The following is a 115,343-nucleotide window of genomic DNA, read 5'->3' as shown; positions in this document are numbered from 1 at the left end:
CGCGCGTACGGATCGTTCCGCCCCGCGATGTTCCAGGCCGCCATCGACGCGCAGCGGCCGGTGCAGCCGTTGCGGCTGACGTATCACTACCCCGGTGGCGAGCTGTCGACCGTTCCGGCTTATGTGGGCGAAGACACCCTGATGGCCTCCATTCGCCGCCTCACGGCGACACGGATGACAGTGGCGCATATCCAGGTGGCGGGGCTGCAATTGCCCGGTGAGAGCCGTCGTGATCTGGCCAGTCGCTGCGAGGCGGCCGTTCGTGCCGGTGACCGAACCCCGCAGCTCCACAGCCACCCGGAGCACCCGGAACCGATCGCAGCCTGACGCGATTGGACGAGCCCACCTGGGTGGGACCTATCCTGGATGCGTTATGTCTGCTGCTCGAACCCCAGCTGAAGGTGCGGTCTACCTGGACCATGCCGCAACCACCCCGATGCGCCCCGCCGCCATCGAGGCGATGGCGGCCACCATGGCCCAGACCGGGAACGCCGCCTCGCTGCACGGGTCCGGGCGTGATGCCCGGCGCCGGGTCGAGGAATCGCGGGAGTCGATCGCCGCGGCCCTGGGCGCCCGACCGTCCGAGGTGATCTTCACCGCCGGCGGTACCGAAAGCGACAATCTCGCCATCAAGGGCATCTACTGGGCACGTCGCGATGCCGATGCGCGACGAACTCGCGTCATCGCCGGCGCCGTCGAGCATCATGCGGTCCTCGATGCGGTGCAGTGGCTCGCCGACCACGAGGGAGCTGACGTGACGTGGCTGCCGGTGGATGATGCCGGCACCGTCACGGCCGCGGCACTGCGCGCGGCCCTCGCCGACCACGACGACGTCGCACTCATCACGGTGATGTGGGCCAACAACGAGGTCGGCACCATCAACCCCATTTGCGAGTTGGCTTCCATCGCTGCCGAGTTCGATATTCCGATGCACAGCGATGCCATCGGTGCGGTCGGCCAGCTCGATATCGATTTCGCCCTCAGCGGACTGTCGGCAATGAGTGTGGCCGCACACAAGTTCGGCGGCCCGATGGGGGTCGGTGCACTGCTCCTGCGGCGTGAAACCGCTTGTGTTCCATTGCTTCACGGTGGTGGCCACGAACGTGACATCCGTTCGGGCACGCCCGACACGGCGGCGATCGTGGCTATGTCGACCGCGCTTGTCGAGGCCGTCTCCGAACGGTGTGAGGGTTCCGCGACACTGAAAAAGCTTCGGGACGAGCTGATCGATCAGGTGCTGACCCAGATCGAGGGTTCCGTGCTCAACGGTGCTGTCGGAAACGGCAGATTGCCCGGGAACGCGCATTTCACCTTTGCCGGATGCGAGGGCGATTCGCTGCTGATGTTGCTGGACGCCAACGGCATCGAGTGTTCCACCGGCTCGGCGTGCACGGCGGGCGTCGCGCGGCCCTCGCATGTGCTCATCGAGATGGGTATCGACCCCGAAGCCGCGCGTGGATCGCTGCGATTCAGCTTCGGCCACACCTCCGCGGCCTCGGATGTGGCCCGTGCTGTCGAGGCGCTGCAGGTCGCTGTTCCGCGCGCCCGGGCCGCTGCCCTGGCCAGCGCCGGAGGCCGGTCATGAGGGTGCTGGCCGCCATGAGCGGGGGAGTGGACTCCTCGGTTGCGGCTGCGCGCATGGTGGATGCCGGACACGATGTTGTCGGTGTGCACCTGGCGCTGTCGGCGGCACCCGGCACACTGCGCACCGGATCGCGGGGATGCTGCTCGAAAGAGGATGCCGCCGATGCCCGCCGCGTTGCCGACATGCTCGAAATCCCCTTCTACGTATGGGATTTCGCCGATCGATTCAAAGAGGACGTCATCGACGACTTCGTCGAGGCCTACGCCGAGGGGCGCACTCCCAATCCGTGTGTGAAGTGCAACGAGAAGATCAAGTTCGCGGCGCTGGCCGACCGCGCCATCGCGCTGGGCTTCGATGCCGTGGCCACCGGTCACTACGCGCGGTTGCAGGACGGCAGGCTGCGCCGTGCGGTCGACGCGGACAAGGACCAGTCCTATGTGCTCGGGGTGCTCACACCGCAGCAGCTGAGCCGCGCGCTGTTCCCCGTGGGCGATAGTCCCAAGCCCGATATCCGCGCCGAGGCCGAGCAGCGCGGACTGCTTGTTGCGAACAAGCCGGACAGCCATGACATCTGCTTCATTCCTTCCGGAGACACCCAGGCTTTCCTCGGTGCGCGCATCGGCGTGCGTCGCGGGAATGTGGTGGACGCCGACGGCAGCGTGTTGGCCACCCATGCGGGGGTACACGAGTTCACCATCGGGCAGCGCAAGGGGCTCGGGCTGGTAGGCCCTGCCGCCGACGGCCGTCCCCGATACGTCACATCGATCGATGCCGACACGGCCACCGTTCGAGTGGGAACCGTTGAGGATCTCGAGATTTGGGAATTCGGGGGAGAGCCGGTGGTGTGGACCTCGGGGCAGGTGCCCGCCGGGCCCATCGAGTGCCAGGTTCAGGTTCGGGCGCACGGTTCGGTGGTCGACGCGGTTGTCGAACCGGGAGCCGAGCGTATTCATGTCCGGCTGCGTACCGCCCTGCGCGGTGTGGCGCCCGGGCAGACGGTGGTGCTGTACCGGCCGGACGCCGAGGGTGACGAGGTGCTCGGCAGCGCGATCATCACGCGCGGCTAGGTTCCCTGAATTCCCGCTGAACGCATGGCGATCGCGATGCGTTCGGCGACATACTGCCGTCCCGGTGCGGTCGGGTGCATCGGAATTCCCTCATCGCCTACGCCGGTGCCCGTCATCGACACGTAGCGCTGGAAATCGGATGCGCACACGCTGTGGTCGCTACTGGTCGCCGGGATGACAGGGGTGAACCCCGCCTTCGAGGATTCGGACACGATCGTGTCGTTGAGCTGACGTTGCAGACCATTGAGGAAGGTGATGGTCTCTTGCGTGTTGATCAGGCCGACCAGACATCCCTTGGCGTCCGGCGGAAGGATGGGCAGGTAGCCCACCGTGAACACGCGCGCGTTCGGGGCCGCCTGACGGATGGCGGCGTACGCGCCCGTGAGTTTCGGGCCCACCGAGGCGACGTTGGCGCTGAATTGCGCCTTCTTCTCCGGCGGGCAGCTCAGCGCGAACAGGCAGTCGGTGGCGATCTGCTCGAATCCGGCGTCGTTGCCGCCAATGGAGACGATCGCGACCTTGGTGGCCGGGGACAGCCCCGTGTTCTGCGGGCCGCGTGTGGAGGGTGTGTAGACGTCGGTGGAGAGCGCGCCGACACAGGAGTAGTCGGCGAATGTCATCTGCGGGAATGACGTGGCGACCAGATGCGCGACATTGTCGGTCGCCTGGTTGCAGGCGGTGCCGACCGGGCCGGTGATACCGGCGGCGTTAGAACCCGCCGCCATGAACGAATCTCCGATCGCGACCAACTGGGCGCCCGCCACGGGTTCGGCCGACGCGATCGCAGGGCCGGTGACAGTCGCCGCGAACATCGTGGCGATGCCGAACACCGTCGACAGCGTCTTGACCGCGCGCATGTATCCCTCTCATCCCCGTCGGCCGGCAGACGGCCCCGTCCAATCGTACTGAACGGGATATCGCCGTTTGCCCATGTCGACGTTACCGAGGGTTACACCTTGGCGGCCATCCGCTCGGCGCGCCTTGCCTGACGCTCCAGGTACTTGGTCTTGACTTCTTCGAAATCGCTGGCGGTCTTCTTGAGGCCGGTGATGATGCGGTGCAGGTCTTCGCGGTACCACTCGCCCTCGCCGTTGATGTCGTCACGCTCGAAGATGCGCCACTTGCGCAGCACCGGCTGGACGACCTCGGCAAGGTGTGACTGCGGGTCGTACACGCCGCCGGTGGCGATGGTGACCGCGTTACGGCGGAAGCCGGGGATCGTGTAGCCGGGCATCGTGAAGTTGTCGAGAACCTTGTGAATCGATTTCACCGCCTGGTTGGGTGCGATCTCGAGACCGGCCTCGACCATGTTGCGGTAGAAGATCATGTGCAGGTTCTCGTCATTGGAGATGTGTTTGAGGAGTTCCTGCGCGATGGGTTCGGCACAGGCGACGCCGGTGTTGCGGTGCGAAACACGGGTGGCCAGCTCCTGAAATGACACATAGGCCACCGAGTCGAACAGGCTGTCGGCGAACATGTGGTCGCCGCCCTGGCGGTTCTGCCCGGGGGAGAACCCGCGGGTCATCTGCTCGACACGCAGCTTCTCCAGTTCCACCGGATCGACGGACCGCGTGACGACGAGATAGTCACGAATCGCGATGCTGTGACGCTGTTCTTCTGCCGTCCACCGGTTTACCCAGGTGCCCCACGGTCCGTCCATGGTGAAGTTCATGGCGATCTCGCGGTGATATGCGGGCAGGTTGTCCTCGGTGAGCAGGTTGGTGATCATGGCAACCTTGGCGAGCTCGGAGAGTTTGCATTGCTCGGGATCCCAGTCCTGCCCGCCCAATGCCTTGTAGTTCTTGCCCTCGGACCACGGGATGTAGTCGTGCGGGTTCCACTCTTTGAACACGCCGAGGTGGCGATGAGTGTTTTCCTCCACCACGGGTTCGAGTTCGTGGAGGAGCTCGAGGTCGGTGTATTCCTTCTGCGGCACGGTGCGTCCTCGGATTCGGTCGAGTTATCTGTGTCTGAAAGTGACACTTATATTCGACCGGATGGCCGCGCACCGTCCTAGTGACGAAGGTCCTCTACCTGGGGTTGGAAAGTCCCTCCTCCCACTGGTTCCCGAACCGGACGCCGAGTGCGGCCCGACGCGGAAATCGCCGCGAAATCCCGCGTTCGATTGCGGCGGGCGACCGGCAACCGGGACCTGTACTTTCAACGGCTATGAATGGCCTAGTCGACCGGTTCTTCCGGATCTCCGAGCGGCAGTCGACGCTGGGGCGGGAAGTTCGCGGTGGGATCGTCACCTTTTTCGCGATGGCGTACATCGTGGTGCTCAACCCGCTCATCATCGGTGGTGAGCCGGGACGCGCGCACAACGCTGACGTGCTGGGCCATGTGCTGCCGGTGGGTCAGGTGGCGGCGGTGACGGCCCTGGCCGCCGGGGTGATGTCCATACTGTTCGGGTTCATCGCCAACTACCCGTTCGCGCTTGCCGCGGGGCTGGGCATCAACAGTCTGCTCGCCGTGTCCTTTGCGTCGCAGATGAGCTGGCCCGAGGCCATGGGTTTGGTGATTGTCGACGGCCTGGTCATTGTGGCGCTGGGTATCTCAGGTTTCCGCACCGCGGTGTTCCATGCCATTCCCGATGAGCTGAAGGCGGCGATCGCCGCCGGAATCGGATGCTTCATCGCATTCATCGGCTTCGTTGACGCCGGGTTTGTGCGACGCACCCCCGACGCGGCGAACACCACCGTGCCGGTTGGTTTGGGAATCGACAACTCGGTGGCCACCGTCCCGACCCTGATCTTCGCCGCCGGCGTGCTGTTGATGGGAATTCTGGTGGTGCGCAAGGTTCGTGGCGGACTGCTCATCGGCATCGTCGTGATGACGGGGATCTCGATGCTCGCGCAGGCGCTGACCGAGCGCGGTGCGCAGCCCGCCGATACCAAGGGATGGAACCTCACCGTGCCCGCGTGGCCGTCCTCGGCGGGTGGCATGCCGGACCTGAGTCTACTCGGTCAGGTGGACATGTTCGGCGCATTCACCCGGGTGGGTGTGCTGTCGGCGACGGTGCTGGTGTTCGCGCTGGTGCTCTCGAACTTCTTCGACGCGATGGGAACCATGACCGGTCTGGGTAAGGAGGCCGCTCTGACCGACGAGCACGGCACCCTGCCGGGAATCGGACGCGCGTTATCGGTGGAGGGTGTTGGTGCGGTCGTTGGAGGCGTCTCCTCCTCGTCCTCGAACACCGTGTTCGTGGAGTCTGCCTCCGGTATTGCCGAGGGCGCCCGGACCGGGCTGGCCAATGTGGTGACCGGTCTGCTGTTCCTGGCGGCGATGTTCTTCACCCCGCTGTATTCGGTGGTGCCGCTGGAGGCTGCGGCGCCGGCCCTGGTGGTGGTGGGCGCCATGATGATCGGCCAGCTGCGCAGCATCGACCTCACCCGCTTTGAGTACGCGTTGCCCTGTTTTCTGACCGTGGTGACCATGCCGTTTACCTATTCGATCGCCAATGGCATCGGTGTGGGGTTCATCAGCTGGGTGGTGCTGGCCGTCGTGTCAGGGGAGCGCGGGGCCCGGCTTCGGGCCGTGCATCCGCTGCTGTACGTGGTGGCGGGATTGTTCGTCGTCTACTTCGCCAAGGGTCCGATCGAATCGATCATCACCTAACGTTCTCGGGGTGAACATGTGGGCGAAGGGAACTGGCCTCGGCTCGTGGCCGGGGTTACAGGTGCGAGCCGCGACGGAGATTGTGGTGGCCGAGCTACCGCTGCCTCACCTCGTGGAGCTGCCCGCGCGCGGTGTGGGCGCCGATCTGATCGGCCGGGCCGCGGCACTGCTGGTCGATATCGCCCTCGACGTCTCACCTACCGGTTACCGGACGACCGCCCGGCCCGGCGTGGTGGTCCGGCGCGCGCGCGGATTCCTGGACGAGGACATGGACGCACTCGAAGAGGAGTGGGAGCGTGGCGGGCATCGGGGGAGCGAACGCGCGGTGAAGGTGCAGGGTCCGGGGCCGGTGACGCTCGCCGCACAATTAGAACTCGCCAACGGCCATCGCGCGATCACCGACCCCGGAGCGGTGCGAGACCTGGCGGCATCTCTGGCGGAAGGGCTTTCGCAGCATCAAGCCACGCTTTCTCGTCGACTTGGTGTTCCCGTACTGGTACAGGTCGACGAACCCTCTCTGCCCGCCGCACTGGACGGCAGACTGTCGGGAACCAGCATGTTCTCGCCGGTGCATCCCGTCGACACGGCGACGGCGACGGCTCTGTTGGGCCAGTGCGCTGCCGCGGTGGGTGGTGAACTGGTGGTGCATTGCTGTGCGGCCGACCCCCCGTGGGAGCTCTTGCGGGGCGCCGATATTCGTGGGGTCGCGGTGGATGCCGCGTACGTGGCGGATGCGCAGGCACTCGATGGGCTGGCTTCGGTGCTGGATACGGGCAAGGTGGCGCTACTCGGTGTGATTCCCTCCCTTTCGCCGACCGTGCCCGTCTCATCGGACGTGCTGGCGGCCAGTACCGCGGCGCTCGCCGACAAACTGGGCTTTGGGCGCGCGGTGCTGCGGGATCGCATCGGCATCAGTGCCGGATGTGGGCTTGCCGGAGCCGATCTCCCATGGGCGCGCAGGGCAACCGAATTGACGCGGAAGGTCAGCGATCTGATCGATGCCGACCCGGACGCGCTGTGATGGACGTCTACCAGGCCATCGCTACCCGCCGGGACGTACGCGCGGAGTTCACCGGAGAGGTCATCGACGATACGACGTTGCTGAAGCTGCTGCAGGCTGCACATCGCGCGCCCAGCGTGGGGAACAGCCAGCCATGGGATTTCGTGGTGGTGCGCGAGGTGGAGGTTCTGGAGAACTTCGCGGCCCATGTTGCCGAGCAGCGTGAGCGATTCGCGGACAGCCTCCCCTCGGAGCGGCGAAAGACCTTCGATCCCATCAAGATTGAGGGAATCTGCGAAAGCGGTACCGGGGTGGTGGTCACCTATGATCACGGCCGTGGTGGTCCGCATGTCTTGGGGCGGCACACCATTGCCGATGCGGGCCTGTTTTCGGCGGTGCTCGCGATCCAGAACCTGTGGCTCGCCGCGGTCACCGAAGGTATCGGCGTCGGCTGGGTGTCGTTCTATGAAGAACAGTTCCTGGCCGAATTAATCGGCGCGCCAACGCACATCAGACCGATCGCCTGGTTGTGCGTCGGGCCGGTGTGTGAGTTCGCCGAGCGGCCCGATCTGGAACGATTCGGCTGGCGCAGCGGGCGTCCGTTGGATGACGCCGTGCACTGGGGCCGGTACCGGGAGACTTAGCGTCCCTTGAAGTCGGGTTCCCGCTTCTCGAAGACCGCACCGATGGCTTCCTGCAAGTCCTCCGACGGCAGGAAGGCGGCGTTCCAGGTCGACACGTACTTGAGGCCGTCGGCAACCACACTTTCGCGCTCGCGGCCCAGCACGTCCTTGACGCCCTGCACCACCAGCGGGGGGTTGGCCGCGATCTCGGCAGCGGTGGCATGCGCGGCCGCCAGCGTTGCCTCGGGGGTGTCGAACACATCGTTGACGAGACCGATCTTCTCGGCCCGAGCGGCATCGATGTCCTTGCCGGTGAACGCCAGTTCACGCAGGTGGCCATCACCGATGATCGGTGGAAGACGATGCAGCGAGCCAATATCGGCGACAATCGCGACCTTGGCCTCGCGCACACTGAACTTCGCCTCGGCACTTGCATACCGGATATCGGCGGCCGCGATGAGGTCGACGCCGCCACCGATGCACCAGCCCTGCACCGCGGCGATCACGGGCTTGCGGCAGGCCGCGACGGCGGTCACCGAGGCCTGCAGCCTCCGTATCTCGTCGAGGAACTCGGTGCGCGGCTTGGCCAGCGCCTTATCGGCCAGCAGCGGCATGAAGGTGCCCGCCATCGCGGCCAGGTCCAGCCCGTAACTGAAATGGGAGCCGGCGGCCGCGAGCACGATTGCCCGTATCTCCGGGTCGGCGTCGAGTTCGGTGAAGATCAGCGGCAGTTCCCGCCAGAAATCGGGTCCCATCGCATTACCCTTGCCGGGCCCGATGAGGGTGACCTGGGCGATATGCCCCGTGGTCTCGACGGTGAAGGCTTTCCAGTCGCTCATGTGCGTGAGCCTACGGGTTCAGGCGGGCAGCAGACCCTTGCGGTCCTCGCGGAGCTGCTTGATCACCGACTGCCAGGACATTGCCCAGGACTGCACGTCGTCTCCGGACTGGCTTGTCATGAAACCGCGAATGATGCCGACGAGCACGGTGCGGTCGCCAACATGGGTGTACACCGGGCCTCCCGAATCGCCCTTGGCGATCACCGGACCGTTAAACCTGAACCAGCCGTTGCCAAGTCGGGTTACCGATCCACACGCATCGCCTGTGGTGAAGCCGGTGCGGCAGACCGGCATACCAATATCGGGAGTAACCGTGTCATCGCGTTCGAGCCGTTGACCGTTGGCCATGACATCGTTGACGGGCAATCCGTCATCGATCGAGATCGCTTCGTAGTCGATGGTGTATTCGTTCTCGTAGACCGGGCCCTCAGGGGGACGGTTGTCGTGGGCGAGGATCTTGTGTCCTATCGCCGCGAAGTCCCCATTGCGAACGATCCCGTCGCCGTTGACGCAGTGCCCGGCCGTGATGCCCACCCGAAGCCCGGGATCGACGAACCCGAGCGTGCAGCTCAGCGAGCCCTGATAGATGAGCATGCCGGGATACACCAGCGGCGGGTCAGCATGAGCCGACGCGGGGTTGGCTACGGGAAGCGCGCACAACACAGCGACGATGGTCGTTATCCAGAAAAACGGGCGCATGAGGGCTAGGGGACAACCATTCTCGCGGGACCGGACGGGCGGTCATCGGAGGGCGCGGGAGGCAGGACCATCGGCGGCGCCTGCGGATTGGGCGGTGCCTGCGGATTGATGGCCACGGGGCTCGCGATCTCGGGGCGGCTCGCGGCCGCCGCAATGTCATTTCGGATCTGCTGTTGCACCGTGGGCCAGGACAACGCCACGGTGGACTCCCGGCGGGTCTGATTGGCGGTGAAGCGCGCGCTCACGATGCCCACGATGGCGGCGTTGCCGGGAGAGGTGACGGTGTACACGGCACTACCGGAGTCGCCGTGGTCGGCGGGCAGGCCGTCGACGAGGAACCAGCCATTACCGAAACCGGCGATGGCGCCGCACGCCTCGCCGGTGGTGATTCCCACCCGGCACACCGCCAGGCCATCGCGGGGAACGACCGCCGGGTCGACCCCGAGCCGCAGTCCGTTGGGCAGCACGTTGTTAATCGGCACGCCCTCGTCGAAGGCGATGCCCTCGTAGTCGATTCGGTAGTCGTCGCGGGACAACGGTCCTTCGGGCTTGATGTTGGACTGGGCCACGGCGAGCTGACCGATGCGCACGCCGTCGCTAGTGAACACCGGTCCATTGCCGCCACAGTGACCCGCGGTGACGCCCACGCGCGCAGCAGGATCCACGAAGCCAAGGGTGCAGCTCAGTGATTCCTTACCGGGTGGGCGCTGGATGATCTCCATGCCTGGATAAATCAGCGGGTCCGCATGTGCGGCAGCCGGGTTCGCGAGGCCAAGGCCGCACAACACGATGACGGCCGCGGCCCACACCGGGAACCGTCCCCGCGGTTCGGTCCGTCGACCGTTGTCGCCGACACTGGTCACGCCGTAGCTCTCTGTCTGCCACGTTCACCGTCAATAAAGCCCCGACCAGTGTTAGGAGAGCACGCGGCACGACTCTCCGTGTCGCTACGAGCCTATGCGAACGTGGCGTCCTCTGGTGCAGGAAGCGTGGTGGGAGCAGGTGAATGCCCAGGTGGTGGGGGAGCGTCGGGTGCTTTTTCCAGGTCTTCTCGTAGTTGATTGACGACGGTCGACCAGGAAATCGCGGTGGTTTGCACCACACCGGTCTCGACGCTGCGGGTAGTTCCGCGGGCGATTCCGACAATGGCGCCGTGTCCCGGTGAGGTGATTGCGTACACCGGGCTGCCCGAGTCGCCGTGATCGGCGGGTAACCCGTCGATCTCGAACCAGCCGTTGTTGACCGTGGTGACGGTGCCGCAGGACTCACCGGTGGTGACGCCGTTACGGCAGACCGGCAGCCCGGTGTGCGGCTGGATCCCGCTGCCGCGCTCAAGCCGAATCCCGTTGGGCAGTATGTCGTTGATCGCTACGTCATTGCGGAATTTGATGGCCTCGTAGTCGATTACGTACTTGGTGCCGTCGATCCGGTCGCCGTCACGCAGATTGGAACCGGCGATGACGAGGACGCCGATCACATTGCCGGCCGAGTCGTACACCGGGCCATCGGTATCCATGGCGCAATGACCCGCGGTGAGGCCGAAACGCGCGTCGGGATCCACGAACCCGAGCGTGCAGCTCTGAGTCCCCTGGATGATCTCCATCCCGGGAAACACCAGGGGGCCATCCGCCAGGGCCGAAGGGGCCAACGTCACCGCGGCCAACGCAGCCATGCCGAGGCCGCCGCACAATCTGCTAGCAACAGACAATTCGTACCCCAGCCTGTCTCTCCGAGTAATAGGCAAAGCTTTGAAACACAGTGTAGGGATAGGTAAGGGATCAGTCGCGCTGATCGAGCAACTTGATCAGCCGCTTGGTGGCGATCAGTCGGTAGGAAGCATCGAGCAGCTCGGCGACCTCATCCCAGTCCACATCGGCGGTGCTGAAGTCGAGCCCCAGCCAGCCGTAGGGCCCCATGTACGCCGGGTAGTAGAAGCGCTCGTCCTGGAGGAGTGCGGGGCGCTCGGAATCATCCACCTTGACCAGCACGGAATACGGGTAGGCGATCATCTCGCCCTTGGCGTCTCCCCTGGCATCACCGCCGAACATCGCGAAGATCTTGCCCGCTTTGAAGACGGGCCGGCCCCAGGAGATCTGTTCGGCAGCCTCGGGTAGGGCGAGTGCCAGCTGGCGAAGTTCTGCCAGGCCGGGATCGTCCTCGGTGAACATGATGGGATGCGTGCCCATGGGCCCATCGTAGGGTTCGGGGACTGTCGGGCGGGTGGGTTAGCCTGCCGATGTGGATCCTGACGTGCAGCGCCAGTGGCGTGAGCTTGCCGACGAGGTGCGTGGGCACCAGTTCCGCTACTACGTCAAGGATGCCCCGGTCGTCTCCGACGGCGAGTTCGATCGCCTCTTGAAGGAGCTCGAGGCGCTGGAAGCGCAGTATCCCGAGTTGCAGACCCCGGACTCACCCACGCAGTTGGTGGGTGGAGCAGGGTTTGTCACCGAATTCGGATCGGCTGACCACCTGGAGCGAATGCTCAGTCTGGACAACGCATTCAGTTCAGAGGAGTTGACGGCCTGGGATGCCCGCGTGCGCGGCGATATCGGGGAAGAACCGGAATACCTGTGCGAGCTGAAGATCGACGGGGTCGCACTTTCGTTGGTGTATGAGAACGGCGTGCTGGTGCGCGGCGCGACGCGCGGAGATGGCCGCAGCGGCGAGGATGTCACCCTGAACGCCAGGACCATCGAGGATGTACCGGAAAGGCTCACGGCCTCAAAGGAATACCCGATACCCGTACTCCTGGAGGTACGTGGCGAGGTCTTCTTCCGGCTGGAGGATTTCGAGGCGTTGAATGCCTCGCTGGTGGAGGAGAGTAAGCCGCCGTTCGCCAATCCGCGCAACAGTGCCGCGGGCAGTCTGCGGCAGAAGAACCCGGCCATCACGGCCAGGCGGCGGCTGCGGATGATCTGCCACGGGCTTGGCCGCGCCGAGGGCTTCGCTCCGGAGAGCCTGCACGAGGCTTATTTGGCGTTGGGGCAGTGGGGTTTACCCGTCTCTACCCACACCACCAAGGTGCGGGGCATCGCGCAGGTTCAGGAACGCGTCAACCATTGGGCCGAGCATCGCCACGATGTGGAACACGAGATCGACGGTCTTGTCGTGAAGGTCGACACGGTGGCGCTGCAACGCCGCCTGGGCAGCACCTCGCGCGCACCGCGCTGGGCCATCGCCTACAAGTACCCGCCCGAGGAGGCGACCACCGAACTGCTCGACATCCGGGTGAGCGTGGGCCGAACGGGGCGGGTTACCCCCTTCGCCTACATGACCCCCGTCAAGGTGGCCGGATCCACGGTGTCGTTGGCGACCCTGCACAACGCATCCGAGGTCAAACGCAAGGGCGTGTTGATCGGCGACACGGTGGTGATCCGTAAGGCCGGGGACGTCATCCCGGAAGTTCTGGGTCCGGTTGCCGATCTGCGGAACGGGTCCGAACGCGAATTCGTCATGCCCACAACCTGTCCCGAATGCGGCACTGTACTGGCTCACGAGAAGGAGGGCGACGCCGATATTCGCTGCCCGAATTCGCGAAGCTGCCCGGCCCAGCTGCGTGAGCGGGTATTCCACGTGGCAGGGCGTGGTGCCTTCGATATCGAGGCACTCGGTTATGAGGCGGCCATTGCCCTGCTTTCGGCAGGGGTCATCGAGGATGAGGGAGATCTGTTCAGCCTCACAGCCGAGGACCTGCTGCGCACCGACCTGTTCAAGACCAAGAATGGGTCATTGTCCGCCAACGGAAGTCGGCTGCTGGAGAACCTGGACAAGGCGAAACAGCAACAGCTGTGGCGTGTCTTGGTGGCGCTGTCGATCCGCCACGTCGGTCCGACGGCGGCGCGCGCGCTGGCCACCGAGTTCGGCGAATTGGAAGCCATCGAGGGAGCCTCTGTCGAACAGCTGGCCGCCGTCGAGGGTGTGGGTGCCACGATCGCCGCGGCGGTGGTGGATTGGTTCACCGTCGACTGGCATCGCGCCATCGTCGACAAATGGCGCGCCGCGGGTGTTCGGATGGCCGATGAACGTGATGAGTCGATACCGCGCAATCTCGAAGGCTTGTCGATCGTCGTAACCGGTTCACTTCCAGGGTTTTCGCGTGATGAGGCGAAGGAGGCCATCATCGCCCGGGGCGGCAAGTCCGCGAGTTCGGTGTCCAAGAAGACGGCGTTCGTCGTCGTCGGTGATGCGCCGGGATCCAAGTACGACAAGGCCGTTGAGCTGGGCGTGACAATCCTCGACGAGGACGGCTTCCGGGCGTTGCTGGCCGACGGGCCTCCCGCCGACTCAGCGTGAAACTGCCCCTAGGGTTTCGGCGGAACCGACAGATCGAATACTCGTAGGTCGCCGTAATCCTTTGAGGAGAAGTGGGTTTCGACCCACTTCTGGACGTCATCGGCCACCCGCTTGGTGTCGCCGTCCTTCTGTGGTTGCGGTTTGTCCTGCTCCTTGTCTTTGTCCTTATCCTTGACGGATTCGGCATAGAACTGGACGGTGCCATCCTGCGTGTAATCGATGAACTGCTGCAGGGTGATGGGGTTGTCGCGGCCGGAGAATCCGCCGATCGCCATCACGGGTGCGTTGGTCTCCAACTGAATGGGAGCGGCGGTGCGGGTGTTGGTCGTCGCCACCGGCCATCTGGCGCCGGAATCCTTGATCAACGCCGCCAGTGCCGGATCCAGCGGCGTGGGTGCCTGGCCGCCGAACTTCTCCTCGTTGGCGATCGCCGGGCCGGACGTCGAGAGCCCCCCGACCTTCGGGGTGGTCACATTGGCGATGGTGAACGCGAGCGAGCCTCCCAATGAAACTGCAAGGGCCAGTGCGGCAATGGCATAGCGCAGGCGCGCGTTACGTTCGAGTGCGCCCAGGGCGAGGGCAACGGCCGCGACGATCCCGCCGATCAGCAGAAGCCAGCGCAGCCAGGGCAGCCAGGTCGGTATGCGCCGCAGTAGTACGAAGGCCATGACGGTGGCACTGAGCGTGAGCGCGCTCAGCCCGAACTTGCCGATGCGCTCGGACCGATGCCGCCACAACAGCACCGTGCCGATGGCCAGCGAACCGGCGATAGCAGGGGCCATGGCCGAGGTGTAATAGGGGTGGAACTGTTTGGCCATGTAACTGAGGATCACGTAGTTGGACACCATCCAGGTGCCCCACAAAACCAGGCCTGCTCCCGCGGGATGGGTGGTGATGGTGCGCAGGCGGCCCAACCAGCCCGCGGTCTGCGGCGTCCTGCTGACGATGACAAGTCCGAGGATCAGCGCGATGAACGCAGTGGGAAGCAGCCATGCGATGTGATCGGCCTGGGTGTCCTGGAACAGTCGGAAGATGCCCGGGGTACCCGAGAACGAAGGACCACTTCCCCGGCCGCCGCCCATCCCGTTCGAGTTGTCACCGAGCAGGCGGTCCAGGCCGTTGTAACCCACCGCCAGCGTCCATTCACTGTTGTCGGTGGAGTTGTCGACGTAGGGGCGACTGGCTGCCGGGGTCAGCGCGACGGCGGCCATCCACCAACCCGATGCGGCCAAGAGGGCGCCGGCCGCACCCAGCAGGTGCATAAGCGTTGTCTTCCAAGGCCATTTCGCGGATACCAGATAGGCCAGGAGCAGCGCCGGAGCCACCAGTAGACCTTCGAGTGTCTTGCACAGGAACGCGAACCCGATACCGACTCCGGCGAGCGCCAGCCAGCCGGCGGCACTGCGTGAGCGCTCGGAATCGATTGCACGCGTGGTGAAGTATGCGGCCACCACCATGCCAAACACCATGGGTGCGTCGGGATTGGAATGCCGGAACATCACCGAGACCACCGGGATGAGAGCGAACAGGGCCGCCGCGAGCAGGCCGGCACTCGGTCCGGCCTGCCGCCGTACCGTAGCGCGAATCAGTGCGGCGCTGACGATCGCGAGGATGGCCTGCGGGATCAGCATGCTGGCGCTGGAAAAGCCAAATATCCTGGCGGACAATCCCATCAACCACAAACCGCCGGCGGGCTTGTCGACCGTCACGTAGTTCTGCGGATCGAAGCTGCCGAAGAACCAAGCCTTCCAGCTTTCACTGCCTGATTGCACGGCCGCCGCATAGAAGGTGTTGGACCACCCGTTGTGGCTGATGTCCCAGAGGTACACCACGGTGATCGTCAACAGAATGGCAGCGAAGATGAGCCGTTCACGAGTCTGGCTCATGGACGCGTCGATGTCAGTCACGCCAGTGAGTGTGCAGGGCGACTCAGGGAATTGGCTGTGCCGTTCCTGTGAACAGGCCGCTATCGCACCAAGGTGGCGACGATCCCCGCCAGATAGCCGAGGCGGGCCACCTCCGAGGGCCGAAACTCCGGGCCGCCGGGACGGCCGAGGACCACGGCGGTGTCACTGGACCCCAGTGGCGCGGCGGCAAGCGTGGTGTCCATGTCTTTCCACAGCTGCGGTACCCATTCGGCAGCTGTTTCCAGGACCTGGGCCCGGCTCAGCGGTAGCCACGGGGCGGCGGTGGCCTGTGTTTCCGGGGCACCGGCGCTGCCCGCCACCCGAATGAAGCCACTGCCTTCCTGCCGCACCACGGTGCACCAGTTCGCGCGCAGCACATGCGGGGCCTCCTGGGCGAGCACTTCCAGGCGGGCGGATGACGCGGCGGCGGCCACTCTGTCGATCAGTTCCAGCTCGCGGTGTGCCTCCAGCAGCCCGGTGTGCGGGCGGATGGAATGCACATGCACCCCGTTCAAGGCCTCGGCGGCGGTGATCAACGAGTCGGGCATGGAACCGGGTGGCAGGTCGATGACCAGGTCATCGATGGCATACCCGGGACCGCGCTCGACGACGTCGAGGGACAGGATGTCCGCACCCACCGTGCCGAGCGCGACGGCGACCGATCCCAGACTTCCGGGTCGGTCGGCAAGTTGTAAGCGCAGCAGATAGGACGGCACGTCCAACACTGTGGCACAGGTCAGGTACGGCCGCCCTCTAGGCTATCTAGCCGTGAGCGCCATATCCCGTGACGAGGTCGCGCACCTGGCCAGATTGGCCCGGCTTGCGCTGACCGACGCTGAGCTGGATGGATACGCGGGGCAACTCGACGCGATCCTCGGCCACGTCAGCCAGATCAGTGCCGTGTCCACCGATGAGCTCGACGAGGTCGATGCGACGAGTTCTCCGCTTGATGCGGTAAATGTCACACGGCCGGATGTGATCGCCGACTGCCTGACCCCTGATGAGGCGCTGGCGCAGGCTCCTCGGGTGGCCGAGGGGCGTTTCGCGGTTCCGCAGATCCTGGGAGAAGAAGAGTGACCGACCTGATCAGGCAGGATGCAGCATCGCTGGCGACGCTGATTCATTCCGGCGAAGTGTCATCGGTTGAGGTGACTCGCGCGCATCTGGATCAGATCGCCAGTACCGACGAGACCTACCGCGCATTCCTGCACGTGGCGGGGGAGCAGGCCCTTGCCGCGGCCAAGGATGCCGACGACGCCATCGCACGTGGCGATCAGCCCGCATCGGGCCTGGCCGGTGTGCCGCTGGCGCTCAAGGACGTCTTCACCACCCGGGACATGCCGACCACGTGTGGGTCGAAGATCCTGGAGAACTGGGTTCCGCCCTACGACGCGACGGTGACCGCTCGGCTGCGTGAGGCCGGGATACCGATCCTGGGCAAGACGAATATGGACGAGTTTGCGATGGGCTCCTCCACCGAGAACTCCGCCTACGGCCCCACCCGCAATCCGTGGGACACCGAGCGCGTGCCGGGTGGCTCGGGCGGCGGTAGCGCGGCTGCGCTGGCCGCCTTCCAGGCACCGCTGGCCATCGGTACCGACACCGGCGGCTCCATCCGGCAGCCCGCGGCTCTCACCGCCACCGTCGGGGTCAAGCCCACCTATGGCACCGTGTCGCGGTACGGCCTGGTGGCCTGCGCGTCATCGCTGGATCAGGGTGGACCTTGTGCACGTACGGTTTTGGATACCGCACTGCTGCACCAGGTGATCGCCGGACATGACCCGCGCGACTCCACCTCGGTCGACGAACCGGTCCCCGATGTGGTGGCCGCTGCTCGTGCCGGGGCTGCCGGCGACCTCAAGGGCGTACGCGTCGGTGTGGTCTCACAGTTGCGTGGTGATGGGTACCAGCCGGGTGTGATGGCGTCTTTCGATGCGGCCGTCGAGCAGCTCACCGCGTTGGGTGCCGACGTGGTGGAGGTGTCCTGTCCGCACTTCGAATACGCACTTCCGGCGTACTACCTGATCCTGCCGTCGGAGGTGTCCTCCAATCTGGCTCGGTTCGATGCCATGCGGTACGGGATGCGCGTCGGCGACGACGGAACGCACAGCGCCGAGGAAGTCATGGCGCTCACCCGGGCCGCGGGCTTTGGCCCAGAGGTCAAGCGGCGCATCATGATCGGCACCTATGCGCTATCGGCCGGGTACTACGACGCCTATTACGGCCGGGCACAGAAGGTGCGCACCCTGATCAAGCGCGACCTGGAGCAGGCCTACGAACAGGTGGATGTGCTGGTCACCCCGGCGACGCCCACGACCGCGTTCCGGTTGGGGGAGAAGGTCGATGACCCGCTGGCCATGTACCAGTTCGACTTGTGCACCCTGCCGCTGAATTTGGCCGGGCATTGCGGAATGTCGGTGCCCTCGGGACTATCGGCCGACGACGGGCTGCCGGTGGGTCTGCAGATCATGGCGCCCGCCCTCGCCGACGACCGGCTGTATCGGGTCGGGGCGGCGTATGAGACGGCGCGTGGGCCGCTGCCGTCCGCACTGTAGAGATTCACAGGCAATTAGTAGGGATCCGGCCCTTCCGGGGCAGCAAGAGCTGTCATATTTGCATATATGCATATGATGGCCAGGTGCAGTGGTGCAGTGATCGCCGTCAGCGTGGTGGCAGCGGTGCCGGCGGCGTTGGCGATTTCGCAATCGGTTCCCGCGACGCCGCAGACGAAGATCCAGTGCTCGGTGCAGACCGATACCACCTGCGATCACTCCGGCGATCCTCATCTGACGGCGCGACCGAACCCCGGCAACATGGTGCCGCGGGCGACCATCCCGCAGACAAAGACACGCCCCAGCACAGTCTTGCCGCGAGCGTGACCGGCATGACGAGGATGTCGATACGTCGGATGGCCGCGGCCGGTGCATGCGCGGCCGTTCTGGCTGGAGTGGTGGTGACGAGCCGCATCGAGGCCCCGCAGGCGGTAGTGCAGGTGAAACCGGCCGCGTGCAGCGGATCGACGGAGCCCGACTGTCTCGCTCCCGGCGACAATCACTTGTCGTCGGCGCCTGATCCGGGGAACGCGCCACCGCAGGCCACCATCGTGACAACCAGGCCAGGCCCCACGGCAGTGCGCCCGGGGCGGTGACCACCCGCGGCGGGAGCTAGGTTGGCATCCGTGGCAGCGGCGCTGAAGCGAGTGCAAGTCAACAGCGGCATTGTTGAAGGCTTTGTGCGGCGTGGAATGCGCCGTTTCCGGGGAATCCCCTATGCCGAACCGCCGGTAGGGCTGCTGCGGCTTAAGGCGCCGCGTCCCGTGCAGCCCTGGGAGGGCGTCCGGCGCTGCACGAGATTCGGTGCGGTGCCCTACCAGCCCAAGGTGTTCACCCCGCAGAAACGTCGCAGCGAGAACTGTCTGACACTCAATGTGGTGACGCCGGAGGAACTACCCGACGGTCCGTTACCGGTGATGTTCTACATCTACGGCGGTGGGTATTTCCTCGGTGCCAGTGCCTCGCCTCCCTACGAGGGATCGATACTGGCGCGTCGCGGATGCGTCTATGTGTCGGCCAACTATCGCGTGGGGGCGCTGGGCGCCTTCGATCTGTCCTCGCTGTCTGATGCCGAGCACGTCATCGAAAGTAACGTCTACCTGCGTGATCTCGTGCTGGCCCTGCAGTGGGTTCGCGACAATGTCCGGGCCTTCGGCGGAGATCCGGACAATGTGACCATCTTCGGCGAGAGTGCCGGCGCCAGCGCCGTCGAGACGCTGATGACCACCCCCGCCGCCGCGGGGTTGTTCCACCGCGCGATCATCCAAAGCACCGCCAGTGGCCTGGCCGCCGGCGCCGACACGATCGCGCATGAGGCCCGGCGATTCGCCGAACTGCTTGGGGCTGGCCCTGATAACGCTGCCGAGACGGTCATGAACGCCTCGCCGCGGCAGCTCCTGCGTGCACAGCGCAAGTTGATCGCCGAGGGTGGATTTCCATTCGGGCCTTCGGTCGATGGCGACTACTTGCCAAGCGCTCCCGTCGATGCCATCGAACGCGGTGATGCGCAACGAGTTCCGCTGATCATCGGAAGTAACGCCGATGAAGCCAGGCTTTTCACCAAGGCCATCAAGGTGATGCCGCTATCTGAAGCCGAACAGCTGGAGATTCTTGCGCGCGGAGGCCCTGGGTATCTCGAGCGGATTGTTGGCGCCTACCCGGGATATCCATCGAAGGAAGCCCGGTTGCGGCTGGCTGGAGACATGTTCTTTACCTCTTCGGTGTGGCGGATCGCCCGGGCGCATCAGCAATTCGCACCGGTTTACGTGTACCAGTTCGACTATGCGCCCTGGCCCGTGCGGGCCGCCGGCCTGAACGGCTCGCATGCCACCGAGTTGCTCGCGGTCTTCGGCAATTACCGTGGTCCGGCCGGACCGCTCTTGGCGGGGAGCTTTACTCATCGTGATGCCTCGCGGGTGGTCGACGATGTGCAAGAGCGCTGGGTGGCGTTCGCGCGCAACGGTGTTCCGAGCGAGGACTGGCCGGCATACCGAGGACCGGACTGGCCGGTGATGGTCTTCGACCGTGTGACATGCGTCGAGAAGAACCTCGGCGTCGACCGCCGTGATGTGTGGGCGGGGTTCACGCTGAGCGCCCCGCAGCGTCCACCGAAGGCGTCGTAGCGCTGCCGCCCGGCCATGTCACGGGCATGATGGGGCCTATGCGTATCGGAGTGCTTACCGGTGGCGGCGACTGTCCCGGGCTGAACGCCGTCATCAGGGCGGTCGTACGGACCTGTGCCAACCGCTACGACTCGCAGGTCGTGGGATTTCAGGACGGCTGGCGGGGTCTGTTGGAGAACCGGCGCATCCAGCTGGCCAACGATGACCGCAACGACCGGCTGCTGACCAAGGGCGGCACGGTGCTGGGCACCGCCCGCACCAATCCCGACAAGCTGCGTGCCGGGCTGGACCAGATCAAACAGACCCTCGACGACAACGGGATCGATGTGCTGATCCCGATCGGTGGGGAGGGCACGCTCACCGCGGCGAGCTGGCTCGCCGACGAGAATGTCCCCGTGGTTGGGGTGCCCAAGACGATCGACAACGACATCGATTGTACCGATGTCACTTTCGGGTTCGATACCGCGCTGACCATCGCCACCGACGCCATCGATCGGTTGCACAGCACGGCCGAATCGCATCAGCGCGTCATGCTGGTGGAAGTGATGGGCAGGCACGCGGGCTGGATCGCCCTGCACTCCGGACTGGCTTCCGGTGCGCACATGACATTGATCCCCGAAGTGCCGTACGACGTGGAAGAGGTGTGTCGACTCATCAAAGGCCGCTTCCAGCGTGGGGATTCGCATTTCATCTGTGTGGTGGCAGAGGGCGCCAAGCCGGCCGAGGGCTCAATGGAGTTACGCGACGGCGGAATTGACGAGTTCGGGCATCAGCGGTTTACCGGAGTGGCGCAGCAGCTGGGTGTGGAAATCGAGAAGCGCATCAACAAGGAGGTGCGCACCACCGTGCTGGGCCATGTGCAGCGCGGCGGCACCCCGACACCGTTCGACAGGGTGCTCGCCACCCGATTCGGAGTGAACGCCGCGGATGCCGCCCATGCCGGTGAGTACGGGGTGATGGTGTCGTTGCGGGGCCAGGACATCGGACGGGTGCCCCTGTCCGAGGCCACCCGTCATCTCAAGCTGGTCCCCAAAAACCGCTACGAGGACGCTGCGGCCTTCTTCGGCTGATCGGGCAGGTTCGCCGAGCGCATACGTGGTGTGGATGATGCACGCGATTCACCTCCGTGCGGTATGCGCTCGACGGAGGGGCCTGTTGGGTAGGGCCAGCTCAGCCCTCGGGCGGCAAAGCCGACCTATTAGGATCGCAGCATGACAGAACTGCTGGACTACGACGATGTGCTGACCCGATACGAGCCGGTGCTCGGCATGGAGGTCCACGTCGAACTGTCCACGGCCACCAAGATGTTCTGCGGCTGCCCCACCACATTCGGCGCGGAGCCGAACACCCAGATCTGCCCCGTCTGTCTGGGGCTGCCGGGCTCGTTGCCGGTGGTCAACGAGAAGGCCGTCGAATCGGCCATCCGTATCGGGCTGGCGCTGAACTGTGAGATCGCCCCGTGGGGCCGGTTCGCCCGCAAGAACTACTTCTACCCGGACCAGCCGAAGAACTACCAGATCTCTCAATACGACGAGCCGATCGCGTTCAACGGGTACCTGGACGTCCCGCTCGAAGACGGCACCACCTGGCGGGTGCAGATCGAGCGCGCCCACATGGAGGAAGACACCGGCAAGCTGACGCATATCGGCAGCGAGACCGGCCGCATCTCCGGGGCCACCGAATCCCTGCTCGACTACAACCGGGCGGGCGTGCCGCTTGTCGAGATCGTCACCAAGCCCATCGAGGGCACCGGGGAACGTGCTCCGGAGATCGCCCGCGCCTACGTCACGGCGCTGCGGGACCTGTTGCGCGCGTTGGACGTTTCCGATGTGCGCATGGATCACGGGTCCATGCGCTGCGATGCGAATGTGTCGCTGATGCCCACCGGCGCCGACCAGTTCGGCACCCGCACCGAGACCAAGAACGTCAACTCACTCAAGAGCGTCGAAGTGGCGGTGCGCTACGAGATGCGCCGCCAGGCAGCTGTTCTGGATGCGGGTGAGGACGTCATTCAGGAAACCCGGCACTTCCTGGAGCAGGACGGCTCGACCAGTGCGGGGCGCCGCAAGGAGACGGCCGAGGACTACCGCTACTTCCCGGAGCCCGACCTGGAACCCGTCGCGCCCAGCGGCGAGCTGATCGAGCGGCTACGCGGCACCCTGCCCGAGCTGCCCTGGCTGCGGTTGGGGCGCATTCAGCAGGAATGGGGCGTCTCCGATGAGGTGATGCGCGACCTGGTGAACAACGGCGCCGTCGAACTCGTACAGGCCACCGTCGTCGAGGGGGCCAGCAGCGAGGAGGCGCGTTCGTGGTGGGGCAACTACCTCGTCCAGCAAGCCAATTCGCGCGAGGTCGAGCTGGCTGAGCTTCCCATCACGCCAAAGCAGGTGGCCGCTGTTGCCGCGTTGATCAACGACGGCAAGCTGTCTAACAAGTTGGCGCGCCAGGTGGTCGACGGTGTGCTGGCCGGAGAGGGCGAGCCCGAGCAGGTGATGACCGCCCGCGGGTTGACCGTGGTGCGCGACGATTCGGTGATCCAGGCCGCCGTCGATGAGGCATTGGCGGCCAACCCCGATGTCGCGCAGAAGATCCGCGACGGCAAGGTGGCGGCCGCGGGCGCCATCGTGGGCGCGGTGATGAAGGCCACCCGGGGGCAAGCGGATGCCGCGCTGGTCAAGGATCTGGTGCTGAAGGCCTGCGGCCAGGCGTAATCACACGCTGACTGGCGACTTCTCGCGACAAAGTGCGAGTGAGCACCGCGAAAAGTCGACAGTCGGCGAGGAATTAGTCCAGGTCGTCGTTGGCGCGGGGGAATCCGCCGCCCTTCGGGAACAGCGGGAACACCACGTCCTCGGTGGGGGTGGCGGTGCCGAAGTCCTTGTTGATGGAACCGCCCCAGACGTTCCCGTCGGCCGAGAGCTTGAGCGCGCGTACGTGACCGTGCTGCTCTTTCTGGCGGAGCACTTCGGGATCGCCAGTGACCGCGCCGGTCTCCGGGTTCTGGCGCACCACGACGGTGGTCTGGTTGAAGACCAGGTTGACCATCACCGAGCTGTCCAACGCGGCGCAGCCCGCCACCCCGGGTTTGTCGGGCCAGGTCCAGACTGTCGTGATCTTGCCGTCCTTGGTCAGCTTTTGTAGCCGGTCGCCGACGGGGGAGCGGTCGGTGACGTATAGCGCGCCGTTAGCAGCGTCCACGCACATCGATCCGCCGTCGCCGAGGCCGCTGATGGCGGTGGTCGGTGCGGCCTGGTCGATGGTGGTCGGCTGTTCGATGCGGATCACCTTGCCGGCCAGCGAGTTCGGATCATTGGCTGCGGCCGGATTACCGCCGGTGCCGGTCTGGACCACCAGCGTGGTGGGGCTGATGAACGCCAGCGATCCGGCATTACCGTTGGGGCCCTTCGGAATTCCAGTGAGAATGTCCTTGGGCACATCGCCGTCGGCGATGCGGATCACCCGGTTGTCGGTGGGGGTACTGATGTAAGCGTACATCAGCCGGTCCTGCTGGTATGAGGGGGAGAGCACGATATCGGACAGTCCACCGTCCCCGGAGGGGTCGACGGGGATGGTGGTCTTCACCTTCGGCTCGGCGCTCGTCGCGATCTCTTTGACGGCACCCGTCGCCCGCTCGGCGACCAAAGCGGTCTTGCCATCGCTGCCCATGATGAGGCCGCTGGTGGCTTCCAGGCATCCCTGCATCACGCCGTCGGCGGCGCACTGCTTGGGAAACGGTTTACCCGGCAACGGTGGCGGCGGGGTGGTCGTGGTCTGGGCAATCCCGCGGCTGGGGACCTCGGTGAACGGCTGATCCTGGGTGGGATCGAACCGCACGCAACCCGAGAGCAGGGTCACCGTCCCGGCCAACGCCGCCACCGAACCGACAATCAGTCTTCTCCCCGATGGCTCATTGGTCGGTCCCGTCGTGGGATTTGGCCGGATGTCGCCGGCCCTGCGGCTCCGGCAGCGAATGAGCATGCCCGCAAGATTACGGACCTTACGGCGTTGCTCGCCACATTCAGGCCTCCAATGGACTTACTCTTGGGCCGTGACCGGTCATTCGGACGATCCGCAGGTGTGGCGTAAGCCGCCCGAACTGGTCGACCCTGAAGACGATGTGCCGTCGGCCACCTATGGCGGCGATTTCGAGACCACGGCAATCCCGCATTACCAGGGGGAAAAGCTGACGAGCTCCCACGACGTGAAAGAGGTTGGACCGTTGTACGATCCAGCGCCGCTGCCCTATGCCGAACCTGCCACCACCCAGATATCTTCCGAGGCGGTGCAGGCGCGACATGCTGCGCCGTGGGGCACCCAAGACCCGACGGGCGACCGTCGCGGCACCCAAGACCTTGGACTGTTGTTGCTGCGTGTCGGCGTGGGCGCGGTGCTCATCGCGCACGGATTGCGCAAGGTTTTCGGCTGGTGGGGCGGCACCGGCCTCAATGGTTTCGAATCGACGCTGACTGATCGCGGCTTCAAGTACGCCGACATCCTTACTTATGTCGGTGTCACCGCAGAGCTCGGCGCCGGGGTACTGCTGATTCTCGGTCTGCTGACGCCGCTGGCGGGGGCGGCCGGGCTGGCCTTCATGGTCAATGTGCTGCTGTCTGACATGGTGTCCGACAAGGCGAACCGGTACGCGATCTTTTGGCCCGACGGGCACGAGTTCGAGCTGTTGATGATCGTCGCGCTCATCGCGGTGATCCTCGTAGGCCCTGGTCGGTACGGGTTTGACGCCGGAAGGGGCTGGGCCCGCAGGCCGTTTGTGGGCTCCTTCGCCGCGCTGCTGCTGGGCCTGGGTGCCGCGGCTGCCATCTGGGTGTTCCTCAACGGAACGAACCCACTCGCTTAGATCACCCACTCTCGCCGACACGTGATATTTGGTGTCGGCGACAGAAGTGCGGCGTAACCCGTAGTTTCGGCGGCGGTTCAGTGCGCCGATGAGGCGACGACATTGTTGCCGAATCCGGTGCGAAACCGATATTTCATGACGAATTCCGCTCTTGATGGGCGAAATGTCAACGGAAAACGTATTCTGCTCGCAGTCCGCCAAGCGAGGAGACGCGTATGAGCTCAGATAACCCCGTCGAGAGCAAGGGACTCAGGGGCGGCGCGATGGGGCTGCTGTCCAGCGTTGTCGTCGGGCTGGCGTCCACGGCACCGGCCTACAGCCTGGCCGCCACCCTGGGGCTGATCGTCGCCAGCGGCGGCGCCCTGCTCGCCGGCGTCAAGGCGCCCGCCATCGTGCTGATCTCGTTCATCCCGATTTATCTGATCGCGGTGGCCTATCAGGAACTGAACAAGGCCGAACCGGACTGCGGGACCACGTTCACCTGGGCGTCGCGCACCTTCGGGCCGATCGTCGGATGGCTGGGCGGCTGGGGGATCATCGCCGCGGACGTCATCGTGATGGCCAACCTGGCCCAGATCGCGGGCGCCTATTCGTTCACCTTCGTCGGCGACCTGGGCTGGTCGGCGGCAGCCAGTCTGGCTGACAGCACCCTGTGGTCCACAGTGGCGGGCGTTCTGTGGATCGTGATCATGACGTATATCTGCTACCGCGGTATCGAAGTCTCGGTGCGCTTGCAGTACGGACTCTTGCTGGTCGAGATGGTTGTTCTGGTCGTCGTCTCGATCATCGCGTTGATCAAGGTCTACACCCATAACGCCGAGGCCTACTCGCTGCTGCCGTCCTTGTCCTGGTTCTGGCCCGGGGGCTTGGACTTCGGCACCGTGATCGCACCGGCAGTATTGACGACGATCTTCATCTACTGGGGCTGGGATACCGCGGTGGCCTGCAATGAGGAGTCCGATGACCCCGGACGTACGCCCGGGCGCGCCGCGGTGCTGTCCACCTTCCTGTTGCTGGCCACCTACGCGCTGGTCAGTGTGGCCGCGGTGGCCTTCGCGGGAGTCGGCACGGAGGGGATAGGCCTGGGTAATCAGGAGAATGCGGCGGATGTGTTCGCGGCTATCGGTCCCGAACTGTTCGGTGACAGCTTCCTCGGACATGTGGGGATGCTCTTGCTCTCCGCCTCCATCCTGACGTCGGCCTCGGCCTGCACCCAGACCACGATCCTGCCGACGGCCCGCACGACCCTGTCGATGGGTGTCTACAAGGCCCTACCGGAATCGTTCGCCTCGATCCACCGCACGTACTTGACGCCGACCACCTCCACCGTGGCGATGGGTGCGGTCTCGATCGCGTGCTACGTGCTCTTTACGATCATCAGCACCAACCTGCTGACCGCGCTGATCGGATCGGTCGGCCTGATGATTGCTTTCTACTACGGGCTCACCGGCTTCGCGTGTGTGTGGTTTTACCGTCGGACGCTCACACAGAGTGCTCGCAATTTCATGATGCGAGGTGCGATCCCGTTGCTCGGTGGAATCGCGCTGACGGTCATCTTCGCTTACGGACTGATTCAGTACGCCAAGCCCGACTGGCTCATCGATGATGCCGGTAACAACGTCACCGTCTTCGGATACGGAGCTGTGGCGGTGGTCGGTATCGGCGCGCTGGTGCTCGGCGTGGTTGTGATGCTGCTGTGGCGGGTGGCCGCGCCGCCGTTCTTCCTGGGGGAGACGTTGCCGCGGCGCAGCGCCGATTTGGTGCTGGCTCCGGCCGGGGCCACCGCCCACTTCGGGGTGCCCGATGCGGTCGAGGCGCAACAGACCGTCATCGCCGGCGATCTGTCCAACCTCCCCGAGGGTGAGGTCGCGGTGAATCCGCAGACGGGTGAGGAGTTCACCAAGGATTAGAGCGAGGCCAACGCCGCCTCGGCCGCCGCGGCGGCGTCGTAGTCGGGTATCCAATCACCGGCCAGGATCGCGGTGAGTCCGGCGGCTTGCTCCTGGGCGCTGAGATCGGTGGCGCGGTAGATCGCGCCCGCTTGGCGTGCGTTCTGCTGAATACGACTTGTGCGGTCACGCCGCAGGGACTCGTACAAGGCCAGCCGCTGGGGGACATCGGCCACCGAAGCGCCCGCGAGAACGGTGGCGAGCACGACCGCGTCCTCGATCGCCATGTTCGCGCCCTGGCCCAGATGCGGGGTTACCGGGTGCGCGGCGTCGCCGAGAAGGGTGATGCGGTCAGTTGACCATCGGCCCAACGACTTTCGATCGTAAAGTCCCCACCGGAAGGTTTCTGGAAGTGCGTCGATAATGGCCGGAACGGGGTGTGCCCAATCCGCGAACTCCGCCGCGAGGGCCCGCACATCACCCGGTGCCGTCCACGATTCCTCGGCATCGAGATCGGTGGCCGTGAAGGCCACGATGTTCAGCAACCGCCCTCGGGAGACCGGATAGATGAGGAAACTGCGCCCAGGGCCGAGCCACATCTGCATCCGCTGGAGGTCGACGGAGTCGTCGAGGCGTTCGACGGGAATCAAACCGCGGTAGGCCATGATGCCCTCGCTGGACAGCTCAACGGGGCCTGCGACTATCTGCTGCACCGCCGAGTGGATGCCATCGGCACCGACGACGATGTCGGCGTGCTCCTCGGAGCCGTCGGCGAAGACGATGCGGGCTCCTTCGGCGGTTTCGATCACGTCCTGGCAGGGGCGCCCGAGGTGGACGGCCCCGGCGGGTAGTGCGCCCAGCAGCGCCTGTTGTAGTTCGCCGCGGTGTACGGGCAGGGAGGTCACCGGGCGTCCCGGGGTGACCGACGGCCACGCAGGCGGCACCGGGACATCTTCTCCGTGCCAGGTGCTCCACACGGTGCGTTCGATATGCGTGCCGACCTCCCGTACCCGATCGCCAAGGCCCACGGCATCGAGTGCGCGCTGGCCGTTGTTCGCGACGACGACGCCCGCGCCCACCTCGCGCAGTTCGTGCGCCTTCTCATAGACGATGACGTCGATACCGTTGGCGCGCAATGCCGCCGCTGCAGTGAGCCCACCGATTCCGGCGCCGATGACCGCTACACGCATGTTCGTGTCCTTTCGTTGGCTTCGACAATAACGTTAGCATGCTAACTATTGTCATGCTAACCCTTAGACTGTCGGGGTGCCAGGACAACCGAGCGGAAACAGTGCCCGTGAGATCGAAGAGCTGGTGGCGGCCACGGACGCGCTGTACTTCGCGATGCGCCGGGGGCGAACGTCGCCCGCGGGGACGCAGGCGGGGATGAGTCGCTCGCAGCTCGAGCTGCTGGCACCGCTACTGGACCGGGAATCGATGTCGGTGAGTCAGCTGGCCGGGACGGCGGGAGTGGCGGTGCCGACGGCCACGCGCGCGCTCAAGCAGTTAGAAGAACGGGGTGTGGTCGAACGCACCCGCTCGGCGTCGGATGACCGGTTGGTCCTGGTGGGCTTGACCACCGCCGGGCGCACTCGGGTGGTCAACGCACAGGTGGCCTTTCGGGCACGGCAGCACGCGGTCTTCGCCGAATTGGCGGGTGCTGACCGCCGTGCGATGACCACGAGCCTTACCCGGCTCGCGGCGCTCATCAACGACAACTTGGACGCGCGGCCCTAACGTTTCGCGAAAATAGTTCGGTGCCAGTCCTTTTCGGCGGTACCGGTGATGTCGCTCATCACGTGCTTGATGGTCAGATACTCCTCAAGGGAGTAGTCGGACATGTCCTTGCCGAAGCCGGACGCGCCGAATCCGCCGTGTGGCATCTCGCTGACGATGGGGATGTGGTCGTTGATCCACACGCAACCCGCCTTGATCTGGCGCGAGGCCCGCTGCGCGCGGTAGACATCGCGCGTCCATGCCGAGGCGGCAAGGCCATAGGCGGTGTCGTTCGCCTGCCGTAGTGCGTCGTCGTCATCGGAGAATGCGCGCACGGTGAGCACCGGGCCGAAGATCTCGTCGCGGTAGGCCTCGGATGTCTCCGCGACATCGGCGATCAGGGTGGGCCGGTAGAAGAATCCCGGCAGATCGGGTGAGCTTGCACCGCTGACGATTCGGCCGCCCTGAGCGGGGGCGCGGTCCACGATGCTCGCGACTCTGGCGCGATGGGGGGCCGAAATGAGCGGTCCGATATCGGTGTTCGGATCCAAGGGATCGCCGACGACGATCTTGTTCATCACCTCGCCGACTCCGGCGACGAAGTCGTCGTACAGATCGCGGGCGACGATCGCCCGGGTCGCGGCCGTGCAGTCCTGGCCGGAGTTGATGATCGCGCCGGCGACCGCGCCCTGAATGGCGGCATCCAGGTCGGCGTCGTCGAACACGACGAAGGGTGCCTTGCCGCCGAGCTCCAGCTGTGTTCGATGCCCATGAACGGCGGCCGCGGCCATCACCTTTCGGCCGACAGCGGTGGACCCGGTGAAGGTCACCAAATCCACATCGGGGTGGCCCGCGAGGGTGCTGCCCACGTCATCGCCGCGTCCGGTGACAACGTTGAGCACACCATCGGGCAGCCCGGCCTCGGTGGCCAGGCGTGCCAGCGTCAGTGTGGTCAGCGGTGTCAGCTCGCTGGGCTTGATCACCACCGTGCACCCCGCCGCCAGTGCGGGCAGCACCTTCCACACCGCCATCTGCAGCGGGTAGTTCCACGGGGTAATGGTGGCGACCACCCCGGCGGCCTCGCGCCGGATGCTGGAGGTGTGGTCGGGCGAGTATTCGGCCGTGGCCTTACCATCCAGATGTCTTGCGGCACCCGCGAAAAACTCGACATTGTCGATGCTGCCGGGCACATCGAACTCCGATGCCAGGCGCACCGGCTTACCCGTCTGGGAGACCTCCTCGGCCACCAGCGTGTCGGCGTTGGCTGCCATGGCGGCGGCCAGTTTGGCCAGGACAGCGGCACGGTCGGCGGGGGTTGAGCAGGCCCAGCCGGGCCCCGCGGCCCTGGCTGCCGCCACTGCCGCATCGGCGTCGTCGGGGGTCGCCAGGCTTAGTTCGGCGACGGTTGTCCCGGTCGCGGGGTTGATCACGCGATGCGTATCGCCGCGGGTTGTGACGAGGCGGCCATTGATCCAGCTGCTTGGTGCGCTCACCTGGCCACGGTATCGAAAATCGGTGCTTTAAGCCACGGATTCCATCGTCAATAGTCCGCTCTTAACGGTAATTCGTCGTAAAACATTGCAATGGATGACGGAATCCGTGCACAATCGAGTTCGTGACCAACACGAAACGGCGTCTGTTGCGGGTCGCCGATCCGGGTAACGGCTCGGCTGCATTCCAGCTCGATGAGGCTTCCAAAGCGATTGTCGAGGAGCTTCAGCAGGATGGGCGGCGCCCATACGCGACCATCGGTAAGTCGGTGGGCCTCTCGGAGGCGGCGGTGCGTCAACGAGTGCAACGCATGATCGACGCCGGTGTCATGCAGATCGTGGCGGTCACCGATCCAATGCAGCTGGGGTTCGCGCGCCAGGCCATGATCGGCATCAAATGCTCCGGTGACACCACTGAGGTGGCCGACCGGCTCGCGGAGCTGGATGCGGTCGACTACGTAGTGCTCACTGCTGGAACCTTCGACGCGATCGTCGAGGTGGTCTGCGAGGACGACGACGACCTGTTGGTTCTGCTGAACAAGCAGATTCGTGCCGTGCCCGGGGTGACCTCCACGGAAACCCTGGTTTATCTGAAACTAGTGAAACAACAATACAATTGGGGTACACGGTGACAACCGTCGATGTAGCACACGAGATCTCCGGCGACCTGCAGGAAAAGGCGTCCCGCCATCTGTGGGGCCACTTCGCCCGCCACGGTGAGGGCATATCGCCGCCCATCATCACGCGCGGTGAGGGCGTGCGGATCTGGGATGACCGCGGTAAGAGTTATCTCGACGGTCTTTCGGGATTGTTCGTCGTGCAGGCCGGGCACGGCCGCACCGAACTGGCGGAGGCCGCCGCCCGGCAAGCCGAGAAGCTCGCGTTCTTCCCGCTGTGGTCCTACGCCACCCCGACCGCGATCGAGCTGGCCGATCGGATCGCCGGGTACGCCCCGGGCGACCTGAACCGCGTCTTCTTCACCACGGGCGGGGGAGAAGCGGTGGAAAGCGCGTGGAAGCTGGCCAAACAGTTCTTCAAGCTGACCGGTAAACCTGGTAAGCACAAGGTGATTTCGCGCGCCATCGCGTATCACGGAACCCCGCAGGGCGCATTGGCCATCACCGGTCTGCCGGCGTTCAAGGCACCCTTCGAACCGCTGACCCCGGGCGGATTCCGCGCACCGAACACCAACTTCTATCGGGCCCCGGAGGCATACGCCCACGATCCCAAGGCGTTCGGGCGCTACTGTGCCGACCGGATCGCCGAGGCGATCGAATTCGAGGGACCCGACACGGTCGCGGCGGTCTTCCTCGAGCCTGTGCAGAACGCGGGCGGTTGCTTCCCGCCCCCGCCCGGCTACTTCGAGCGGGTGCGGGAAATCTGCGACGAGTACGACGTGCTGCTGGTGTCCGACGAGGTGATCTGCGCCTTCGGCCGTATCGGATCGATGTTCGCCTGCGAGGATTTCGGATACCAGCCGGACATCATCACCTGTGCCAAGGGCATGACCTCCGGGTACTCGCCGATCGGGGCGATGATCGCCACGGACCGTCTGTTCGAGCCGTTCAACGACGGTAAGACCACCTTCCCGCACGGATATACCTTTGGCGGACATCCTGTTTCGGCGGCGGTGGCTCTTGCCAACCTCGATATCTTCGAACGGGAGGGCCTCAACGATCGGGTGCATGAGAACGCCCCGGTGTTCCGGGCCACCCTGGAGAAGCTCCACGACCTGCCGATCGTCGGTGACGTGCGCGGTGAGGGGTACTTCTATGGAATCGAATTGGTCAAGGACAAGACGACCAAGGAGACGTTCAGCGGCGAGGAGAGCGAGCGGCTGCTGCGCGGCTTCCTGTCTGCCGCGCTCTGGGATGCTGGCCTGTACTGTCGCGCCGACGACCGCGGCGACCCGGTGATTCAGCTTGCACCGCCGCTGATTTCGGGGAAGCAGGAGTTCGATGCGATCGAGCAGATCCTGCGCGGGGTGCTCACCGAGGCGTGGGCGCGGTTATAGACATGCGAATTCTCATCGTGGGTGCCGGGGGAGTGGGCAGCGCGGCCGCGTTCATCGCGGCCCGTCGCGAGTTCTTCGAGGCGCTGGTGATCGCGGACTATGACATGGCCCGGGCGCAGGCGGTGGTGGATCGGCTCGGTGATCCCCGATTCACGGCGGCCCGCATCGACGCCTCCTCGGCTGACGATGTCGCGGCGCTGTGCCGGGAGCATCGAATCACCCACGCGCTCAACGCGGTCGACCCTCGATTCGTGATGAGTGTGTTCGACGGGTGCTTCGCGGCAGGCGTGACCTACCTCGACATGGCGATGAGTCTGTCGCATCGCCATCCGGAAAGACCGTACGAACTGCCCGGGGTTATGCTGGGCGATGAGCAGTTCGCCGCGGCCGAAAAATGGGAAGCCGCAGGGCTGTTGGCCTTGGTCGGTATCGGGGTCGAGCCGGGCCTGAGCGACGTGTTCGCGCGGTACGCCGCCGACCATCTGTTCTCCGAGATCGACGAGCTGGGCACTCGCGACGGATCCAATCTCGAAGTGCAGGGATACCGATTCGCGCCGTCCTTCTCGATCTGGACGACCATCGAGGAATGCCTGAATCCGCCCCTGATCTGGGAACGCAACAAGGGGTTCTTCACCACCGAACCGTTCAGCGAACCGGAGGTTTTCGACTTCCCCGGAGGCATCGGCCCCGTCGAATGCGTCAACGTCGAGCACGAGGAAGTGGTGCTCATGCCGCGCTGGGTGAATGCCCGGCGGGTGACATTCAAATACGGCCTCGGCGCCGAATTCATCAACGTGCTGCGCACCCTGCGCCTGGTCGGGCTGGACAGCACCGACCCGGTCAGCGTGCACGCCGACGGCCGCGCCGCCGCGGTGAGTCCTCGTGATGTGGTGGCGGCGTGCCTACCGGACCCGGCCGGGCTGGGGCATCTGATGCGCGGGGCCACCTGTGCGGGTCTGTGGGTGACTGGGACCGGTAAGGACGGCAAGCCCCGCGAGGTCTACCTGCATCACGTCGTCGACAACGAGTGGACGATGGCACGCGACGGTGCGCAATGTGTCGTGTGGCAGACCGCCGTGAACCCGGTGGTGGCCCTGGAACTGCTCGCCGAGGGTGCGTGGAGCGGCACCGGTGTGCTGGGGCCGGAGGCCTTCGACAGTCTCCCGTTCCTGGACCGGCTCAATACCTTCGGTGCCCCGTGGGGCATGCAGGACCGTTTGGCCGCCTAGCGCTGAACCCCTTGGTACGGATTCGGCACCCGGCCATTGCTGGCCGCCGACAGGATCGGCAGCGTCGAGAAGGTGACCGCCGGGAGACGCAGCGAGGTGCCGTCGACGAGTTCGGCGCGTGCCCAGGCGTGCCTGTCGAATCCGAGGCCCTTGACCTCTGTCCACGGCAGCGTCCGGGTGCTTGCCAGCGTTCGTACCTGCACTGATTCGGTGTCGACTGCGGTCCGATACCGGAAGATGGCATAGGACATGGCGGCGGGGATCAGCAGCAGCGGCGCGAGGACCGGGAGGTACAGGACGAACGTCAGGATGCCGAGCGCCAGGAACCCGGACATGAAATGCGCCATCGGCGACGTCCTGATGACTGTGCGCTTCTCCTCGGTCATCCCTCCATTGTCCCCGACGGTGAGGCCAGGGCGAGAATTCGGCCCGGAACTCAGTGGCTTCACGCTCGGCGAAGCCGCCCCTAGCAGGGATTTGACTCGGACCTCCAGAAACGACTACCGTACGCGGTGTGAACAACCCCGCCTTGCTCGTAGTAATCGGTATGCGCGTCGACGCGTAGCCCGAGTCCAAGGCAACTCGCGCACACTCGACGCGCAACCCTCGTACAGCAGACCGCTGGCGGGGGTTTTTTGTTGCCATAGGTTTTCAGCACGGACACAACAAGAGGACAGACCACCATGAGTGCACCTGCAAAGCCCAAGCCGGCTTCTGCTTCTGGGCCGGCCCCAGCAGCAGCTCCGGAAGCGAACACCGTCGCACCCCAGCGCGTCACCGGCGCGCAGTCGGTAGTGCGCTCGCTTGAGGAGCTCGGTGTCGAGGTCATCTTCGGTATTCCCGGCGGTGCGGTGCTGCCCGTGTACGACCCGCTGTACGACTCGGTGAAGGTCCGGCATGTCCTGGTGCGGCACGAGCAGGGTGGCGGGCACGCCGCCAGCGGGTACGCCCACGCCAGCGGCAAGGTCGGCGTCATGATGGCCACTTCTGGCCCGGGTGCCACCAACCTGGTCACCCCGTTGGCCGACGCGCAGATGGATTCCATCCCGGTGGTCGCGATCACCGGGCAGGTGGGGCGGGGCCTCATCGGCACTGACGCCTTCCAGGAAGCCGACATCTCCGGCATCACCATGCCGATCACCAAGCACAACTTCCTGGTGAACAACGCCGAGGACATCCCGCGGGTCATCGCCGAGGCTTTCTACATCGCCCAGAGCGGCCGTCCCGGTGCGGTGCTCGTCGATATCCCCAAGGACGTGCTGCAGGCGCAGACCACGTTCAGCTGGCCGCCGCAGATCTACCTGCCCGGCTATAAGCCCGTCACCAAGCCGCACGGCAAGCAGGTCCGTGAGGCGGTTCGGCTCATCGCCGCCGCCAAGCGTCCGGTGCTGTACGTCGGTGGCGGTGTCATCCGCGCGGACGCATCCCCGGAACTCAAGGAATTGGCCGAACTGACCGGCATCCCCGTCGTCACCACCCTTATGGCGCGCGGTGCATTCCCCGACAGCCACGAGCTGCACATGGGTATGCCCGGAATGCACGGCACCGTCGGCGCGGTGGCAGCACTGCAGCGCAGCGATCTGCTGATCACCCTGGGCGCGCGCTTCGACGACCGCGTCACCGGGCAGCTGGACTCGTTCGCGCCGGACGCCAAGGTGATTCACGCCGATATCGACCCCGCCGAGATCGGTAAGAACCGCCATGCGGATGTGCCGATCGTCGGCGACGTGAAGAACGTCATCGCCGAGCTGACCGAAGCCATCCGGAACGACCGTGCGACGGGTGCGACCACCGATCTGTCCGAGTGGTGGGAGTACCTCTCGGGTATCCGCGCGACCTACCCGCTGGGATACGACGCACAGCACGACGGCAGCCTGGGCCCGGAGTTCGTCATCGAGACGTTGGGCAAGATCGCCGGACCCGACGCGGTCTACGTGGCGGGCGTTGGGCAGCACCAGATGTGGGCCGCGCAGTTCGTGAAGTACGAGAACCCGCGTACCTGGCTCAACTCCGGTGGCCTGGGCACCATGGGCTTCGCGGTTCCCGCGGCCATGGGTGCCAAGATGGCGCGGCCCGAGGCCGAGGTGTGGGCCATCGACGGTGACGGCTGCTTCCAGATGACCAACCAGGAGCTGGCCACCTGCGCCATCGAGGGCGTGCCCATCAAGGTGGCGCTCATCAACAACGGCAACCTGGGCATGGTGCGTCAGTGGCAGACGCTGTTCTACGAGCAGCGCTACTCGCAGACCGACTTGGCCACACACTCGCGCCGCATCCCCGATTTCGTGAAGCTGGCCGAGGCGCTTGGCTGCGTCGGATTGCGTTGCGAGCGTGAAGAGGACGTCGCCAAGGTGATCGAAGAGGCACGGGCCATCAACGATCGCCCGGTGGTCATCGACTTCATCGTCGGTGCCGACGCCCAGGTGTGGCCGATGGTCGCGGCGGGCACCAGCAATGACGAGATCCAGGCGGCGCGGGGCATCCGACCGCTGTTCGACGATGATGAAACTGCGGAGCAGGAAGGGTCACGATGACCAGCACCCACACTCTGAGCGTTCTGGTCGAGGACCGTCCCGGTGTGCTCGCCCGTGTCGCCGCACTGTTCTCCCGTCGTGGCTTCAACATCGCATCGTTGGCGGTGGGTCCGACGGAGCTCAAAGGTATTTCGCGCATGACAATCGTCGTCACCGTCGACGATTTTCCGCTCGAACAGGTCACCAAGCAGCTCAACAAGCTCATCAACGTGATCAAGATCGTCGAACAGGACGAGGAGAATTCGGTGGCCCGCGAGCTGATGCTCGTCAAGGTGCGCGCCGATGCGACGGTGCGGGCGCAGGTCATCGAGGTGGTGAACCTGTTCCGTGCCAAGGTCGTGGATGTATCGCCGGAGTCGGTGACCATCGAGGCGACGGGCACCCAGTCCAAGCTGGATGCACTGCTGCGGATGCTCGACCCGTACGGTATTCGGGAGATCGTGCAATCCGGCGTGGTCGCGCTGTCGCGCGGCCCGCGGTCCATCGCCGCCGCCAAGTAATACTTAAAAGAGAAGGTAAGAAGGGAAAAGCACTGTGGCAGTTGAGATGTTCTATGACGATGATGCGGACCTCACCCTGATTCAGGGCCGCAAGGTCGGCGTTATCGGGTACGGCAGCCAGGGACACGCGCACTCGCTGAGCCTGCGCGACTCCGGCGTTCAGGTGAAGGTCGGTCTGCGCGAGGGTTCGAAGTCGCGCGACAAGGTCACTGAGCAGGGTCTTGAGGTCGACACTCCCGAAGAGGTCGCCAAGTGGGCCGACGTCATCATGATTCTGGCGCCCGACACCGCGCAGGCCGAGATTTTCTCTAAGGAGATCGAGCCGCACCTCAAGGACGGCGACGCGCTGTTCTTCGGTCACGGCCTGAACATCCACTTCGGTCTGATCAAGCCCCCGGCCAACGTCACCGTTGCCATGGTCGCCCCCAAGGGCCCCGGCCACCTGGTGCGTCGTCAGTTCGTCGATGGCAAGGGTGTGCCCGCGCTCATCGCCGTGCACCAGGACCCCAAGGGTGAGGGCCAGGCCCTCGCGCTGTCCTATGCCAAGGGCATTGGTGGCACCCGCGCCGGCGTCATCAAGACCGACTTCAAGGAAGAGACCGAGACCGACCTGTTCGGTGAGCAGGCCGTGCTCTGCGGTGGCACCGAGGAACTGGTCAAGACCGGGTTCGACGTCATGGTCGAGGCCGGATACGCCCCTGAGATGGCGTACTTCGAGGTGCTGCACGAGCTCAAGCTGATCGTCGACCTGATGTACGAGGGCGGCATCGCCCGCATGAACTACTCGGTGTCCGACACCGCGGAGTTCGGTGGGTACCTGTCGGGTCCGCGTGTCATCGACGCCGGCACCAAGCAGCGGATGAAGGACATCCTCACGGACATCCAGGACGGCACCTTCGTCAAGCGCCTCGTCGCCAACGTCGAGGGCGGCAACAAGGAGCTTGAGGGCCTGCGCAAGGAGAACGCCGAGCACCCGATCGAGGTCACCGGCAAGAAGCTGCGCGACCTGATGAGCTGGGTCGATCGGCCGATCACCGAGACCGCTTAGTCTCTGTTTATCTGAACGCAAGGCCCCCGCACTCCACGGAGTGTCGGGGGCTTTTGCGTGCGGGGTCTGTTGACTCTCGAAGTCATTTCGGCCTCCATCAAACCTGTCGGTCATTCGGGGGCGCTCTGTCGTGTACTTCGTTTAGGGTGCTCAGCAGCGACCTTGAGGGGTATGGCACGGGTTTCGATTGAGGGGCGGATTCTATGGCGTTTTCAGATGGGCTTGCGGGCTTAGCGAAGAAGATTCGCGATACCAGAGATTCGGTGCAGACTGAAGAAGCAACCAAGAATGCCTTCATCATGCCGTTCATATCGAACGTGCTCGGTTACGACGTATTTGACCCGTCGGAGGTAGTGCCCGAATTCATCGCTGATGTCGGTGTGAAGAAGGGTGAGAAGGTCGACTACGCGATCTTCAAAGACGGTCAGGTCCAGATTCTCATTGAATGCAAGAAGATTGGTGATCCGCTAGACCTTCGCTACGCATCACAGTTGTTCCGGTACTTCGCCGTGACCTCTGCTCGGATTGCGATTTTGACCAACGGTCAGCAATATCACGTCTACACCGATGGCGACCTTCCGAATCGTATGGACGAGAAGCCATTCCTCATATTCGACCTGCTTGACATCGATCGCACTTTGGTCCCCGAGATTCAGAAGTTTTCGAAGGAATCGTTCGACATCGATTCTGTTGTCAGCGCCGCCGAAGAACTGAAGTACATAGGAGGTATCCGTCGGATCATCGCTGCCGAAGTGAAGGACCCTTCAGAGGAATGGGTGAGATTCTTCGTGAATCGCATATACGAGGGACGAACCACCCAACGAATCCTGGAACAGTTTCGCCCGCTGGTCGCCAAGGCACTGAACCAGTACGTCGGTGATCAGGTGAACAGTCGGCTTAAGACCGCACTGGGCGATGATGCCCCAGACCCGAATCGGTCGACTGAACTCGTTTCACCGCCCACGCGGGCGTATGCCGCTGTTGGACAGGCAGTCACCGCAGAGCTTCCCGGCGAAGCTACTGACACCGCCGATCCCGACATCGTGACCACGGACGAAGAGCTGGAAGGATTCAACATTGTTCGTGCAATTGCGGTTTCGGAAGTAGGCCCAGAGCGCATCCATCATCGAGATGGGAAGTCGTACTTTGCGATCCTGTTGGACAACAACAACCGAAAGCCGATCATTCGGTTGCATCTGAACGGCAAGAGCGTCAAGTTCGTAACAACGTTTGAGGCCGGCAAAGATGGAATTCGCCGGGATATCAAATCTGTGGTTGACATCTATACGGTGGCAGCTGAACACATCAGGAAGACAATCCGCGAGTATGAACGTGGGGGTGCCTTGTCGGGACAGCCGTCGGGAGATGGAGAAAGCTCGCTGCCCTAGCCGTCCTCGGTGGATACTGGAAATCGATGACCACCTCCCGTCCGTCCACCGTCGCCTCCCGACTCGCCGCACCCGTAGCCGTGGGTGCGGTGGCTGTCGCGGGTTGTGCGGCGATCTGGCTCGGAGACCCGACAACGCCCGGGGGAGTGCTTCCGGTGTGCCCATTCAAGGCCCTCACCGGCCTTGACTGTCCCGCGTGCGGTGGTCTGCGGATGGTCTACTCGTTGATGCACGGTGACGTGCTGGCAGCACTGCGCTACAACGCGGTTGCCTTGGTGGCCTTGGGGTTCCTCGCGGTCTGTTTTGTCGCGTGGACGCGCAGCCGCTGGCGGGGGGCCGCTGATTGGAATCCGCCATGGCTGCGTGGATGGGTCGCGTCCATCATCCTGGTGGTGTTCGCGGCCTGGTTTGTCATCAGGCTGATTCCGATCGCGCCGTTCACCGCGCTCCGGGTGTGAGGGCCTAGGCGGACTGCTCCATAAGCTCGCGGGCGTTCTCTCCCAACGTAATACCGTCATCACCGATGAACAGTCTCGAGATCTCGCGAGCCAACGGCTCGAGTGTGAACGGCACAAAGGCAGGCTGCGCCACCCGTAGCAGCAGGGCCAGCACCGGGTCGGCGATGCGGGGAATCCCCAAATGGCGCCGCACCTTTGGCGGCACCACGGCAACAGACGGCACGGCGGTGACGAGGGTGATCGCGGCAACCGCCGCCGCCGTCAGTCCGCCGAAGCCTCGTGCGTTTCTGATCACCGACAAAGCGAATCGCATGCCGCCCGGCACAAAACCTTTGACCATCCGGTATTCGGATTCGATCGAGTCGTAATAGGCCTCCACCTCCTCGGAGGTCACCGGTACCGTGTCCGGGTCGGCTCCCATGAGTTCGGCGAATGTCTTGACTTCCAAGAAGAATTGGTCGCGTTCGGCTTTAGGGAGGCGCCGGGGGATAAGACGCCCCGGCGCGGGAGTGTTCTCGTAGATCCGTAGCGCCGCATGCATGATCGTCACATGCGCGAAGAGCACCAGGGCCGGGCCCTGCGCGTCGTAGGGCCGGTCGGTGCCGGGAATGACACCCTTCATGTTGCGGTGATAGTGACGCAGGTGCGCGGCGAGCGCGTCGGCACTTGCGGTGTCGCCGAAGATGATCGGTATCGGGACGCCGGCGGTGCGCTGGATGCGCTTGACGGTGTCGTCGAAGTCGACCTGATTGCGCTTGCTCTTGGTGAACACCGGATCGTGGTTGATCTCGACGGCCTGCAGCCCCTCATGGCTGCCCTCCAGGAGGGCGGTCACCAGCACGATCATCGGTGCCACCGAGGGATGCAGAAACACCTTCCAGGTCACTGAGCCGGGGCCGAAGTAGCCGTAATCCGGGTGTCCGTCGGGGCCGGTGCGTTGACCGGCGGGAGTGGCACCGTCTCCGCGGCGCCAGATTCGGGCTTTGGCATCACCGCGTGGCGGCATGCCCGCCGAGCGTGATGTTGCGGCGTGTGCAGCTGTGCTTGGCATCGTTGCCTCCCAGGGAGCGGTTCGCTTCCTCCTCATTGGAGACGTTAACAACGTCAGTTGTCAACAGTGGCGCGCACATCTGTTATCGGAGTGGCTCTCGTGTTGTGATCTCTGCCGATGAAACGCCAGCTACCGGCGGTTTGCATCGATCAGGTCAAGGCCCAGGGCGGTGGCGTCGTGGATGACCGCTTTACCGTCACGGCGGCTGCGCACCAAGCGTGCTTGCCGCAGAGCCGAGGTGTGTTCGGACGCTGATGCGGGGCTGATCCCGAGGTTGCGGGCGATATCACCGGTGGTGTGCTCCGCGGTCAGCACGCGCAGTACCGCGGCGCGGGTCGATCCGAGTATTGCCGCGAGTGGGTCGGATTCAGCACCGACACTGAGGGGCAAATCGATGGGGGCGGGGTACGCCAGGACGACCGGTTGCTCGCCGAGCTCACCGACCAGGGGTGGTCCCGCCCAGAAAACGCTGGGCGTCAACACGATGCCGCGGCCACGCAGCGCGATGGTGGTGCGTTGGGGACTGTCGATCTCTAGGCAGTCGCCATTCCATCGTGCGCCGGGGACAATCTTGCCGAGGGCGGCCCGCACACCGTGGCGCGCCATCACGCGTCCCTGCCGCACGAGTTCAATCTGATGGTTCGCCTGGATGTCGGGCCAGTACGGTTCCAGCACCGCTTTGTAGGCGCCTTTCGTCATGCGCCCCAATGCCACAGTGGCTTCGTGATCACCGGCGATGGCATGCCGGAGATACGGTGGCGCCCCGGCACCTTCGGTGGGGCCGCGCTCGAAGACGGCCAACTCTGCCAGCGCCTGCTGGCGATTCAGCTTTTCGATGGACCGCATACCCTCATCGAAGCTGTCGCCCAGCACGGTGGGCGACAGTGACCATGAAAAGTGGCTCACCACTGTACGTCCCGGTGCTGCCGCGATGGGAAATGCTGCCAGTGCGCGACAACGCCACCGCTCGCCCCACGGTGTGCGAATACCTTGCCGTAGTGCTCGTGTGGCGAACTTCATCTCCAACAATGGCGCAGGCATAGGCAGAAACCTCGTCAAAGCAAGGTCATTCGCTGTGAAGATGAGTCGCAACACGCTGGCCTACAACCCGCTGCGGACCGCTTTGACGAGCATTTCCACACAATATGCCCATACCTGCCCGCACACCCATGAAATGTCTGCGTGGAACTGTCGGGAACGCAAACTACCTGTGAAACCGCATGGGGATGCTGCGCGGTCCCCGGATGGCGGGGGCGCCCCGCCAGCTGACGGGGCCAATCACCTCGGGCCCGCGCGCCAGGATTTCACCGATGGCCACCGTGGTCTCCAGCTTGGCCAACGCCGAGCCCAGGCAATGGTGTGCGCCATATCCGAAGGCCAGCGGTGGGGTGCTCTTGCGGCCCAGCCGGAACTCCGCGGGATCGACGAACACCTGCGGATCGCGGTTTGCGGCGGCAATCGCGATGAGCACCGTCTGGCCCTCCCGGATCATGTGCCCGGCCAGATTGTGGTCCTCGGTCGCAACGCGCGCGGTGCCCTGCACCGGACCGTCGAGCCGGAGCAGTTCAGTAACGACCGCCGGGTCGCCGGGGTCGATCTCGTCGGCTAGCCGAAGGCCATGGGGGCGTGGGGCAAGCAGTCGAAGCATGCTCGCGCCCAGTAGGTTTGCCGTCGTCTCATGACCCGCGATGGCGATCATCAACGCCATGGTGACCACGTCTTCCAGCGACAGGTTGATATCGGATGCGATCAGGCTGAGAAGGTCGTCTCCGGGGTGTACGCGGCGGTCCGCGGCCAGCGGCAGAAGTTCGGTAGCGAGGGTCGCGCCCGCGGAGGTGCCGGCGAGGACAGTCTCGACGTCGGCGAAGGCCCCGAGCATCTGGATGATGATCGGGGACTCCTGGCGAAGGACGGCTGAGGCCGCATCGTCCAGGCCGAGCCATTCGCCGATGATCGCGATCGGCAACGGCAGGGCGATATCGGTCATGAAGTCGAAAGTTTCTCCAGCTTGCGGATATTCGACGACCTGAGCGGTGATGGATTGCACGCCTTCGCGCAGACCGGCGATGAAACCCGGGGTGAATACGTCGCGGACGGCGCCCCTGAGCTCGGTGTGGTCGGGTCCGTCGACGAAGAGCATGTTTCTGCCGAAGTCGGACAGGTCGAGGTACTCGGGGACCGAGGCCCGCATCTGCGGGCTGGCGAGGGGGTCGCTCGACCATCCGGTGCCACCCAGAACCTCGCGGGCCGGGTGATAGCCCAGAACGACCCAGGTTCCGGCATTGTCGTCCCAGACCACGTCGCCGCGGGCCCGCAGGTTTTCGTAGTAGCGGTAGGGATCCCGTGAGTCCCAGGGAATCCGGGGTGCGATGGGGTTAGCAGTGGTCATGGTGATCCAATCCGAAGGGCAGACCTCGCTCGCGGACCCACCCGACATGCTGTTTACCTAGTGGGGAAACGGGTTCGGCCACGCCGTCGAGATCATCGAGCAGTGCGTGCGTGTGCACCGTCGCGTGGAGCGTTGCCGACAGCGCGCTGATGTTCAGATTGATCCGGGCCAGGAATATCAGATCGCTGGGTATCGACATCTGATGCAGCGTCTGGAAGTTCAGCAGGGAACGGGTCGCGCTGTTCGATATCTCTCGGGTAAATGTCACCGGCTGAGCGCCTCGGATGTCCTGCACGGTCGCCCCGAGCCACTGAAAGACGTCGTCAGCAGACAGTGGGGCGTCGGCGGCGAAGTATCCGGCGTCGACCATCAGCTGGCGTAGGTCTTCGCGCCGTTCCTCGGCGGCCGCGCGAATCATCTGCACGAGCCGATAGCGCAAGGACTCGGGCACCACCTTGATGCAACCGAAGTCGACAAAACCGACGGACCCGTCCATCCCGAACCGATAGTTGCCCGGATGCGGGTCGGCGTGAAACAGATTCGCGTGCCGAAACGATCCGGTGCTGAAACGCCAGATCGTCTCCACCCAAACATCTTTGAGGTCCTGGTCGGCCTGTTGTGCGGCCATCCAATCCAAGCCGTCCAGATAGGCCATGGTGAGCACCCGATTGCCGGACGCTTCAGATATCACCTCGGGTATCCGGATAAAGGGATGGTCCGCGTAGAGCGCCGCGAAGGCCCTGATATTCGCCGCTTCGTGCCGATAGTCCAACTCCTCGGATATGCGTGCGGCCACCTCGTCGGCCATGAGTCGATGGTCCAGTTGTGGCCGCGGCCCGGCAATACCTGTTGCGAAGCGCAGGAAAGTGGCCATCAGCTCCGCGTTCGATAGATCGTGCTCGATGGCTTGTGCCACACCGGGATACTGGACCTTGACGGCGACCGGGCGGCCATCGTGGAGGGTCGCTCGATGCACCTGCCCGATCGACGCCGCGGCGATCGGATCATCGCTGAATTCGGAGAAGAGTTCTTCGACGGAGCTCCCAAGATCTTCTTCGAGGGCCTGGCGTGCCAACAAGGGATGCATGGGCGGTGCGTCAGCCTGCAGGCGCGTCAAGGCGTTTTGATATGGGGAAAGCTGGTTGTAGCCGTGGGATGCTATATCGGCGACCGAGAAGATTTGGCCGGCCTTCATCAGGACGCCCTTGGAGTGGCCGAGTAGTTCGGTGTAGCGCTCGGCGGTGCGTTCGTGGAACCGTTCGACGGCGCCGGTGTCCCCGGCCTTTTCGCGCAGGCCCGCGACGAGTCGCCCGCCTGCGGCTCGGGCGGTGAAGCCGGCCAGCGGCATGGTGCGCCGGATTCGGCCGCGCGGGATGGGATTGTCGCTCACAGCTGGGCACCAATCTTTGACGGGTCTCGCGGCTCCAATCCGAACGGCAGATCGCGCTCCCGCACCCACGCCACATGTCGTACCCCGAGCGCAGTGGTGGGCTCGGCGACACCGGTCATGTCTTCGACGACTGCGCGTGCGTCCACCGTGGCACCCAATTTGGACAGGGTTGACCGCACACCCAGCGGAACCCGGACGAAGTAGATGAGATCGGGCGGCAGCGCGACGCGTGCAGACAGTGAGTTCGGGCTGCTGGTGTCCAGGGTGGCCATATTCCGGCTGACCAGTTGGGCCGTATAGGTAACAGGTTGCGGACCAACAACATCCGGATTGTTCTGGTCCATCCACCGGTGCACTTCATCGGTCGTCATGGTGGATCCGGCGGGTATGAACCCGGCTTCGGTCATGATCGAGTGCAGGTCCCCGATTCTTTTCTGCAGGTTGGCGACGATCATTTGTATCCATGCCAGGCGCAGGCGTTCGGGAATGATCTTCACGGACCCGAAGTCGACGATCCCGATCGATCCGTCGAGGCCGAACCGGTAGTTTCCCGGGTGCAGGTCCGTGTAGAACGCCGAGGCGTGTTGTAGAGGGGAGAGGCTGAATCTCCACAGCGCCTCACCCCACGTGTCTTTGAGTTCACGGCTGGACTGCTGAGCCTGCGCCCAGCCGATTCCGTCGACGTAGGTCATGGTGAGTACCTGGTCGCTGGATAGCTCCGGCACGGCCTCGGGGACTCGGATGAAGGGATGCCCACGGAACAGCTCGTGGAATGAGGCGATGTTGGCGGCCTCGCGGCGATAGTCGAGTTCTTCGGCGATCCGTTCCGAAATGTCTTCGGCCGTCGCGCGTAGGTCAATGGCGACGCTGCGACCGAGCAGGGACAAGAAGGTCCGCAGGAAGGTCGTGACGAGTTCGGTGTTGGCAAGATCTTCCTGAATGGCCTGGGCCACACCGGGATACTGGATCTTGACGGCGACCTCGCGGCCGTCGTGAAGGACCGCGCGATGAACCTGACCTATGGATGCCGACGATATCGGCTCGTCGGTGAACTCGGCGTATGCCTTGTCCACCGAGAGCCCGAGCTCGGATTCGACGATGCTTCGTGCCAACGCGGGGTCCATGGGCGGCGACTGGGTCTGCAGCTTGGCCATCGCTCGCTCGTACGGCGAGATGCGCCCATCACCCATCGCGCTCGTGTCGATGCTCGAGAAGATCTGGCCGGCCTTCATCAGGACGCCCTTGGAGTGCCCGAGTAGTTCGGTGTAACGCTCGGCGGTCTTTTCATGGAAGCGGTCCACGGCGCCGGTGTCTCCGGCCTTTTCGCGCAAGCCTGCGACCAGTCGGCCGCCCGCGGCCCGGGCGGTGAATCCCGCCAGCGGCATCGTGCGCCGGATGCGGCCCCGGGGAACCAGGTCCTCTGTCATGACTACCTCCTACCGGTGAGCCAGAGCAGCTGTTAAAGTACTCACTGAGTGACACTAAGTGATTACTTGGGAGACGTCAATGGTTGAGATTTCCACAAAAGAACGCCTGGTCGCCGAGGCCATGAGGCTCTTTGGCGAGCAGGGGTACAAGGCGACTAGCGTCGCCCAGATCGAGAAGGCGGCCGGTCTTACTCCCGGATCGGGCGGGCTCTATCACCACTTCAAGTCCAAAGAAGCGCTGCTGGAGGCGGGCATCGATCGTCAGCTCGATCGCCGGCGCGCGATGCGTGACATTCGCGCGCTCTTCGGTGGACTCGGCGACCTGCGTAACGAACTCACCATGATGGGTCGCTACCTGCTGACCGTGCTCGATGAGGAGTCGCAGCTGCTGCAGATCGCATCGAGTGTTCCGGCCGGTCACCTGGCCCGGCTCGATACCGCCTATGCCGCACTCTTCGATGGCCTCTACGCCGAGCTCACCGACTGGGTACATGGCTGGGCCCCGGACATCGGCAAGGCGCAAGCGGAATCGATTGGGGCGCTGGGCGTCAACGCCCTCTTGGGCAAGCGTGCGACCAGTACGGTTTTCCGGGCGCCGACCGCCACCATTGCCGACGAGGACTACATCGCGGAATGGACGGCTGTACTGGCTACCAGGATCGAATCGCTGCGCTAGTCTCCGCCGGTGGCCATGACACCGGAGACCGTGCCCGTTGAGTCTGCGGTACCGCGCAGCCGGATCGTCGTCGCCTCCATGGTGGGTACAAGTATCGAGTTCTTCGACTTCTACATCTATGCCACCGCGGCGGTGCTGGTGTTCCCAACGTTGTTCTTTCCCAAGGGGGATGACACCGCGGCGCTGCTGTCGTCGTTCGCGACGTTCGGGTTGGCCTTCGTCGCCCGCCCCGTCGGCTCCATGGTGTTCGGGCATTTCGGCGATCGGATCGGCCGTAAGGCCACCCTCGTCGGATCGCTGATGACCATGGGGGTGGCGACCTTCGCGATCGGGCTGCTGCCCACCTTCGACACCGTTGGCTACTGGGCGCCCGCGCTGCTCTCGCTGTTGCGCTTTTGTCAGGGTCTGGGATTGGGCGGGGAGTGGTCGGGGGCTGCGCTGCTGGCGACCGAAACCGCCGAGGAGGGGAAGCGGGGCTGGGCGGCGATGTGGCCACAGTTGGGCGCCCCGATCGGATTCTTCTTCGCCAACGGCACCTTCCTGCTGCTGATGCTCGTCATGGGCTTCGACGCCAAGACGGCCACGACCAACCATGCATTCCTGTCCTGGGGTTGGCGAGTCCCGTTTTTGGCCAGCGCGGTCATCGTGGTTGTCGGCCTTTACGTCCGGCTCAAACTCACCGAGACGCCCGTCTTCACCCAGGCAGTCGCCGAGGGCAAGAAGGTGCGCGCGCCGCTGGCCGAGGTGGCTAAGACTTCCTGGCGCCAGCTCGTGATCGGCACGTTCGTCATGCTGGCCACGTACACGATCTTCTACGTCGTGACGACCTGGGCGGCGTCGTACGGAACGGGGAAGGTGGTCGACAAGTCCGGGGTCAAGCTCGCGATCAGTTACGTCGATTTCCTACAGATGCAGCTGATTTCGGTGCTGTTCCTGGCGGCGTGCGTGCCGATATCCGGACGGCTGGCCGACAGGTACGGCCGCAGACCGGTGCTGCTGACGTTCACGGCCGGGATCATCGTGTTCGGGCTGTCGTTCGGCTGGTTCCTCGACCCCTCGACGGTGAACAAGCCGATGATGTTGGTGTTCTTGAGTGTTGGAATGGCATTGATGGGCCTGTCCTTTGGCCCGATGAGCGCCCTGCTGCCCGAGCTGTTCCCCACGAACGTGCGTTACACCGGGTCGGGGATCGCGTACAACTTCGCCTCCATCATCGGAGCCGCCGTCGCGCCGTTCATCGCCACCTGGCTGGTGCACGACTTCGGCGTCGCGTGGGTAGGGGTCTACCTGTCGATCGCCGGTGTGTTGACATTCGTCGCATTGCTCGCCGCGCGCGAGACCCGTGGAGTGGATCTCGCCGAGGTCTGATTCAGCTGCCCAGGTCGATCGAGGGGAAGTAGATGACCTGCCCCACGGAAAGGTGATCGGGGTTTTCGATGAGGTTGGCCGCCGCCACCATCTGGACCGCGATCTGTGTCCGTGCGGTGTTGTAGTCGCCGTAGTTCTGCTGCGCCAGCTTCCAGAGTGTGTCGCCGGAGACGACGGTGTGGCGCCGGTTGAGCCGAGGCTGGATCAGCACGGAGCCGGGTTCGGGGTTGTCACCGCTGAGCTGATTCGCGATGGCAATCACGATCCAGAGCGTCCAATCGCCATACCAGCGGTCCGCGAGCACCTGCAGCGTCTCGCCCGGCATCACGGTGTGATGTCCCACGTTGGCGAGGTCCGGCATCAGCAGCCATTCGCCGACAATCAGGTCGCGCTGCGACACACCGCTGGGGCTTTCGAACACCCCACTCATCGAGAAGCTGCCGTAGAAATGTTCGGCGATTGAGCCCTTGGTGTCACCCGCCTTGACCTGGTAGCGATAGGTGACGTACGGAATCTCAAGTTCCTGCCCCACCTCGATGAGATCAGGTTCGGACAGATCGTTGACCACCGCGATCACGCGGTAGCGGCGTCCGTCGCCGTAGAACATTTCGGACAGTTTCCACAGGGTGTCACCACTGCGGACCGTGTATGGGCCACTGACAGGTAGTACATGTGTTTCGGTCATGCGCATAGCGTCATCCGGGTGTGCGTCCTGGGTCGCGAGTAGTGCGCTACTCGATATGGCGGGCCGTGACCACGGTTGTCGGCGACTGTGATGTCCGCCGCTTACGGCGGCACACTAGGCTATGGCGACGTGAGCGAACGTCCAGTCGTGCTGATTGCCGACAAACTTGCCCAGTCGACCGTCGAAGCACTTGGTGATGGTGTGGAGGTGCGCTGGGTCGACGGCCCGGATCGTCCCGCACTGCTGGCCGCGGTACCCGATGCTGACGCGCTGTTGGTGCGTTCGGCGACCACCGTGGACGCCGAGGTACTGGCAGCCGGCACCAAGCTCAAAATCGTCGCGCGTGCCGGCGTCGGACTCGACAACGTCGACGTCAAGGCCGCAACCGCCCGCGGTGTCCTGGTGGTCAACGCACCCACCTCGAACATCCACAGCGCTGCCGAGCATGCCGTCACCCTGCTGCTGTCCGCCGCGCGGCAGATCCCGGCCGCCGACGCCTCGCTCAAGGCGCACACCTGGAAGCGTTCGTCGTTCAACGGCACGGAGATCTTCGGCAAGACGGTCGGTGTGGTGGGCCTGGGCCGCATCGGCCAGCTGTTCGCGCAGCGCCTTGCCGCGTTCGGGACGCACATCGTCGCCTACGACCCCTACGTCTCGGCCGCTCGCGCCGCCCAGCTCGGCATCGAGCTGCTGACCCTCGACGAACTTTTGGGTCGGGCAGATTTCATCTCGGTGCACCTGCCCAAGACCCCGGAGACCGCGGGTCTGATCGGCAAGGAAGCCCTCGCCAAGACCAAGCCGGGCGTCATCATCGTCAACGCCGCACGCGGTGGGCTTATCGACGAGGCCGCCCTGGCTGACGCGATCCGCAGCGGTCACGTCCGCGGCGCCGGGCTCGACGTGTTCTCCACCGAGCCGTGCACCGACAGCCCGCTTTTCGAGCTCGACCAGGTTGTGGTGACCCCGCACCTGGGCGCCTCCACCAGCGAGGCCCAGGACCGCGCCGGTACCGATGTGGCGGCAAGCGTGAAGTTGGCCCTGGCAGGCGAATTCGTGCCCGACGCCGTCAACGTCGGCGGGGGAGTCGTCAGCGAAGAGGTCGCGCCGTGGCTTGAGGTTGTCCGCAAGCTTGGTGTGCTCATCGGGGCCGTCTCCGAGCAGCTGCCCACCTCGCTGTCGGTCGACGTCCGCGGCGAACTGGCCTCCGAAGACGTTGCGGTGCTGAAGCTTTCCGCGCTGCGCGGACTCTTCTCGTCGGTGATCGAGGATCAGGTGACCTTCGTGAACGCTCCGTCGATCGCCGAGGAGCGTGGCGTGAGTGCGGAGATCAGCACGGCCACCGAGAGCCCCAACCACCGCAGCGTTGTCGACGTACGCGCCGTGTACGCCGATGGTTCGGTCATCAATGTGGCGGGCACTCTGTCCGGCCCGCAGCAGGTGCAGAAGATCGTCCAGATCAACGGACGCAACTTCGACCTGCGTGCCGAGGGCGAGAACCTGGTCATCAACTACGCCGACGTGCCCGGTGCCCTCGGCAAGATCGGCACCGTGCTGGGTTCGGCAGACGTCAACATCCAGGCCGCGCAGCTGAGCCAGGACGCTTCGGGCGAGGCGGCCACCATCATCCTGCGTATCGACCGCAGCGCCCCGGACGCCGTACTCGAGGAGATCCGCGCTGCTGTCGGTGCGACAACCCTTGAGCTGGTGGATCTTTCATGACAAAGCTTGCGATCATCGCCGGCGACGGTATTGGCCCCGAGGTCATCGGCGAGGCGGTAAAGGTGCTCGACGCCGTACTGCCCGGTGTCGAGAAGACCGAATACGACCTGGGTGCCCGTAGGTACCTGGCCACCGGTGAGCTCATGCCCGATTCGGTGCTCGACGAGCTGCGCGGGCACGACGCCATTCTGCTTGGTGCCATTGGCGATCCCTCGGTGCAGAGCGGAGTGCTGGAACGCGGTCTGCTGCTGCACACCCGATTCGCACTCGATCACCACATCAACCTGCGCCCCGCCAAGCTGTACCCGGGCGTGACGGGTCCGCTGGCGGGTAACCCGGCCATCGACTTGGTCGTGGTGCGCGAGGGCACCGAGGGGCCGTACACCGGCAACGGCGGCGCCATCCGCGTAGAGACCCCGCACGAGGTCGCCACCGAGGTCAGTCTCAACACCCGCTTCGGAGTCGAGCGTGTGGTGCGCAACGCCTTCCAGCGCGCCGAGGCCCGTAGCAAGAACCTGACGCTCGTGCACAAGAACAACGTGCTCAAGTACGCCGGTTCGCTGTGGACGCGGACCGTCGACGAAGTCGCCGCTGAGCACCCGGACGTGCAGGTGTCTTACCAGCACATCGACGCCGCCACCATCCACATGGTGACCGACCCGGGCCGGTTCGACATCATCGTCACCGACAACCTGTTCGGCGACATCATCACCGACCTGACGGCCGCCGTCACCGGTGGAATCGGTTTGGCTGCAAGCGGAAACATCGACGGTTCGGGCAAGAATCCCTCGATGTTCGAGCCGGTGCACGGCAGTGCGCCCGATATCGCGGGGCAGGGGATCGCCGATCCCACCGCCGCTGTGGTGTCGGTGGCCCTGCTGCTGGATCACCTTGGCGAGAAGGAAGCCTCGGCGCGTGTGGAGAAGGCTGTCGAACAGCACCTGGCCACCCGGGGCGCGGAGAAGCTGTCCACCTCGGCCACCGGCGATCGGATCGCCAGCTTCCTGTAGTCCTGATCGAGTGCGAGCCTCACGCGGAAATCCAGCCGGAAAATCGCGTCAGGCTCGCATTCGGCGTTATTGGGCGGGTTTCTCCAGCTTCACCGGCACCAAACCGACAGCGGCCAAAGGGAACAACGCACACACGGCGAAGGCTGCGGAGAATCCCACCGCCGTGGCGATCGCCCCGAAAACCGGCGGTGCCACGGCGGCGGCCAGCAGCTGGCCGGTGTTCTGTGCGCCCAGGGCGCGGCCGCTCCAGAACGGTCCCGCGATTTCCGCGATCGATGTGTACGCCAGACCGTTGTCGGACACCGTGATCACCGAAGCCACCAGCATGACGACGACGCTAATGGACCAGTCCAGTTGATTGGTGAGGGCCAATAGCGCCATGGCGGCTGATGCGGCCACCGCGATGGCGCGGATCGGGCGCATACGTGAACCCCAACGATCAGACCACATTCCGGCGACAACCCGGCCGAGTGCGCCGGCCAGCTGCGCCACCGTCACCATGATGCTGGCCGCGCCGATGCTCCACCCTCTGTCGGTCACCAGCCACACCAGGGTGAAGGTCCACACCACCACCTGGGGCACCACCAGCAGCACCGACACCGCGTGGATCAGCCACAGCACCCGCGAACCGCGATAGGGGTTGGACAGGTGTTCCTCGGGTGCTTCCGAGCGCGGTGGTCGCGGCGGGTCGATGATGCCCACCAGGCAGATCGCCGAGGACACCGCACATACGGCCGCCGGAAAGATCAATGCCGTTGCCACGCTGTGACTTTCCGCGATGCGGGGGATCACCAGGGCGCCCAGCGCAACCCCGAGTGGCTGCGCCATCTGCCGGATGCCCATCACCGTGCCCCGCTGGCTCGGCGGGAACCACCCCACCACCACGCGCCCACTGGCCGAGTTGCACGCTGCCGCAGACGCCCCGCCCAACAGCAGGAAGACGCCCGTGAGCACCAATGACGGTGCCTCGGCCGCGGCGAACGCGGCCAGGGCGGTCAGCGCTAGACCGCTTACCAACGCGATCCGCTCACCGAATCTGTCGATGAGCGCGCCCCATGCGATGAGTGTCAGCACCATCCCGAAGCTGGGCATCGCCGACAGCAGCCCCGCGTTGGCGAGATCCAGGCCGCGTTCGGTGTGTAAGGCGGGGATGAGGAACGCCACACCGTTGATGAAGACATTGGCGGCGGCGGTGGACCCCAGGGAAATGGCCAGCATCGCCCAACGGCGTGCTGTACCAACCTCATCAACACGAACCATGAGTGCCATGGTTCCACATCTATCTCAAATTGTTGAACTAGTATCCCAATATATGGGATTTGCTAGCTGGCCGTCGCGAGCTTGTCGTGCTGCCGGTAGGTGCGATCGCCCCCGGTCTGTGCCATGCCGCGCGAGACGATCTGGCGCCGCGCAAAGTGACCGAATTCCTCGCTGATGCGGGTCATTCCCGGCAAGACATTGCGGCGCTCGAAGAACCAATTGACCACCGACGTCCCCAGGACCGCGGCCTGCATCGACTTGCTGTCGATAAGCCCCAGGTGGTCGGCATGTGTCTTGCCGAGGATGAGGCGGCTGTAGGACGAAAGATAGGCGCGGGAAAGCCGCATGAACGCGGGCTCGTCCGGCATGGACCGGTGTAGCGCCTGCGTCAGCGAGTACGAGTCCTCGTCGGGCAGGAACTCGGTATCGGCCTCCAGCCAGAACAACCGCCAGGTGTCCTCCTCGCTGGTGGGTACGAGTTCGGGGTGAATTCCCATGAGCTGCCCGACATATCGCCAGAAATGGAAGACTGCCTCGCGCTCAGTGTCCGAGAAACTCATGCCCATGGCCTGGCATCCCGCCAGATTGGCCAGCGAGAAGAGCATCAGCGTCCCCGCCAACTGGATCTGATTGATCGGGGTGTCCCAGTTCTCGTAATCCCAGTCATCGCGCCGATTCATGGCGCCGCGAACCAGCGCATGCATGAGACGGACTCGAGACACTCCCTTGAAACCGGTGGCGAACCGCTCGAGTCCACCGGGAGAGGTGACATCGATGAGCCATTGCGCCGTCTCGTGCAGCCGGCGCGGGGCCGCGGCCTGCAGATTCAGATTGCCGGTACCGACCAGGGGTTTGTCGGCGCGGGACGAGAGATAGCCCCCGGTGAGGGCAAGGCCGGGCAGTGCCAGGCCCAGGCCCACCACTCCGGTGCGCATGCTGACCCGCGCGGCCAGCTCAAGCTTCGCGTCGTCGAGCCAATACGGCCGGGCATCGACCTGTGTGAAGAACGCAACGAGTTCCTCGGGGGGATTGTCGACCGATTCGATGCCGGACTCCAATGCCATCTCGAACATCCGTCGCCCCTGGCCCGCCGGGAAACGCGCGAACATCGCGACCACGGCATCGGCGAGCGGGTCGCCGACGTGCGCGTACTGACGGAAGGTCTCCCGCTGCTCGGCGGTCGCGCGGATGTCCCGTCCGGCCAGGAAGCGTGTGAACACGTTGAACGGGAACTCGCGAAGTTGCGGCGGGTTGGGGAGCTTCTGCCAGCTCGAAGCCATGAATGAGGTCCTTTCCTCGTTGAACGGGCCATCTGGTGACACGTCTCACCATCTGGTGAGAATCATCACCAGAAAATGCCGTGAGGTCAAGAACCAAAGTGCGACAATCGGCGGATGCCATCCCGGACCTATGGCGGTGCCACCTCCGGCGAGCGACGCGCACGACGACGCGCGGCGCTCCTGGACGCCGCGCTGGACCTGGTCGCCGGTGGCGGCGTGAAGGGGCTGACGGTGCGCGGCGTATGTGCCGAGGCCCGGCTCAACGATCGGTACTTCTACGAGAGCTTCCGCAGCACCGATGAGTTGGTGCTCGCGATGCTCGATGAACAGATGCTGGCGGGATCGGCAGCCATCATCGAGGCCATCGCGAAGAGCTCGACGTCGAAGGATCCGGTGGTACGTACCCGTGCGGCCATCGGTAGCGGCTTGCGATTTCTCACCGCCGACCCGCGTCGGGGCAGGCTGCTGGTGGAATCGCAGGCCACCGAGGGGCTGGCGGCCCGCCGCCGCGATCTGGTCAAGACGCTGGCACAGGTGATGGCCGATCAGGGCCGCGTGCTGCTTCCCGCCGACGATGCGCTGGACCCCGATCTGGACCTGGCCACCTTCACGCTGGTTTCCGGTGGACTGGACTTGGTCACCACTTGGTTTCGTGGGGAACTCGATATCACCCACGACCGGTTGGAGGACTTTCTGGTGGCGTTGGTCACTCGCGCCAACATCCGGGAGGACCAACGTGAGGATGCCGAGGAAGGTGCAAAGCCCGGCAACTAGGCTCATGTAAATGCGCCTAGGACGTATTGCCAGCCCAGATGGTGTCGCCTTCGTCAGTATCGAGGGAGATGACGGCACCGAGACCGCCAGGGAGATCGCCGAGCATCCCTTCGGGACGCCCACTTTCACCGGGCGCCAGTGGCCGCTCGCCGACGTCAGGCTGCTGGCGCCGATTCTGGCCAGCAAGGTGGTGGCCATGGGTAAGAACTACGCCGCCCATGCCGCCGAGATGGGTGGTGCCCCACCGGAGTCGCCCGTGATCTTCATCAAGCCCAACACCTCGATCATTGGTCCGGGTCTGCCGATTCAGCTGCCGCCCAGCGCATCCGAGGTCCACCACGAGGGCGAGTTGGCGATCGTGATCGGCCGGCCGTGCAAGGACGTCCCCGCCTCCCGGGCGGCCGAGGTCATTCTGGGGTACACGATCGGCAACGACGTCTCCGCGCGCGATCACCAGCGTGCCGACGGGCAGTGGACACGAGCCAAGGGACACGACACGTTCTGCCCGCTGGGGCCGTGGATTGTCACTGATCTTGATCCCTCGGATCTGGCCATCCGCACCGAGGTCAATGGCGAAGTCCGGCAGAGCAGCCGAACCTCGTTGCTATTGCACGATGTCGGCGCGATCGTGGAGTGGGTGTCGGCAGTGATGACCCTGCTGCCCGGCGACGTGATCCTTACCGGAACACCTGAGGGCGTCGGCCCCATCGTCGACGGAGATACCGTGAGCGTCACCATCGAAGGTATCGGCACCTTGTCCAATCCTGTTGTGCGGAAGGCGAAGTAACAATGAGTGACACCACTGGATCTGGCAAGGTCCGGGTACGTTTCTGCCCTTCGCCGACCGGTACCCCGCATGTCGGATTGATTCGGACCGCGCTGTTCAACTGGGCCTATGCGCGACACTGCGGAGGCGACTTCGTATTCCGTATCGAGGACACCGATGCGGGCCGCGACAGTGAGGAGAGCTATCTGGCGATCCTGGACGCCCTGCGGTGGCTTGGCCTGGACTGGGACGAGGGGCCCGAGGTCGGTGGGCCGTACGCGCCGTACCGGCAGTCGCAGCGCAAGGAGCTGCACCTCGAGGTGGTGCGCAAGCTGCTGGCGGCGGGGGAGGCCTATGAGTCGTTCTCCACCCCGGAGGAGGTGGAGGCGCGCCATCTGGCCGCGGGACGCAATCCAAAGCTCGGATACGACAATTACGACCGCGACCTCACCGATGAGCAGCGTGCGGCCTTCCAGGCGGAAGGGCGCAACCCTGTTGTCCGGCTGCGGATGCCCGATCACGACGTCACCTGGAACGACCTGGTGCGTGGGGAGACCACGTTCGCCGCGGGTGTGGTGCCCGACTTCGCGCTGACCCGCGGTAACGGAGATCCGTTGTACACGTTGGTGAACCCCGTCGACGACGCGTTGATGAAGATCACTCACGTGCTGCGCGGTGAGGATCTGCTGCCGTCGACACCGCGCCAGATCGCCCTGTATGAGGCCATGATCCGGATCGGAGTCGCCGACTCGATACCGGTGTTCGCGCACCTGCCGTCGGTGCTCGGCGAGGGCACCAAGAAGCTGTCCAAGCGCGATCCGCAGTCCAACCTGTTCCTGCACCGCGACCGCGGGTTCATCCCCGAGGGGCTGCTGAATTACCTTGCCCTGCTGGGATGGTCGATAGCCGACGATCACGACATCTTCAGCCTGTCGGAGATGGTCGCCGCCTTCGACGTCGCCAACGTCAACTCGAATCCGGCGCGGTTCGATCAGAAGAAGGCCGACGCCCTCAACGCCGAGCACATCCGGCTGCTGGCCCCGGAGGAGTTCGTGGCGCGGCTGCAGACCTTCTTCGCCGCCCACGGGTACGAGCTCGGACTTGAGGACAGCGCCTTCGCGGTGGCGGCGGATCTGGTGCAGACGCGGGTTGTGGTGCTGGGCGACGCCTGGGGGCTGCTGAAGTTCCTCAACGACGATGTCTATGCCATCGATCCGGGATCGGCCCGCAAGGAACTGGGGGAGGCCTCACTGCCGGTGCTGGATGCGGCGATCGGTGCGCTGGAGTCCGTCGATGCCTGGACCACACCTGCGATCGAGGAGGCGCTCAAGGGCGCGCTCATCGAGGGACTCGAACTCAAACCCCGGAAGGCGTTCGGGCCGCTGCGTGTCGCCGTCACCGGTGCGACGGTGAGCCCGCCGCTGTTCGAATCTATGGAACTGCTGGGTTCCGAACGCACCCTGCAGCGGCTGAGAAACGCTCGGACCTGGGAAAATGAGGTAGAGGGTCAAACCGATTCGGGTTAATCGCCCTTGGTTTGGTAGTCTGCTCGTCGGCTCCAAAGTCCGCTGTCGGCGCGCTGACCTGCGGTTCTGCGAGGCCAATGGGGTATGGTGTAATTGGCAACACAGCGGTTTCTGGTACCGCCATTCTAGGTTCGAGTCCTGGTACCCCAGCGCAAATCATTTGCACGACAAGTGATTTGGTGTGATGCGTACCGGTGAGCTAGACTGTCAAGTCTGCGCGCCACGCGCGTTGCACGGAAATGTTCTAGCCCCCGTCGTCTAGCGGCCTAGGACGCCGCCCTCTCACGGCGGTAGCGTGGGTTCGAATCCCATCGGGGGTACCAGCTCTTCTTCGAAGCTAGCGCCAACTCTCGGCGCGGTAGTCACCTAACATCCGCAGTGCTTCCTCGGTCAGCTCGGGATGGCGGTTACGCAGGGTCCAGATCACAAATTTGCGTGCTTGTTGCGCGCCGGCCTTTGCGACGTCCACCTCGAGGTCGAGGGTCTCGGCGCACAATTCGCGGATCCGGTCGCCCTGCTCTCCGGATACCTCGCCAGAACTGAGGTGGTGGACCAGCGCATCGCTCAATGGCCGCTTGATCTTCTTATGGCGTAGACCCTCACGGAAAGAGTCGAACGCATCGCGCGCGAGCCGGCCCACCGCCGTGCCTACTGTTGCGGCGCCGTCGACCCGCCCACGGGCATCGCGGGCATGCCGAGCTTGCGGTGATCCCAGGACCGAATGCGGGTAGGGCGCACCCGGACCGCGATGCGCTTGTTGAGCATCGTCTCGACAAATGGCTTCATTTCTTCGGTGTACGGGGCGGTGTACCGCTCGAAGACGCTGACGCCCACCTGGAACAGCTTGTCCGGATCCTCGACGATTTCTGCCTGGCCCTCGATCGCCACGCCGCGCAGGGTGTCGTAGGTGAGTCCGTCCTCGATGAGGCATGTGATGGTGGGGTTGCGCTTGAGGTTGACCACCTTCTGCGACTTGGCCTTGGTCTCGAACCACAGCTCGCCGTCGATCACCGCGTACCACATGGCGACCAGGTGCGGCTGCCCGTCGGCGCCGATGGTCGCCATGGTGGTGTTGCGTGAGTTGTTGATGAACGCGGTGATCTCTTCGTCAGACATGACGATCTGCGAGCGCTGGTTGGTTCCCATCTTCGGAGCTTAAAGCCGGGCTGTTATCGCCTCTGATGCGGCCACGAGATCGGCGGCCCAGCGAGCGCCCGGCCGCCGGCCCATCCGATCGATGGGGCCGGAAACCGATATCGCCGCAACGACATTGCCGTGCCGGTCGCGAACGGGCGCCGACACACTGGCGACCCCCGCCTCCCGTTCGGCGGCGCTTTGCGCCCAACCGCGCTTGCGTACGTCGGCCAGAGCGCGCTCGGTGAATGTCGCTTCGGGCAGCACCGCGGCCTGGGTGGCGGTGTCGCTGTGGGCTAGCAGAACTTTGGCACCTGATCCGGCGGACATGGGCAGGCGTGATCCGACCGGCACGGTATCGCGAAGCCCAGCTGGTGGTTCGAGTGCCGCCACGCAGATGCGGACGGTGCCTTCGCGGCGGTAGAGCTGCACGCTCTCGCCGGTGATCTCACGCAGTTTCGGCAGCACCTGGGTGCTGGCGCTGAGCAGCGGATCGTTCACATGTGCGGCGAGTTCGGTCAGCCCGGCGCCGAGCTGCCATTGCCCGTCACCGTCACGGGAGAGGAGTCGGTGGACTTCCAGCCCCGCCGCCAGCCGGTGAGCGGTGGCCCGGGGGAGCCCGGTGCGTTCGCACAATTCCGCCAGCCCGCAGGGGGAGTCGCCGATGGCCGTCAGGACCTGCACCGCTTTGTCGAGGACGCCGATACCGCTATGCTGTCTCACGGAACGATACTAGCGTTCCAAATAATGAGACGCAATGAGCACGGAGCCAATGATGACTAGTGTCCAACAGCCCCGGACCCTGGCAGAGAAGGTCTGGGACTCCCACGTAGTGGTACGCGGAACCGGTGAGGGTGAGGCCCGAGAGCCAGACCTCATCTATATCGATCTCCATTTGGTCCACGAGGTGACCAGCCCGCAGGCCTTCGACGGCCTGCGGCTCGCCGGGCGGCAGGTGCGCCGGCCGGATCTGACGATCGCGACCGAAGACCACAATGTGCCGACGATCGACATCGACAAGCCGATCGCTGATCCGGTGTCGCGCACTCAGGTGGAAACGCTACGGCGCAACTGCCAAGAATTCGGCATCCGCCTGCACCCGATGGGCGACTCCGAACAGGGCATCGTGCACGTGGTCGGACCGCAGTTGGGCCTGACCCAGCCGGGCACCACAGTCGTGTGCGGCGACAGCCATACCTCTACACATGGGGCATTTGGGGCACTGGCGATGGGCATCGGGACCTCCGAGGTCGAGCACGTGATGGCCACGCAGACCTTGCCACTGAGGCCCTTTCGGACCATGGCCATCAACATCGACGGCCCCCTGCCGACGGGCGTCACCAGCAAGGACGTCATTTTGGCGGTGATCGCCAAGATTGGCACCGGCGGCGGCCAGGGCTATGTCCTGGAGTACCGCGGGCAGGCCGTCGAAGAGATGTCGATGGAGGCCCGAATGACTATGTGCAATATGTCCATTGAGGCGGGTGCGCGGGCGGGCATGGTCGCCCCCGACGAGACGACATATGCGTATCTGAAGGGTCGTCCGCACGCCCCCGAGGGGGAGCTGTGGGATGCCGCTGTGGCCGAATGGGACTCGCTGCGCACGGACGAGGGTGCTCAGTTCGACGCCGAAGTGCACATCGATGCCAGTACTTTGACGCCCTTTGTCACCTGGGGCACCAATCCGGGGCAGGGAGTGCCCCTGAGCGCGGATGTGCCTGATCCGGAGCTGATGGCCGATGAGGAGGAGCGGCTGGCGGCCGAGAAGGCGCTGACCTATATGGATCTCACCCCGGGTACCCCCATGCGTGAGATCCCGGTGGACACCGTGTTCGTGGGGTCCTGCACCAACGGGCGGATCGAGGATCTGCGCGCGGTGGCCGACGTACTGCGGGACCAGAAGGTGGCCGAGGGGGTCACCATGCTCATTGTTCCCGGCTCGATGCGGGTGCGTGCGCAGGCCGAATCCGAGGGACTGGGTGAGATTTTCACGGCCGCGGGCGCTCAATGGCGCCAGGCGGGATGTTCCATGTGTCTGGGGATGAACCCCGACCAGCTGTCTCCCGGGCAGCGGTGCGCGTCGACCTCGAACCGGAATTTCGAGGGCCGCCAGGGCAAGGGCGGTCGTACCCACTTGGTGTCACCGGCCGTCGCCGCGGCCACGGCGGTGCGGGGAAAGCTCTCATCGCCAGCTGATTTGGCAAAATCCGCGCTCTAGACCAGCAGGGAGAGGAAATAGTGGAGGCATTCGACACTCACACCGGAATTGGTGTGCCGCTGCGTCGTTCCAACGTCGATACCGATCAGATCATCCCGGCGGTGTACCTCAAGCGTGTCACCCGAACGGGTTTCGAGGACGGTCTCTTCGCCGGTTGGCGTGCCGATCCGTCATTCATTCTCAATCAGGAGCCGTTCAACCGGGGCAGCGTGCTTGTCGCCGGGCCCGATTTCGGCACCGGATCGTCCCGCGAGCACGCCGTGTGGGCCTTGATGGACTACGGATTTCGAGTAGTACTGTCGTCCCGTTTCGGAGACATCTTCCGGGGCAACGCCGGTAAGGCCGGTCTAGTCGCCGGATTGGTGGATCAGTCCAACATCGAGCTGCTGTGGAAACTGATCGAGCAGAATCCTGGTTTGGAACTCACTGTGAATCTTGACGATCGGACAGTGACCGCCGGAACGGCGGTGGTGCCGTTTGAGATTGACGACTACACCAGGTGGCGGCTGCTCGAAGGACTGGACGATATAGGCCTTACGCTGCGAAAAGTCGACGAAATCGAAGCTTTCGAGGCCTCTCGGCCGGAGTTCAAACCCCGCACTTTGGAGCCCTCCGAGTAGCTGATTGGGCGCCCTTGGGGGCCAAGGGCATTCCTTTTAGGTCGGCAAAAGGCTTAGAGAATTTTGCCGAAATTACGCGTGGCACTTGGAAATCAGGTGCAGTTGGGTTTACCGTGTTCGAAGTCGGTTCAAAGTGGACCACTGGCTTCGGAGGGTTTTACATGAACAAAGCAGAGCTCATCGACGTTCTGACACAGAAATTGGGCTCGGATCGCCGGCAAGCCACCGCCGCGGTGGAGCACGTCGTCGACACCATCGTTCGCACCGTGCATAAGGGTGAGAGCGTGACCATCACCGGTTTTGGCGTTTTCGAGCAGCGTCGCCGCGCCGCACGTGTCGCCCGCAACCCGCGTACCGGTGAGACCGTCAAGGTGAAGCCGACGTCGGTTCCGACGTTCCGTCCCGGTGCACAGTTCAAGGCGGTTGTCTCTGGCTCGCAGAAGCTTCCGGCCGACGGTCCCGCTGTGAAGCGTGGCTCCACCGCCGCCCCGGCGAAGCGTGCCGCCGCCAAGAAGGCAGCCCCGGCCAAGAAGGCTCCCGCCAAGAAGGCCGCCCCGGTCAAGAAGGCAGTCGCCGTCAAGAAGGCTGCTCCCGCCAAGAAGGCGCCCGTGAAGAAGGCAGTGGTCAAGAAGGCCGCTCCCGCCAAGAAGGCGCCCGTGAAGAAGGCAGTCGCCGTTAAGAAGGCTGCTCCCGTCAAGAAGGCCGTGACCAAGGCTCCTGCCAAGAAGGCTGCGACCAAGGCTCCCGCCAAGAAGGCTCCGGCCAAGAAGGCTCCGGCCAAGAAGGGCCGCAAGTAGTTTCAAGACAACATCGGGTCCCACCTCAGGGTGGGGCCCGATGTTGCTTTTGGGGGCAGTGTAGGCGGCTAGCCGCCGGTAGGCAGCGGGCTGTCCAGATGGTCTGCGGCCAGCAGTTTCTGGCCGTGCATCGACAGCACCCACATGCTGCCCTTGCGGTTACGTGACTTATCGGGGCGGACACCGTCGCGATCTGCCCACCATTGGATGAGGTCTGGGATGACCCGTCCCTGAGTGCATACCACCCGGATGCCGTCCGACCCGGCGATTTCGAGAATTCGGCGATGTGCACGCTTTCGATCAGCCCAGTAGGCCTCTTCACTGAGTGCGGGCTCGCTATAGATCACCGTGTTCAGTTCCTCGGCAAGCGGTTCGACGGTCTGCCGGCAGCGCAATCGATCGGCAGCGTGAATGGCACTGGCGCCGAATGCGAGTAATTGACTGGTAAGCGCTTCGGCCTGGGCGCGGCCTTTCTTGTCCAACGGACGCAGCGTGTCATCGCCGGAATAGCGTTCCTTTCGCCCCGCTTTTCCGTGGCGCACAATGATCAATGTCCGAGTGTCAATTTCGTGCTTTGCGAGATTTCGCAGCACTTTCCGATCAACGGCGTAGCTGACCGTCTTGATCGCCCGCGCCACCGACATCCACTGAATCTCATCGACCTCATTGTTGGCTTCAAACTTCCCGTCCAAAGCTTGTGCCGCCCAATATCTGACGCGTTTGGTTCCCTGGGCCACCGGGTAACTCACCGATGGCAATCGTCTGCCGAGCCGGGCGCTGAATCCGGTCTCCTCGGCGATCTCGCGGACGGCGGCGATGGCCGCCGTCTCACCGGGATCGAGCTTGCCTTTCGGTAATGACCAATCGTCGTACCGTGGCCTGTGCACCAGCGCCACTTCGATGGCTCCGGCAGTGTCTTCCTTGTACCGCCAGAGTGCGGCTCCGGCAGCAAGGACCGCAGCACCGGTCCGCGTCGTCGGATCGGGCACGAAAGCTCCTTCGGGGGAGAGTTGTTCAGCCAGAAGAACCTGGGCTAGCTCAGGTATGTGAGCGGTGCCGTTTCATCATTTCGACCTGATGGTCGCGCACCTCCTCGCCGTCCGCAGGCGAGGCCAACCACTGACCATCGGACTGCAGCTCCCAGCAGCGGGTCCGGGAGTCCAACGCGGAGGTGAACATATCGTCGAGCTGTGCGGTGAGCTTCGGATCGGTGACGCGTGCAAGCACCTCGACCCGTCGGTCCAGATTACGATGCATCATGTCGGCGCTGCCGATCCAGAATTCATCGATGGCGTTGAAGTGAATGATGCGCGAATGTTCAAGGAACCGGCCGAGAATGGATCGCACCGTGACGTTGCCGGAGAACTCCGGAACGCCAGGTCGCAACGCGCAGATCCCGCGCACCACCACCTCGACGGGAACACCGGCCTGCGATGCCCGGTACAGCGCGTCGATGACCTGCTCGTCCACCAACGCGTTCATTTTCATTCGGATGCGGGCATCCTGCCCGGCCCGATGAGCTGCGATCTCCTGGTCGATGCGGTCGATGATCCCCGCGCGAATTCCGTGCGGTGCCACTAACAGGTTGCGGTAGGACACCTTCCGTGAATACCCGGTGAGCGAGTTGAACAGGTCGGTGAGGTCCGCGCCGATCTCCGGGGCGCTGGTCAGCAGGCCGACGTCCTCATAGAGCCGGGCGGTTTTCGGGTTGTAGTTTCCGGTACCGATATGGCAGTACCGACGGATGGCGGACCCCTCGCGGCGCACCACCAGTGCAGTCTTGCAATGCGTCTTCAGGCCGATCAAGCCGTAGACCACGTGCACGCCGGCATCTTCCAGGGCTCGGGCCCACTTGATATTGGCCTGCTCGTCGAAGCGCGCCTTGATCTCGACCAGGGCGACCACCTGCTTACCGGCCTCGGCGGCGTCGATGAGCGAATTGACGATGGGCGAGTCGCCGGAGGTGCGGTACAGCGTCTGCTTGATGGCCAGCACCTGCGGGTCGGCCGCCGCCTGCTCGATAAACCGTTGCACGCTGGTGGAAAACGAGTCGTAGGGATGATGAACAAGCACATCACCGTCGCGCAGGGTGGAGAAGATGCTCTTCGGGGTCTCGCCCTGACCGAACGCGGGGTGGGTTGCCGGGACGAACGTGGGGTCCTTGAGTGCGGGACGGTCCACGCCATAGACCTGCCACAAGCAGGACAAGTCGAGCAAGCCCGGTACCTGCACCACATCGCCGGGATTCACATCCAGCTCACGCAAGAGCAGCTCGAGCATGTGCTCGGTCATATCGTCGGCGACCTCGAGCCGAACCGGTGAGCCGAACCGGCGACGAGCCAATTCACGTTCCAGTGCCTGCAGAAGATCTTCGTCCCGGTCTTCCTCGACCTCGAAATCGGCGTTCCGTGTGATGCGGAATGCATGGTGCTCCACGACTTCCAGACCCGGGAACAGCGCCGACAGATGCGCGGCGATGAGTTCTTCCATGGGAAGGAAGCGGGCGGTGTGGGCCGCCTGCGCGGCCTCGGCGCCTTCCGGACTGCGCAGCCTGACGAATCGATCGACGTTGTCAGGCACCTTGATTCGGGCGAAGTGCTGGCCACCTGTCTCGGGAACCTGGACGGTGATCGCGAGATTCAGGCTCAGGCCCGATATATAAGGGAACGGATGCGCCGGGTCGACGGCCAAGGGGGTCAGCACCGGAAAGACCTGGTCGGTGAAATACGACGAGAGGTAACTGCGCTCGTTCTCCGACAAGTCCGCCCAGGTGACGACGAAAATGCCGTTCTCGGCGAGTTCGGGCCGTACCGACTCGCTGAACACGCGGGCGTGCTGGACCGAGATCTCCTGCGTGCGCTCACCAATCAGTTTCAACTGCTCACGCGGCGACAGGCCGTCGGCCGAACGCACCGAGAGGCCCGTTTCGTCGCGGCGTTTCAGGCCGGCCACGCGGACCATGTAGAACTCGTCCAGATTGGAGGCGAAGATCGCCAGGAACTTGGCGCGCTCCAGGATGGGCAGTGATTCGTCGGCGGCCAGAGCGAGCACGCGCGCGTTGAAATCCAGCCACGAGAGCTCCCGGTTGAGGTACCGGTCTTCGGGCAGCTCCTCACCCGACGCGATCGTGGTTGCGGCCGGAGGAACGCTGGGTGTGGTCACCCTTGTGATCATAGAGTTATCGGCCCGACTCAGAGCGGCAGCGTAGCTCCCAGTTCACGGGCCGCGCTCAGATCTTCCGGGGTGTCCACATCACAACGCAAACCCGGCCAATCGCCGGCGAGCTCGACGGCCCCCGAATCCCGGTGTCGCCGTGCCGAATCGATTCCGAACAGCGGATTCAGCTCGCCGTCGGTGCTGAACAGCGCCGCCGTGCCGGTGCCGTGCCGGTCGGCGACGAAGCTGCGCGCATGGCTGCGGGCAGCCTGCATCGCGGCCGCGAATTCCTGGGCCGTCACCGCGGGAAGGTCGGCCTGCAACACAACAAGATTCGGAGATGCCGCCCGCAGCTGGGTAGCGGCGCCGCGCAACGCGTTGTTCAGCGGGTCGGGGTGGCCCTCAGGGGTGTCATCGAAGATGAACCGGGCCCCGGCCTCGCCGGCCGCCGCCTTAGCCGCGGGATCAGGGCTGATCACCGCCACGGTTCGGGCGGCGGAGAAGGCCACCGAGATGGCGTGCGTCAGCATGCCCAGCACCAGCCGTTCCCGCTCAGGTGCGGGCAGGGACGGCGCCAGGCGGCTCTTCGCGGTCGCCAAGTTCTTGACCGCGATGATCACGCCGAAGTCTGTGCCAGCCTGTCTGCCCACGTACTACATGGTGCCAGCCCCGGCTAGGGTGTCTGCCATGGCCACGGCTGCGGTGATGGGTGCTGGTTCCTGGGGGACCGCGTTGGGCAAGGTGCTTGCCGACGCCGGACACGATGTGCGGTTGTGGGCACGCCGATCCGAACTAGCCGATGAGATCAATGCGACGCACCGGAACTCGGTGTACCTCAGCGATGTGGATCTGCCCGCTTCGATAGTCGCCACGGGAGTGGCCGAAGAAGCCCTGCAGGGCGCCGACTTGGTGCTGTTGGCGGTGCCGTCGCAGTCTCTGCGCGCCAACCTGACCCCCTGGGCCGACCTCATCGAACCCGGGTCCTCGGTGGTGAGCCTGGCCAAGGGCATCGAGGTCGGCACGCTCATGCGGATGAGTCAGGTCGTCACTCAGGTGCTGGGCACCGATCCCAGCCGGGTTGCGGTGCTGACCGGCCCGAATCTGGCCAGTGAGATCGCGGCGGGCCAGCCCGCGGCCACCGTCATCGGGTGCACCGACTCGACCAGGGCCGTCGCCCTGCAGCGCGCCTTCTCCACGCGTTACTTCCGCCCGTACACCAACGCAGACGTGGTCGGCTGCGAGGTGGGGGGCGCGTGCAAGAACGTGATCGCCCTGAGCTGCGGCATGGCCGCCGGAGTCGGGTTGGGGGAGAACACGATAGCCACCATCATCACGCGCGGGCTGGCCGAGATCACCCGGCTGGGGCTGGCGCTGGGCGCCAGCCACACCACGCTTGCGGGTCTGGCGGGGGTCGGCGACCTGGTGGCCACCTGCACCTCGACGCACTCGCGAAACCGGACCTTCGGTATGCGGCTGGGCAGCGGTGAGACGCTGCAGGAGGCACGTAACGCCGCCGGCGGTAGGGTCGCGGAGGGAGTCACCTCCTGTGAGTCCATCCTGGCGTTGGCATCGAGCTATGACGTCGAGATGCCGCTCACCGAAGCTGTTCATGGCGTCTGTCATCGCGGACTGAGCGTCACCGATGCCGTCGCGCAGTTGTTAGGGCGCAGTACCAAACCGGAGTAAGCACATGCCAGAGCCAGGGATATCGACCCGGGCCGTTGTGGCCGCCACCGCCGAACCTGTTGCCGGGCAGCCTTTTCTTGCGGGGCCGGTATTCGCCTCTGCCTACCATCTGCCGGTGCCCGAGGACGACTCTCTGGACACATACGGGCGCGCATCCAATCCCAGTTGGAGACAGTGGGAATCGGGTCTGGCGGCGCTGGAGCGCGCCGATAGCGCGCTGGTGTTCGGCTCGGGTATGGGTGCGATCGCCTCGACGTTACGTGCGCTGGTCCGCCCCGGACAGACGCTGGTGGTTCCGGAGGACGGTTACTATCAGACGCGGCGCTATGCCACGGAAAACCTTGCAGCGCTGGGTATTAATGTGATCGCTGCCAAGTCGGATGAGATCGTGGCCGCCGCCGCGCAGGCCGATGTGGTGGTGGCGGAGACTCCCTCCAATCCGCGCCTGGACGTGGTGGACCTGACTCTGCTGGCCCGTGAGACGCACGCCCGCGGTGGCGTGCTGGTGGTGGACAACACCACGGCCACCCCGATGGGTCAGCTTCCGCTGGAGTTGGGCGCCGACCTGGTGGTCGCGAGCGCGACGAAGGCGCTTTCCGGTCACAGTGACCTGATCGCCGGGTACGTCGCGGGGTCGCGCGAGGATCTGCTGTCGGCCGTCTTACAGGAACGATCGCGCGCCGGGGCGATCCTCGGTCCGTTCGAGGCCTGGTTGGGGGCGCGCAGCCTCGCCACCGCCGGGCTGCGATTCGAACGTCAGTGCCAGAACGCGCTCGCACTCGCGACGATGCTGGGTGAGCACCCCAGTGTGGTGTCGGTGCGATACCCCGGGCTTGCGGGCGATCCCTCCCATCCCGTGGCGTCCGCCCAGATGAGCAGGTTCGGTTCCCTCGTATCGATCGAACTGGCCAGTGCCGACGCCGTGCATGCGCTGGTGCGTGCCAGCGAGCTATTGGCTGCTTCGACGAGTTTTGGTGGCGTGCACACCTCGGTGGATCGCCGGGCGCGCTGGGGTGACGCGGTTCCGGAAGGATTCGCGCGGATCTCCCTGGGTATCGAGGACACCGACGATCTGCTGGCCGACATTGAGACCGCGCTCGCAGCCGGTACGGTCTGACACTGTGAACGACTCCCGGATCAAGGTCGCGCTCGTGTTCGGCGGACGTAGTAGTGAGCACGCGATTTCCTGCGTGTCCGCCGGCAGCGTTCTGCGCAACCTTGACCAGGATGCGTACGAGGTGGTGGCGGTCGGTGTCACCCCCGAAGGTGGCTGGGTGCTGACCGATGGCGACCCGGCGCAGCTGGCGATCAGCGACCGCACGCTGCCGCAGGTCACCGATGCCTCCGGTACCGAGCTGTTACTCGCCACCGATCCGCGTCGCGCGGGCCAATTGGTCAACGTTGATTCGAGCGCCGCAGGACAGGTGCTGGCCTCCGTGGACGTGGTGTTCCCGGTGCTACACGGGCCCTACGGCGAGGACGGCACCATTCAGGGTCTGCTGGAGCTGGCCGGAGTGCCCTATGTGGGCGCGGGCGTGCTGGCGAGCGCGGCCGGTATGGACAAGGAATTCACCAAGAAACTGCTGGCCGCTGAGGGGCTGCCGGTCGGCAAGTACGTCGTGATCCGTCCGCGTGATGCCACGCTGACCGCGGAGCAGCGCGCGGATCTGGGACTGCCGGTGTTCGTCAAGCCTGCCCGGGCGGGCTCGTCATTCGGTGTCTCGCGCGTCACCGCGTGGGAGGAACTGCCTGCCGCGATTGCCCATGCACGCCAGTTCGACCCCAAGGTGATCGTCGAGGCCGCCATCGTCGGACGCGAACTCGAGTGCGGTGTGCTGGAGTTCCCTGACGGTGATATCCGTGGCAGCGTGCTCGGTGAGATTCGGGTCGAGGGTGTACGTGGTCGCGAAGACGGGTTCTACGACTTCGAGACCAAGTACCTCGATGACACCGCCGAATTGGACGTGCCCGCCAAGGTTGACGACGAGGTGAGCGATCAGATCCGCGAGCTCGCGGTGGCGGCGTTCCGGGCGATCGATTGTCAGGGTCTGGCCCGGGTAGACTTCTTCCTCACCGAAGACGGCCCGCTGATCAACGAGATCAACACCATGCCCGGATTCACCACGATTTCGATGTACCCGCGGATGTGGGCGGCCACCGGTGTGGACTATCCGACGCTGCTGGATGCGATGGTGCGCACCGCGCTGGCGCGGGGTACTGGCCTGCGCTGATTCAGCGGGGTAGTGGCAGCGGATCGGGTTTGACGGCCGGCAGCGCCTTGCCGATGGCGTCGGACATCTCGACCAACGGCTCCGTGCCCGAACCGTCGGGCATGGTCACGGCGATGTAGACGCCGCGATCCACGGCAAACCAGGTGGTGATGCCCACCGCGGCATCGGTGACCCGAAACCATTGCACCCCGTTGATCTGCTCGACCGAGGTGCCGACGGCGAACTCGGCCGGTCGGTCCACACCGCAGCGTGCGACCACCGAATCTTGGCCCCGGCGCCACGCGGCCGCCGCGGGCGGTTTGGGCTCGACGATCTGCGCCCGCTTCCAGTCGCCCGCCATGTTGTCCGGATAGGCCTTGGTCATATCCACACACAGTGGCGAATTAGCCTGAGGTGCAGGGATATTGGTGATGGCCATGGGTTTCTTATCGTCCTGGAACTGCGCGAATTTCAGGACGCCGAAGAGAACGGCCAACGCTGCGACCGCGCCAAAAATGGCGATACCGATGAGGAGCTTGCGGGGCGGGCCGTCTTCGGATTGCACGGGCCTACACTAACCGAGTGCCAAATCTGGGCGATACCGGCGAGTTCGGCGTGATCAGCCGGCTCACAGCGGGTCGTGTGCCCGGTGCAGACGTCCAGCTCGGCCCGGGCGACGACGCCGCAGTGGTCCGCGCGCCGGACAGCAGAGTTCTGGTGTCAACGGATATGTTGGTGCAGGACAGACATTTTCGCCTCGACTGGTCATCGCCATCGGATATCGGCCGAAAAGCGGTGGCGCAGAACGCTGCAGATATCGAGGCCATGGGGGGACGGGTCACGGCCTTTGTGGTCGCGGTGGGTGCGCCCGCCGAAACCGACATCGCGTTCCTCGACCAGCTCAACGACGGAATCTGGGCCGAAGCGGCGCGGGTGCAAGCATCGGTCGCGGGCGGAGATCTGGTGGCTTCGCGCGAGCTGGTGATCTCGGTGACCGCGCTCGGCGACCTGCAGGGGCGTGCCCCGGTGACCCGCGGCGGGGCCACCGTGGGAGACACGGTTGCCCTCTGCGGCGCGCTGGGCACCTCGGCGGCAGGACTCCGCCTGTGGCAGGACGGTATTGACGAGTTCCCGCAGCTCCGCGCGGTCCACCTGGTGCCGTCACCACCGTATGGGCAGGGTGCGGTGGCCGCGCGGGCCGGAGCGACGGCCATGACGGATGTCTCAGACGGTCTGTTGGCCGATCTGGGACATATCGCGGAGTCCAGCGCGGTCCGCGTCGACCTGAGCTCGTCGAACATGGAGCCGTATCTGGTGCCGCTGGCGGGCGCCGCGGGGCTACTCGGTGCCGACCCATGGGAGTGGATCTTCACCGGCGGCGAGGAGCATGCCCTGGTCGCGACCTTTCCCGATGAGGTCCCCGCGGGCTGGATACCTATCGGCCAGGTGACGGCGGGGCAAACGGGTGTGACGGTTGACGGCGCACCCTGGACTCGGGCGACCGGGTGGGATTCTTTTCGGCTAAGTTGACTCTCCGTGACCGCCCGACCTCTCACCGAGCTGGTTGACCCCGGCTGGGCCGATGCACTGGGACCCGTTGCCGATCAGGTGACCAAGATGGGGGAGTTCCTGCGCGACGAGAACTCCTCGGGCCGCGGATATCTCCCCGCCGGGGCAAACGTGCTGCGCGCGTTCACCTATCCGTTGGCCGATGTCCGGGTACTCATCGTCGGACAGGACCCCTACCCGACGCCCGGGCATGCGATGGGTCTGAGTTTCTCGGTGGCCGCCGACGTGCGACCGGTGCCGCGCAGCCTGGCCAACATCTTCGATGAGTACCAGAGCGATCTCGGTCTGCCCAAGCCCGCCAACGGCGACCTGACGCCATGGTCACAGCAGGGGGTGATGCTGCTGAACAGAGTGCTGACGGTGCAGCCGAGCACCCCGGCCTCCCATCGCGGCAAGGGCTGGGAGACGGTGACCGAATGTGCGATCAGGGCGCTGGTCGCGCGGAACACGCCGTTGGTCGCCATTCTGTGGGGGCGTGACGCGGCGACACTCAAGCCGATGCTGGGCGCGAGTGTGCCCACCATCGAATCGGTGCATCCCTCACCGCTGTCTGCCTCGCGCGGATTCTTCGGCTCCAAACCGTTCAGCCGGGCCAACGAGCTGCTCGCCGGATTGGGTGCCCAACCGATTGATTGGCGGCTGCCGTAATGCGTTGGTCTACAGGTGCATTGACCGCCGTGGGTGGCCTGACAGCGGCCCTGGCGACCGGCGGAACCGCGCTGCGTACTCCGGCGGTGGTCGACCGGCTCAATGCCTGGGCGGTGCGCCACCTCACCGACGAGCAACGGGCGGACCCGTACTCGGCGATCCTGCCGACACCGATCGACGGTGACGACTTCTACAGCGACCCGGGCGATCTGAGCCTGCTGGCACCCGGCGAGGTCATTCGCGCCGATAGGGTCTCGCCCCGGCTTCCGTTGCGCAAGGCCACCATGCAGCGGATCATGGCGCGCTCCACCGATACCGCGGGTAATGCCGTCCCCGTGACCGCGGCATTGATCGAGCCGGACCGCCCGTGGCATGGTCCCGGTTCACGTCCGGTGGTGGTACGCAACCAGGCGATCAACTCCCTGGGGCTCAAGTTCACGCCGTCGTATCGTTTGGCGCACCTGTGGTATCGGGACAATCCGCCGATGTTCCCTTTCCTGTCCGCGCAGAACTACGCCGTGCTGTTTCCGGATCATGAAGGCCCTCGGATGTCGTATGCGGCCGGGAAGATGGCGGGGCACGCGGTACTAGACTCGGTACGCGGAATGCTCTCGGAACGGCCCGATCTCGCCGATTCGCCGATCGTGATGCACGGATACAGCGGCGGGGCCATCGCCACAGTGTGGGCCGCACAGCTGCAGCCGTCCTATGCACCCGAGCTGCGCATCGCGGCCGCGGCGGCGGGAGGGACCCCCACCGATTACGCGCTGTTGCACGGCAGCATGAATCGAGGCGTCGGCGCGGGGCTCTTCGCGGCCGCCACCATTGGCCAGGCTCGTGAATTCCCGGAATTGGCGACCATTTTCGGGGATTTCGCGCTCTACTGTGCGATCCGGGCCAAGAATTTGCCGCAGCCACCGCTGGCCGCTGCGGGTCTGCTGCGATTCGACCTGGACCTGCTCTCGGCGATCGAGGCACCGTTCGAATCGGAGCTGGGGCAACACGTTATCCGCGCCAACCGGCCCGGTGACCTGACCCCGACGATGCCGGTGCTGCTGTATCACGGCTCGCGCAGTAAGGCGGTCGGCGATCTGTTCATCCCCGAAGAGGGAGCTCTGGCGCTGCGCGATACTTGGCGCGCCAACGGTGCCGACGTGGACTACTGGGCTCTGCCCGGTGAGCACATCACCGCGGACATGCTTGCGATCCCGTGGGTTGTGAACTGGATTCGTAAGAAACTGCAGGGCTGAGAACGCGGCTCGCCGAGCGCATACCTGGTGTATGCGATCGGAGAGAAACCCATGCGCCTGGTATGCGCTCGGGGTGATGGGCTCGCTAGGTCAGGGCCAGACGGGCTTGCGCTTGCCCACGAAGGCGTTGACACCCTCGATACCCGTCGGACTAACCGAGGCCTCGGCGATGCTGGCCTGCTCCAGGTCCAGCTGTGCGTCCAGGGTGTTGGTCGCGCTCAGGCGCAGAAGACGACGGATGCGGTTCTGTGCCTCACGCGGACCGGCTGCCAGCTTCTCGGCGGCGGCCACGGCAGTGTTCTGCACCTCGTCGTCGGCGACGACGCGGCTCAGCAGCCCGATGGAGAGCGCCTCGGTCGCCTCGACAACGCGATCGGTCAGCAGAATGTCGGCGGCGCGGGCCTTGCCGACGACGCGGGGCAGCGCCCAGGACATGCCACCGTCAGAGGAGTATCCGATGCCCGGGTACGCGGCACGCAGCTTGGTCGACTCGCCACCGATGGCGATATCGGCCAGCAGCACCAGGCTCAGCCCGCCACCGGCAGCCCACCCGTGCACGGAGGCCACCACCGGACGATCGGCGGCGTCCACCGCGCGCACGAAGGCATGCAGCCGACCGGCGAGATCGTTGAGCTTGGCCGCCCGGTCTTCGGCACCGGCGAAATCGCGCACGTTACCGCCGGCACAGAAATTGGGTCCGCTACTGGTCAGCAGGATGGCGCCGACCTCGGCGGGCAGATTCTGCAAGACCGGAACCGCAGCGTCTACTCCCGCGAAGTCCAGAGAGGTACCAGCCGCCGCAGTGGCGATGGTGATGTGCAGAACGCCGTTGTGAACGGCGACGTAATCAGACGACACGGCAGGTTCCGGACGCGATCAGGCGCCGCGGACGACCTTGCCGGCCTTGATGCAGGAGGTGCAGGCGTTGACGCGCTGCTTGTTGCCACCGGGGGAGGTGACGGCGTGAACCGTCTGGATGTTCGGGTTCCAGCGACGGTTGGTACGCCGGTGCGAGTGCGAAACCGACTTGCCGAAGCCGGGTCCCTTGCCGCACACGTCGCAGACGGCAGCCATAGTGAAACTCCTCAAACTCGCGATTCCGGCCAACGACCTGTTCAGTCAGGGTGGCCCACAACCCTGCAAGAATAGCTTGACCGGCCCGTGAACACCAAAATGGTCGTAGATGAGCTCTTCGAGGGAAGACCGTCAGACACTGTCAGCATCGGTAGATAGGCTTTCTCACATGCAGCTCTCGGTATTGGACAGCGCTGCGCTGCTCAATTGGGCGCGCGCCTCCGTCGAGGGGTTGATCACCCGCAGTGACGAGATCAACCGGCTGAATGTGTTTCCGGTCGCCGATGCGGACACCGGCACGAACATGCTGTTCACCATGCGTTCGGCGGTGAACGCCGCCGAGGCGCTGGGGGATGGCGCCACGGTCGCACAGGTTGCCGCGGCGCTGGCCCGGGGCGCAGTCCACGGTGCCCGCGGCAACTCAGGGGTCATCCTGTCGCAGATTGTGCGGGGGATCGCCGATGCCGCCGCCGATCAGGACGCCATCGGCGCCGAGGTGGTGCGCCGGGCGCTGCGGCAGGCCTCGCAGTTCGTGATCGCCTCGATGAGCACTCCCGTCGAGGGCACCATCGTGTCGGTCCTGGCCGCCGCCGCCGAGGCCGCGGACCGCGTCGCCGATGGCACGCCTACTACTGATGATCTCGCCGGCCTTGTCAGCACCGCCGCCGACGCCGCAGTGGCGGCCCTGGAGAAGACGCCCAAGCAGCTCGACATCCTCGCCGATAACGGTGTGGTCGATGCCGGCGCTCGCGGTCTAGTCGTCATTCTCGACGCCCTGGTGTTGGTGGTGGCCGGGGAACTGCCCACTCGCCGCGAGTACAGCCCATCACCACCGAAGAACGCGGCTTCACAGGTGTGGGTGGCCGGGCCCGGACGTGGCTCGGGCGGACTGAACCTGGATCCTCCACGGGAACTGCCGCCCGAGTTCGAGGTGATGTACCTGCTATCCGGCTGTGATGAGCTGCAGATCGCAGACCTGCGAACGCAGCTCGACGGGATGGGCGATTCCATCGCCATCGCCGGAGACGGCGACATGGGGTATTCGGTGCACGCGCACGTGAATGACGCGGGGGCCGCCATCGAGGCCGGGATGAAATTCGGTACTCCGCAATCGATCCAGATCTCATCGCTGCGCGGTGATGTGGGCGGGGGACACCACGATGGACGGCACCGGCATCGCCGGGTACTGGCGCTGGCCGAGGGCGACGGCGCGGCCACACTCTTCTCCAGTGAGGGTGCGCAGGTCCTGCGCGTCGACGAACCTCCGGCGAGTGCCAAACGTCTCCTCGACGCGGTAGTCGACAGTGGCGCGCATCAGATCATGGTGCTGCCCAACGGATTGATGGCCGCCGAGGAATTGGTGGCGGTCTGTGCCGCGGCCCGTGGATGGGGGATCACGGTCATCCCGTTGCCCTCGGCGTCCATGGCGCAGGGGTTGGCGGCGTTGGCGGTGCACGATCCTGAGCGGATGGCCGTCGATGACAGCTACACCATGGCGCGTGCGGCCGGGGCCACCCGATTCGGGCTGGTGCGGGTGGCCACCGAGCGTGCTCTCACCTGGTCGGGAACCTGCGAGCCGGGAGATGCGATGGGCATCATCGGCGATGAGGTACTGGTCCTGAACCATGAAGTTGCCAATGCCACAAAGGCTTTGGTGAGCATCATGTTGTCCTCTGGTGGAGAGTTGGTGACGATCCTGCTGTCGGACCAGGTGGATGAGTCTCTTGCCGAGGCGCTGATCGAGCACACCCGATCGCACCATGGCGGTGTCGAGGTGATGATCTACCGCACCGGGCAACACACCGATGTCGTTCACATCGGCGTGGAGTGACAGGGTATAGATGGCGCAACTTTCCGATCGTCTCGATCATGTATTGGGACACAAGGCATCCGATGTTCTCGACGCCGAATTCGGCCTGCTGACTGTCGAGGATCTACTCCATCACTACCCGCGCCGGTACAGCACCGACTTCAGCCTGCGCGACGAGCAGGACGGCGAGCGGGCCAAACCCGGTGAGCACACCACGTTGGTGGGGTTCATCACCTCGGCAGAGCTGAAGAGCATGCGCAACCGCAAGGGGCAGTTTCTCTCGGTCATGCTGGGGAGCGCCCCACATGCCGTGCAGGCCACCTTTTTCCATCCGCACAAGGTGAAACGCGATCTTGAGGTGGGCAACCGGGTGATGCTTTCCGGAGCGGTCGGGGAGTTCCGGGGTAAACCCCAGCTGACTCATCCCGACTACCTGGTGCTGGAAACCGCGCTCGGTGAGAGCACCACCACGACGCGGGGGAGTACGGCGCTACGCGGTATCGCCGGAAACGCGCGGGATGCGTCCACTGCCATTTCGGCATTCCAGCGCAACGTGTTTCCCATCTATCCCGCAACCAAGAATCTGGAAAGCTGGGACATCTACCGCTGTATCGACCAGGTGCTGGCGCAGCTCGACCCGGTGCCCGAGGCGCTCCCGGAGGCAGTTCTGGCAGAGCACAACCTGATGTCCCTCGACGAAGCCTTGCGCAAGATTCACATGTCGGAGGACGCCACCGAACAGAAGCAGGCGCGGAGGCGTCTGGCATTCGATGAAGCGCTGGGTCTGCAGCTGGCGCTGGCCATCCGGCGCGGCAGTGATGTCGGGTCGGCGGGACCGCCGATGCAGCCCGCCGACGGCAAGCTGCGCGATGACCTACTGAGCCAATTGCCTTTCGAGCTCACCGAGGGACAACAGCAGGTTGTCGCCGAGATCGGTGCCGATCTCGGCGGGGTCAAGCCGATGAACCGGCTGCTGCAGGGTGAGGTGGGCTCGGGTAAGACGGTCGTCGCGCTGCTCGCGATGATGCAGGCGATCGACGCCGGGTACCAGTGCGCGCTCTTGGCGCCCACCGAGGTGCTCGCGGTTCAGCACGCCCGATCGCTGCGTGCGATGCTCGGATCGTTGGCCACCGCAGGCGAGTTGGGGGCTCCCGACGACGCGACCAGCATCGCGCTGTTGACCGGCTCGATGTCGCCGGCGCTCAAGAAGCAGATCAAGGCCGACGTGGCGACCGGACTGGCCGGCATCGTCATCGGAACCCACGCGTTGTTGCAGGACTCGGTGGATTTCCACAATCTGGGGCTGGTGGTCGTCGACGAGCAGCACCGGTTTGGTGTTGAGCAGCGGGATCGATTGCGGGCCAAGGCTCCCGAGGGCATTGTGCCGCATCTGCTGGTGATGACAGCCACTCCGATTCCGCGCACGGTGGCGCTTACCGTGTTCGGCGATCTGGAGACTTCGACACTGCGTGAGTTGCCGCGCGGGCGCCAGCCCATCACCACCACCGCGGTGTTCACCCGCGAGAAGCCGGGCTGGCTGGCGCGCGGCTGGGAACGGATCGCCGAGGAAGTGGCTGCCGGGCGGCAGGCCTACGTGGTGGCCTCCCGGATCGATGCCGATGACAAGGACAGTGGTCCCGACGAGGCCGAGGAGAAACGCCCACCGCCCGTCCCCGTCACGGAGTTGTACGAGACCATTCGTGGCTCGCTGCTTCCGGGGCTGCGCATCGGGCTGCTGCACGGCCGGCTCCCGTCGGAGCAGAAGGACGCCGTCATGACGGCATTCAACGCGGGTGAGATCGATGTTCTGGTCTGTACCACCGTGATCGAGGTCGGTGTGGACGTCCCCAATGCCACCGTGATGCTGATCATGGATGCGGACCGGTTCGGTATCAGCCAGCTGCACCAGTTGCGCGGCCGTGTGGGCCGCGGCGGCAACAAGGGCCTGTGCCTGTTGGTAAGCCCTTGCAGCCCAGCAGGTTCGGCAGGACGGCGGCTACGTGCGGTACAGGACACTCTCGATGGATTCACCCTGGCCGAACTCGACCTGGAGGAGCGCCGCGAGGGCGATGTGCTGGGGCGTGACCAGTCTGGCCGCGCGGTGAATCTGCGATTGCTGTCACTGATGGATCATCGCGACATGATCGAGACCGCCCGGGATATGGCCGTGCGGGCGTGCGCCGAGGATCCCGAATTGACGAGCCAACCCGCGCTGGCGGGCATGGCGCGGCGCTTCCTGATCGCCGACCAGATCGAGTACCTGGACAAGTCGTGAGGAATCGCACCATTCTCGTCGTCGCCATCGCGGCGGCGATCGCAGTGGTGGTGGCGTATCAGGTATCGGCCCGGTATCGGCTGCAGCGTGCCAATGCTATTGCCGGGCAATCGAATATCCCGACTCTGGCTCCGGGTGTCGATCCACTGGCCGGGGTAACGGTGGTGCCCAAGAGGGTGCGCGGCAAGGACTATCAGCGCCTTGAGTTCGGCGACGCGTGGTCCGATGACACCGATGCTCCGGGCGGTCATAACGGCTGCGACACGCGCAACGACATCCTGAACCGCGACCTGGCCGACAAGAGCTTCGTGTACACCAGCAGATGCCCTAATGCGGTGGGGGCTGGGATGCTGCACGATCCGTACACGGGAGCAATGGTGGGCTTCGCCCGTGGCCCGAAGAGCGGTGAAGCCGTCCAGATCGATCACATTGTTCCCTTGGCGTATGCATGGGACATGGGTGCACGTGAGTGGCAACCCTCCATGCGTTGGCGTTTTGCCAATGACCCGGCCAATCTCATCGCCGTGCAGGGCCAGGCGAACAAGGACAAGGGAGATCAGCCGCCCGCGAGCTGGATGCCGCCAAACAAAGCATTCTGGTGCCAGTACTCCATGCAATTCGCGGAAGTAGTTCGTGGATACCATCTTTCGATCGATGAGCGTTCGGCCAAGGCCATCCGTGAGGCGGCGCAGACCTGTCCACAACCGTTGAATCTGTGGTAGACAGGGACTGAAGCCCGAACAGGTGGTGGTCGTTAATGAAGAGAGTTCGGTGGGGCTGGTTACTTGCCGTTGTGGTCATGTGCGCCCTGATTGGTTCGCCCGTCGGTATGCCGTCCGCGGCAGCTGCTGCGTGTCCCGACGTCGAGATCGTGTTCGCACGAGGCACTTTTGAGCCGCCGGGTGTCGGTGGAACCGGCGAAGCGTTCGTGTCCGCGCTGCGCGCACGGACCAAGGGCAAGTCGGTGGAGGTCTATCCCGTCGAGTACCCGGCGTCCCTGGCCTTTGCGACTGCGGCCGACGGTGTGATCGACGCCAGCAACCGGGTCAAAGATGTTGCCGCGCGGTGCCCCAACACCAAGATCGTGATGGGCGGATTCTCGCAGGGTGCGGCGGTTGTCGCCTACACCACGGCCGACGCGGTGCCCCCGGGGTTCGAATTGCCGGAGGGGATCACCGGGCCGATGCCGCCCGAGGTCGCCGACCACGTCGCGGCGGTAGCGCTGTTTGGTAAGCCCTCCACGGGATTCCTGCAGCGCATCGACAACACGGCTCCGCCGATCAACATCGGGCACCTGTACGCGGACAAAACGGTCGACATGTGCGTCCCTGAGGACCCGATCTGCTCCGCGGACGGCAGCGACAACGCCGCCCACGGTTCGTACGGAGACAACGGGATGACCAATCAGGCTGCCGACTTCGCAGCCCGGCAGATCGCCTCGACGGCGGAGTCGGCTAGCGCTTCTCGATGAGTTCGATCGTCGCCTCGATCACGGCGATATCGGATGCCCCCGGAACCAGGATGAATTCGTCAAGTCAGTGATACTGCGGCTCTGTTGCCGTTCGGTCTGGTCCAGTGTCAGCGCACCAGGTCAACTCTGTCGAATATGAGATGATTATGTCGCATATGCGATACCGCTAGTCGCGGAGCAATCGGGAGGGCCGATGGCTGTAAGTCGAGACAGCTTGTTACATGCGGCGGCTGTCTTCTTGGGGAGGCAGCCCGCGGCGACTATGGATGAGATCGCGGCGGCAGTGGGGGTGAGCCGCGCGACGCTTCATCGACATTTCGTAGGCCGAGCCGCATTAATAGAAGCACTGACCGTGCTGGCGATGACCAATATGGAGTCGGCGTTGACCGGAGCGCGTTTGACCGAGGATTCGGCGACCGATGCCTTGGAGCGGCTGGTCCGCGCCTGTGAGCCGGTAGCAGACGAGCTGGTTCTCATATATGCCCAGTATCAGAATCTTGACCTTCCTCAGACTCTGGAAGGCTTTTCGGGTGTTGAAGGTCAGATCACTGCGTTGTTTGTGCGAGGGCAAAAAAGCGGCCAGTTCCGTACCGATTTGACGGCGGTGTGGCTTACCGAAGTCTTCTTCAGCTTGGTCGCCGGGGCGGCCTGGGCGATCCAGAGTGGAAGGGTCGCTCGCCGCGACTTCTCCCACATGATTACCAGTTTAATTCTGCAGGGCGTGCTCACTCCCTGAGGCTTCCGCAACCTTTCTGAGGGGCCTGCATTAGCGTTTAGGGCAGGTTTGTGGTGCTGGTGGGCCGCTATGGGCTGCTAGGAATCGTTGTTGTTCACAGAAGGAATCGTAGAGGGGTTGTATGTGGCCCTGTCCGGGTAAGACAAGGTCGTCGATTTCTGACCCTTGCCGGCGGAGATTATCGATAAGTTTTAGCGTGCCAGCGGTAGGGACGATAGTGTCGGCATCCCCGGTAATGATTAATACAGGGCCATTGGTAGGCCCGTTGTCCGGGTTTCCATATATTCTCAGGCGTTGGCTTAGTTCTGCAATTGTTCGAGAATCATGGAGAAAGATGTCAGCTCCAGGCAGACTTCTTGTGTTATTCAGCAGGTCCGCCAGGCACGTATTGTTTCGCACCTCGTCCACGATTTTCTGTCCTTGTGGCGACAAAATCTCTTCCAGATGTATGTTTTGATCCGCAGCGGCAGCGCCGATTAAAACAAAGAGGTCCAGGGCTGGAGCGAATGGGTCAGTGTCCGTCCCATCAATCACCGCCTGAAGCGCACTCTCCGCCGAGTTGCCTGGACCGATCGCGATGACGGCCTTAAGACCGCTGGGGCGCTGGCCCTTGGCGCCTGCACGTGTGGCAGACAGTGCTGCCGCCCCACCTTGCGAATGTCCGATGACGAACCAATTCTCGGATAACTGGGGGTTAATTTGGCGGACGGCCGGGACGATATCGGCCACCGCATTACCTTGGTCGATGGCACCCATGTACGTGTGATCTCCAGGGGTGCCTAAACCGATATAGTCGGTGGCCGCGACCGCGTAGCCCGCATTCAATAGTGACTTCACGTACTCCCCGTTAAATTCGCCACCCATTGTCGGCGAGTGGGAGGGGGCACAGCGGTCCGCGATACCCACTGTTCCGTGCGCCCAGGAAATCAGCGGCCAGCCTCCGTCGGGTGCTTCTCCCTGTGGTACTAGCAAAACTCCACTTACAACAACGTCCTGCCCGCGTGAGTTCACTGAGCGATAGAGAAGGGTTACCCGATTCGACGCCCCCAAGCCCACATCGACTCCCTGGCTGGCCGACGCAATCACATCGCCGCGATTGCCGTCGGGCAGGTGGGGCGGTACGTCGTAAGTGCCCTGAGAATCCGTACTCACCTGAAAATTCATCTGCACCCTGTCCGGTGGCGATTGCGGTGAGGAACACCCGACCAGGGCTCCGGCCAAGATCGCTACCCCGGCAACCGCGCCCCATCGCCGTTCAATATTCCTGGACACCACCACTACTCCTTCAGCGGACGCAAACCGCCCGCACTGCGTCATTATCGACTCAAATGATACATTAACGTCTCACGTATGGCGGTCTTCGTGGATCCGCAACCGCTGATACGAGGTCATTTCCTCGCGGACGAGTTCCTCGGATGACATCTGGATCACACGCTCCCCGAGTAACTTTCGCGCCTCTAGCCCGGCAGATCGCCTCGACGGTGGAGTCGGCTAGCGCTTCTCGATGAGTTCGATCGTCGCCTCGATCACGGCGATATCGGATGCCCCCGGTACCAGGATGAATTCATCGAGCCCGGCCTCGTGCGCTCCGTCGAGGGTGCGGTTCAATGCATCGGCATCGAAGTTGGTCAACGTTTTCGGGACATTCTCGGCGATCTGCGATCCGAAGATGGCCAGGTAGTCGCTGGTGAACTGTTTGAGTTCGGACTCAGCGTCGGGGATACCCAGCGTGTAGAAGCAGCCACTTGATAACAGCGGCGGTTCGGCGTGTCCGGCTTCCTGCCATGCCGCGCGCGCCGCTCCTGCTGAGTAAGCAAGCTCTGCGGGTGCGCCGGAGACACTGAACCCGGTGATGCCGTCGGCCCATTGTGCCGCGCGGGCCAATGATTTCGGGCCGATCGCGGCGGCAACGATGGGCGGACCACCGGGTTGAACAGGTGCGGGTCCCACCGGGTCGGCACCCTCGAACGGGGGCTCGCCCCGCCACAGCCGCCGCAGCTCGGCCACCTGGTCATCGAGGCGCTGGTGGCGTCGGTCAAAGGATGCGTCCAGTGAGCGGTAATCGTGTTCGCGGCCACCGACCCCGACTCCCAGGGTGAACCTGCCGGCGGACAACACATCCAGCGTCGCCGCCTGTTTGGCGACCAACGGCACCGGATGTGCCGGCAGCACAGACACATTCGCGAGTATCCGGACTCGTTCGGTGACCGCTGCCGCGGCCGCGAGTGTCACCCACATGTCTTGGTTGTGATACGAGATTCGTTCACCCGAGGAAATCGTGGAGAACGGCCCCTTGTCGGCGAGGCGTGCCCAGGTGATCGTCGACTCGCGGGTGTACTCCCGGCACATAAAGGGCAGGGCAATGCCGATATCCATACCGGCAGCCTAGGAGCACTCGCTACGGTTACGTCGTGAGCCTGTTACGTGACCTCGCCCTGCGCGTCAGCACCGCCGCGACACCGCATATCCCGATCCCCGTTCGAAGGGCGGCAGCAGGCCGCCAGGTGATCATCGACGGCAACATTCTCGACCCGTCGACCCAGCTGCTGCTGCGCGGAATGGCGCTGCTGGGAGAGGGGGAGATCACCAAGGGTGAGGACGTCGAAGACAGTCGCGCCAACATTCGCAAGCAGTCGGCGCTGCTGTCCTTCAGTACCCCCGTCGGGCAGGTGCGCAACTTCTCCATTCCGGGCCCGGCCGGGCCTATCCCGGTCCGGCATTACCGGCCGGTCGTCGAGGACACGGGTGCGGTGCTGGTGTTCTTCCACGGCGGCGGCTGGGTGATCGGCGACCTGGAGACACACGACCAGGCATGCCGGCAGACCTGTCGCGACGCGGGTGTCTCGGTGCTGTCAGTGGACTATCGGCTGGCTCCCGAACATCCGGCACCCGCGGCGGCCCAGGACTGCCTGGCGGCCTATCTGTGGGCTGTCGAACATGCCGGTGAACTCGGTGCCACCCCGGACAGGGTCGCGGTGGGCGGCGACAGCGCCGGCGGCAACCTGGCCGCCGTCGTTTCGCAACAGGCACGCGACACTGGGGCGCAACTGCCGCTGCTGCAATTCCTGATCTATCCAGCCGTCGACTTCACCGTGCGCAGGCCATCACGTGATCTCTTCGCCGAGGGCTTCTTCCTCACCAAGGCGGCAATGGACATGTTCGAAGGTCACTATCTGGACGGGTCCGACGTCGAGAAGACCGACCCCCAAGTGTCACCGATTCTGGCCGCGGACCTTTCCGGACTGCCCCCGGCGCTCATCACGACGGCGGGCTTCGACCCATTGCGCGATGAGGGCAACGAGTACGCGGCGAAGCTTCGGGCCGCCGGAGCGCCGGTGGACCTGCGGGTACAGGGTTCGCTGATACACGGTTTCTACAACATGGCCCGGCTGCGCGGCGCGCCTGCGGCTGCGGTGGACGAGCTGACGTCGGCCTTGCGCGCACACCTGTCTCGCTAATTCTGCCCGGTAGGCTGTTCGCGTGGCCAAACCGAAGCAACCTCCTAGCTACGACCTCAAGAAGGCGGAGCAGCGCCGAAGCCAGCTGATTCAAATCGCACTCACGGCGATCGTCGTGCTGTTCGCCGCGGGGCTGGTCGGTTTCATCGTCGTCAAGAACAAGAAGGACCCGGGTCCGCCCGCTCCGCCCGCGGGTGAGGTGAAGGCAGTCGAGGTGGTCACCCCCGGCCCCGCCAAGCTCGTCACCAAGGAGGGAACCACCGAGCCCAAGGTGGTCCTGACTCTGATCGAGGATCCGATCTGCCCGGCCTGCGCCATGTTCGAGCAGGAGTTCGGGCCTACCGTCAAGAAGCTCATCGACACCGGTGCGGTGCGCGCGGACTTCGACATGGTCGGGATCCTGGACGTGCCCCGGCTCAAGCGCGACTACTCGTCGCGGGCGTCGGCGGCGGCCTACTGCGTGGCTGACCAGTCCCCGGAGTTGTTCCTCAAGTTCCACTCAGCGCTCTATGACCCGAACAATCAGCCCGATGAGGTCAACGCCAAGACCTGGCACGACGACAAGTGGCTGACCGACCTCGCCAAGAGCGTGGGTGCGTCGGACTCGGTCTCCAAGTGCATCAAGGACAAGAAGTACATCAACATGGTCAAGGAGCTGGGCCCGAAGCTCAACATCCAGGCCACCCCCACCATTCGGATCAACGGCAAGGACTGGGAAATCGGGAAGGGCACGACCCCCGCTGACCTGATCAAGGCCGTCACGGACATCACCGGACCCGTTCCGGGCTTGTCGTGACCCTTCGTCCCGCGACCGCCTGGTACGTCCTCGTCGCCGGGGTGGCCGGCCTGGCCGCCGCGCTGGCGCTGACCGTTGAGAAGATCGAGATCCTCATCGATCCGACGTACGTTCCGTCCTGCAGCCTTAATCCGATCATTTCCTGTGGTTCGGTGATGACGACCGAACAGGCCTCGGCCTTCGGCTTCCCCAACTCGCTCATCGGCATCGTGGCGTTCACGGTGGTGCTGGTGACGGGAGTCCTGTCGGTCGCCAAGGTGGAGCTGCCGCGCTGGTACTGGGGCGGTCTGGCCATCGGCTCGTTACTCGGGGCGGTCTTCGTCCACTGGTTGATATTCCAGAGCCTGTACCGGATCGGCGCGTTGTGCCCGTACTGCATGGCGGTCTGGTCGGTGACGATTCCGCTGTTTGTCGTGAGTACTTCGATTGCCTTGCGGCCCTTGGGATCTCAGCGCTGGGCCAGAATTCTGCATCAGTGGCGATGGTCGCTGGTGGCGTTCTGGTTCGCCGCGGTGATCCTGGCGATCCTCGAGCGATTCTGGGATTACTGGATCACACTCGTCTGAACCGATTTGTGAAGTTCAGCGGACGCGCGTTCGCTGAATCCTCACGGTACGGTCTGTGACTATGTTCTCGAAGGTTCTTGTCGCCAACCGCGGTGAGATTGCGATCCGGGCATTTCGTGCCGCCTACGAACTAGGTGCCGAAACCGTCGCTGTCTACCCATATGAAGACCGCAACTCGGGTCATCGGCTGAAGGCCGATGAGGCTTATCAGATCGGCGAGAAGGGCCATCCGGTCCGCGCATATCTGTCGGTTTCCGAAGTGGTCAAGGCCGCCAAGAATGCTGGCGCCGACGCGATCTACCCCGGTTACGGTTTCCTCTCCGAGAATCCCGATCTCGCCGCGGCATGCGCCAAGGCCGGTATCACCTTCGTCGGACCGCCCGCGGACGTGCTGGAGCTGACGGGTAACAAGGCCCGGGCGATCGCGGCCGCGCGGGAGGCCGGTCTGCCGGTGCTGTCCTCTTCAGAGCCCTCGGCCTCGGTCGACGAGCTGCTGACGGCCTCCGAGTCGATGGAATTCCCGGTGTTCGTCAAAGCGGTCGCCGGTGGCGGCGGCCGAGGCATGCGCCGGGTCGCCGAACGCGAGCAGCTGCGTGAGGCGATCGAGGCGGCGAGCCGGGAGGCGGAGTCGGCCTTCGGGGACCCGACGGTGTTCCTGGAGCAGGCCGTCATCAATCCCCGGCATATCGAGGTGCAGATCCTCGCGGACACCGCGGGCAATGTCATCCACCTCTACGAGCGCGACTGTAGTGTGCAGCGGCGTCACCAGAAGGTCATCGAGTTGGCTCCCGCGCCCAACCTGCCCGCAGAGCTGCGCGAGAAGATCTGTTCGGACGCTGTCGCTTTCGCGCGACACATTGGGTACAGCTGCGCAGGTACCGTCGAGTTCCTGCTCGATGAGCGTGGCCGCCATGTCTTCATCGAGATGAATCCCCGGATTCAGGTGGAGCACACGGTGACCGAGGAGATCACCGATGTGGATCTGGTGGCGAGCCAACTGCGCATCGCGTCCGGCGAGACTCTCGACGATCTCGGTCTGCACCAGGAGACATTGCCGGCGCCACGGGGATTTGCCTTGCAATGCCGCATCACCACCGAAGACCCGGCCAACGGTTTCCGTCCCGACACCGGCCGCATCACGGCCTACCGCAGCCCGGGCGGTGCGGGTATCCGCCTCGACGGTGGCACAACGCTTGGCGCCGAGGTGGGCGCACACTTCGATTCGATGCTGGTGAAGCTGACCTGCCGGGGGCGGGACTTTCAGACTGCGGTGGCACGTGCGCGCCGCGCCGTCGCGGAATTCCGCATCCGCGGTGTCGCCACGAATATCCCGTTCCTGCAGGCAGTTCTCGACGATCCGGACTTCCGTGCGGGGCATGTCACCACCTCATTCATCGAGGAGCGCCCGCAGCTGCTGACGGCCCGATCCTCGGCCGACCGCGGCACGAAGATCCTGAATTACCTGGCCGATATCACCGTCAACAAGCCTCATGGGGCCAAGCCCTCGAAGGTGTACCCGCATGACAAGTTGCCGGCGATCGATCTGTCGGTGCCACCACCGGACGGGTCGCGCCAGCGGCTGTTGGCCCTGGGCCCCGAGGGGTTCGCGAAGGCGCTGTGGGAGCAGAAGGCGGTTGGTCTGACCGACACCACCTTCCGTGATGCGCATCAGTCGCTGCTGGCCACCCGGGTGCGCACCACCGGTCTGCTGGCGGTCGCGCCGTACGTGGCGCGGCTTACCCCCGAGCTACTTTCGATTGAGGCCTGGGGTGGCGCGACTTACGATGTGGCGCTTCGCTTCTTGAAGGAGGATCCGTGGGAGCGGCTTGCCGAACTGCGTGAGGCCGTCCCCAACATCTGCCTGCAGATGTTGTTGCGCGGCCGGAACACCGTGGGGTACACGCCGTATCCGGAGACCGTGACCAAGGCGTTCATTCGTGAAGCGACTGCCACCGGCGTCGACATCTACCGAATCTTCGATGCGCTCAACAACATCGAGGCCATGCGCCCGGCGATCGACGCCGTGCGCGAGGTCGGCGGCTCGATCGCCGAGGTGGCCATGTGTTACACCGGCGACCTGTCCAACCCCGGTGAAAACCTCTACACGCTGGACTACTACCTCAAGCTCGCCGAGCAGATCGTCGACGCGGGCGCGCATGTGCTCGCGATCAAGGACATGGCGGGCCTGCTGCGTCCGCCCGCGGCCGCCACCCTGGTGACGGCGCTGCGGTCGCGGTTCGACCTGCCGGTGCATGTGCACACGCATGACACCGCGGGTGGGCAGCTGGCCACCTATCTGGCGGCATGGCAGGCGGGCGCCGATGCGGTGGACGGCGCTGCGGCACCCATGGCCGGAACCACCAGCCAGCCGTCGTTGTCGGCGATCGTGGCTGCGGCCGCGCACAGCGAGTACGACACCGGAGTTTCCCTGACCGCGGTGTGTGATCTAGAACCGTATTGGGAGGCGTTGCGAAAGGTCTACGCCCCCTTCGAATCAGGGCTCCCGTCGCCGACCGGCCGGGTGTACACGCACGAGATTCCCGGTGGGCAGCTCTCGAACCTGCGCCAGCAGGCCATCGCCCTGGGGCTGGGCGACCAGTTCGAGGAGATCGAGGCACGATACGCCGCCGCCGACCGGATGCTCGGGCGTCTGGTCAAGGTGACCCCGTCCTCGAAGGTGGTCGGCGACCTGGCGCTGGCGTTGGTAGGCACCGGCGTGAGTGCTGATGAATTCGCTTCGGATCCTGGTCGTTTCGATATTCCCGAGTCGGTCGTCGGGTTCCTGCGCGGCGAACTCGGCGATCCGCCGGGCGGCTGGCCCGAGCCGTTCCGGACACGTGCGCTCGAAGGTCGCGGTCCGGCTCGCGCGGAGGTCGAGCTCACGGCCGATGATGAGGCTGCGCTCGATGGTGACAGCGCGACCCGGCGGGCGGCGTTGAATCGCCTGCTGTTCCCCGGTCCGACCAAGGAGTTCCTGGCCCACCGCGAGCAGTACGGCGACACGTCGCGGCTTTCGGCGAACCAGTTCTTCTATGGCCTGCGGTACGGCGAGGAGCACCGCGTCAAGCTTGAGAAGGGCGTCGAGCTGCTGATAGGCATCGAGGCAATTTCGGATGCCGACGAGCGCGGTATGCGCACCGTCATGTGCATCCTCAACGGTCAGCTACGTCCCGTGCAGGTGCGTGACCGGAGCATCGACAGCGCGGTGGCCAGTGCGGAGAAGGCCGATCGGTCCAATGCCGACCATGTGCCTGCGCCCTTCGCGGGTGTGGTGACTCTCAATGTGGTGTCGGGCCAGGAGGTCGCGGCGGGCGAGACCATCGGCACCATCGAGGCGATGAAGATGGAGGCCTCCATCACCGCGCCCAAGGCGGGAACGGTTGCGCGGGTGGCGTTGACCGAGACCTCTCAGGTCGAGGGTGGGGACCTGCTGGTGGTGATCAGCTGACCCGGATCATCTCCGGTGCCGCGGGCGGACGCCGGATCGCGGTGCCGCCAAAGGGAACCCGGCCCACGACGGATCGGGTGCGGGAGGCGCTGTTCAGCATGCTGGAGGCGCGCCTGGACTTCGACGGAATCGCGGTCCTCGATCTGTTCGCGGGCTCCGGTGCGCTGGGCCTGGAGGCGCTGTCGCGCGGCGCCGAACATGTGACGTTCGTGGAGTCGAACGCTGCCGCGTCGAAGGTGATCTCGGCCAATATCGCGGCGGTGAACCTGCCCGGTACCGAGCTGCGGCAGGCTGCGGTATCGACGTTCCTGTCGACATCACCTGGCCGCGCCTACGATCTGGTTCTCGCCGATCCGCCGTATTCGGTTTCTGCCGAGGATGTTTCGGCTCTGTTGTCACGCCTGACGGACCACTGGGTGAGCGACGATGCTCTCGTGGTGCTCGAGCGCGACGCCTCGGGGCCCGAAGCGGTGTGGCCGGACGGCTGGGAGGTGTCCTCACGCAAGTATGGAGGGACACGGCTCGAGCTGGGATCTCTGTAACTGTCCAGGTAATCCACAGCGCACGTTTACCTATCGAGCGCACACTTCTGGCCATGACCCCGCTGCAGCGATACATCGCCGAGGAGATCGCCACGGACCATGTCGAGGGACTGCTGACGCGGCGGGAGGCCATCCGACGGCTGGCGCTCCTGGGTGTCGGTGCCACCGCTGCCAGTGCGCTGATCGCGGCCTGCGGCAGCGAGAACAAACCGGACAACACTTCCGCCGCCACGGCGACGCCGGTCGCCACGTCGCCGCCGCCCGGTGCGGACAAGGTGGTCGCCACCGAGCCGATCACCTGGAGCGGACCCAACGGCCCGCTGCAGGGGGCGTGGGCGCCGGCGGCGCAGTCGCGTGGCTCGGTACTGGTGATTCACGAGAACAAGGGCCTCAACGACTGGGTTGGTTCGGTCGCGGGACGTCTTGCGGGCGTGGGCTATTCGTCCCTGGCGATCGACCTGCTGTCGGAGGAGGGCGGCACCTCGACGTTCAAGGACCCGGCCGAGGCAACGGCGGCGCTGGGCAAGGTTCCCTCGGAGCGCTTCGTCGCGGACCTCAAATCCGGTGTGGACGAGATTCTGCGCCGGGTTCCTGACAAACCTGCCGGTGTGGCCGGATTCTGCTTCGGCGGCGGCCTGGTGTGGCAACTTCTGGCAGCGGGGGAGCCACGGCTGGCCGCGGCTGCCCCGTTCTACGGACCGCTTCCGGACAACCCGGACTTTTCGCGGTCCAAAGCGGCGGTCCTCGCGTTTTACGGTGAACTCGACAAGCGGGTCACCTCGTCGAAGGATGAGGCCGCGGCGGCGTTGCAGCGGGCAGGGCTGGTTCACGACATCGTCGTCGAGCCCGGTGCGGACCATGCCTTCTTCAACGACAGCGGCCCCCGCTACAACCCTGCCGCGGCGGCAGATGCCTGGCAGCGTCTGACCACCTGGTTCGGTCAGCACATTGGCTGATGGGCGCTTAGTCTTGCTCACCATGTGGTGTAGAGCGGTAGTGGTGGCGGTGGCATCCGGTGCAATATCCATCGCCGCCGCCGGTGTCGCGCTGGCCGACGACGGAGACGCGCCGGCACCGCCTGCGCCAGAGCCTTCCGCGTCGTCGCCTGTCGCGAACCTGCTGCCCGGAGGTGCGAAGGCTCCGGTCGGCCCATCAGTTGCTAACGACGCCTTGTCCGCTGGCCTCCCGGCTCCGGTCGCGGGCCTGGGAGCGCCGGGCGGTCCGTTGTCGGCCGAAGGCCCGCTGTTGTCTCCCAGCGGCCCGTTGTCGGCCAACGGTCCGCTGACAGCGTCGGGCGGTCCGCTGGCGACCGATGGTCCTGTGCTGTCACCGACCAGTCCGGTGTCACCGCTCAACGAGATTTGCGGATCCGGCAGCCTGCTGAAGTCGGTGACCGACAGATTCGCCGGAGTCATTCCGGACAGCACATTGGCGTCGATGCAGAACCAGCACCCCGTCGGCACTGGCAAGTGCCCCGCGACTCCGCCCGCGGACGATCAGGCCCCGGTCGTTGATCAACCCGGAAATTAGCCGCTCAGGTATTGCCAATCAAGCCGCTTAACAATTACCCGTACGTTCCTGGATTCGGTCTGCTCCGAAACCATCCGTACCTCCCTTGATTTTAGGTGGTACCGGGAGCATCATCACTTCTTAATGTGAGGTGAGTCACAGTGAAGACGGTGGGTATTGCCTAACGCGAGGAGTTTGACGTGGTGGTGCGGGGTATCAAGGCATTCAAGAAAATCATGCAAACGACATTCGACCCGGAGCGGGTAATCCCGGAAGAAATTAGGGTGACGGAATTTACCGGCGATAACAGCCTACGACGGAAAGATCTTTGTCAGCATCCGATTCCTGCCGATTCCCTGATATGGAAGTATTGGGGGCGCCTTGACGTGATGTATTTCGGTAGCGGCGTGTTGGGTCCTATCGCGGGTGCATGGCCGCAGATGGCCAGGGGGACCGCGGGTTCCGTTCTTTTCACTGGTGACAGTTCTTTCCGTGCGCGTGCCGCAATATACAAGAAACGGCGTCAGCAATCCCGTGAGTACATTTACGGGTCGGTGTATGACGCTCCGGAAGATGCGAAGAAATACGGGCTGAAGACCCGTAACATGCACAAGTCTGTGAAAGGCACACTGCAGGACGGCACGTTTCATGCTTTGAATGCGGAAACCTTCTATTTCGCGCATGTCACCTTCTTTTATCACCACATGCTCCTGGTAATCGAGCGGCTGCATTTCGGCGGGGCCATGCCGCGCGCGATAAAGGAGCAGATATTCGAGGAATCCAAGGAGTGGTACAGCATTTGGGGGGTCGACGATAGTTCTCAGCCGGACACGTACGAAGATTTCGAACGGTATCTGGGAAACATCGAGCGCAACTATTTGGTGAACTCGCAGGTAACTCAGGCCATGCTGGAACAGTTCATGGAGCGCCGGGTGGCGCCGCGGTGGTGGCCACCGGTCATGAAGAAGCTTGTGTGGCCCTGGCTGGTGGGTCGGCGGCAAGTCGTTGTCGGTAGTTATCCGCGCCATGTGCGGGAGCTGTTCAATGTGGAGTGGACCCCCGAGGACGAGGAGATGCTGCGCCGCTTTACCGCGATGTTCAGGCGGCTCTACGCGGTTCTCGAGCGTGTCCTTCCGCTGAAGTTCTTCTACTTGCCGATTGCCGTGGGGGGCTTCGAGCGGGAAGGGATCGATCCACGCAACATCACCCTGGAGTCTGCGCGGCAAGCACTCCGGGAGAATCGCGCCCGCCGCACTGCAACGGAAAATGCACCAGCAGATGAGGCGAAGGGGATGGTGGCCTCCAGCTGAAGCCCGGCCGCTCAGCTAATCTGCGAGGGTGGGGTCAAAAGGGTGGACATCGCTGAGCGCAATCGTCGCCGTCCTCGTGCTCGGGCTGTCGTTTCTGTTCGGTCAGGCCTACCGGAGTACGCGCGTGATTATGGGAAATCCCGAACCCGCGCATGATCTGCCCGCCTACGCCGAACTTCTGGTGCCGGTGCATGCCGAACGTGCGGGTCAGCTGCCGCGTCCCGAGAATGCTGCCAAGTGGAGCGTGGACGGTATCAAGCTGCCCGAAGGGCATCTGATCATCAGTCCGGCGGGCCGTTCGCTGGCGTGGGTGAGCAATGCCGCGGTGGTTGACATCCAATCGCTCTGGTTGCGGTTGGCGGCCCGTTTCGATCGAACGGGGCTGTGGCCCTTGGCCTCCCGTGGGCTCAGTGGGGATTTGCGTCGGCCATGGTCAGACGCCGAAGACCTTCGGCACCTTGTCGAGCCCGCCGATGTTGACGCCGTCGACGCGAAATCGTTTCTTGTGAAAGAGGTTTCGTCTGCCAATGCTGCGGCCGTCGACGTGCCGGTTGTGCCCATCACGCTCGAGCAGCGTACTCAGCCGCCCCAGCGTGCACTCCCGGTGACCGCGGATCATCTGGAGCAGGGCTCGCTGCTGATTCTGGTGCCCACGGCACGTCCGGCCGACGCGCTCAATGCCCTGGGATGGACACACGGCGTGAACTACGACCTCTCCGAGGCTGCGCTGGCGGCGGTTCTTCGGTCCTGGGAAGACCGGTTTGGTGCGGTGCTCACGAGCGTGGACTTCGACGCCATCGACGTGGAAGTGACGCGGCCGCCGGGCGCCGATCTTTCGGTAGCGGTCGGCTACGAGCACTACGGGTTCTGTCCCGACAACATCGATCAGGGCGCGGGTACCTTGAGCGCCTATGCCCGCCAGATCAGTGGTGCGCGAACCTGGAAGTTTTGGTGGGACTAGCGCAATGGCCGCACTAGTCTGAATCGGATCTTCGGCTGGGTAAACGGGAGGCGCACATGCATTACGGCGGCGTAGTAATGGTGAGTGGTGCGTTGTCGGCCGTCGTGTGGCTTGCCGGCTGTTCGTCGGGCGGAGGCTTGCGACACGACTCGCCGGTAAGCAATCCGGCGTCGAGCGCGGCAAGTGGTGGCCCGGCGGCCGGTCCACGTGTAGTTGTCGACGGTGTCGTGAGATCGGTTGAGAATCGGGTCGAGTGCGTTACCGCAGCCGATATGACCTTCGTGAACATCGGTAGCGAGAATGACGCGATCGCCGCCACGCTGGCAGCGGGCGATAACCCGACCCTGAAGAGTTTGACCCTGGGAATCATCGATGGCCACCCGGTGATGTACAACTCGGGGCATGGTGCGACTGAGCCGACGGTGACCAAGTCCGGGCAGTCCTACAAGATTTCCGGCACCGCCACCGCCGGTTTGAGTACACCCGCGACCTTCGAACTTGAGTTCACCTGCCCAGCCAGGAGATAACAGAATCATGGTGAGTCTGTAACGCACCGCACGAATCGCCCCGCCACCGTTGCCGAGGAAATACCCTTAAGTCCATGACTACAAGTGTCGGGCAGGACCTCGTCAAGCACCTCTGGAAGACAGCGGTGGTATCAGGAGTTTTGGCGGTAATCGTTGGCGCCGTGGTGCTGATATGGCCTCAAATCACCGTGCTGGTCGCCGCATACGCTTTCGGCGCGTACCTATTGATATCCGGTATTGCTCAGGTCGTTTTCGCCTTCACGCTGCCGGTGTCGTCGGCCGGGATGAGGGTTCTGTTGTTCCTCACCGGCGTGATTTCGTTCGTCCTCGGTGTGTTGTGCTTCAAGGACGAGCTGAATTCGATTCTGCTGCTGGCCATCTGGATTGGTGTCGGCTGGATCGCCCAGGGCATTGCGGGCACCATCACGGCCGTCGGTGACAAGGAACTTCCCGGACGGGGCTGGCAGATCTTCAGCGGAATCATCTCGACAATCGCGGGCATCGTGCTCATCGTCTACCCGATCAGCTCGATCTTGACCCTCACGCTGGTCGTCGGTATCTGGCTCATCGTGATCGGCGTACTGCAAATCGGTAGCGGTATCGGCATTCGCTCGGCCACTAAATCGTCCGCATGACGGGAGCTGTCTGCCCCGGCTCGTTCGATCCGGTAACCCTCGGGCATCTGGATGTTTTCGAACGAGCCGCGGCGCAGTTCGATGAGGTCGTCGTCGCGGTGTTGATCAACCCCAACAAAGCGGGCATGTTCACCATCGACGAGCGCATCGAGATGATCCGCGAGGCCACCGCCGATCTGCCCAATCTGCGCGTCGAATCGGGGCAGGGGCTGCTGGTCGACTTCGTGAGAGCGCGGGGTCTGGGTGCGATCGTCAAGGGACTACGCACCGGCACCGACTTCGAATACGAACTCCAGATGGCTCAGATGAACAAACACATCGCTGGTGTGGACACCTTCTTCGTCGCTACCGCCCCGGCGTATTCGTTCGTGTCGTCCTCACTTGCCAAGGAGGTGGCGACGTACGGGGGAGATGTCTCGGCGTTGCTGCCACCTTCTGTTCATCAACGACTTCTCGGGAAACTGCGTGGCCAGGCACAATAGAAAACGGGCCGCGCAGAAATAGCCGACACACCGGTCAGCTAGCACGGTCACAGCAGTCACACCAGGCACACTGGTAACAGTGGAAACTCGCGTGAAGGGTGTAGCCGTGTACCGAGTATTTGAAGCGCTCGACGAGCTGGGCGCCATTGTTGAAGAAGCGCGCGGCGTTCCGATGACCGCCGGATGCGTCGTGCCCCGCGGCGATGTCCTTGAGCTGATCGATGACATCAAGGACGCCATTCCCGGCGAGCTCGATGACGCCCAGGATGTTCTGGATGCCCGCGATGCGTTGCTGCGTGAGGCCAAGGAGCATCACGAGACGGTGATCGGCCAGTCGAACGCCGATGCTGAGCAGACACTCAGCCATGCCCGCAACGAGGCCGACCGGCTACTGGCCGACGCCAAGTCGCAGGCCGATCGCATGGTTGCCGAGGCGCGTAACCACGCTGAGCAGACCGTCGGTGAGGCGCGTGAAGAAGCGGCCCGCACGCTGGCCAACGCCAAGCGTGAGCAGGAGAGCACCGTTGCCCGGGCCAAGGCGGAGGCAGATCGCCTGGTCGACTCGGGTAACGCGTCCTACGACAAGGCCGTACAGGAAGGCATCAAGGAGCAGCAGCGCCTGGTGGCCCAGACGGAAGTCGTGCAGGCGGCCAACGCCGAGTCCACTCGACTGATCGATGCGGCCCACGCCGAAGCCGACCGGTTGCGTGGCGAATGCGACATCTACGTGGACAACAAGCTGGCCGAGTTCGAGGACTACCTCAACGGCACGCTGCGCTCGGTGGGCCGTGGCCGTCACCAGCTGCGCACCGGCGCTGGTACCCACGACTACGTGCAGCGTTAAGATTGGGTTCATGCCGGGACCTTTCGTTCTTGATGTCCTGGCCCTCGGGCGGCGTCCTGGGTCGATGCAGGAGATCGAGCGCACCGTCGCCAGCCCGGTGCGCATCGGCAACGACCTGATCGCGATCCCCGAGGGCGCGGACGTGGATATGGATCTACGTGTCGAAGCGGTTTCGGAGGGCGTTCTCGTCACCGGAACCATCGCCGGAGACCTCGCGGGGGAATGCTCACGCTGCCTGGAGCCGATCACGGGCCATGCGGATGCGTATCTCACCGAGCTCTTCGCGTACCCGGATAGCGAGACCGAGGCGACCACCGAGGAAGACGAGATACACCGGGTTGTGGACGGCCTCGTTGACCTTGAACAGACCATCGTCGATGCCATCGTGCCCGACCTGGAATTGGCGCCGCTGTGCCGGCCAGATTGCCCGGGCCTCTGCCCCGACTGCGGCATCGTGATGGCGACCGCCGAAGCCGGTCACCACCACGACAAGATCGATCCGCGGTGGGCCAAACTCGCCAATTTCGGTGACGACCAGTGAGCCCTGCCTCAGAGAATCGGTACGACGATCTGCGCGCGGCGATTGGGGTGAGGGTCGGTGACGATCTGCTGACGCTGGCGCTCACACACCGCAGCTATGCGTACGAGAACGGTGGCCTGCCCACGAACGAGCGGCTCGAGTTTCTCGGGGATGCCGTGCTTGGCCTGACGATCACCGAGACGCTGTATCACAGTCATCCCGACCGCTCGGAGGGCGATTTGGCGAAACTGCGTGCCAGCATCGTCAATACCCAGGCCCTCGCCGGAGTGGCACGCGGCCTGACCGGCGACGGTTTGGGCGCGCACCTGTTTCTCGGCAAGGGTGAGGAGAACACAGGCGGCCGCAACAAGTCCAGCATTCTTGCCGACGGCATGGAGTCGATTTTGGGTGCGGTCTACGTGGAGCATGGGCTCGAGGTCGCGCGCGCGGTCGTGCTGCGATTGTTCGGCCAGCTCCTGGAGACCGCGCCCAAGCTCGGCGCGGGTCTGGACTGGAAGACCAGCCTGCAGGAACTGACCGCCGAAAAGGGTTGGGGCGCACCGTCGTATACGGTCACCTCGACCGGACCCGATCATGACAAGGAATTCACCGCCACCGTGATGGTCAACGACGCCGCGCACGGCGTGGGCGTCGGCCGGTCCAAGAAGGAAGCCGAACAGCGGGCGGCCTCGGAGGCCTGGAACGGCATCAACGGGTCAAGTGCCTGAGCTTCCCGAGGTGGAGGTGGTCCGCCGTGGGCTGCACCATCACCTCGTCGGAAAGACCATCGCATCGGCGTCTGTGCACCATGACCGGGCCGTGCGCAGGCAGCCCGGAGGCGCCGTCGAGCTGGCGGGACTGCTTGCCGGACAACAGATCAGCGGAACCGGTCGCCGGGGCAAGTATCTGTGGTTGACGCTGGGCGAGGGACAGGCGCTGGTGGTTCATCTCGGGATGAGCGGCCAGATGCTCATCGGACCCATTTCCCGGCCGCAGCATTTGCGTATTGCCGCGACACTCGATGACGGATCGGTGTTGAGCTTCGTCGATCAGCGCACCTTTGGCGGCTGGATGGTGACCGATGTCGTCACCGTCGATGGCAGCGAGCTCCCGGAGCCGGTCGCCCATATCGCGCGAGATCCGCTCGATGAACGATTCGACGCGTCGGCCGTGGTGACGCGGCTGCGCGGTAAGCACACCGAGATCAAGCGGGCGCTGCTCGATCAGACCGTAGTGTCCGGTGTCGGCAACATCTACGCCGACGAGGCCCTCTGGCAGGCGAAGGTGCACGGACGTCGACTCACCGACAGCATGAGCCGTGCCAAGCTCACCGAGGTGCTCGACAGTGCGGCCCGTGTCATGCATCTCGCGCTCGCACAGGGCGGCACCTCATTCGACGATCTGTATGTGAATGTGAACGGAGAATCCGGCTACTTCGACCGCTCTCTGGAGGCGTACGGACGCGAGGGTGAGCCATGCCGCCGCTGCGGACGCGCCATGCGCCGGGAGGCTTTCATGAACCGGTCGTCGTACTTCTGCCCGGGCTGTCAACGGCTGGTTGAACCCCGTTAATAGCGCGTCAAGAGGCCCGATGCACCCGTCAGGGACGCGTAAAGAACGCAGGTAGTGCCCCTGGCCGGGATCATGATTCCTGCGTGGTTGATTTCTGGTACCTGGTCCTGATCGTCGTGGGCTTCGCCTTGTGCGTCGCCGTCGTACGCGGATTGCAGGCGCGATGACCGTCGACGTCATCACCAACATTGTGCTGATTATCGTGTCGGCCGCGCTCGTCGTGTATCTGGTGGTCGCACTGCTCGACCCGGAAAGGTTCTAACGGTGAATTCCGCTCTGGCGGCCGGTCTTCAGATCGGCTTCGTCATTCTGGTGCTCGCTATCGCGTACGTCCCCTTGGGGGACTACATGGCGCGCGTTTTCACGGGCCCACATTCTCTGCGCGCAAGCAGCTTGCCGACGATTAAGCACTCGGTCGTCGAGCGTGCCATTTACCGGGTCGGGCGGGTGAATCCGGAGACCGAGCAGACATGGGTGGGATACACGCTCTCGCTGCTGGGTTTCTCGTTCGTCAGTGTGCTGTTCCTGTACGTGCTTCAGCGGATACAGGGCGTGCTGCCACTGTCGGGTGATCTTGGTGCGGTAAGCCCCGCGGTGGCCTTCAACACCGCGGTGTCCTTTGTGACGAACACCAACTGGCAGTCGTACACACCCGAGACCACCATGACCAATCTGACACAGATGGTCGGATTGGCGGTACAGAACTTCGTGTCGGCCGCAGTGGGTATCGCGGTGGCCGTTGCGCTCATCCGGGGTATCGCACGGTCGACTGCCGGGGGTGAACTCGGCAATTTCTGGGTTGATCTGGTGCGGGGAAGTTTGAGGATTCTCCTACCCATATCATTTGTGGTCGCACTGATTCTGTTGTCACAGGGAGCCATTCAGTCGCTATACACCCACTTCGTTGCGACGGGACTGGACGGTGCGGCACAACACATTGCGCTGGCTCCGGTCGCCTCGCAGGAGGCCATCAAGGAAGTCGGCACCAATGGCGGTGGCATCTTGGCCGCGAACTCGGCGCACCCCTTCGAGAACCCGACGCCCCTATCCAACATCGTCGAGATCCTTGCGATCCTGCTCATCCCGGTGGCACTGACACGCACCTACTCGACCATGGTGGGCGACAAGCGTCAGGGCTTGACCGTGCTGTCGGTCATGACTGTTCTGTGGGGTGGCATGTTGGCCTTTGTCACGTGGGCTGAATCGACTCCGCGCGGCATCGCCGCGCAGGCGGCCGGTGCCATGATGGAAGGCAAGGAAGTCAGATTCGGCATTCCCGCTACGACACTGTTTGCGGTGAGTACTACCGGAACATCCACGGGTGCTGTTGATTCCGCACATGACAGCTTCACCGCCGCAGGCGGTGGAGCACTGATACTAAACATGCTGTTCGGCGAGATCGCGCCGGGCGGTGTCGGCACGGGCCTGTACGGGATTCTGGTGCTGGCCATCATCGCGGTGTTCGTCGGTGGGCTGCTGGTGGGCCGCACACCGGAATTCCTGGGCAAGAAGATCGGGCGACGCGAGATCACCATGGCCGCGCTGTCCGTGCTCGTGATGCCCGCCCTCGTACTCATCGGCACCGGAATCTCGGTGGCCCTGTCGACAACTCCCGGATATCAAGGCAACAGTGGAGATCCGGGGACCGCGCAGTCCATCCACGGGTTCTCCGAGGTGTTGTATGCCTACGCCTCGGCCGCCAACAACAACGGCAGCGCCTTTGGTGGGCTCACGGTGACCAGCCACTGGTTCGAGGCATCCCTTGGCGTGGCGATGTTGTTGGGCCGCTTCCTGCCCATCATCTTCACGCTGGCGCTGGCCGGATCGCTTGCCGCTCAGCAGAAGACACCGGTGTCGGCCGGAACTCTGCATACCCACGGCCCCATGTTCGCCGGATTGCATACCGGCACCGTGCTCTTGGTGGCCGCACTCACCTTCTTCCCGGCCCTGGCGCTGGGACCGATCGCCGAGGCTGTCCTGTGAGCAAGACCGTAGTAAGTACCGGAGTCTTTGACCCCACCCAGTTGGTCAAGGCGCTACCGCTTGCGGTGCGCAAGCTAGATCCGCGGCATATGGCCCGAAACCCGGTGATGTTTGTGGTCACTGTGGGATCGGTGGCCACCACGGTGCTTGCGGTATTGCATCCGTCGATATTCGCGTGGTCCATCACCGCCTGGCTGTGGTTCACGGTGGTCTTCGCGAACCTGGCCGAAGCTGTCGCCGAAGGGCGTGGCAAGGCGCAGGCGGCGAGCCTGCGAGAGGTCAAGCGTGACACCGTCGCCCGCAAGCTGGTGGGGGACGGTCACGGGAACGAGACCGAGGAAGAGGTCGCAGGGAGTGCGTTGCGGCCAGGTGATCGCGTGGTCGTCGAAGCCGGACAGGTGATCCCGGGCGACGGTGACGTAGTGGAGGGCATCGCGACGGTCGACGAGTCGGCCATCACCGGTGAATCAGCGCCTGTGGTCAGAGAATCCGGTGGTGACCGGTGCGCCGTGACCGGCGGCACCACCGTGTTGTCGGACCGAATCGTCGTACAGATCACCGCAGCGCCTGGCGAGTCCTTCGTTGACCGGATGATCGCACTGGTGGAGGGTGCCGCGAGGCAGAAGACTCCTAACGAGATCGCGCTCAACATCCTGTTGGCCTCGCTCACCATCATCTTCCTGTTGGCCGTCGTCGCGCTCGGTCCTATGGGCAATTATGGTGGTGAGCAACAGGATCCGATCAAGCTCATCGCATTGCTCGTGTGCCTGATCCCCACCACCATCGGTGCTCTGATGTCGGCCATCGGTATCGCGGGCATGGATCGTCTGGTGCAGCACAACGTGCTCGCCAAGTCGGGGCGCGCGGTGGAGGCGGCCGGTGACATCGACGTCCTGCTGATGGACAAGACCGGCACTATTACCTTCGGTAATCGGCAGGCCACCGAATTCATTGTGGCGCCGGGTATCACGCACGAAACCCTCGCCCAGGCTGCGCGGGCCTCGAGCCTTGCCGATGAGACCCCCGAGGGTCGCAGCATTGTGGAACTGGCCACTGGCGGGAGCGAATCGACCGGGGAAAGAAGCGATGAGGGCTCGCGTGAAGGCGAGTTTGTGGCCTTCACCGCGGCCACCCGGATGAGCGGTTTGGATACCGCCGACGGCAAGCAGATCCGCAAGGGCGCCGCTGATGCGGTGTTCACCTGGGTGGCAAGCCTTTCTGGTGTTCAGGAGGATGACCCCGCAGTGGTCGCGGTCCGCAAGGTCGCAGATCAGGTGGCCAGCGAGGGCGGCACCCCGTTGGTGGTGGCCGACCACGACGGCGCCGAGACGCGGCTGCTGGGCGTGATTCGGCTCTCTGACGTCGTCAAACCGGGTATGGCTGAACGCTTCGCCCAGATGCGAGCCATGGGGATACGCACCGTCATGGTGACCGGTGATAACCCGTTGACCGCCAAGCAGATCGCCTCCGAGGCCGGTGTGGACGACTACGTCGCGGAGGCCACCCCGGAGGACAAGCTGGAGCTGCTGCGCAGGGAGCAGAAGGCCGGTCGGCTTGTCGCGATGACCGGTGACGGCACCAACGACGCCCCGGCGCTGGCGCAGGCGGACGTGGGTGTCGCCATGAACACCGGGACTTCGGCCGCCAAGGAGGCCGGGAACATGGTGGACCTGGACTCCGATCCCACCAAGCTCATCGACGTGGTGGCCATCGGCAAGCAGCTGCTGATCACCCGGGGCGCACTGACCACTTTCTCGCTGGCCAATGACCTCGCGAAGTACTTCGCGATCCTGCCCGCGCTGTTCAGCGGCATCTACCCGCAGCTGGGTGAGCTCAACATCATGCGACTGGCTACTCCGCAGTCGGCGATCCTCTCTGCCGTCATCTTCAACGCCCTGGTGATCATCGCGCTGGTGCCGTTGGCGCTCAAGGGCGTTCGTTACCGGCCGGTGGGCGCGGGGGAGTTGTTGAGGCGAAATCTGTTGATCTACGGGCTCGGCGGCGTGATCGTTCCGTTCGTGGGGATCTGGCTGATCGATCTGGTTGTGCGTTTCATACCGGGAATTGGGTGAGTTGGTAATGACGAAGATCTCAATCGCATGGCTGCGTCAGTGTGTGGCAGGCCTGATAGTGCTATTGGCCCTGACCGTGGTGCTGGGCATTGCATATCCGGCTGCGGTGTGGGTGTTCGGACGCATCGACTCGAACTCCGCCGAGGGCTCTCCGCTCAAGGATAGGAACGGCTGCGTGGTCGGATCGTCCATCATCGGTGTGGACCCGCAGGCTTCCAGTACGGACCCTTACTTCCATACGAGGGCCAGTGGTGACCCCGCCGCCGGGCTTCCCTCCAACCAGGGGCCCAACAGCGAGAAGCTGAAGGCTGACATCGAAACGCGTCGCGCCACCATCGCGCAGCGCGAGAGCGTTAATCCCACGGGGATTCCCGCCGATGCGGTGACCGGATCGGGCTCCAGCTTGGACCCTGATATCAGTCCGGAGTACGCGGCGCTGCAAGTACCGCGGGTCGCGGCGGCGACAGGACTAAGCCAGGCTCGGGTAAAAGAGCTCGTGGATGCTCACACCTCGCCGCGCCAATGGGGCATTCTGGGACAGCCGCGCGTCAACGTTCCGACGTTGAACGTGGCGTTGGGCCTCACTGGCCCTGCATGCTGATGAAGGAGAAACTTTGCCGCGCGGGACACTGCGGATCTATCTGGGGGCCGCGCCCGGAGTAGGGAAGACCTACGCCATGCTCAACGAGGCGCACCGGCGCGCTGGGCGTGGCACTGATGTCGTCGCGGCGACCGTCGAGACGCACGGTCGTACCAAGACCGCTGAGATGCTTGACGGGCTGGAGATCATCCCGCCCAAGGAGATGGTGTACCGCGGAACCGTCATGTACGAACTGGATGTCGATGCGGTGATCGCCCGGGATCCGGCGCTGGTGCTCATCGACGAGATGGCGCACACCAACGTGCCCGGCAGCCGGAATCCCAAGCGTTGGCAGGATATCGACGAGATCCTGGACGCCGGGATCGATGTGCTGACCACCATCAATGTGCAGCACCTGGAAAGCCTGAACGACGTTGTCGAACAGATCACCGGAATCGTGCAGCGCGAGACCGTCCCCGATGCGGTCGTGCGACGTGCCGAGCAGGTTGAGCTCGTGGACATCACGCCGGAGGCACTGCGGCGCAGGATGGTTCACGGCAATGTTTATGCGCCGGAAAAAGTGGGGTCAGCGCTGAGTAACTACTTCCGGACAGGCAATCTGACGGCGCTGCGCGAGCTGGCGCTGCTGTGGCTCGCCGACCAGGTGGACGCCGCGCTTGCCAAATACCGTTCGGATAACAGGATCACCAAAACCTGGGAGGCACGTGAGCGTGTAGTCGTCGCGGTCACGGGGGGGCCTGAATCGGAGACCCTGGTACGCCGGGCAAGCCGTATCGCCGCCAAGTCGAGCGCCGAACTCCTGGTAGTCCACGTGGTGCGGGGCGACGGACTGGTCGGGGCATCCACCGCGGTCATGGCGCGGGTACGCCGACTGGCCAACGATATTGGGGCGTCGGTGCAGACCGTCACCGGAGACGACGTACCGCAGACGCTGTTGGAATTTGCGCGCGGAGTCAACGCCACCCAGCTGGTGCTGGGCACGTCTCGGCGCTCCCGATGGGCTCGGATCTTCGACGAAGGGGTAGGTACCGCCGTCATCCGAGAATCCGGCCCCATTGACGTACACATGGTGACGCACGGTGACGGGACACCTGCCCGGTTCCGCAACCTGGCGGTGCCGTCGCAGGGTCGCAAGCGGCTCGTCATCAACTGGCTGGCGGCCATCCTGGTGCCGCCGGCAGCGGCGTTGGGCATGTACTTCCTCGACGAGTACTTGGGTGTGGCCAGTAAGAGCGCGCTGTTTCTCATTGCGGTGCTGGGGGTTTCCCTGCTCGGTGGCGTGTCGACCGCGCTGGTGTCGGCCATCATCTCCGGGCTGTTGCTCAACTTCTTCTTTGTCTCACCGCGGTACAGCTTCACCATCGGCGAGACCGACAACGCACTGACCATCCTGGTGCTCATGGTCACCGCCGTCGCGGTCGCGGCATTGGTCGACGCCGCGGCCACCCGGGCACGGCAGGCTCGGCGAGCCTCCCGTGAAGCGGAGTTGTTGGCACTCTTCGCCGGTGGTGTCCTGGTGAATTCGGATCTCTCGGCCCTTCTGGAGCGGGTGCGTACGACTTATAACCAGACTGCGGTGAGTCTGCTGTGTGCGGAGGGACCGGCCGTGGCTAGCGTGGGAGAGCACGCGCCCACGCGGGAGTCCGAGGCCGACTCGGTGTTCCGGGTTGACGATGGTGCGTACGCATTGGCGCTCAATGGGCCACCGGTGCCCTCCGCCGACGCACGGGTGCTGCAGGTGGTCGCCGGAACGGCGGTCGGTTTGGTTCGTTCGGCACGGCTGGCCGAGGAAGCGTCGCAGGCCTCTGCCCTTGCCGAGGCAGACCGGCTGCGGCGGGCCCTGTTATCTGCGGTGAGCCATGATTTGCGGACCCCGCTCGCCGCCGTGAAGGCCGCTGTGTCGAGCCTGCGCAGTCCGGACATCGAGTTCTCGCCAGAGGACACCGCCGAACTACTTGCCACCGTGGAGGAGTCGACCGACCAACTCACCGCACTGGTAGGTAATCTACTGGACTCGTCGCGGCTGGCTGCGGGGGTAGTCAAGCCCAGTGCCGTGCCGGTGTATGTCGAGGAAATCGCCCATCGCGCGCTACTCGGCGCCACCGAGAATGATCGCAAGCGGGTGCGGCTGGACCTGAATGGTGCGGTGGTCCGGGCCGATCCGGGTCTTCTCGAACGCGTGTTGGCCAACCTTGTCGACAATGCGCTGCGATACTCGCAGTCGGAAGTGACGGTTAGTTCCGAGGAAGTGGAAGACCGCACACTGGTGATTGTCGCCGACCACGGAAAGGGGCTGGAGGCATCCAAACGCGGTGCGGCCTTCGAAGCCTTCCAGCGGCTCGGCGATCGTGACAACACAGTGGGTGTGGGGCTGGGTCTCTCGGTAGTCAAGGGTTTTGTGGAAGCAATGGAGGGCACGGTGAACGCGACCGACACGGCAGGCGGCGGTTTGACCATGATCGTCGATCTACCGAGTGTCGGGGTGCTGCGATGACTCGGGTGCTGGTGGTTGACGACGAGCCACAGATCCTGCGCGCCTTGCGGATCAACCTGTCGGCGCGCGGTTATGAGGTGGTGACGGCCTCGTCCGGGGCGGGTGCTCTGCGTGCGGCTGCCGAGACCCAGCCCGAGGTGGTCATTCTGGATCTCGGGTTGCCGGATATGGACGGCACCGAGGTACTCGCCGGGCTGCGCGGCTGGACCGAAGTTCCGGTGATCGTGCTATCGGCGCGCACCGATTCGGCGGACAAGGTGGAGGCACTCGATGCGGGTGCCGACGACTATGTGACCAAACCTTTTGGCATGGACGAATTCCTGGCCCGGCTGCGGGCGGCGGTGCGCCGCGGCACACCGGACAGCGCCGAACCGGTGGTCCGCACTGAAACATTCGACGTGGATCTTTCGTCGCACAAGGTGATTCGTGATGGCAGGGAAGTGCATCTGACGCCTACCGAATGGTCGATGCTGGCGGTGCTGGTGCGTAACCGCGGAAAACTCGTCGGGCAGAAGGAGCTGCTCCACGAGGTCTGGGGCCCGGCGTACAGCTCCGAAACTCACTATCTACGTGTGTATCTGGCGCAGCTACGACGCAAACTGGAGATCGATCCGGCTCATCCGAAACACCTGCTCACCGAGGCGGGGATGGGGTACCGCTTCCAGGAGTGATAGGTCAGAAGGGCGGGCGGCCCAGGTCGATCTGTTGGACGTCGGGATCGCAACCTGGGCGGTACTTGGGCACCAACTGACCGTAGGTGGCCCGGAAATTGTCGGCGCCGACCTTCTCAACGGTTTCCGGTGAGGCCAGCAGAAGGTAGATACCCATCGGAGTGATCCGTTTGGTGAAGCAGGTATCGACCACCGTGAAGGTCTGCCGCATGGCGGACGTCGGCACGATCTTGGGATCGCCGGGCGGGATGTACACCAGCTCCTCGATGCGAGGCGCCCACGAACCAGACAACAACTGCGCCCGTACCTCGCTGTACGGACGCAGCAAGAGTGACTCTAGCGCCACTATGGGCTCCGCCGCGGCAGTTGGCGCCGAGAAAAATGAGGCGCAGAAAGCCATCGCGGCCGTGATGGCGGCGATTACATAGCATTGCGGGCGTGACGTCATTATGGGTAGAGCGTACGGGCAATCGGCGCTACACGGGACATAGCTCCCGGGGTGCCGAAGTGCTGATCGGATCAGAGACTGTCGACGGGGTGTTCACCCCCGGTGAGCTGCTCAAGATCGCGCTTGCGGCCTGTAGCGGGATGTCCAGCGACCAGCCCCTGGCCCGCCGCCTGGGCGAGGACTACCAGGTGCGCATCGACGTCAGCGGCCCGGCCGATCGGGAGCAGGAGCGCTACCCGGTGCTCGACGAGAAGATGGTCATCGATCTCAGCGCGCTCACACCCGAGGAACGCGCGCGGGTCCTGACCGTCGTGGAACGTGCCGTCGACCAGGTCTGCACGGTGGGGCGCACCCTGAAAGCCGGAGCCGAGGTGAACTTCAGTATTGAGTCCTGAGGTCCGCCTTGACGCCTGGGTGCACGGACATGTCCAGGGAGTCGGGTTCCGCTGGTGGGTGCGATCCCGCGCCCTTGAACTCGGCCTGACCGGATATGCCGCGAACGCACGCGACGGCCGGGTATACGTCGTCGCGCAAGGGGACAAGGTCGAGTGTGAACAGCTGCTTGCCAAGTTGAACAGCGGTGAAACGCCAGGTCGCGTAGATCTTGTGGTGGATAGCTGGCAGCAGCCCGGCGAGCCTGTTTCCGGGTTTAGCGAGCGTTAGCGCCAAGACCGGTATTCTGGCCCGCTGTGCACCTCAAGAGTCTGACGCTGAAGGGCTTCAAGTCCTTTGCTTCGCCGACGACTCTGCGTCTGGAGCCGGGTATCACCTGCGTCGTCGGCCCCAATGGTTCGGGTAAGTCCAATGTTGTGGATGCCCTGTCCTGGGTGATGGGCGAACAGGGCGCCAAGGCCCTGCGCGGCGGCAAGATGGAAGACGTCATTTTCGCGGGGACGTCGACCCGCGCTCCGTTGGGGCGTGCCGAAGTGACCCTGACGATCGACAACTCCGACCATGCGCTGCCGATCGAATACTCCGAGGTGTCGATCACCCGTCGGATGTTCCGGGACGGCGCCGGTGAGTACGAAATCAACGGCCAGAGCTGCCGGCTGATGGACGTCCAGGAGCTGCTGTCTGACTCGGGTATCGGCCGGGAAATGCACGTCATCGTCGGGCAGGGGCGCCTGTCGCAGATCCTGGAATCGCGGCCGGAGGATCGTCGCGCCTTCATCGAGGAAGCGGCCGGTGTGCTCAAGCACCGTAAGCGCAAGGAAAAAGCGGTTCGCAAGCTTGAGTCGATGGCCGCCAACTTGGCCCGGCTCACCGACCTCACCACCGAGTTACGTCGTCAACTCAAACCTCTTGGCCGCCAAGCGGAAGTTGCGCGCCGCGCCGCCACAGTGCAGGCCGATCTGCGCGATGCACGACTGCGTCTGGCCGCCGATGACCTGGTGACTCGCCGGGCGGACTTCGACGGAACCAACGATGCCGAGACGGCGCTGCGCAAGCAACACGCGGAGATCAGCGAGAAGCTCGACGTGGCCACCGCCCTGCTGACCGAGCACGAGACGGCACTGAGCGAGCTCATGCCGCAGGCCGAGTTGGCCCAGCAGACCTGGTTCCGGCTCTCGGCGCTCGCCGAACGGGTCAGCGCCACGGTCCGGATCGCCGGCGAGCGGGCCAGCCACCTCGATGAAGTGGTGGCCGCGCCGACCGGACCGGATCCCGAAGAGCTGGAGGCGCAGGCGGAGCGCGTGGCCGAGCAGGAACGACTGCTGATCGCGCAGCTGGAAACGGTCACCGAGCAGCTGACCATGGCGAAGGCCGAGTTGTCGGCCAAGGAGGCTGCCGTCGCCCAGGCGCAGCGCCAGCACCTGGCCGCTGTCGCCGCCGAGGCGGACCGCCGTGAGGGCCTGGCCCGGCTTACCGGTCAGGTCGACACGATGCGCACGCGACTGGAATCGATTGACGGTCAGGCGCAGCGACTCACCGATGCGATCGGGGAGGCGACGGTGCGCGGCGAGGTCGCACAGACCGAGTTCGACACGGTCAAGGCGCGGGTGGCCGAGCTGGACCAGGGCGAGGTCGGACTGGACGAGCACCACGAGCGCTCGGTCTCGGCGTTGTCGATCGCCAATGAACGCGTGGCAGAGCTGCAGTCGGCCGAAAGGCAGGCCGAACGGCAGATCGCCTCGCTCAAGGCTCGTATCGACGCGCTGGCCATTGGCCTGGAACGCAAGGACGGCTCGGCCTGGCTCGCTGAGAATCGCAGTGGTGCAGGAATTTTCGGATCTATCGCGCAGCTGGTCAAGGTGCGGCCCGGTTATCAGGGCGCCATAGCGACCGCGATGGGCCCGGCCGCGGACGCGGTGGCTGCCGAGAATCCCGCCGCGGCGCAGGCGGCGGTGGCCGCACTGAAGGCTTCCGACGGCGGTCGAGCAGCGATTGTGTTCGGCGACTGGCCCGCACACACGCACACACGTCCGGCGATCGCTCTGCCGCCCGGGGCGCACTGGGCGGCCGATCTGGTGGAGGCGCCCGAACGGTTGGCCACGGCGGTGTCGGCGATGCTGGCCTCGGTGGTGGTCGTCGATGAGCTGGGCGCCGCCATCGAAGTGGTGCTGGCCAACCCATTGCTGCGGGCCGTGACCATCGACGGCGACCGGGTGGGCGCCGGGTGGGTTGCCGGCGGCTCCGACAAAAAGCAGAGCACGCTGGAGGTCCAGGCCGCCATCGAGGCTGCGGGGGAAGAACTGCGGGCCACCGAGACTCAGGTGGGCGAGATTTCCGCCGCGCTGGCCGGCGCGCTGGCAGAGCAGACCGCCCGTCAGGACACCGCCGAGCAGGCACTGGCCGCTCTCAATGAATCCGATGCGGCCATCTCCGCGGTGTATGAGCAGCTGGGCCGGGTCGGCCAAGACGTCCGTGTTGCCTCCGACGAGGTGAAAAAGCTCACCCTGCAACGTGATCAGCTCGAACTGGGCCGCGCCAAGACGATGGAGGAGCTGGCTGAGGTCGAGTCGCGGCTGCGCAATGCCGAAGAGGCGCCCAACCTGTTCGATGACGAGCCGATTGACCGCGACGACATGGCCATCGAACTGGAAGAGGCGCGTTCGGTTGAGATCGAGGCGCGCCTGGCGGTACGTACCTCCGAGGAACGGGTGAATTCCGTTCGCGGTAAATCTGATTCGTTGCGCCGTGCCGCGACGGCCGAGCGCGAGGCGCGTGTGCGGGCTGAGCGAGCGGCGGCCAGCCGGATGCGGGCGGCCGCGGTGGCGGCCGCGGTGGCCGAGTCGGGACGGTTGGTTGCGGCTCGCCTTGAACACGTGGTCGCCGCGGCGTCCGCGCGTCGGGACTTGCTCGGCGCGACCCGCGCGCAACACACCGCCGCGATGGGTGCGGTGCGTGAGGAAGTCCGCGAACACACGCAAAGCCTGGCGCGTCTGACCGATGCGCTGCATCGCGATGAAGTTGCCAAAGCCCAAGCGGCCCTGCGCATCGAGCAGCTCTCCGAGCAGGTACTCGAACAGTTCGGTATGGCCGCCGACGACCTCATCGCCGAGTACGGTCCGCATGTCGAGTTGCCGCCCTCGCAGCAGGAACTAGACGAATACGAGCAGGCCCGCGAGCGTGGTGAGCAGGTGAGCGCGCCGCAGCCCATGCCGTTCGACCGGGACACTCAGGAGCGCCGCGCCAAGCGCGCCGAGAAGGACCTACGCGAGCTCGGCAAGGTGAATCCTCTTGCCCTGGAAGAGTTCGCGGCTCTGGAGGAGCGCTACAACTTCCTGTCCACGCAGCTCGAGGATGTCAAGGCGGCCCGCAAGGATCTGCTCGATGTCGTCGCCGACGTCGACGCGCGCATTCTGCAGGTCTTCACCGAGGCGTATGCCGATGTGGAACACGAGTTCAAGGGCGTGTTCTCGTCGTTGTTCCCCGGTGGTGAAGGCCGGTTGGTACTCACCGACCCCAACGACATGCTCACCACCGGTATCGAAGTGGAGGCGCGCCCCCCGGGTAAGAAGGTCAAGCGCCTGTCACTGCTCTCCGGTGGCGAGAAGTCACTGACCGCGGTCGCCATGCTGGTGGCGATCTTCCGCGCGCGGCCCTCACCCTTCTATGTGATGGACGAGGTCGAAGCCGCGCTCGACGACGTCAACCTGCAGCGCCTGATCGGACTGTTCGAGCAACTGCGGGAGAAGTCGCAGCTCATCGTGATCACGCACCAGAAGCCGACGATGGAGGTCGCGGACGCGCTCTACGGCGTCAGCATGCGCGATGACGGCATCACGCAGGTGGTCTCGCAGCGTATGCGCGGCCTAGAGACCCAGCTCGCGAGCCAAAACACCTAGCGCCTCAGCGCGTTTGGCGGGATCACCCAATACCTGGATGGCCACCTGGGTGGCACCGGCATCCCGGTGCTCCTGCAGCCGGCCCGCGATCTGTTCCGGAGTGCCGTAGGCGACGAGGGCATCGACCAGTTTGTCGCTACCGGGCTTGACCAGATCCTCCTTGCTGCCCGCGAAACGCTCCAGCATGGTCAGGTAGTTGGTCAGGCCGAGGTACACGTCCAGGGCCTGGCGGCCGAGCGCGCGGGCCTCGTCGGCATCGGTGGTGAGTACCACTTTCTGCTCCGGCACGATGATCGCGTCGGGTCCCAGAAGTTCACGTGCCCAACGGGTATGCGCGGGGGTTGTGAGATATGGGTGGGCCAGCGCGGAGCGGTCTACGGCAAGTTTGAGCGACTTCTCGGCCAGCGCGGCGAGTGCCCGGCCCTCCTGGGGCACACCGACTTCGTCGAGAACATTGAGGTAGTCGACGAGTCCGGTGTACGGCTTGTAGGCGACGCCGCTGTCGATTTCCGGGTGGCCGGCGCCAATGCCCAGAATGAACCGTCCGGGATGGGCGGCCTCGATGCGCTGCCACGATGCGCCGGCCTCGCGAGCGGGCGCGGACCAGATGTTCACGATCGCCGTCACGATCCGGATCCGCTCGGTCGCGGACAGCAACGGATCGACCCACGGTAAATCGGCGGGAGGCGAACCACCCAGCCACGCTGTGTCGAATCCCAGATCCTCGACAGCGCGCAAGAGATCTGCGTCCACCGCCGAGTAGAGGGTGAAGAAGCCGTACGGTGCGAACTCTGGTGTGGTCACCTCACGGCGAACGCGCGTGTGCGCCGTGAGTATTCCCAGAAGCTACTTATCGGAGCCGCAGGAGCAATTGGCCCCACACTGACAGTTGGTGCAGGTGCAGTTCGGGTTGTCGCAGCTCGCAGAGGTCTCGGGCGCGACGGTCTCATTGCTAGTCATGCATATGATGCTACGCCCGATGAGCTATTCCTTCGCGGTATTACGCCACCAAATGGCCGCGCCGACCGCCACCAACCCGAGGATGAACAACCACGGCCAGGCGCCGTGCAGATACACCCAGCCTGAGATTGTGCGCTGAATCTTCCCGGCCGCGTTGATGATCGGGTCGTCGGGGTTGCCGTTGGCGTGGAACAGCCTGACCTCGTAGCTGCCGTAATAGCCCACGTAGGCGCCGACCACCAGAAGGATGGCGCCGCTGATCCGATTCAGATAGGGCAATGCGCGCCGCATGGCGTTCAGCAGGACCGTGCTTGCCAATGCGGTGGACACGGCCAGCGTGCCTACCACCAGGGTGATACCGGAGGCGTACGCCAGATAGACCATGACACCGTCGAACAGCGAGCCGCTTTCAAAGGTGGTACTGGTGACTGCCAGGAAGGGGCCGATGGTGCAGGACAACGAGGCCACCGCGTATCCCACGCCGTAGCCGAACATGGAGCCCAGCCGGGTGGTGGGGGCATTGGCATCCAGCACCTTGGGCATGAGCGCGATGATGTCGCGGCCGGACAACAGCCACAGACCGAGGATCACCAGACCGATTCCGAAGACCACCGTCACAAACGGCAGATACCGCTGCACCACGGACGCCACCGACACCGTCAACAACCCGAAAACGGTGAAGACCGCGACGAACCCGGCTGCCATCACCACGGTGGCGATGACCGCGCGAGCCAAAGCCCGCGACTTGCCGATTTCGGCACCGGGTCCGCGCACCACAAGGGCGAGATAGACCGGCAATAAGGCGAATCCGCACGGGTTGAGCGCGGCGATCAGCCCGGCTGCAAAGGCAAGCGAGGTCAGGTCAGTGCCTTCACCCGGTCGCTGAGCTCCTGTTCGGACATCGACGATGTCGGGTTGTTCACAAAGTCCGAGGTGCCGTTGGAGTTGATGAACAGGTAGGCCGGCTGCCAGGGCACACCGAACTGCCGCCACAACGAACCGTCGGCGTCGTTGAGGTTGGTGAAGTGAAGGTTGTAGCGCGAAATGAATCCCTCCATTTCTCCCACCGAACCGCGGCCGGAGATGCCGACGAAGGTGACGCGGGGATTAGCCGCCGATACCGCACTCACATGCGGTCCCTCGCCGTTGCAGAACGGGCAATAGGCGGCCCAGAACCACAGCACGACCGGCTTGCCCTTGAGGCTGGCACCGTTGAAGGGCGCGCCCGAGACGGTGGTTCCGGTGAAATCGAGCAGGGAATCGGCTCGCGCCACAGGCGCCCGGACGATGCCGGCCGATATCAACAACACTGCGACGGTGACCGCAAGGGTCCGCGCCACGGCCCGAAATTTATTACGTCCCCCGAATTGGATATTCATGCCAAGAACCTCCTGGGACCCAAAACACAGCCAACACGGTGTGACTCCCGCAGTGTATGACGGGTCTGGCCTGTTTAGCGGGGGCTTGAGCGCGGACGCAGTGAAACTCGCCGCAGCTGGGCGATCGTATTGACATCGGCACAGTGCATGGCGATGCGCAGCTCGTCGAGGAATTGTTCGAGCCAGGCGATCACTGCCTGCGGCGACTGCACCGCCGGTGCCAAGAGAGGGAGCGCGACCGACACGACGCTGGCGCCCAGTGCGATCGCCTTGGCAGCGTCCATCCCGGTGCGTATGCCGCCCGAGCCGACGAGAGGCAGGTGCGGCAGCTCGGCATGCACCTCGGCGAGCGCATCGGCTGTCGGGATACCCCATTCGGCGAGCTCGGGAGAGGTGATGGCGCCGAACCTGACGAACTGCTCCACCCGGGCCCAGGACGTGCCGCCCGCGCCGGCGACATCAATGGCCGCAAGACGGCATCCGCTGAGGCGGCGCGCTGCGGCGCCACTGATGCCATGGCCGACCTCCTTGAGGAGCACCGGAAATTCGACCGCGTGGGTCAGCTCGGCGAGCCGATACACCTGACCGGTGAAATCGGTGTCGCCGTCGGGCTGTACCGCCTCCTGCAGCGGATTGGTGTGCACCGCCAGCGCATCCGCCCCCACTCGCTGCACCAGGTCGTTGAGCTGCGCGGCGGCCGCGGTGTTGCCGAGCTGCGCCAGCCCGATGTTGCCGATCAGCAGGATGTCGGGTGCTACCTCGCGCACCGCGAACGTCGCCGCGCTGTCAGGGTCGACCAGCATCACCCGTTGCGAACCCAGCATCATGCCGATGCCCAGCTCTTGGGCGGCGGCCGCGAGATTGCGATTGATGGTGGCCGAAAGTTTCGCGCCGCCGGTCATCGCTCCGATGAGAACAGGAGCGGCCAATCGCTTGCCCAGAAACTCGGTGGACAGGTCAACCCCGGCGAGGCTGGAATTGGGCAACGCCATATAAGGCAGGTCGAGTCGTTCCAGTCCCGTGGTTCGGGTGACGTACTGCACTGGATCGCTCAGGCAGGCGTCAATGTGGCGCTTCTTGCGTTCCTGTAACAATGCCCTGGTGCCTTTTGAAGTGTGGATCGCCATCGCGATCGTCGCCGTCGTGGTTTTTGCTGCATTGGTTTTCGGACTGGTGCGTTACCGCTCCCGTCGTATCAGCCTGACACGTTCCGACACAAACACGGGGATCACCGAGGGCGCCACACCGGCCGACCGTTCCGGCGGATACAGCGCCGGGTCCACCATCACCTTCAGTGAGGGCGGAGCGCAGGCAACTCCCGTGCCCAGTGTGGGCGATGACGCCGAAGTTCCGCGGGACGCGCCGCGGCGCACCATCTCCAATGTCCAGCTGCCTGAACCCGCAGCTGAACCGAAACCGCAGCCTGAACCCGCCGCGACACCCAAACCAGAGCCCGAGGCGGTCGCCGAACCCGAACCGGCGCCCGAACCAGAGCCCGAGGCAGTCGCCGAACCAGAGCCGCAACACGCGGCGGTGCTCGATGAGATCGCGCCGGTGGCAGGACGCCTCGACCGATTGCGGGGACGGCTGGCCAGTTCGCAGAATGCCGTGGGCCGGGGCCTGCTGGGCCTGCTGGGTGCGGGTGACCTCGACGAGGAATCGTGGGAGGAGGTCGAGGACACCCTGCTCATCGCCGACCTCGGCACCGCGGTCACCACGTCGATCGTGGACAGGCTGCGCAGCGAGATGGCCGCCCGCAGCGTGCGCACCGAGGCACAGGCGCGGGCTCTGCTGCGCGAGGTACTCATCGATGAGCTGCAGCCCGACCTCGACCGGTCGATCAAGGCGCTGCCGCACAACGACAAACCCTCGGTGCTGCTCATCGTCGGGGTGAATGGCACGGGCAAGACCACCACGGTCGGCAAGCTGGCCCGGGTGCTGGTCGCCGACGGACGCCGGGTGGTGCTCGGGGCCGCGGACACCTTCCGTGCCGCAGCGGCCGACCAGTTGCAGGCATGGGGGCAGCGCGTGGGTGCTCAGGTGGTGCGGGGTGCCGAGGGTGCCGACCCCGCCTCGGTCGCCTTCGACGCCGTCGACGCCGGGATCCGCGAAGGTGCCGATGTGGTGGTGATCGACACCGCCGGGCGACTGCACACAAAGACCGGACTCATGGACGAGCTGGGCAAGATCAAACGTGTCGTGGAACGGCGCGCCGAGGTCGATGAGGTGCTGCTGGTTCTCGACTCCACGATTGGGCAGAACGGTTTAGCGCAGGCCCGGGTGTTCGCTGACGTGGTAGACATCACCGGGGTGGCGCTCACCAAACTTGACGGAACAGCCAAGGGCGGCATTGTTTTTCACGTGCAGCGTGAACTTGGCGTGCCGGTGAAGCTAGTTGGCCTGGGGGAGGGCCCCGACGATCTGGCCCCATTCGAGCCCCCGGCCTTCGTCGACGCTCTGTTGGGGTAAGGGCGCCGCCTATCCCGGGTCGCTTCGTTGCTGCCCGCCGAAACCGGTAACAGACGCGAAACACACACGCGCTCTCTCGGAAACATCCGCTGCGCACTCTGCATGGGCAGAGTTCAAGCTTCAAGATCCCCGAGAGGAATGCCGCTAGTGGATGGTTTCCCGTCAATGGGTGTCCCGAATACCGGAGACACTGCGTGGATGCTGGCCAGTGCCGCGTTGGTGTTGTTGATGACACCCGGCCTGGCTTTTTTCTATGGCGGCATGGTCCGCGCGAAGAACGTGCTGAACATGATCATGATGAGTATCAGTGCGATGGGGCTGGTGACGGTGCTGTGGGTGTTGTATGGGTACTCGCTGGCGTTCGGTAATGATGTTTCGGGGCTGTTCGGTAATCCGGGGCAGTTTTTCGGTTTGAAGGGTCTTATCGGTGGTAATGCCGCGGAGGCGGTGATTGCTGATCCGGCTAATGGGGTCGAGGCGGCTGAGGTTGTCAATATTCCGTTGGTGGGCACGATTCCGGCGACGGTGTTTGTGGCGTTTCAGTTGATGTTCGCGATCATCACGGTGGCGCTGATTTCTGGTGCGGTGGCTGACCGGTTGAAGTTTGGGTCGTGGTTGTTGTTTTCGGGTTTGTGGGTCACGGTCGTGTACTTCCCGGTCGCGCATTGGGTTTTCGCGTTCGATGGTGCGGCCGCGGAGAAGGGTGGCTGGATCGCTAATCAGCTCAAGGCAATTGACTTCGCTGGTGGTACCGCGGTGCATATCAATGCCGGTACCGCGGGCCTGGTGTTGGCGCTGATCTTGGGTAAGCGCAAGGGCTGGCCGGGCACGCCGATGCGTCCGCATAACTTGCCGTTCGTGATGCTGGGGGCTGGTCTGTTGTGGTTCGGCTGGTATGGGTTCAACGCCGGTTCGGCAACCAGTTCTAATGGTTTGGCGGGCTCGACGTTTGTGACTACCACGGTGGCTACTGCCGCGGCGATGCTGGGCTGGTTGCTTACCGAACGTATTCGGGACGGGCATGCGACCTCGCTGGGTGCGGCCTCGGGAATCGTGGCCGGTTTGGTGGCCATCACCCCGTCGTGCTCGTCGGTGAATGTCGCTGGCGCCCTTGCCATTGGCGTGATCGCCGGCATTTTGTGTGCGCTGGCGGTGGGCTTGAAGTACAAGCTAGGATTTGATGACTCGTTGGATGTTGTCGGTGTGCACCTGGTCGGCGGGATCGTTGGCACGTTGCTCATCGGTTTGTTCGCCGCGCCCCAGACCGGTGCGGCCGTGGCCGGTCTGTTCTACGGCGGCGGGCTAGAACAGTTGTGGCGCCAAGCTCTTGGCGCCGGGGCGGTTCTGCTCTATTCGGCAATAGGCACCGCTATCGTTGCATTCATCGTGAAGTACACCATTGGCC

Annotated in this window: 110 protein-coding genes and 2 tRNA genes (2 of these 112 running past the window's edge); 75 read left to right on the top strand and 37 right to left on the bottom strand. The window is 64.6% G+C overall.

All coding sequences use genetic code 11. From position 1 onward, the window contains the following. The 3 genes in view from HBA99_RS16915 to mnmA are tightly spaced (at most 46 nt apart) and all read left to right on the top strand, a layout consistent with a single transcriptional unit that may run on beyond the window. A protein-coding gene (locus HBA99_RS16915; protein WP_030094151.1) for a lysophospholipid acyltransferase family protein crosses the window boundary here: on the top strand, positions 1–327 show its 3' end. It extends 528 nt beyond the left edge of the window; the window shows 327 of its 855 coding nt (coding positions 529–855); the start codon falls outside the window, past its left edge; its stop codon occupies positions 325–327. A gap of 46 nt (positions 328–373) precedes the next feature. Continuing rightward, a complete protein-coding gene (locus HBA99_RS16910) occupies positions 374–1,585 on the top strand; it encodes a cysteine desulfurase family protein (RefSeq protein WP_070952207.1) in 1,212 nt (403 codons plus the stop codon). Next, positions 1,582–2,652 carry a tRNA 2-thiouridine(34) synthase MnmA gene (gene mnmA / locus HBA99_RS16905; RefSeq protein ID WP_070952208.1) on the top strand — a complete coding sequence of 357 codons (1,071 nt, stop codon included), beginning with the start codon at positions 1,582–1,584 and terminating at the stop codon, positions 2,650–2,652. Before HBA99_RS16910 ends, mnmA begins: the two co-directional genes overlap by 4 nt. Here the strand turns inward: mnmA and HBA99_RS16900 are convergent. Together HBA99_RS16900 and HBA99_RS16895 are read right to left on the bottom strand one after the other, a co-directional pair. Continuing rightward, positions 2,649–3,509: an SGNH/GDSL hydrolase family protein gene (locus HBA99_RS16900; protein WP_064409245.1), complete on the bottom strand. Its 861-nt coding sequence runs from the start codon at positions 3,507–3,509 to the stop codon at positions 2,649–2,651. The genes mnmA and HBA99_RS16900 overlap by 4 nt on opposite strands. Before the next feature lie 92 nt (positions 3,510–3,601). Then, entirely contained in the window at positions 3,602–4,588 is a 987-nt protein-coding gene (locus tag HBA99_RS16895; protein WP_057963737.1) for an acyl-ACP desaturase, read from the bottom strand. 233 nt (positions 4,589–4,821) lie between these two features. On the opposite strand from HBA99_RS16895, the gene HBA99_RS16890 reads away from it, so the two are divergent. The 3 genes from HBA99_RS16890 to bluB are packed head-to-tail and all read left to right on the top strand — an operon-like array spanning position 4,822 to position 7,914. Beyond that, a complete protein-coding gene (locus HBA99_RS16890) occupies positions 4,822–6,270 on the top strand; it encodes an NCS2 family permease (protein ID WP_070952209.1) in 1,449 nt (482 codons plus the stop codon). Positions 6,271–6,286: 16 nt separating this feature from the next. After that, a complete protein-coding gene (locus HBA99_RS16885) occupies positions 6,287–7,291 on the top strand; it encodes a uroporphyrinogen decarboxylase/cobalamine-independent methonine synthase family protein (protein ID WP_070952469.1) in 1,005 nt (334 codons plus the stop codon). Then, positions 7,291–7,914: a 5,6-dimethylbenzimidazole synthase gene (bluB, locus tag HBA99_RS16880; protein WP_030094144.1), complete on the top strand. Its 624-nt coding sequence runs from the start codon at positions 7,291–7,293 to the stop codon at positions 7,912–7,914. The genes HBA99_RS16885 and bluB overlap by 1 nt, the downstream gene beginning before the upstream one ends. Here bluB and HBA99_RS16875 read toward each other — a convergent pair. The 5 genes from HBA99_RS16875 to HBA99_RS16855 all read right to left on the bottom strand — a co-directional run bounded on the left by HBA99_RS16875 (position 7,911) and on the right by HBA99_RS16855 (position 11,617). Beyond that, positions 7,911–8,732 (bottom strand): crotonase/enoyl-CoA hydratase family protein, encoded by an 822-nt coding sequence (locus HBA99_RS16875; protein WP_030094143.1) that lies wholly within the window; start codon positions 8,730–8,732, stop codon positions 7,911–7,913. The genes bluB and HBA99_RS16875 overlap by 4 nt on opposite strands. 18 nt (positions 8,733–8,750) lie before the next feature. Beyond that, complete coding sequence (locus HBA99_RS16870; protein ID WP_057966953.1) at positions 8,751–9,431, bottom strand: Rv1815 family serine proteinase; 681 nt, start codon at positions 9,429–9,431, stop codon at positions 8,751–8,753. A 5-nt stretch (positions 9,432–9,436) separates the two neighbouring features. Next, entirely contained in the window at positions 9,437–10,294 is an 858-nt protein-coding gene (locus tag HBA99_RS16865; protein WP_070952210.1) for an Rv1815 family serine proteinase, read from the bottom strand. 92 nt (positions 10,295–10,386) lie between these two features. Further along, positions 10,387–11,103, bottom strand: coding sequence for an Rv1815 family serine proteinase (locus tag HBA99_RS16860; RefSeq protein ID WP_371258750.1), 717 nt, complete (start codon positions 11,101–11,103; stop codon positions 10,387–10,389). A gap of 106 nt (positions 11,104–11,209) precedes the next feature. After that, positions 11,210–11,617 (bottom strand): MmcQ/YjbR family DNA-binding protein, encoded by a 408-nt coding sequence (locus tag HBA99_RS16855; RefSeq protein ID WP_070952211.1) that lies wholly within the window; start codon positions 11,615–11,617, stop codon positions 11,210–11,212. Positions 11,618–11,669: 52 nt separating this feature from the next. Here HBA99_RS16855 and ligA point away from each other — a divergent pair, with 52 nt between their 5' ends. Next, positions 11,670–13,724, top strand: a complete 2,055-nt coding sequence (ligA, locus tag HBA99_RS16850; protein WP_070952212.1) for an NAD-dependent DNA ligase LigA — start codon at positions 11,670–11,672, stop codon at positions 13,722–13,724. An 8-nt stretch (positions 13,725–13,732) separates the two neighbouring features. Here ligA and HBA99_RS16845 read toward each other — a convergent pair whose 3' ends face one another. Then, positions 13,733–15,610: an ArnT family glycosyltransferase gene (locus HBA99_RS16845; protein ID WP_070920208.1), complete on the bottom strand. Its 1,878-nt coding sequence runs from the start codon at positions 15,608–15,610 to the stop codon at positions 13,733–13,735. An 80-nt stretch (positions 15,611–15,690) separates the two neighbouring features. Further along, positions 15,691–16,356: an ACT domain-containing protein gene (locus HBA99_RS16840; RefSeq protein ID WP_030094136.1), complete on the bottom strand. Its 666-nt coding sequence runs from the start codon at positions 16,354–16,356 to the stop codon at positions 15,691–15,693. Positions 16,357–16,399: 43 nt separating this feature from the next. On the opposite strand from HBA99_RS16840, the gene gatC reads away from it, so the two are divergent. The 7 genes from gatC to gatB all read left to right on the top strand — a co-directional run bounded on the left by gatC (position 16,400) and on the right by gatB (position 23,017). Further along, positions 16,400–16,708: an Asp-tRNA(Asn)/Glu-tRNA(Gln) amidotransferase subunit GatC gene (gene gatC, locus HBA99_RS16835; RefSeq protein WP_030094135.1), complete on the top strand. Its 309-nt coding sequence runs from the start codon at positions 16,400–16,402 to the stop codon at positions 16,706–16,708. Beyond that, complete coding sequence (gatA, locus tag HBA99_RS16830) at positions 16,705–18,186, top strand: Asp-tRNA(Asn)/Glu-tRNA(Gln) amidotransferase subunit GatA (protein ID WP_070952213.1); 1,482 nt, start codon at positions 16,705–16,707, stop codon at positions 18,184–18,186. The genes gatC and gatA overlap by 4 nt, the downstream gene beginning before the upstream one ends. Positions 18,187–18,282: 96 nt before the next feature. Next, the gene (locus tag HBA99_RS16825) at positions 18,283–18,510 is read left to right on the top strand and encodes a hypothetical protein (RefSeq protein ID WP_234798084.1); all 228 of its coding nucleotides are present in this window, start codon (positions 18,283–18,285) and stop codon (positions 18,508–18,510) included. Positions 18,511–18,515: 5 nt separating this feature from the next. Beyond that, positions 18,516–18,779 carry a hypothetical protein gene (locus tag HBA99_RS16820; RefSeq protein ID WP_131822829.1) on the top strand — a complete coding sequence of 88 codons (264 nt, stop codon included), beginning with the start codon at positions 18,516–18,518 and terminating at the stop codon, positions 18,777–18,779. Between the two features lie 30 nt (positions 18,780–18,809). Further along, the gene (locus HBA99_RS16815; protein WP_070952214.1) at positions 18,810–20,306 is read left to right on the top strand and encodes a carboxylesterase/lipase family protein; all 1,497 of its coding nucleotides are present in this window, start codon (positions 18,810–18,812) and stop codon (positions 20,304–20,306) included. A 38-nt stretch (positions 20,307–20,344) separates the two neighbouring features. After that, on the top strand, positions 20,345–21,376 hold the full coding sequence (locus HBA99_RS16810) for an ATP-dependent 6-phosphofructokinase (protein ID WP_030094131.1): 1,032 nt from the start codon (positions 20,345–20,347) through the stop codon (positions 21,374–21,376). A gap of 141 nt (positions 21,377–21,517) precedes the next feature. Continuing rightward, positions 21,518–23,017 (top strand): Asp-tRNA(Asn)/Glu-tRNA(Gln) amidotransferase subunit GatB, encoded by a 1,500-nt coding sequence (gatB, locus tag HBA99_RS16805; protein ID WP_057963711.1) that lies wholly within the window; start codon positions 21,518–21,520, stop codon positions 23,015–23,017. Positions 23,018–23,090: 73 nt separating this feature from the next. Here gatB and HBA99_RS16800 read toward each other — a convergent pair whose 3' ends face one another. Further along, positions 23,091–24,284: a PQQ-dependent sugar dehydrogenase gene (locus tag HBA99_RS16800; protein WP_081347699.1), complete on the bottom strand. Its 1,194-nt coding sequence runs from the start codon at positions 24,282–24,284 to the stop codon at positions 23,091–23,093. A gap of 70 nt (positions 24,285–24,354) precedes the next feature. Between HBA99_RS16800 and HBA99_RS16795 the strand changes: the two genes are divergently transcribed. Then, positions 24,355–25,161, top strand: coding sequence for a DoxX family protein (locus HBA99_RS16795; RefSeq protein WP_030094128.1), 807 nt, complete (start codon positions 24,355–24,357; stop codon positions 25,159–25,161). Positions 25,162–25,376: 215 nt separating this feature from the next. Further along, entirely contained in the window at positions 25,377–27,071 is a 1,695-nt protein-coding gene (locus HBA99_RS16790; RefSeq protein ID WP_057966961.1) for an APC family permease, read from the top strand. Here HBA99_RS16790 and HBA99_RS16785 read toward each other — a convergent pair. Further along, positions 27,068–28,240, bottom strand: coding sequence for an FAD-dependent monooxygenase (locus HBA99_RS16785; RefSeq protein WP_070952216.1), 1,173 nt, complete (start codon positions 28,238–28,240; stop codon positions 27,068–27,070). The two genes, HBA99_RS16790 and HBA99_RS16785, sit on opposite strands and share 4 nt — an antisense overlap. Positions 28,241–28,316: 76 nt before the next feature. Here HBA99_RS16785 and HBA99_RS16780 point away from each other — a divergent pair, with 76 nt between their 5' ends. Then, positions 28,317–28,787 carry a MarR family winged helix-turn-helix transcriptional regulator gene (locus HBA99_RS16780; RefSeq protein WP_064393521.1) on the top strand — a complete coding sequence of 157 codons (471 nt, stop codon included), beginning with the start codon at positions 28,317–28,319 and terminating at the stop codon, positions 28,785–28,787. On the opposite strand, the gene HBA99_RS16775 is transcribed toward HBA99_RS16780, so the two are convergent. Next, positions 28,784–30,259, bottom strand: coding sequence for a gamma-aminobutyraldehyde dehydrogenase (locus tag HBA99_RS16775; protein ID WP_070952217.1), 1,476 nt, complete (start codon positions 30,257–30,259; stop codon positions 28,784–28,786). The two genes, HBA99_RS16780 and HBA99_RS16775, sit on opposite strands and share 4 nt — an antisense overlap. Positions 30,260–30,381: 122 nt before the next feature. On the opposite strand from HBA99_RS16775, the gene HBA99_RS16770 reads away from it, so the two are divergent. Genes HBA99_RS16770 through HBA99_RS16760 form a run of 3 tightly spaced genes read left to right on the top strand, consistent with a single transcriptional unit; the run spans position 30,382 to position 33,499 of the window. Continuing rightward, complete coding sequence (locus HBA99_RS16770) at positions 30,382–30,888, top strand: Lrp/AsnC family transcriptional regulator (RefSeq protein WP_070933272.1); 507 nt, start codon at positions 30,382–30,384, stop codon at positions 30,886–30,888. Next, positions 30,885–32,270 carry an aspartate aminotransferase family protein gene (locus HBA99_RS16765; RefSeq protein ID WP_030094122.1) on the top strand — a complete coding sequence of 462 codons (1,386 nt, stop codon included), beginning with the start codon at positions 30,885–30,887 and terminating at the stop codon, positions 32,268–32,270. The genes HBA99_RS16770 and HBA99_RS16765 overlap by 4 nt, the downstream gene beginning before the upstream one ends. A gap of 2 nt (positions 32,271–32,272) precedes the next feature. Beyond that, positions 32,273–33,499 carry a saccharopine dehydrogenase family protein gene (locus HBA99_RS16760; protein WP_046254265.1) on the top strand — a complete coding sequence of 409 codons (1,227 nt, stop codon included), beginning with the start codon at positions 32,273–32,275 and terminating at the stop codon, positions 33,497–33,499. On the opposite strand, the gene HBA99_RS16755 is transcribed toward HBA99_RS16760, so the two are convergent. Beyond that, on the bottom strand, positions 33,496–33,885 hold the full coding sequence (locus HBA99_RS16755; protein WP_030094120.1) for a PH domain-containing protein: 390 nt from the start codon (positions 33,883–33,885) through the stop codon (positions 33,496–33,498). The genes HBA99_RS16760 and HBA99_RS16755 overlap by 4 nt on opposite strands. 297 nt (positions 33,886–34,182) lie before the next feature. Here HBA99_RS16755 and HBA99_RS16750 point away from each other — a divergent pair, with 297 nt between their 5' ends. The 5 genes from HBA99_RS16750 (at position 34,183) to HBA99_RS16730 (ending at position 39,427) form a co-directional block, all read left to right on the top strand. Continuing rightward, on the top strand, positions 34,183–36,033 hold the full coding sequence (locus tag HBA99_RS16750) for an acetolactate synthase large subunit (protein WP_070952218.1): 1,851 nt from the start codon (positions 34,183–34,185) through the stop codon (positions 36,031–36,033). Further along, the gene (gene ilvN / locus HBA99_RS16745) at positions 36,030–36,533 is read left to right on the top strand and encodes an acetolactate synthase small subunit (protein ID WP_030094118.1); all 504 of its coding nucleotides are present in this window, start codon (positions 36,030–36,032) and stop codon (positions 36,531–36,533) included. Before HBA99_RS16750 ends, ilvN begins: the two co-directional genes overlap by 4 nt. Before the next feature lie 46 nt (positions 36,534–36,579). Continuing rightward, positions 36,580–37,581, top strand: a complete 1,002-nt coding sequence (gene ilvC / locus HBA99_RS16740; RefSeq protein ID WP_030094117.1) for a ketol-acid reductoisomerase — start codon at positions 36,580–36,582, stop codon at positions 37,579–37,581. A gap of 203 nt (positions 37,582–37,784) precedes the next feature. Then, positions 37,785–38,969 carry a type I restriction endonuclease gene (locus tag HBA99_RS16735; RefSeq protein WP_070952219.1) on the top strand — a complete coding sequence of 395 codons (1,185 nt, stop codon included), beginning with the start codon at positions 37,785–37,787 and terminating at the stop codon, positions 38,967–38,969. A gap of 26 nt (positions 38,970–38,995) precedes the next feature. Next, entirely contained in the window at positions 38,996–39,427 is a 432-nt protein-coding gene (locus HBA99_RS16730) for a DUF2752 domain-containing protein (RefSeq protein ID WP_070933278.1), read from the top strand. Between the two features lie 4 nt (positions 39,428–39,431). On the opposite strand, the gene HBA99_RS16725 is transcribed toward HBA99_RS16730, so the two are convergent. The 5 genes from HBA99_RS16725 to HBA99_RS16705 all read right to left on the bottom strand — a co-directional run bounded on the left by HBA99_RS16725 (position 39,432) and on the right by HBA99_RS16705 (position 45,684). Beyond that, positions 39,432–40,478 carry an oxygenase MpaB family protein gene (locus HBA99_RS16725; RefSeq protein WP_070928729.1) on the bottom strand — a complete coding sequence of 349 codons (1,047 nt, stop codon included), beginning with the start codon at positions 40,476–40,478 and terminating at the stop codon, positions 39,432–39,434. 129 nt (positions 40,479–40,607) lie between these two features. Beyond that, entirely contained in the window at positions 40,608–41,573 is a 966-nt protein-coding gene (locus HBA99_RS16720) for an ArsR/SmtB family transcription factor (protein WP_070933280.1), read from the bottom strand. A 109-nt stretch (positions 41,574–41,682) separates the two neighbouring features. Next, positions 41,683–42,867, bottom strand: a complete 1,185-nt coding sequence (locus tag HBA99_RS16715; RefSeq protein ID WP_070952220.1) for a cytochrome P450 — start codon at positions 42,865–42,867, stop codon at positions 41,683–41,685. Further along, positions 42,854–44,257, bottom strand: coding sequence for an ABC1 kinase family protein (locus HBA99_RS16710; protein WP_070952221.1), 1,404 nt, complete (start codon positions 44,255–44,257; stop codon positions 42,854–42,856). The genes HBA99_RS16715 and HBA99_RS16710 overlap by 14 nt, the downstream gene beginning before the upstream one ends. Then, positions 44,254–45,684, bottom strand: coding sequence for an ABC1 kinase family protein (locus tag HBA99_RS16705; RefSeq protein WP_070952222.1), 1,431 nt, complete (start codon positions 45,682–45,684; stop codon positions 44,254–44,256). Before HBA99_RS16705 ends, HBA99_RS16710 begins: the two co-directional genes overlap by 4 nt. 79 nt (positions 45,685–45,763) lie before the next feature. On the opposite strand from HBA99_RS16705, the gene HBA99_RS16700 reads away from it, so the two are divergent. Then, positions 45,764–46,360, top strand: a complete 597-nt coding sequence (locus HBA99_RS16700) for a TetR/AcrR family transcriptional regulator (RefSeq protein WP_057963702.1) — start codon at positions 45,764–45,766, stop codon at positions 46,358–46,360. 15 nt (positions 46,361–46,375) lie between these two features. After that, positions 46,376–47,728: an MFS transporter gene (locus HBA99_RS16695; RefSeq protein ID WP_070952223.1), complete on the top strand. Its 1,353-nt coding sequence runs from the start codon at positions 46,376–46,378 to the stop codon at positions 47,726–47,728. 1 nt (position 47,729) lies between these two features. On the opposite strand, the gene HBA99_RS16690 is transcribed toward HBA99_RS16695, so the two are convergent. Beyond that, positions 47,730–48,413, bottom strand: coding sequence for a LysM peptidoglycan-binding domain-containing protein (locus HBA99_RS16690; RefSeq protein ID WP_234798085.1), 684 nt, complete (start codon positions 48,411–48,413; stop codon positions 47,730–47,732). A gap of 147 nt (positions 48,414–48,560) precedes the next feature. On the opposite strand from HBA99_RS16690, the gene serA reads away from it, so the two are divergent. Then, positions 48,561–50,132, top strand: a complete 1,572-nt coding sequence (gene serA / locus HBA99_RS16685) for a phosphoglycerate dehydrogenase (RefSeq protein ID WP_235732355.1) — start codon at positions 48,561–48,563, stop codon at positions 50,130–50,132. Further along, a complete protein-coding gene (locus HBA99_RS16680) occupies positions 50,129–51,142 on the top strand; it encodes a 3-isopropylmalate dehydrogenase (RefSeq protein WP_070952226.1) in 1,014 nt (337 codons plus the stop codon). Before serA ends, HBA99_RS16680 begins: the two co-directional genes overlap by 4 nt. A gap of 66 nt (positions 51,143–51,208) precedes the next feature. On the opposite strand, the gene HBA99_RS16675 is transcribed toward HBA99_RS16680, so the two are convergent. Beyond that, positions 51,209–52,411 (bottom strand): MFS transporter, encoded by a 1,203-nt coding sequence (locus HBA99_RS16675; protein WP_070933296.1) that lies wholly within the window; start codon positions 52,409–52,411, stop codon positions 51,209–51,211. Between the two features lie 53 nt (positions 52,412–52,464). Beyond that, complete coding sequence (locus tag HBA99_RS16670) at positions 52,465–53,682, bottom strand: oxygenase MpaB family protein (protein WP_046254251.1); 1,218 nt, start codon at positions 53,680–53,682, stop codon at positions 52,465–52,467. Between the two features lie 114 nt (positions 53,683–53,796). Here HBA99_RS16670 and HBA99_RS16665 point away from each other — a divergent pair, with 114 nt between their 5' ends. The 5 genes from HBA99_RS16665 (at position 53,797) to HBA99_RS16645 (ending at position 57,071) form a co-directional block, all read left to right on the top strand. After that, positions 53,797–54,456, top strand: a complete 660-nt coding sequence (locus HBA99_RS16665) for a TetR/AcrR family transcriptional regulator (protein ID WP_030094103.1) — start codon at positions 53,797–53,799, stop codon at positions 54,454–54,456. 10 nt (positions 54,457–54,466) lie between these two features. Continuing rightward, positions 54,467–55,243 carry a fumarylacetoacetate hydrolase family protein gene (locus HBA99_RS16660; protein ID WP_030094102.1) on the top strand — a complete coding sequence of 259 codons (777 nt, stop codon included), beginning with the start codon at positions 54,467–54,469 and terminating at the stop codon, positions 55,241–55,243. 2 nt (positions 55,244–55,245) lie between these two features. Then, on the top strand, positions 55,246–56,748 hold the full coding sequence (gene gltX, locus HBA99_RS16655; protein ID WP_070952227.1) for a glutamate--tRNA ligase: 1,503 nt from the start codon (positions 55,246–55,248) through the stop codon (positions 56,746–56,748). 78 nt (positions 56,749–56,826) lie between these two features. Further along, positions 56,827–56,898: transfer RNA gene (locus tag HBA99_RS16650), tRNA-Gln, on the top strand. A gap of 97 nt (positions 56,899–56,995) precedes the next feature. Then, positions 56,996–57,071: transfer RNA gene (locus tag HBA99_RS16645), tRNA-Glu, on the top strand. A gap of 14 nt (positions 57,072–57,085) precedes the next feature. Here the strand turns inward: HBA99_RS16645 and HBA99_RS16640 are convergent. Genes HBA99_RS16640 through HBA99_RS16630 form a run of 3 tightly spaced genes read right to left on the bottom strand, consistent with a single transcriptional unit; the run spans position 57,086 to position 58,605 of the window. Continuing rightward, positions 57,086–57,388: a hypothetical protein gene (locus HBA99_RS16640; RefSeq protein WP_070923568.1), complete on the bottom strand. Its 303-nt coding sequence runs from the start codon at positions 57,386–57,388 to the stop codon at positions 57,086–57,088. Between the two features lie 8 nt (positions 57,389–57,396). Beyond that, the gene (locus HBA99_RS16635; protein WP_030094099.1) at positions 57,397–57,894 is read right to left on the bottom strand and encodes a pyridoxamine 5'-phosphate oxidase family protein; all 498 of its coding nucleotides are present in this window, start codon (positions 57,892–57,894) and stop codon (positions 57,397–57,399) included. A 9-nt stretch (positions 57,895–57,903) separates the two neighbouring features. Next, complete coding sequence (locus HBA99_RS16630) at positions 57,904–58,605, bottom strand: IclR family transcriptional regulator (protein ID WP_070923567.1); 702 nt, start codon at positions 58,603–58,605, stop codon at positions 57,904–57,906. A 49-nt stretch (positions 58,606–58,654) separates the two neighbouring features. On the opposite strand from HBA99_RS16630, the gene leuC reads away from it, so the two are divergent. The 3 genes from leuC to HBA99_RS16615 all read left to right on the top strand — a co-directional run bounded on the left by leuC (position 58,655) and on the right by HBA99_RS16615 (position 61,517). After that, positions 58,655–60,100, top strand: coding sequence for a 3-isopropylmalate dehydratase large subunit (leuC, locus tag HBA99_RS16625; RefSeq protein WP_199253030.1), 1,446 nt, complete (start codon positions 58,655–58,657; stop codon positions 60,098–60,100). A gap of 20 nt (positions 60,101–60,120) precedes the next feature. Continuing rightward, the gene (gene leuD / locus HBA99_RS16620) at positions 60,121–60,720 is read left to right on the top strand and encodes a 3-isopropylmalate dehydratase small subunit (protein WP_046254246.1); all 600 of its coding nucleotides are present in this window, start codon (positions 60,121–60,123) and stop codon (positions 60,718–60,720) included. Positions 60,721–60,881: 161 nt separating this feature from the next. Further along, positions 60,882–61,517 carry an HU family DNA-binding protein gene (locus HBA99_RS16615; RefSeq protein ID WP_057967672.1) on the top strand — a complete coding sequence of 212 codons (636 nt, stop codon included), beginning with the start codon at positions 60,882–60,884 and terminating at the stop codon, positions 61,515–61,517. A gap of 68 nt (positions 61,518–61,585) precedes the next feature. Here HBA99_RS16615 and mutT1 read toward each other — a convergent pair whose 3' ends face one another. The 3 genes from mutT1 to cofC are packed head-to-tail and all read right to left on the bottom strand — an operon-like array spanning position 61,586 to position 65,323. After that, a complete protein-coding gene (mutT1, locus tag HBA99_RS16610; RefSeq protein ID WP_030094094.1) occupies positions 61,586–62,506 on the bottom strand; it encodes an 8-oxo-(d)GTP phosphatase MutT1 in 921 nt (306 codons plus the stop codon). Positions 62,507–62,555: 49 nt separating this feature from the next. Further along, positions 62,556–64,691 carry an RNA degradosome polyphosphate kinase gene (locus HBA99_RS16605; RefSeq protein ID WP_044104002.1) on the bottom strand — a complete coding sequence of 712 codons (2,136 nt, stop codon included), beginning with the start codon at positions 64,689–64,691 and terminating at the stop codon, positions 62,556–62,558. A gap of 17 nt (positions 64,692–64,708) precedes the next feature. Then, entirely contained in the window at positions 64,709–65,323 is a 615-nt protein-coding gene (gene cofC / locus HBA99_RS16600) for a 2-phospho-L-lactate guanylyltransferase (RefSeq protein WP_109492809.1), read from the bottom strand. Positions 65,324–65,378: 55 nt separating this feature from the next. Between cofC and HBA99_RS16595 the strand changes: the two genes are divergently transcribed. The 3 genes from HBA99_RS16595 to HBA99_RS16585 are packed head-to-tail and all read left to right on the top strand — an operon-like array spanning position 65,379 to position 68,590. Continuing rightward, complete coding sequence (locus tag HBA99_RS16595) at positions 65,379–66,359, top strand: NAD(P)H-dependent glycerol-3-phosphate dehydrogenase (RefSeq protein WP_030094091.1); 981 nt, start codon at positions 65,379–65,381, stop codon at positions 66,357–66,359. 4 nt (positions 66,360–66,363) lie between these two features. Further along, positions 66,364–67,476 (top strand): cystathionine gamma-lyase, encoded by a 1,113-nt coding sequence (locus tag HBA99_RS16590; RefSeq protein ID WP_057963697.1) that lies wholly within the window; start codon positions 66,364–66,366, stop codon positions 67,474–67,476. A gap of 4 nt (positions 67,477–67,480) precedes the next feature. Then, positions 67,481–68,590 (top strand): D-alanine--D-alanine ligase family protein, encoded by a 1,110-nt coding sequence (locus HBA99_RS16585; protein WP_070933302.1) that lies wholly within the window; start codon positions 67,481–67,483, stop codon positions 68,588–68,590. Between the two features lies 1 nt (position 68,591). On the opposite strand, the gene HBA99_RS16580 is transcribed toward HBA99_RS16585, so the two are convergent. Next, the gene (locus HBA99_RS16580; protein ID WP_057963695.1) at positions 68,592–69,134 is read right to left on the bottom strand and encodes a DUF3515 domain-containing protein; all 543 of its coding nucleotides are present in this window, start codon (positions 69,132–69,134) and stop codon (positions 68,592–68,594) included. 17 nt (positions 69,135–69,151) lie between these two features. Between HBA99_RS16580 and HBA99_RS16575 the strand changes: the two genes are divergently transcribed. From HBA99_RS16575 to HBA99_RS16565, 3 genes are read left to right on the top strand one after another with little or no spacing between them, the layout of a single operon-like run. Then, positions 69,152–70,099 (top strand): thiamine-phosphate kinase, encoded by a 948-nt coding sequence (locus HBA99_RS16575; protein ID WP_070923563.1) that lies wholly within the window; start codon positions 69,152–69,154, stop codon positions 70,097–70,099. Between the two features lie 6 nt (positions 70,100–70,105). Next, complete coding sequence (locus HBA99_RS16570) at positions 70,106–70,786, top strand: uracil-DNA glycosylase (RefSeq protein ID WP_030094086.1); 681 nt, start codon at positions 70,106–70,108, stop codon at positions 70,784–70,786. Then, the gene (locus HBA99_RS16565) at positions 70,786–72,036 is read left to right on the top strand and encodes a lipase family protein (RefSeq protein WP_070952228.1); all 1,251 of its coding nucleotides are present in this window, start codon (positions 70,786–70,788) and stop codon (positions 72,034–72,036) included. The genes HBA99_RS16570 and HBA99_RS16565 overlap by 1 nt, the downstream gene beginning before the upstream one ends. Positions 72,037–72,126: 90 nt before the next feature. Here the strand turns inward: HBA99_RS16565 and HBA99_RS16560 are convergent, their stop codons facing one another. Beyond that, a complete protein-coding gene (locus HBA99_RS16560) occupies positions 72,127–72,894 on the bottom strand; it encodes an enoyl-CoA hydratase/isomerase family protein (RefSeq protein ID WP_070923561.1) in 768 nt (255 codons plus the stop codon). Positions 72,895–72,912: 18 nt separating this feature from the next. Continuing rightward, the gene (rpmB, locus tag HBA99_RS16555; protein ID WP_005056915.1) at positions 72,913–73,110 is read right to left on the bottom strand and encodes a 50S ribosomal protein L28; all 198 of its coding nucleotides are present in this window, start codon (positions 73,108–73,110) and stop codon (positions 72,913–72,915) included. A 169-nt stretch (positions 73,111–73,279) separates the two neighbouring features. On the opposite strand from rpmB, the gene HBA99_RS16550 reads away from it, so the two are divergent. The 5 genes from HBA99_RS16550 to HBA99_RS16530 all read left to right on the top strand — a co-directional run bounded on the left by HBA99_RS16550 (position 73,280) and on the right by HBA99_RS16530 (position 79,402). Beyond that, positions 73,280–74,941: a DAK2 domain-containing protein gene (locus HBA99_RS16550; protein WP_030094083.1), complete on the top strand. Its 1,662-nt coding sequence runs from the start codon at positions 73,280–73,282 to the stop codon at positions 74,939–74,941. A 10-nt stretch (positions 74,942–74,951) separates the two neighbouring features. Beyond that, positions 74,952–77,195 (top strand): ATP-dependent DNA helicase RecG, encoded by a 2,244-nt coding sequence (gene recG, locus HBA99_RS16545; RefSeq protein ID WP_070952229.1) that lies wholly within the window; start codon positions 74,952–74,954, stop codon positions 77,193–77,195. Then, a complete protein-coding gene (locus tag HBA99_RS16540; protein ID WP_070952230.1) occupies positions 77,192–77,917 on the top strand; it encodes an HNH endonuclease family protein in 726 nt (241 codons plus the stop codon). The genes recG and HBA99_RS16540 overlap by 4 nt, the downstream gene beginning before the upstream one ends. Positions 77,918–77,952: 35 nt before the next feature. Further along, positions 77,953–78,666 carry a cutinase family protein gene (locus HBA99_RS16535; RefSeq protein ID WP_030094080.1) on the top strand — a complete coding sequence of 238 codons (714 nt, stop codon included), beginning with the start codon at positions 77,953–77,955 and terminating at the stop codon, positions 78,664–78,666. Positions 78,667–78,859: 193 nt separating this feature from the next. Continuing rightward, positions 78,860–79,402, top strand: coding sequence for a TetR/AcrR family transcriptional regulator (locus HBA99_RS16530; protein ID WP_070933315.1), 543 nt, complete (start codon positions 78,860–78,862; stop codon positions 79,400–79,402). Between the two features lie 30 nt (positions 79,403–79,432). Here the strand turns inward: HBA99_RS16530 and HBA99_RS16525 are convergent, their stop codons facing one another. Both HBA99_RS16525 and HBA99_RS16520 read right to left on the bottom strand, forming a co-directional pair. Next, complete coding sequence (locus HBA99_RS16525; protein WP_165610976.1) at positions 79,433–80,566, bottom strand: alpha/beta hydrolase family protein; 1,134 nt, start codon at positions 80,564–80,566, stop codon at positions 79,433–79,435. A gap of 327 nt (positions 80,567–80,893) precedes the next feature. Next, on the bottom strand, positions 80,894–81,778 hold the full coding sequence (locus tag HBA99_RS16520; protein WP_070952231.1) for an LLM class flavin-dependent oxidoreductase: 885 nt from the start codon (positions 81,776–81,778) through the stop codon (positions 80,894–80,896). Between the two features lie 35 nt (positions 81,779–81,813). Between HBA99_RS16520 and HBA99_RS16515 the strand changes: the two genes are divergently transcribed. From HBA99_RS16515 to HBA99_RS16410, 22 genes are all read left to right on the top strand, one after another. Beyond that, entirely contained in the window at positions 81,814–82,860 is a 1,047-nt protein-coding gene (locus HBA99_RS16515; RefSeq protein WP_070952232.1) for an alpha/beta hydrolase, read from the top strand. Positions 82,861–82,882: 22 nt separating this feature from the next. Further along, entirely contained in the window at positions 82,883–83,656 is a 774-nt protein-coding gene (locus tag HBA99_RS16510) for a DsbA family protein (RefSeq protein ID WP_070933321.1), read from the top strand. Beyond that, complete coding sequence (locus HBA99_RS16505) at positions 83,653–84,222, top strand: vitamin K epoxide reductase family protein (protein ID WP_081347700.1); 570 nt, start codon at positions 83,653–83,655, stop codon at positions 84,220–84,222. Before HBA99_RS16510 ends, HBA99_RS16505 begins: the two co-directional genes overlap by 4 nt. 61 nt (positions 84,223–84,283) lie before the next feature. Then, complete coding sequence (locus tag HBA99_RS16500; protein WP_070952233.1) at positions 84,284–87,670, top strand: pyruvate carboxylase; 3,387 nt, start codon at positions 84,284–84,286, stop codon at positions 87,668–87,670. Continuing rightward, a complete protein-coding gene (gene rsmD, locus HBA99_RS16495; RefSeq protein ID WP_070950799.1) occupies positions 87,667–88,212 on the top strand; it encodes a 16S rRNA (guanine(966)-N(2))-methyltransferase RsmD in 546 nt (181 codons plus the stop codon). The genes HBA99_RS16500 and rsmD overlap by 4 nt, the downstream gene beginning before the upstream one ends. 53 nt (positions 88,213–88,265) lie before the next feature. Then, complete coding sequence (locus HBA99_RS16490; protein WP_070952234.1) at positions 88,266–89,168, top strand: dienelactone hydrolase family protein; 903 nt, start codon at positions 88,266–88,268, stop codon at positions 89,166–89,168. 40 nt (positions 89,169–89,208) lie between these two features. Then, on the top strand, positions 89,209–89,742 hold the full coding sequence (locus HBA99_RS16485) for a hypothetical protein (protein WP_030094072.1): 534 nt from the start codon (positions 89,209–89,211) through the stop codon (positions 89,740–89,742). A 215-nt stretch (positions 89,743–89,957) separates the two neighbouring features. Beyond that, positions 89,958–91,031: an oxygenase MpaB family protein gene (locus HBA99_RS16480; protein ID WP_109494407.1), complete on the top strand. Its 1,074-nt coding sequence runs from the start codon at positions 89,958–89,960 to the stop codon at positions 91,029–91,031. 61 nt (positions 91,032–91,092) lie between these two features. Further along, positions 91,093–91,992 (top strand): DUF4253 domain-containing protein, encoded by a 900-nt coding sequence (locus tag HBA99_RS16475; RefSeq protein ID WP_070933483.1) that lies wholly within the window; start codon positions 91,093–91,095, stop codon positions 91,990–91,992. 56 nt (positions 91,993–92,048) lie between these two features. Then, entirely contained in the window at positions 92,049–92,519 is a 471-nt protein-coding gene (locus HBA99_RS25020) for a lipoprotein LpqH (RefSeq protein ID WP_070952236.1), read from the top strand. Positions 92,520–92,593: 74 nt separating this feature from the next. Beyond that, positions 92,594–93,154 (top strand): HdeD family acid-resistance protein, encoded by a 561-nt coding sequence (locus tag HBA99_RS16465; RefSeq protein WP_030094068.1) that lies wholly within the window; start codon positions 92,594–92,596, stop codon positions 93,152–93,154. Further along, positions 93,151–93,636, top strand: a complete 486-nt coding sequence (gene coaD / locus HBA99_RS16460) for a pantetheine-phosphate adenylyltransferase (protein ID WP_030094067.1) — start codon at positions 93,151–93,153, stop codon at positions 93,634–93,636. Before HBA99_RS16465 ends, coaD begins: the two co-directional genes overlap by 4 nt. 106 nt (positions 93,637–93,742) lie before the next feature. Next, the gene (gene sepIVA / locus HBA99_RS16455; RefSeq protein WP_030094066.1) at positions 93,743–94,480 is read left to right on the top strand and encodes a cell division protein SepIVA; all 738 of its coding nucleotides are present in this window, start codon (positions 93,743–93,745) and stop codon (positions 94,478–94,480) included. A 10-nt stretch (positions 94,481–94,490) separates the two neighbouring features. Beyond that, complete coding sequence (locus HBA99_RS16450; RefSeq protein WP_109494289.1) at positions 94,491–95,021, top strand: YceD family protein; 531 nt, start codon at positions 94,491–94,493, stop codon at positions 95,019–95,021. Beyond that, positions 95,018–95,728, top strand: coding sequence for a ribonuclease III (rnc, locus tag HBA99_RS16445; RefSeq protein ID WP_070923547.1), 711 nt, complete (start codon positions 95,018–95,020; stop codon positions 95,726–95,728). Before HBA99_RS16450 ends, rnc begins: the two co-directional genes overlap by 4 nt. Next, positions 95,721–96,572: a bifunctional DNA-formamidopyrimidine glycosylase/DNA-(apurinic or apyrimidinic site) lyase gene (gene mutM / locus HBA99_RS16440; RefSeq protein WP_070923546.1), complete on the top strand. Its 852-nt coding sequence runs from the start codon at positions 95,721–95,723 to the stop codon at positions 96,570–96,572. Before rnc ends, mutM begins: the two co-directional genes overlap by 8 nt. A gap of 163 nt (positions 96,573–96,735) precedes the next feature. Then, the gene (gene kdpF, locus HBA99_RS16435) at positions 96,736–96,834 is read left to right on the top strand and encodes a K(+)-transporting ATPase subunit F (RefSeq protein ID WP_070923545.1); all 99 of its coding nucleotides are present in this window, start codon (positions 96,736–96,738) and stop codon (positions 96,832–96,834) included. A 2-nt stretch (positions 96,835–96,836) separates the two neighbouring features. Then, positions 96,837–98,555, top strand: coding sequence for a potassium-transporting ATPase subunit KdpA (gene kdpA / locus HBA99_RS16430; protein WP_070923544.1), 1,719 nt, complete (start codon positions 96,837–96,839; stop codon positions 98,553–98,555). Continuing rightward, positions 98,552–100,627, top strand: coding sequence for a potassium-transporting ATPase subunit KdpB (gene kdpB / locus HBA99_RS16425; RefSeq protein WP_078322833.1), 2,076 nt, complete (start codon positions 98,552–98,554; stop codon positions 100,625–100,627). Before kdpA ends, kdpB begins: the two co-directional genes overlap by 4 nt. A 7-nt stretch (positions 100,628–100,634) precedes the next feature. Beyond that, positions 100,635–101,228 (top strand): potassium-transporting ATPase subunit C, encoded by a 594-nt coding sequence (locus HBA99_RS16420; RefSeq protein WP_070952237.1) that lies wholly within the window; start codon positions 100,635–100,637, stop codon positions 101,226–101,228. Positions 101,229–101,241: 13 nt separating this feature from the next. After that, positions 101,242–103,722: a sensor histidine kinase gene (locus tag HBA99_RS16415; protein ID WP_078322835.1), complete on the top strand. Its 2,481-nt coding sequence runs from the start codon at positions 101,242–101,244 to the stop codon at positions 103,720–103,722. Beyond that, positions 103,719–104,393 carry a response regulator gene (locus HBA99_RS16410; RefSeq protein WP_030094058.1) on the top strand — a complete coding sequence of 225 codons (675 nt, stop codon included), beginning with the start codon at positions 103,719–103,721 and terminating at the stop codon, positions 104,391–104,393. Before HBA99_RS16415 ends, HBA99_RS16410 begins: the two co-directional genes overlap by 4 nt. 4 nt (positions 104,394–104,397) lie before the next feature. Here the strand turns inward: HBA99_RS16410 and HBA99_RS16405 are convergent, their stop codons facing one another. Next, positions 104,398–104,841 (bottom strand): hypothetical protein, encoded by a 444-nt coding sequence (locus HBA99_RS16405; RefSeq protein WP_030094057.1) that lies wholly within the window; start codon positions 104,839–104,841, stop codon positions 104,398–104,400. Here HBA99_RS16405 and HBA99_RS16400 point away from each other — a divergent pair. The 3 genes from HBA99_RS16400 to smc are packed head-to-tail and all read left to right on the top strand — an operon-like array spanning position 104,832 to position 109,130. After that, the gene (locus HBA99_RS16400; protein WP_044103998.1) at positions 104,832–105,236 is read left to right on the top strand and encodes an OsmC family protein; all 405 of its coding nucleotides are present in this window, start codon (positions 104,832–104,834) and stop codon (positions 105,234–105,236) included. The genes HBA99_RS16405 and HBA99_RS16400 overlap by 10 nt on opposite strands. Continuing rightward, positions 105,226–105,504: an acylphosphatase gene (locus HBA99_RS16395; protein WP_070952855.1), complete on the top strand. Its 279-nt coding sequence runs from the start codon at positions 105,226–105,228 to the stop codon at positions 105,502–105,504. Before HBA99_RS16400 ends, HBA99_RS16395 begins: the two co-directional genes overlap by 11 nt. Before the next feature lie 26 nt (positions 105,505–105,530). Then, positions 105,531–109,130 (top strand): chromosome segregation protein SMC, encoded by a 3,600-nt coding sequence (smc, locus tag HBA99_RS16390; protein ID WP_057967646.1) that lies wholly within the window; start codon positions 105,531–105,533, stop codon positions 109,128–109,130. Here smc and HBA99_RS16385 read toward each other — a convergent pair. From HBA99_RS16385 to fni, 4 genes are all read right to left on the bottom strand, one after another. Beyond that, the gene (locus HBA99_RS16385) at positions 109,098–109,934 is read right to left on the bottom strand and encodes a TIGR03620 family F420-dependent LLM class oxidoreductase (RefSeq protein ID WP_070952856.1); all 837 of its coding nucleotides are present in this window, start codon (positions 109,932–109,934) and stop codon (positions 109,098–109,100) included. The genes smc and HBA99_RS16385 overlap by 33 nt on opposite strands. Positions 109,935–110,114: 180 nt before the next feature. Further along, the gene (locus HBA99_RS16380) at positions 110,115–110,999 is read right to left on the bottom strand and encodes a cytochrome c biogenesis CcdA family protein (RefSeq protein ID WP_193601902.1); all 885 of its coding nucleotides are present in this window, start codon (positions 110,997–110,999) and stop codon (positions 110,115–110,117) included. Further along, positions 110,948–111,469, bottom strand: coding sequence for a protein disulfide oxidoreductase (locus HBA99_RS16375; RefSeq protein WP_030094051.1), 522 nt, complete (start codon positions 111,467–111,469; stop codon positions 110,948–110,950). Before HBA99_RS16375 ends, HBA99_RS16380 begins: the two co-directional genes overlap by 52 nt. A 74-nt stretch (positions 111,470–111,543) precedes the next feature. Then, on the bottom strand, positions 111,544–112,512 hold the full coding sequence (gene fni / locus HBA99_RS16370) for a type 2 isopentenyl-diphosphate Delta-isomerase (RefSeq protein WP_030094050.1): 969 nt from the start codon (positions 112,510–112,512) through the stop codon (positions 111,544–111,546). 22 nt (positions 112,513–112,534) lie between these two features. Here fni and ftsY point away from each other — a divergent pair, with 22 nt between their 5' ends. Beyond that, a complete protein-coding gene (ftsY, locus tag HBA99_RS16365; protein WP_078322841.1) occupies positions 112,535–113,938 on the top strand; it encodes a signal recognition particle-docking protein FtsY in 1,404 nt (467 codons plus the stop codon). A gap of 165 nt (positions 113,939–114,103) precedes the next feature. After that, on the top strand, positions 114,104–115,343 hold the 5' portion of the coding sequence (locus HBA99_RS16360; protein ID WP_202692835.1) for an ammonium transporter. The gene runs 128 nt beyond the window's last position; 1,240 of the gene's 1,368 nt are visible here — the first part of the coding sequence; the start codon lies at positions 114,104–114,106; the stop codon falls past the right edge of the window.

The sequence above is a fragment of the Mycobacteroides chelonae genome, from assembly GCF_016767715.1.
Lineage (GTDB): Bacteria > Actinomycetota > Actinomycetes > Mycobacteriales > Mycobacteriaceae > Mycobacterium > Mycobacterium gwanakae.
The sequence above is the reverse complement of the archived record's forward strand: the minus strand, read 5'-3'. Positions and strand labels throughout refer to the sequence as shown.

Bases quoted from the DNA above. Each gene is read 5' to 3' on its own strand.
- HBA99_RS16910 (WP_070952207.1), top strand. From the start codon at position 374: ATGTCTGCTGCTCGAACCCCAGCTGAAGGTGCGGTCTACCTGGACCAT.
- mnmA (WP_070952208.1), top strand. From the start codon at position 1,582: ATGAGGGTGCTGGCCGCCATGAGCGGGGGAGTGGACTCCTCGGTTGCG.
- HBA99_RS16900 (WP_064409245.1), bottom strand. From the start codon at position 3,509: ATGCGCGCGGTCAAGACGCTGTCGACGGTGTTCGGCATCGCCACGATG.
- HBA99_RS16890 (WP_070952209.1), top strand. From the start codon at position 4,822: ATGAATGGCCTAGTCGACCGGTTCTTCCGGATCTCCGAGCGGCAGTCG.
- HBA99_RS16885 (WP_070952469.1), top strand. From the start codon at position 6,287: ATGTGGGCGAAGGGAACTGGCCTCGGCTCGTGGCCGGGGTTACAGGTG.
- bluB (WP_030094144.1), top strand. From the start codon at position 7,291: ATGGACGTCTACCAGGCCATCGCTACCCGCCGGGACGTACGCGCGGAG.
- HBA99_RS16875 (WP_030094143.1), bottom strand. From the start codon at position 8,732: ATGAGCGACTGGAAAGCCTTCACCGTCGAGACCACGGGGCATATCGCC.
- HBA99_RS16870 (WP_057966953.1), bottom strand. From the start codon at position 9,431: ATGCGCCCGTTTTTCTGGATAACGACCATCGTCGCTGTGTTGTGCGCG.
- HBA99_RS16860 (WP_371258750.1), bottom strand. From the start codon at position 11,103: ATGGCTGCGTTGGCCGCGGTGACGTTGGCCCCTTCGGCCCTGGCGGAT.
- HBA99_RS16855 (WP_070952211.1), bottom strand. From the start codon at position 11,617: ATGGGCACGCATCCCATCATGTTCACCGAGGACGATCCCGGCCTGGCA.
- HBA99_RS16845 (WP_070920208.1), bottom strand. From the start codon at position 15,610: ATGAGCCAGACTCGTGAACGGCTCATCTTCGCTGCCATTCTGTTGACG.
- HBA99_RS16820 (WP_131822829.1), top strand. From the start codon at position 18,516: ATGACGAGGATGTCGATACGTCGGATGGCCGCGGCCGGTGCATGCGCG.
- HBA99_RS16810 (WP_030094131.1), top strand. From the start codon at position 20,345: ATGCGTATCGGAGTGCTTACCGGTGGCGGCGACTGTCCCGGGCTGAAC.
- gatB (WP_057963711.1), top strand. From the start codon at position 21,518: ATGACAGAACTGCTGGACTACGACGATGTGCTGACCCGATACGAGCCG.
- HBA99_RS16800 (WP_081347699.1), bottom strand. From the start codon at position 24,284: ATGCTCATTCGCTGCCGGAGCCGCAGGGCCGGCGACATCCGGCCAAAT.
- HBA99_RS16790 (WP_057966961.1), top strand. From the start codon at position 25,377: ATGAGCTCAGATAACCCCGTCGAGAGCAAGGGACTCAGGGGCGGCGCG.
- HBA99_RS16785 (WP_070952216.1), bottom strand. From the start codon at position 28,240: ATGCGTGTAGCGGTCATCGGCGCCGGAATCGGTGGGCTCACTGCAGCG.
- HBA99_RS16760 (WP_046254265.1), top strand. From the start codon at position 32,273: ATGCGAATTCTCATCGTGGGTGCCGGGGGAGTGGGCAGCGCGGCCGCG.
- HBA99_RS16755 (WP_030094120.1), bottom strand. From the start codon at position 33,885: ATGACCGAGGAGAAGCGCACAGTCATCAGGACGTCGCCGATGGCGCAT.
- HBA99_RS16750 (WP_070952218.1), top strand. From the start codon at position 34,183: ATGAGTGCACCTGCAAAGCCCAAGCCGGCTTCTGCTTCTGGGCCGGCC.
- ilvN (WP_030094118.1), top strand. From the start codon at position 36,030: ATGACCAGCACCCACACTCTGAGCGTTCTGGTCGAGGACCGTCCCGGT.
- ilvC (WP_030094117.1), top strand. From the start codon at position 36,580: ATGTTCTATGACGATGATGCGGACCTCACCCTGATTCAGGGCCGCAAG.
- HBA99_RS16735 (WP_070952219.1), top strand. From the start codon at position 37,785: ATGGCGTTTTCAGATGGGCTTGCGGGCTTAGCGAAGAAGATTCGCGAT.
- HBA99_RS16730 (WP_070933278.1), top strand. From the start codon at position 38,996: ATGACCACCTCCCGTCCGTCCACCGTCGCCTCCCGACTCGCCGCACCC.
- HBA99_RS16725 (WP_070928729.1), bottom strand. From the start codon at position 40,478: ATGCCAAGCACAGCTGCACACGCCGCAACATCACGCTCGGCGGGCATG.
- HBA99_RS16715 (WP_070952220.1), bottom strand. From the start codon at position 42,867: ATGACCACTGCTAACCCCATCGCACCCCGGATTCCCTGGGACTCACGG.
- HBA99_RS16705 (WP_070952222.1), bottom strand. From the start codon at position 45,684: ATGACAGAGGACCTGGTTCCCCGGGGCCGCATCCGGCGCACGATGCCG.
- HBA99_RS16700 (WP_057963702.1), top strand. From the start codon at position 45,764: ATGGTTGAGATTTCCACAAAAGAACGCCTGGTCGCCGAGGCCATGAGG.
- HBA99_RS16695 (WP_070952223.1), top strand. From the start codon at position 46,376: ATGACACCGGAGACCGTGCCCGTTGAGTCTGCGGTACCGCGCAGCCGG.
- HBA99_RS16690 (WP_234798085.1), bottom strand. From the start codon at position 48,413: ATGACCGAAACACATGTACTACCTGTCAGTGGCCCATACACGGTCCGC.
- HBA99_RS16680 (WP_070952226.1), top strand. From the start codon at position 50,129: ATGACAAAGCTTGCGATCATCGCCGGCGACGGTATTGGCCCCGAGGTC.
- HBA99_RS16675 (WP_070933296.1), bottom strand. From the start codon at position 52,411: ATGGCACTCATGGTTCGTGTTGATGAGGTTGGTACAGCACGCCGTTGG.
- HBA99_RS16670 (WP_046254251.1), bottom strand. From the start codon at position 53,682: ATGGCTTCGAGCTGGCAGAAGCTCCCCAACCCGCCGCAACTTCGCGAG.
- HBA99_RS16665 (WP_030094103.1), top strand. From the start codon at position 53,797: ATGCCATCCCGGACCTATGGCGGTGCCACCTCCGGCGAGCGACGCGCA.
- HBA99_RS16660 (WP_030094102.1), top strand. From the start codon at position 54,467: ATGCGCCTAGGACGTATTGCCAGCCCAGATGGTGTCGCCTTCGTCAGT.
- gltX (WP_070952227.1), top strand. From the start codon at position 55,246: ATGAGTGACACCACTGGATCTGGCAAGGTCCGGGTACGTTTCTGCCCT.
- HBA99_RS16635 (WP_030094099.1), bottom strand. From the start codon at position 57,894: ATGGGAACCAACCAGCGCTCGCAGATCGTCATGTCTGACGAAGAGATC.
- leuC (WP_199253030.1), top strand. From the start codon at position 58,655: ATGATGACTAGTGTCCAACAGCCCCGGACCCTGGCAGAGAAGGTCTGG.
- HBA99_RS16615 (WP_057967672.1), top strand. From the start codon at position 60,882: ATGAACAAAGCAGAGCTCATCGACGTTCTGACACAGAAATTGGGCTCG.
- HBA99_RS16605 (WP_044104002.1), bottom strand. From the start codon at position 64,691: ATGATCACAAGGGTGACCACACCCAGCGTTCCTCCGGCCGCAACCACG.
- HBA99_RS16595 (WP_030094091.1), top strand. From the start codon at position 65,379: ATGGGTGCTGGTTCCTGGGGGACCGCGTTGGGCAAGGTGCTTGCCGAC.
- HBA99_RS16590 (WP_057963697.1), top strand. From the start codon at position 66,364: ATGCCAGAGCCAGGGATATCGACCCGGGCCGTTGTGGCCGCCACCGCC.
- HBA99_RS16565 (WP_070952228.1), top strand. From the start codon at position 70,786: ATGCGTTGGTCTACAGGTGCATTGACCGCCGTGGGTGGCCTGACAGCG.
- rpmB (WP_005056915.1), bottom strand. From the start codon at position 73,110: ATGGCTGCCGTCTGCGACGTGTGCGGCAAGGGACCCGGCTTCGGCAAG.
- HBA99_RS16550 (WP_030094083.1), top strand. From the start codon at position 73,280: ATGCAGCTCTCGGTATTGGACAGCGCTGCGCTGCTCAATTGGGCGCGC.
- recG (WP_070952229.1), top strand. From the start codon at position 74,952: ATGGCGCAACTTTCCGATCGTCTCGATCATGTATTGGGACACAAGGCA.
- HBA99_RS16535 (WP_030094080.1), top strand. From the start codon at position 77,953: ATGAAGAGAGTTCGGTGGGGCTGGTTACTTGCCGTTGTGGTCATGTGC.
- HBA99_RS16530 (WP_070933315.1), top strand. From the start codon at position 78,860: ATGGCTGTAAGTCGAGACAGCTTGTTACATGCGGCGGCTGTCTTCTTG.
- HBA99_RS16525 (WP_165610976.1), bottom strand. From the start codon at position 80,566: ATGAATTTTCAGGTGAGTACGGATTCTCAGGGCACTTACGACGTACCG.
- HBA99_RS16520 (WP_070952231.1), bottom strand. From the start codon at position 81,778: ATGGATATCGGCATTGCCCTGCCCTTTATGTGCCGGGAGTACACCCGC.
- HBA99_RS16500 (WP_070952233.1), top strand. From the start codon at position 84,284: ATGTTCTCGAAGGTTCTTGTCGCCAACCGCGGTGAGATTGCGATCCGG.
- HBA99_RS16490 (WP_070952234.1), top strand. From the start codon at position 88,266: ATGACCCCGCTGCAGCGATACATCGCCGAGGAGATCGCCACGGACCAT.
- HBA99_RS16480 (WP_109494407.1), top strand. From the start codon at position 89,958: ATGCAAACGACATTCGACCCGGAGCGGGTAATCCCGGAAGAAATTAGG.
- HBA99_RS25020 (WP_070952236.1), top strand. From the start codon at position 92,049: ATGCATTACGGCGGCGTAGTAATGGTGAGTGGTGCGTTGTCGGCCGTC.
- HBA99_RS16465 (WP_030094068.1), top strand. From the start codon at position 92,594: ATGACTACAAGTGTCGGGCAGGACCTCGTCAAGCACCTCTGGAAGACA.
- coaD (WP_030094067.1), top strand. From the start codon at position 93,151: ATGACGGGAGCTGTCTGCCCCGGCTCGTTCGATCCGGTAACCCTCGGG.
- HBA99_RS16450 (WP_109494289.1), top strand. From the start codon at position 94,491: ATGCCGGGACCTTTCGTTCTTGATGTCCTGGCCCTCGGGCGGCGTCCT.
- kdpF (WP_070923545.1), top strand. From the start codon at position 96,736: ATGACCGTCGACGTCATCACCAACATTGTGCTGATTATCGTGTCGGCC.
- HBA99_RS16420 (WP_070952237.1), top strand. From the start codon at position 100,635: ATGACGAAGATCTCAATCGCATGGCTGCGTCAGTGTGTGGCAGGCCTG.
- HBA99_RS16410 (WP_030094058.1), top strand. From the start codon at position 103,719: ATGACTCGGGTGCTGGTGGTTGACGACGAGCCACAGATCCTGCGCGCC.
- HBA99_RS16405 (WP_030094057.1), bottom strand. From the start codon at position 104,841: ATGACGTCACGCCCGCAATGCTATGTAATCGCCGCCATCACGGCCGCG.
- HBA99_RS16375 (WP_030094051.1), bottom strand. From the start codon at position 111,469: ATGAATATCCAATTCGGGGGACGTAATAAATTTCGGGCCGTGGCGCGG.
- ftsY (WP_078322841.1), top strand. From the start codon at position 112,535: ATGTGGCGCTTCTTGCGTTCCTGTAACAATGCCCTGGTGCCTTTTGAA.